Source organism: Burkholderia sp. IO2 (genome assembly GCF_029522185.1).
Lineage (GTDB): Bacteria > Pseudomonadota > Gammaproteobacteria > Burkholderiales > Burkholderiaceae > Burkholderia > Burkholderia cenocepacia.
This window is the reverse complement of record NZ_JAKWFH010000002.1, coordinates 110329-222971: the sequence shown is the minus strand read 5'-3', so window position 1 is coordinate 222971 and position 112643 is coordinate 110329. Positions and strand designations below refer to the sequence as shown.

At 69.4% G+C, this 112643-nt stretch carries 102 protein-coding genes and 2 pseudogenes (2 of these 104 only partly in view); 50 read left to right on the top strand and 54 right to left on the bottom strand.

Features of this window, described 5'->3' with window-relative positions:
* From MMB92_RS02275 to MMB92_RS02265, 3 genes are all read left to right on the top strand, one after another.
* Window positions 1–702: the 3' portion of an ABC transporter substrate-binding protein gene (locus MMB92_RS02275; RefSeq protein ID WP_077056710.1), read on the top strand. Its footprint begins 363 nt before the window's first position; only the last 702 of its 1065 coding nucleotides appear in the window; its start codon lies off the left edge, out of view; it ends in the stop codon at window positions 700–702.
* Complete coding sequence (locus MMB92_RS02270; RefSeq protein ID WP_034202781.1) at window positions 699–1916, top strand: MFS transporter; 1218 nt, start codon at window positions 699–701, stop codon at window positions 1914–1916. The genes MMB92_RS02275 and MMB92_RS02270 overlap by 4 nt, the downstream gene beginning before the upstream one ends.
* A 197-nt stretch (window positions 1917–2113) precedes the next feature.
* Complete coding sequence (locus MMB92_RS02265) at window positions 2114–4429, top strand: TonB-dependent receptor (RefSeq protein ID WP_034202780.1); 2316 nt, start codon at window positions 2114–2116, stop codon at window positions 4427–4429.
* A 65-nt stretch (window positions 4430–4494) separates the two neighbouring features.
* On the opposite strand, the gene MMB92_RS02260 is transcribed toward MMB92_RS02265, so the two are convergent.
* Window positions 4495–5514, bottom strand: coding sequence for an NAD(P)-dependent alcohol dehydrogenase (locus tag MMB92_RS02260; protein ID WP_006484330.1), 1020 nt, complete (start codon window positions 5512–5514; stop codon window positions 4495–4497).
* A 136-nt stretch (window positions 5515–5650) separates the two neighbouring features.
* On the opposite strand from MMB92_RS02260, the gene MMB92_RS02255 reads away from it, so the two are divergent.
* The 8 genes from MMB92_RS02255 to MMB92_RS02220 all read left to right on the top strand — a co-directional run bounded on the left by MMB92_RS02255 (window position 5651) and on the right by MMB92_RS02220 (window position 14291).
* Window positions 5651–6580, top strand: coding sequence for a LysR family transcriptional regulator (locus tag MMB92_RS02255; protein WP_006484328.1), 930 nt, complete (start codon window positions 5651–5653; stop codon window positions 6578–6580).
* Between the two features lie 170 nt (window positions 6581–6750).
* A complete protein-coding gene (locus MMB92_RS02250; RefSeq protein WP_062911377.1) occupies window positions 6751–8058 on the top strand; it encodes an MFS transporter in 1308 nt (435 codons plus the stop codon).
* Window positions 8059–8219: 161 nt separating this feature from the next.
* Window positions 8220–8939, top strand: a complete 720-nt coding sequence (locus MMB92_RS02245; protein WP_006484321.1) for an SDR family oxidoreductase — start codon at window positions 8220–8222, stop codon at window positions 8937–8939.
* A 136-nt stretch (window positions 8940–9075) separates the two neighbouring features.
* Complete coding sequence (locus MMB92_RS02240) at window positions 9076–11046, top strand: arylsulfatase (RefSeq protein WP_006484325.1); 1971 nt, start codon at window positions 9076–9078, stop codon at window positions 11044–11046.
* A 16-nt stretch (window positions 11047–11062) separates the two neighbouring features.
* Window positions 11063–12112: a formylglycine-generating enzyme family protein gene (locus MMB92_RS02235; RefSeq protein WP_006495704.1), complete on the top strand. Its 1050-nt coding sequence runs from the start codon at window positions 11063–11065 to the stop codon at window positions 12110–12112.
* Window positions 12109–12921, top strand: a complete 813-nt coding sequence (locus MMB92_RS02230) for a MetQ/NlpA family lipoprotein (protein WP_277562489.1) — start codon at window positions 12109–12111, stop codon at window positions 12919–12921. Before MMB92_RS02235 ends, MMB92_RS02230 begins: the two co-directional genes overlap by 4 nt.
* Window positions 12915–13901, top strand: a complete 987-nt coding sequence (locus MMB92_RS02225) for a YkgJ family cysteine cluster protein (protein ID WP_277562488.1) — start codon at window positions 12915–12917, stop codon at window positions 13899–13901. Before MMB92_RS02230 ends, MMB92_RS02225 begins: the two co-directional genes overlap by 7 nt.
* Window positions 13902–13964: 63 nt before the next feature.
* Window positions 13965–14291, top strand: a complete 327-nt coding sequence (locus MMB92_RS02220) for an antibiotic biosynthesis monooxygenase (RefSeq protein ID WP_006484329.1) — start codon at window positions 13965–13967, stop codon at window positions 14289–14291.
* A gap of 10 nt (window positions 14292–14301) precedes the next feature.
* Here MMB92_RS02220 and MMB92_RS02215 read toward each other — a convergent pair whose 3' ends face one another.
* Together MMB92_RS02215 and MMB92_RS02210 are read right to left on the bottom strand one after the other, a co-directional pair.
* Window positions 14302–15192 (bottom strand): hypothetical protein, encoded by an 891-nt coding sequence (locus MMB92_RS02215; RefSeq protein ID WP_062910060.1) that lies wholly within the window; start codon window positions 15190–15192, stop codon window positions 14302–14304.
* A 154-nt stretch (window positions 15193–15346) separates the two neighbouring features.
* Window positions 15347–16279: a LysR family transcriptional regulator gene (locus tag MMB92_RS02210; protein WP_006484336.1), complete on the bottom strand. Its 933-nt coding sequence runs from the start codon at window positions 16277–16279 to the stop codon at window positions 15347–15349.
* Window positions 16280–16485: 206 nt separating this feature from the next.
* Here MMB92_RS02210 and MMB92_RS02205 point away from each other — a divergent pair, with 206 nt between their 5' ends.
* The 4 genes from MMB92_RS02205 (at window position 16486) to pdeR (ending at window position 24980) form a co-directional block, all read left to right on the top strand.
* A complete protein-coding gene (locus MMB92_RS02205; RefSeq protein WP_006484320.1) occupies window positions 16486–17259 on the top strand; it encodes a putative hydro-lyase in 774 nt (257 codons plus the stop codon).
* 83 nt (window positions 17260–17342) lie between these two features.
* Window positions 17343–18641 carry an MFS transporter gene (locus tag MMB92_RS02200; RefSeq protein WP_006484334.1) on the top strand — a complete coding sequence of 433 codons (1299 nt, stop codon included), beginning with the start codon at window positions 17343–17345 and terminating at the stop codon, window positions 18639–18641.
* A gap of 128 nt (window positions 18642–18769) precedes the next feature.
* Window positions 18770–22408, top strand: a complete 3639-nt coding sequence (locus MMB92_RS02195) for a hydantoinase B/oxoprolinase family protein (RefSeq protein ID WP_277562487.1) — start codon at window positions 18770–18772, stop codon at window positions 22406–22408.
* Window positions 22409–22976: 568 nt separating this feature from the next.
* A complete protein-coding gene (gene pdeR / locus MMB92_RS02190) occupies window positions 22977–24980 on the top strand; it encodes a cyclic di-GMP phosphodiesterase (protein WP_006495698.1) in 2004 nt (667 codons plus the stop codon).
* Between the two features lie 48 nt (window positions 24981–25028).
* Here the strand turns inward: pdeR and MMB92_RS02185 are convergent, their stop codons facing one another.
* Both MMB92_RS02185 and MMB92_RS02180 read right to left on the bottom strand, forming a co-directional pair.
* Window positions 25029–25892, bottom strand: coding sequence for a crotonase/enoyl-CoA hydratase family protein (locus MMB92_RS02185; RefSeq protein WP_006488766.1), 864 nt, complete (start codon window positions 25890–25892; stop codon window positions 25029–25031).
* Window positions 25893–26248: 356 nt separating this feature from the next.
* Window positions 26249–26419 carry a hypothetical protein gene (locus MMB92_RS02180; RefSeq protein WP_164530823.1) on the bottom strand — a complete coding sequence of 57 codons (171 nt, stop codon included), beginning with the start codon at window positions 26417–26419 and terminating at the stop codon, window positions 26249–26251.
* Between the two features lie 180 nt (window positions 26420–26599).
* On the opposite strand from MMB92_RS02180, the gene MMB92_RS02175 reads away from it, so the two are divergent.
* Both MMB92_RS02175 and MMB92_RS02170 read left to right on the top strand, forming a co-directional pair.
* A complete protein-coding gene (locus MMB92_RS02175) occupies window positions 26600–28516 on the top strand; it encodes a DUF3857 and transglutaminase domain-containing protein (protein WP_277562486.1) in 1917 nt (638 codons plus the stop codon).
* 69 nt (window positions 28517–28585) lie between these two features.
* Window positions 28586–28750, top strand: coding sequence for a hypothetical protein (locus tag MMB92_RS02170; protein ID WP_164530824.1), 165 nt, complete (start codon window positions 28586–28588; stop codon window positions 28748–28750).
* A 43-nt stretch (window positions 28751–28793) separates the two neighbouring features.
* Here the strand turns inward: MMB92_RS02170 and MMB92_RS02165 are convergent, their stop codons facing one another.
* Entirely contained in the window at window positions 28794–29843 is a 1050-nt protein-coding gene (locus tag MMB92_RS02165) for an AraC family transcriptional regulator (protein ID WP_196433511.1), read from the bottom strand.
* 70 nt (window positions 29844–29913) lie between these two features.
* Between MMB92_RS02165 and MMB92_RS02160 the strand changes: the two genes are divergently transcribed.
* Window positions 29914–31116 (top strand): MFS transporter, encoded by a 1203-nt coding sequence (locus MMB92_RS02160; RefSeq protein WP_196433512.1) that lies wholly within the window; start codon window positions 29914–29916, stop codon window positions 31114–31116.
* A 56-nt stretch (window positions 31117–31172) separates the two neighbouring features.
* Here the strand turns inward: MMB92_RS02160 and MMB92_RS02155 are convergent, their stop codons facing one another.
* Window positions 31173–32051 carry an aldo/keto reductase family oxidoreductase gene (locus MMB92_RS02155; protein ID WP_058902731.1) on the bottom strand — a complete coding sequence of 293 codons (879 nt, stop codon included), beginning with the start codon at window positions 32049–32051 and terminating at the stop codon, window positions 31173–31175.
* Window positions 32052–32152: 101 nt separating this feature from the next.
* Between MMB92_RS02155 and MMB92_RS02150 the strand changes: the two genes are divergently transcribed.
* The gene (locus MMB92_RS02150) at window positions 32153–33052 is read left to right on the top strand and encodes a LysR family transcriptional regulator (protein ID WP_277562485.1); all 900 of its coding nucleotides are present in this window, start codon (window positions 32153–32155) and stop codon (window positions 33050–33052) included.
* 7 nt (window positions 33053–33059) lie between these two features.
* On the opposite strand, the pseudogene MMB92_RS02145 reads toward MMB92_RS02150, so the two are convergent.
* The 3 genes and pseudogenes from MMB92_RS02145 to MMB92_RS02135 all read right to left on the bottom strand — a co-directional run.
* Window positions 33060–33248, bottom strand: a pseudogene (locus MMB92_RS02145) (transcriptional regulator); the annotation flags it as partial.
* Window positions 33249–33285: 37 nt separating this feature from the next.
* On the bottom strand, window positions 33286–34047 hold the full coding sequence (locus MMB92_RS02140; protein ID WP_058902733.1) for an isocitrate lyase/phosphoenolpyruvate mutase family protein: 762 nt from the start codon (window positions 34045–34047) through the stop codon (window positions 33286–33288).
* Window positions 34048–34196: 149 nt separating this feature from the next.
* Window positions 34197–34664 carry a MarR family transcriptional regulator gene (locus MMB92_RS02135; protein ID WP_006479731.1) on the bottom strand — a complete coding sequence of 156 codons (468 nt, stop codon included), beginning with the start codon at window positions 34662–34664 and terminating at the stop codon, window positions 34197–34199.
* 81 nt (window positions 34665–34745) lie between these two features.
* Between MMB92_RS02135 and MMB92_RS02130 the strand changes: the two genes are divergently transcribed.
* A complete protein-coding gene (locus MMB92_RS02130; RefSeq protein WP_006495689.1) occupies window positions 34746–35114 on the top strand; it encodes a hypothetical protein in 369 nt (122 codons plus the stop codon).
* A 93-nt stretch (window positions 35115–35207) separates the two neighbouring features.
* Window positions 35208–35825, top strand: a complete 618-nt coding sequence (locus tag MMB92_RS02125) for a glutathione S-transferase family protein (protein ID WP_058902734.1) — start codon at window positions 35208–35210, stop codon at window positions 35823–35825.
* Window positions 35826–35885: 60 nt separating this feature from the next.
* Here the strand turns inward: MMB92_RS02125 and MMB92_RS02120 are convergent, their stop codons facing one another.
* From MMB92_RS02120 to MMB92_RS02105, 4 genes are all read right to left on the bottom strand, one after another.
* On the bottom strand, window positions 35886–36608 hold the full coding sequence (locus MMB92_RS02120) for an HAD-IA family hydrolase (protein WP_058902735.1): 723 nt from the start codon (window positions 36606–36608) through the stop codon (window positions 35886–35888).
* Between the two features lie 24 nt (window positions 36609–36632).
* On the bottom strand, window positions 36633–37604 hold the full coding sequence (locus MMB92_RS02115; protein ID WP_058902736.1) for an ornithine cyclodeaminase family protein: 972 nt from the start codon (window positions 37602–37604) through the stop codon (window positions 36633–36635).
* A 109-nt stretch (window positions 37605–37713) separates the two neighbouring features.
* The gene (locus MMB92_RS02110; RefSeq protein WP_058902737.1) at window positions 37714–38844 is read right to left on the bottom strand and encodes a DSD1 family PLP-dependent enzyme; all 1131 of its coding nucleotides are present in this window, start codon (window positions 38842–38844) and stop codon (window positions 37714–37716) included.
* A 101-nt stretch (window positions 38845–38945) separates the two neighbouring features.
* Window positions 38946–39905: a LysR substrate-binding domain-containing protein gene (locus MMB92_RS02105; protein WP_277562484.1), complete on the bottom strand. Its 960-nt coding sequence runs from the start codon at window positions 39903–39905 to the stop codon at window positions 38946–38948.
* Between the two features lie 155 nt (window positions 39906–40060).
* Here MMB92_RS02105 and MMB92_RS02100 point away from each other — a divergent pair, with 155 nt between their 5' ends.
* The 3 genes from MMB92_RS02100 to MMB92_RS02090 all read left to right on the top strand — a co-directional run bounded on the left by MMB92_RS02100 (window position 40061) and on the right by MMB92_RS02090 (window position 43789).
* Window positions 40061–40936 (top strand): LysR substrate-binding domain-containing protein, encoded by an 876-nt coding sequence (locus tag MMB92_RS02100; RefSeq protein ID WP_006495682.1) that lies wholly within the window; start codon window positions 40061–40063, stop codon window positions 40934–40936.
* Between the two features lie 249 nt (window positions 40937–41185).
* A complete protein-coding gene (gene psrA, locus MMB92_RS02095; RefSeq protein WP_006495681.1) occupies window positions 41186–42328 on the top strand; it encodes an iron-containing alcohol dehydrogenase PsrA in 1143 nt (380 codons plus the stop codon).
* Window positions 42329–42343: 15 nt separating this feature from the next.
* Window positions 42344–43789 carry an MFS transporter gene (locus MMB92_RS02090; RefSeq protein WP_277562483.1) on the top strand — a complete coding sequence of 482 codons (1446 nt, stop codon included), beginning with the start codon at window positions 42344–42346 and terminating at the stop codon, window positions 43787–43789.
* 19 nt (window positions 43790–43808) lie between these two features.
* Here MMB92_RS02090 and MMB92_RS02085 read toward each other — a convergent pair whose 3' ends face one another.
* Window positions 43809–44723 carry an NAD(P)/FAD-dependent oxidoreductase gene (locus tag MMB92_RS02085; protein WP_006495679.1) on the bottom strand — a complete coding sequence of 305 codons (915 nt, stop codon included), beginning with the start codon at window positions 44721–44723 and terminating at the stop codon, window positions 43809–43811.
* Between the two features lie 141 nt (window positions 44724–44864).
* Between MMB92_RS02085 and MMB92_RS02080 the strand changes: the two genes are divergently transcribed.
* The 4 genes from MMB92_RS02080 to MMB92_RS02065 all read left to right on the top strand — a co-directional run bounded on the left by MMB92_RS02080 (window position 44865) and on the right by MMB92_RS02065 (window position 50747).
* On the top strand, window positions 44865–45305 hold the full coding sequence (locus MMB92_RS02080; protein WP_006488781.1) for an Rrf2 family transcriptional regulator: 441 nt from the start codon (window positions 44865–44867) through the stop codon (window positions 45303–45305).
* A gap of 251 nt (window positions 45306–45556) precedes the next feature.
* Entirely contained in the window at window positions 45557–46147 is a 591-nt protein-coding gene (locus MMB92_RS02075; protein ID WP_034202763.1) for a DUF2760 domain-containing protein, read from the top strand.
* On the top strand, window positions 46144–47985 hold the full coding sequence (locus MMB92_RS02070) for an Hsp70 family protein (protein ID WP_069353063.1): 1842 nt from the start codon (window positions 46144–46146) through the stop codon (window positions 47983–47985). Before MMB92_RS02075 ends, MMB92_RS02070 begins: the two co-directional genes overlap by 4 nt.
* 5 nt (window positions 47986–47990) lie before the next feature.
* The gene (locus MMB92_RS02065) at window positions 47991–50747 is read left to right on the top strand and encodes an Hsp70 family protein (protein WP_112750760.1); all 2757 of its coding nucleotides are present in this window, start codon (window positions 47991–47993) and stop codon (window positions 50745–50747) included.
* Window positions 50748–50832: 85 nt separating this feature from the next.
* Here the strand turns inward: MMB92_RS02065 and MMB92_RS02060 are convergent, their stop codons facing one another.
* Both MMB92_RS02060 and MMB92_RS02055 read right to left on the bottom strand, forming a co-directional pair.
* Entirely contained in the window at window positions 50833–51837 is a 1005-nt protein-coding gene (locus MMB92_RS02060) for an arginine deiminase-related protein (RefSeq protein ID WP_080331756.1), read from the bottom strand.
* Window positions 51838–51895: 58 nt separating this feature from the next.
* A complete protein-coding gene (locus MMB92_RS02055) occupies window positions 51896–52975 on the bottom strand; it encodes an ornithine cyclodeaminase (protein WP_006494134.1) in 1080 nt (359 codons plus the stop codon).
* A gap of 294 nt (window positions 52976–53269) precedes the next feature.
* Here MMB92_RS02055 and MMB92_RS02050 point away from each other — a divergent pair, with 294 nt between their 5' ends.
* Window positions 53270–53701, top strand: coding sequence for an Lrp/AsnC family transcriptional regulator (locus MMB92_RS02050; protein WP_006479718.1), 432 nt, complete (start codon window positions 53270–53272; stop codon window positions 53699–53701).
* Window positions 53702–53737: 36 nt separating this feature from the next.
* Here MMB92_RS02050 and MMB92_RS02045 read toward each other — a convergent pair whose 3' ends face one another.
* The 4 genes from MMB92_RS02045 to MMB92_RS02030 are packed head-to-tail and all read right to left on the bottom strand — an operon-like array spanning window position 53738 to window position 57322.
* The gene (locus MMB92_RS02045; protein WP_006491072.1) at window positions 53738–54331 is read right to left on the bottom strand and encodes a peroxidase-related enzyme; all 594 of its coding nucleotides are present in this window, start codon (window positions 54329–54331) and stop codon (window positions 53738–53740) included.
* On the bottom strand, window positions 54328–54855 hold the full coding sequence (locus tag MMB92_RS02040) for a hypothetical protein (RefSeq protein WP_277562482.1): 528 nt from the start codon (window positions 54853–54855) through the stop codon (window positions 54328–54330). Before MMB92_RS02040 ends, MMB92_RS02045 begins: the two co-directional genes overlap by 4 nt.
* Entirely contained in the window at window positions 54852–56312 is a 1461-nt protein-coding gene (locus tag MMB92_RS02035) for an NAD(P)/FAD-dependent oxidoreductase (RefSeq protein ID WP_006491074.1), read from the bottom strand. Before MMB92_RS02035 ends, MMB92_RS02040 begins: the two co-directional genes overlap by 4 nt.
* Window positions 56309–57322 carry a LysR family transcriptional regulator gene (locus tag MMB92_RS02030; protein ID WP_034202756.1) on the bottom strand — a complete coding sequence of 338 codons (1014 nt, stop codon included), beginning with the start codon at window positions 57320–57322 and terminating at the stop codon, window positions 56309–56311. Before MMB92_RS02030 ends, MMB92_RS02035 begins: the two co-directional genes overlap by 4 nt.
* Window positions 57323–57677: 355 nt before the next feature.
* Between MMB92_RS02030 and MMB92_RS02025 the strand changes: the two genes are divergently transcribed.
* The 5 genes from MMB92_RS02025 to MMB92_RS02005 all read left to right on the top strand — a co-directional run bounded on the left by MMB92_RS02025 (window position 57678) and on the right by MMB92_RS02005 (window position 62888).
* Window positions 57678–58871 (top strand): ABC transporter substrate-binding protein, encoded by a 1194-nt coding sequence (locus MMB92_RS02025; protein ID WP_006483404.1) that lies wholly within the window; start codon window positions 57678–57680, stop codon window positions 58869–58871.
* A 39-nt stretch (window positions 58872–58910) separates the two neighbouring features.
* The gene (locus tag MMB92_RS02020; protein WP_058902746.1) at window positions 58911–60722 is read left to right on the top strand and encodes an ABC transporter permease; all 1812 of its coding nucleotides are present in this window, start codon (window positions 58911–58913) and stop codon (window positions 60720–60722) included.
* A gap of 11 nt (window positions 60723–60733) precedes the next feature.
* Complete coding sequence (locus MMB92_RS02015) at window positions 60734–61591, top strand: ABC transporter ATP-binding protein (RefSeq protein ID WP_034202754.1); 858 nt, start codon at window positions 60734–60736, stop codon at window positions 61589–61591.
* The gene (locus MMB92_RS02010) at window positions 61588–62352 is read left to right on the top strand and encodes an ABC transporter ATP-binding protein (RefSeq protein ID WP_048988385.1); all 765 of its coding nucleotides are present in this window, start codon (window positions 61588–61590) and stop codon (window positions 62350–62352) included. Before MMB92_RS02015 ends, MMB92_RS02010 begins: the two co-directional genes overlap by 4 nt.
* A gap of 86 nt (window positions 62353–62438) precedes the next feature.
* Entirely contained in the window at window positions 62439–62888 is a 450-nt protein-coding gene (locus tag MMB92_RS02005; protein ID WP_048988384.1) for a hypothetical protein, read from the top strand.
* A 56-nt stretch (window positions 62889–62944) separates the two neighbouring features.
* Here the strand turns inward: MMB92_RS02005 and MMB92_RS02000 are convergent, their stop codons facing one another.
* Together MMB92_RS02000 and MMB92_RS01995 are read right to left on the bottom strand one after the other, a co-directional pair.
* Window positions 62945–64369 carry a sensor histidine kinase gene (locus tag MMB92_RS02000; protein ID WP_006486115.1) on the bottom strand — a complete coding sequence of 475 codons (1425 nt, stop codon included), beginning with the start codon at window positions 64367–64369 and terminating at the stop codon, window positions 62945–62947.
* Window positions 64356–65021, bottom strand: coding sequence for a response regulator transcription factor (locus tag MMB92_RS01995; RefSeq protein WP_006486117.1), 666 nt, complete (start codon window positions 65019–65021; stop codon window positions 64356–64358). Before MMB92_RS01995 ends, MMB92_RS02000 begins: the two co-directional genes overlap by 14 nt.
* 239 nt (window positions 65022–65260) lie before the next feature.
* Here MMB92_RS01995 and MMB92_RS01990 point away from each other — a divergent pair, with 239 nt between their 5' ends.
* The 4 genes from MMB92_RS01990 to MMB92_RS01975 all read left to right on the top strand — a co-directional run bounded on the left by MMB92_RS01990 (window position 65261) and on the right by MMB92_RS01975 (window position 68405).
* The gene (locus tag MMB92_RS01990; protein ID WP_112750757.1) at window positions 65261–66286 is read left to right on the top strand and encodes an ABC transporter substrate-binding protein; all 1026 of its coding nucleotides are present in this window, start codon (window positions 65261–65263) and stop codon (window positions 66284–66286) included.
* A 129-nt stretch (window positions 66287–66415) separates the two neighbouring features.
* Window positions 66416–67726 (top strand): MFS transporter, encoded by a 1311-nt coding sequence (locus MMB92_RS01985; RefSeq protein ID WP_059722417.1) that lies wholly within the window; start codon window positions 66416–66418, stop codon window positions 67724–67726.
* A 107-nt stretch (window positions 67727–67833) separates the two neighbouring features.
* Entirely contained in the window at window positions 67834–68109 is a 276-nt protein-coding gene (locus MMB92_RS01980) for a YlcI/YnfO family protein (protein WP_006482105.1), read from the top strand.
* The gene (locus tag MMB92_RS01975; RefSeq protein WP_012338669.1) at window positions 68106–68405 is read left to right on the top strand and encodes a type II toxin-antitoxin system RelE/ParE family toxin; all 300 of its coding nucleotides are present in this window, start codon (window positions 68106–68108) and stop codon (window positions 68403–68405) included. The genes MMB92_RS01980 and MMB92_RS01975 overlap by 4 nt, the downstream gene beginning before the upstream one ends.
* A 36-nt stretch (window positions 68406–68441) precedes the next feature.
* On the opposite strand, the gene MMB92_RS01970 is transcribed toward MMB92_RS01975, so the two are convergent.
* Window positions 68442–70247 carry a sensor histidine kinase gene (locus MMB92_RS01970; RefSeq protein ID WP_277562481.1) on the bottom strand — a complete coding sequence of 602 codons (1806 nt, stop codon included), beginning with the start codon at window positions 70245–70247 and terminating at the stop codon, window positions 68442–68444.
* Window positions 70244–70891, bottom strand: coding sequence for a response regulator transcription factor (locus tag MMB92_RS01965; protein WP_006495658.1), 648 nt, complete (start codon window positions 70889–70891; stop codon window positions 70244–70246). Before MMB92_RS01965 ends, MMB92_RS01970 begins: the two co-directional genes overlap by 4 nt.
* A 325-nt stretch (window positions 70892–71216) precedes the next feature.
* Between MMB92_RS01965 and MMB92_RS01960 the strand changes: the two genes are divergently transcribed.
* Window positions 71217–71669, top strand: coding sequence for a hypothetical protein (locus MMB92_RS01960; RefSeq protein ID WP_006482104.1), 453 nt, complete (start codon window positions 71217–71219; stop codon window positions 71667–71669).
* Window positions 71670–71777: 108 nt separating this feature from the next.
* Window positions 71778–73796 (top strand): LssY C-terminal domain-containing protein, encoded by a 2019-nt coding sequence (locus MMB92_RS01955; protein WP_048988373.1) that lies wholly within the window; start codon window positions 71778–71780, stop codon window positions 73794–73796.
* A 24-nt stretch (window positions 73797–73820) separates the two neighbouring features.
* Here the strand turns inward: MMB92_RS01955 and MMB92_RS01950 are convergent, their stop codons facing one another.
* The 5 genes and pseudogenes from MMB92_RS01950 to MMB92_RS01930 all read right to left on the bottom strand — a co-directional run bounded on the left by MMB92_RS01950 (window position 73821) and on the right by MMB92_RS01930 (window position 79659).
* Window positions 73821–74150 (bottom strand): transcriptional regulator, encoded by a 330-nt coding sequence (locus MMB92_RS01950; protein ID WP_006479699.1) that lies wholly within the window; start codon window positions 74148–74150, stop codon window positions 73821–73823.
* Window positions 74147–74478 (bottom strand): annotated as a pseudogene (locus tag MMB92_RS01945) (type II toxin-antitoxin system RelE/ParE family toxin). The gene MMB92_RS01950 and the pseudogene MMB92_RS01945 overlap by 4 nt, the downstream one beginning before the upstream one ends.
* A 287-nt stretch (window positions 74479–74765) precedes the next feature.
* The gene (locus MMB92_RS01940; protein ID WP_006495654.1) at window positions 74766–75320 is read right to left on the bottom strand and encodes a protein-tyrosine-phosphatase; all 555 of its coding nucleotides are present in this window, start codon (window positions 75318–75320) and stop codon (window positions 74766–74768) included.
* A 183-nt stretch (window positions 75321–75503) separates the two neighbouring features.
* Window positions 75504–77954, bottom strand: coding sequence for an alpha/beta hydrolase fold domain-containing protein (locus tag MMB92_RS01935; RefSeq protein ID WP_277562480.1), 2451 nt, complete (start codon window positions 77952–77954; stop codon window positions 75504–75506).
* Window positions 77941–79659, bottom strand: coding sequence for a GMC family oxidoreductase N-terminal domain-containing protein (locus MMB92_RS01930; RefSeq protein ID WP_034202747.1), 1719 nt, complete (start codon window positions 79657–79659; stop codon window positions 77941–77943). The genes MMB92_RS01935 and MMB92_RS01930 overlap by 14 nt, the downstream gene beginning before the upstream one ends.
* Before the next feature lie 263 nt (window positions 79660–79922).
* On the opposite strand from MMB92_RS01930, the gene MMB92_RS01925 reads away from it, so the two are divergent.
* Window positions 79923–80954: an AraC family transcriptional regulator gene (locus MMB92_RS01925; protein WP_006495651.1), complete on the top strand. Its 1032-nt coding sequence runs from the start codon at window positions 79923–79925 to the stop codon at window positions 80952–80954.
* A gap of 64 nt (window positions 80955–81018) precedes the next feature.
* Window positions 81019–81528: an N-acetyltransferase gene (locus MMB92_RS01920; RefSeq protein ID WP_058902752.1), complete on the top strand. Its 510-nt coding sequence runs from the start codon at window positions 81019–81021 to the stop codon at window positions 81526–81528.
* 17 nt (window positions 81529–81545) lie between these two features.
* Here the strand turns inward: MMB92_RS01920 and MMB92_RS01915 are convergent, their stop codons facing one another.
* The 3 genes from MMB92_RS01915 to MMB92_RS01905 form a co-directional block, all read right to left on the bottom strand.
* A complete protein-coding gene (locus tag MMB92_RS01915; protein WP_006490492.1) occupies window positions 81546–82499 on the bottom strand; it encodes a hypothetical protein in 954 nt (317 codons plus the stop codon).
* Window positions 82500–82557: 58 nt separating this feature from the next.
* Complete coding sequence (locus MMB92_RS01910; RefSeq protein WP_006479692.1) at window positions 82558–82680, bottom strand: hypothetical protein; 123 nt, start codon at window positions 82678–82680, stop codon at window positions 82558–82560.
* Window positions 82681–83094: 414 nt separating this feature from the next.
* Window positions 83095–83550: an Lrp/AsnC family transcriptional regulator gene (locus MMB92_RS01905; protein WP_277562479.1), complete on the bottom strand. Its 456-nt coding sequence runs from the start codon at window positions 83548–83550 to the stop codon at window positions 83095–83097.
* 115 nt (window positions 83551–83665) lie between these two features.
* Here MMB92_RS01905 and MMB92_RS01900 point away from each other — a divergent pair, with 115 nt between their 5' ends.
* Both MMB92_RS01900 and MMB92_RS01895 read left to right on the top strand, forming a co-directional pair.
* Window positions 83666–84214, top strand: coding sequence for an alpha/beta hydrolase (locus MMB92_RS01900; protein ID WP_277562478.1), 549 nt, complete (start codon window positions 83666–83668; stop codon window positions 84212–84214).
* A 121-nt stretch (window positions 84215–84335) separates the two neighbouring features.
* Window positions 84336–85589: a YbfB/YjiJ family MFS transporter gene (locus MMB92_RS01895; RefSeq protein WP_048988367.1), complete on the top strand. Its 1254-nt coding sequence runs from the start codon at window positions 84336–84338 to the stop codon at window positions 85587–85589.
* 11 nt (window positions 85590–85600) lie between these two features.
* Here the strand turns inward: MMB92_RS01895 and hpaC are convergent, their stop codons facing one another.
* Entirely contained in the window at window positions 85601–86146 is a 546-nt protein-coding gene (gene hpaC, locus MMB92_RS01890; RefSeq protein ID WP_006490502.1) for a 4-hydroxyphenylacetate 3-monooxygenase, reductase component, read from the bottom strand.
* 354 nt (window positions 86147–86500) lie between these two features.
* Here hpaC and MMB92_RS01885 point away from each other — a divergent pair, with 354 nt between their 5' ends.
* Window positions 86501–87133, top strand: coding sequence for a response regulator (locus tag MMB92_RS01885; protein WP_006479687.1), 633 nt, complete (start codon window positions 86501–86503; stop codon window positions 87131–87133).
* 12 nt (window positions 87134–87145) lie between these two features.
* On the opposite strand, the gene MMB92_RS01880 is transcribed toward MMB92_RS01885, so the two are convergent.
* From MMB92_RS01880 to MMB92_RS01860, 5 genes are all read right to left on the bottom strand, one after another.
* Complete coding sequence (locus MMB92_RS01880; protein ID WP_205670655.1) at window positions 87146–87889, bottom strand: SDR family NAD(P)-dependent oxidoreductase; 744 nt, start codon at window positions 87887–87889, stop codon at window positions 87146–87148.
* A gap of 59 nt (window positions 87890–87948) precedes the next feature.
* Entirely contained in the window at window positions 87949–89073 is a 1125-nt protein-coding gene (locus tag MMB92_RS01875; RefSeq protein ID WP_077191043.1) for an amidase, read from the bottom strand.
* 31 nt (window positions 89074–89104) lie between these two features.
* Window positions 89105–89626: a nuclear transport factor 2 family protein gene (locus tag MMB92_RS01870; protein ID WP_006495644.1), complete on the bottom strand. Its 522-nt coding sequence runs from the start codon at window positions 89624–89626 to the stop codon at window positions 89105–89107.
* A gap of 8 nt (window positions 89627–89634) precedes the next feature.
* Complete coding sequence (locus MMB92_RS01865; RefSeq protein ID WP_006490490.1) at window positions 89635–90012, bottom strand: hypothetical protein; 378 nt, start codon at window positions 90010–90012, stop codon at window positions 89635–89637.
* 102 nt (window positions 90013–90114) lie between these two features.
* Entirely contained in the window at window positions 90115–91308 is a 1194-nt protein-coding gene (locus MMB92_RS01860; RefSeq protein WP_006490498.1) for an acyl-CoA dehydrogenase family protein, read from the bottom strand.
* Between the two features lie 150 nt (window positions 91309–91458).
* On the opposite strand from MMB92_RS01860, the gene MMB92_RS01855 reads away from it, so the two are divergent.
* Entirely contained in the window at window positions 91459–93012 is a 1554-nt protein-coding gene (locus MMB92_RS01855; RefSeq protein ID WP_124633550.1) for a PAS domain-containing sensor histidine kinase, read from the top strand.
* A gap of 44 nt (window positions 93013–93056) precedes the next feature.
* Here the strand turns inward: MMB92_RS01855 and MMB92_RS01850 are convergent, their stop codons facing one another.
* From MMB92_RS01850 to MMB92_RS01840, 3 genes are all read right to left on the bottom strand, one after another.
* Window positions 93057–93443 (bottom strand): 2-hydroxymuconate tautomerase family protein, encoded by a 387-nt coding sequence (locus tag MMB92_RS01850; RefSeq protein WP_059722431.1) that lies wholly within the window; start codon window positions 93441–93443, stop codon window positions 93057–93059.
* 180 nt (window positions 93444–93623) lie between these two features.
* Window positions 93624–94127, bottom strand: a complete 504-nt coding sequence (locus MMB92_RS01845; RefSeq protein WP_006495639.1) for an aromatic-ring-hydroxylating dioxygenase subunit beta — start codon at window positions 94125–94127, stop codon at window positions 93624–93626.
* Window positions 94124–95407, bottom strand: a complete 1284-nt coding sequence (locus tag MMB92_RS01840; protein WP_060212748.1) for an aromatic ring-hydroxylating dioxygenase subunit alpha — start codon at window positions 95405–95407, stop codon at window positions 94124–94126. The genes MMB92_RS01845 and MMB92_RS01840 overlap by 4 nt, the downstream gene beginning before the upstream one ends.
* 140 nt (window positions 95408–95547) lie before the next feature.
* Between MMB92_RS01840 and MMB92_RS01835 the strand changes: the two genes are divergently transcribed.
* A complete protein-coding gene (locus MMB92_RS01835; RefSeq protein WP_034203393.1) occupies window positions 95548–96465 on the top strand; it encodes a LysR family transcriptional regulator in 918 nt (305 codons plus the stop codon).
* Between the two features lie 126 nt (window positions 96466–96591).
* Here MMB92_RS01835 and MMB92_RS01830 read toward each other — a convergent pair whose 3' ends face one another.
* Together MMB92_RS01830 and MMB92_RS01825 are read right to left on the bottom strand one after the other, a co-directional pair.
* A complete protein-coding gene (locus tag MMB92_RS01830; protein ID WP_059722432.1) occupies window positions 96592–97581 on the bottom strand; it encodes a PDR/VanB family oxidoreductase in 990 nt (329 codons plus the stop codon).
* Window positions 97582–97737: 156 nt separating this feature from the next.
* Complete coding sequence (locus tag MMB92_RS01825; RefSeq protein ID WP_034202737.1) at window positions 97738–99135, bottom strand: MFS transporter; 1398 nt, start codon at window positions 99133–99135, stop codon at window positions 97738–97740.
* A gap of 418 nt (window positions 99136–99553) precedes the next feature.
* On the opposite strand from MMB92_RS01825, the gene MMB92_RS01820 reads away from it, so the two are divergent.
* Window positions 99554–100672 carry a porin gene (locus tag MMB92_RS01820; protein ID WP_277562477.1) on the top strand — a complete coding sequence of 373 codons (1119 nt, stop codon included), beginning with the start codon at window positions 99554–99556 and terminating at the stop codon, window positions 100670–100672.
* A 38-nt stretch (window positions 100673–100710) separates the two neighbouring features.
* Here the strand turns inward: MMB92_RS01820 and MMB92_RS01815 are convergent, their stop codons facing one another.
* Together MMB92_RS01815 and MMB92_RS01810 are read right to left on the bottom strand one after the other, a co-directional pair.
* Window positions 100711–101748 carry a LysR family transcriptional regulator gene (locus tag MMB92_RS01815; RefSeq protein WP_059722435.1) on the bottom strand — a complete coding sequence of 346 codons (1038 nt, stop codon included), beginning with the start codon at window positions 101746–101748 and terminating at the stop codon, window positions 100711–100713.
* Window positions 101745–102719 (bottom strand): AraC family transcriptional regulator, encoded by a 975-nt coding sequence (locus MMB92_RS01810; RefSeq protein ID WP_059722437.1) that lies wholly within the window; start codon window positions 102717–102719, stop codon window positions 101745–101747. Before MMB92_RS01810 ends, MMB92_RS01815 begins: the two co-directional genes overlap by 4 nt.
* 149 nt (window positions 102720–102868) lie before the next feature.
* Between MMB92_RS01810 and MMB92_RS01805 the strand changes: the two genes are divergently transcribed.
* Together MMB92_RS01805 and MMB92_RS01800 are read left to right on the top strand one after the other, a co-directional pair.
* Window positions 102869–103975 carry an NAD/NADP-dependent octopine/nopaline dehydrogenase family protein gene (locus tag MMB92_RS01805; protein ID WP_059722439.1) on the top strand — a complete coding sequence of 369 codons (1107 nt, stop codon included), beginning with the start codon at window positions 102869–102871 and terminating at the stop codon, window positions 103973–103975.
* Window positions 103972–104982, top strand: a complete 1011-nt coding sequence (locus MMB92_RS01800) for a 3-hydroxybutyryl-CoA dehydrogenase (protein WP_059722440.1) — start codon at window positions 103972–103974, stop codon at window positions 104980–104982. Before MMB92_RS01805 ends, MMB92_RS01800 begins: the two co-directional genes overlap by 4 nt.
* Window positions 104983–104993: 11 nt before the next feature.
* Here MMB92_RS01800 and MMB92_RS01795 read toward each other — a convergent pair whose 3' ends face one another.
* The 8 genes from MMB92_RS01795 to MMB92_RS01760 all read right to left on the bottom strand — a co-directional run.
* Window positions 104994–106331, bottom strand: coding sequence for an MFS transporter (locus MMB92_RS01795; protein ID WP_059722442.1), 1338 nt, complete (start codon window positions 106329–106331; stop codon window positions 104994–104996).
* Window positions 106332–106508: 177 nt separating this feature from the next.
* Window positions 106509–107555, bottom strand: a complete 1047-nt coding sequence (locus MMB92_RS01790) for an ABC transporter substrate-binding protein (RefSeq protein ID WP_059722443.1) — start codon at window positions 107553–107555, stop codon at window positions 106509–106511.
* Entirely contained in the window at window positions 107552–108703 is a 1152-nt protein-coding gene (locus tag MMB92_RS01785; RefSeq protein WP_277562476.1) for an FAD-binding oxidoreductase, read from the bottom strand. Before MMB92_RS01785 ends, MMB92_RS01790 begins: the two co-directional genes overlap by 4 nt.
* Window positions 108696–110138 (bottom strand): NAD(P)/FAD-dependent oxidoreductase, encoded by a 1443-nt coding sequence (locus tag MMB92_RS01780; RefSeq protein ID WP_034202723.1) that lies wholly within the window; start codon window positions 110136–110138, stop codon window positions 108696–108698. The genes MMB92_RS01785 and MMB92_RS01780 overlap by 8 nt, the downstream gene beginning before the upstream one ends.
* Window positions 110135–110482, bottom strand: a complete 348-nt coding sequence (locus MMB92_RS01775; protein ID WP_012493144.1) for a (2Fe-2S)-binding protein — start codon at window positions 110480–110482, stop codon at window positions 110135–110137. Before MMB92_RS01775 ends, MMB92_RS01780 begins: the two co-directional genes overlap by 4 nt.
* Complete coding sequence (locus tag MMB92_RS01770; protein WP_226245089.1) at window positions 110482–111276, bottom strand: ABC transporter permease; 795 nt, start codon at window positions 111274–111276, stop codon at window positions 110482–110484. The genes MMB92_RS01775 and MMB92_RS01770 overlap by 1 nt, the downstream gene beginning before the upstream one ends.
* Entirely contained in the window at window positions 111273–112265 is a 993-nt protein-coding gene (locus tag MMB92_RS01765; protein ID WP_058902769.1) for an ABC transporter permease, read from the bottom strand. Before MMB92_RS01765 ends, MMB92_RS01770 begins: the two co-directional genes overlap by 4 nt.
* Window positions 112266–112643, bottom strand: the 3' portion of a protein-coding gene (locus MMB92_RS01760) for an ABC transporter ATP-binding protein (protein WP_006485925.1). The gene runs 705 nt beyond the window's last position; the window shows 378 of its 1083 coding nt (coding positions 706–1083); the start codon falls outside the window, past its right edge — the gene reads right to left on this strand; it ends in the stop codon at window positions 112266–112268.

The window sequence follows — 112643 nt, the reverse complement described above, 5'->3', positions numbered from 1 at the left end:
CGCCGCGACGGCGAGCGGATCGACATCTTCCGCGCGGCGGCGCTGCGCGGTTTCGTCAGCGCGTTGTCGCTCGACGGGCTCGGCCCCGGCGACGTCGACTGGGTCGACGTACCGGCCTCGAACCTGCGCGCGCCGGTGTCGACGCCCGCGACCCGCGACGCGGCATTCAGCCACCCCGCGAGCCTGTCGAGCCGGCGGCTCTATGCGGCCGAGGCCGCCGCGCTGGTGCGCGGCGACGTCGATGCGATCTACGTGAAAGGTTCGCTCGGGCTCGAAACCGCGCACCTGATCGGCGCGCAGCCGGTGATCGACATCGGCTTTCATCCCGATCCGCAGATCCGCATCAACAACGGCTCGCCGCGCCCGCTGACCGTCAATGCGTCGACGCTGGAGCGCCACCCCGATATCGTCAGCCGCTTTCTCGCACGCGTGACCGACGTCGAAGGGTGGGCCCGCGAGCACGAGCACGAAGTGCTCGGCTATCTCGGTCGCGAGACGGGCTCGGGCCACGACTGGCTGCGGCTCGCATACGGCGCGGACGTCCACCGGCGGCTGCGCACGGATCTCGACGAAGCGTCGATCGCCGCGCTCGACGATTTCAAGCGCTTCCTGGTCGACTGGCGGTTCCTGCCCGCCGACTTCGACGTGCGCGCATGGATCGACCGGCGCGCGCTCGACGGCATCGCGACGCTGTCGCGGTGAGCACGCCGGCACGCGTCGCCGACGCATGGCGGCGCGAGCGCTTCACCGGCGGCTTCATGCTGCTCGCGCTCGCGAGCGGCACGACGATCAGCATGGCGCAGCTCGCGACGACGCTGTATGCGCTGGCGCTCGGCGTCGACGACGCACGGCTCGGCATCATCGCCGCGATGGAGCCGCTCGGCATCGCGCTGATGACATTGCCGGCCGGGCTGCTGGTCGCGCGCTACGGTGCACGGCGCGTGTACTTCGCCGCGAGCATGGGGCCGATGCTGCTCAATCTCGTCGTGCCGTTCACCGGCGCATGGCCGCTGATCGCACTCACGCAGGGGCTGATCGGGCTGTGCATTCCGTTCCGGATCGTGTCGATCAACGGGGTGTTTCTCGCGCGTCTCGCTCAGATCGGCCTGGCCCGCGCGGGCTGGTATCGCGCGGCGATGTCGGTCGGAACGGGGATGGCGGGGCCGTGGCTGGCGAGCTGGCTGATCGGCACGCACGGTGCGGTCGCGACGTTCTGCGCGGCATCGGCGAGTTTCGCCGGCATGGCGTTGTTCAGCCGCGCGTTGCTCGGCGATGCACCGCCGCCGCCGCGTGGTGATCGAACCGGAACCGGCAGCCTGCGTACGTTGCTCGCGCTCGCTTGGCGCCGCGACATCCGCGAGCAACTCGTCGCGGAAGCGGTGAACAGCGCGACGCGCGCACTCGTCGGCACCTATACGGTCGTGCTCGCGATCCAGTCGCTCGGCCTCGCGCAGACGCATGCCGTCGCGCTGCTGACGTTGCAGGGCGTCGTCGCGGTGCTCGCGCTGTTCGGGCTCGGGCACGTCGCGCAGCGAATGACGGAACGTCGTTGCCATGCACTGAGCGTCGCGGGCGGCGTGGCCGGGCTGCTCGCGCTCGGCCTCGGGCGCGACGCATGGACCGTCGGCGCGGGTCTCGCCGCGCTGTGCGCCGGGTCGTCGCTGCTGCATCTCGTGAACATGCAGCATCTCGGCCGTCATCCGGCCGACAAGAGCCAGGTGTCGAGCCTCTACAACCTCGCGTCGATGACCGGCGCGTTCTGCGGTCCGCTGATCGGCAGCGCGCTCGCGCCACTCGTCGGGCTGCGGGCGGTGTTTCTGTGCTGGCTGCCCGTCGTCGTGCTGGGCGCGCTTGCACTGCGGTTCGCGCATGGACGTCGCGACGCAACGCAGCCGGCGCCTGCGAAGCTGTCCTGACGATTTCGGCGTCGGCCGGTGTTGCGTGACCAGCAGTTTGACGTCGTTCACAGATGCGCATGCAGCAACACCGGCGCGGCATGCCCGCCGCAAGCCCCGTGCGACGGGCACGTCGACGCTGGCATCCGAATTGCATGAGAGAACCCGTGCGTCGCGCACGCACGTGCGTTCAACCGATCAAACAGGATGACTCATCGATGTTCAGGAAAAAACTAATCGTCACCGCGCTGGGGGGACTGTTGACGGGCGGCGCCGTATCGTTGCCCGCGTGGGCAGAGGACGGCGCGGCGACGGCGGGCGCGCCGGACGCGCAGCCGGCGCAACAGGCATCGGACGATGCCGCCGCGGCCGCGCCGAAGGCGGTGCGTGTGAACCGCGGCGCGGCCGCACGCGAAACGAACCTCGGCACGGTGACCGTGACGGCGCGCCGGCGCAAGGAAAGCATCCAGGACGTACCGGTCGCGGTCACCGCACTGAGCGGCGATGCGATCAGGAACAACGAACTGCGCGTGATCAACGACGTGACGAAGTACGTGCCGAACTTCACCGGGCAATCGACCGAAGGCCGTGAGCGGCCGCGCTGGTTCCTGCGCGGCGTGGGCAGCAACGATCCGTCGGACCTGTCGCTGAGCCCGATCGGCGTGTACTTCGACGACGTCTATATCAACAGCGTGTTCGGGCAGGGCTTTCCGCTGTTCGACCTCGACCACATCGAAGTGCTGCGCGGGCCGCAAGGCACGCTGTGGGGCAAGAATACGGTCGGCGGCGCGCTCAGCATCACGTCGCAGAAACCGACGTTCGACGTGAGCGGCTACGGAAAAATCGGGCTCGGCCAGTACAACAGCCGGCTCGCGGAAGCGGCGATCGGCGGGCCGATCGGCAAGAACGACGTGCTGGCCGCTCGCGTGTCGGTGTATCACGAGAATGCCGACAGCTTCTACACGAACACGGTGCAGCAAGGGCGCTTCGGCGGCTTCCACGACAACGCGGTGCGCTTCCAGGTGCTCGCCGTGCCGACGTCGGATACCGATTTCCTGTTCAACATCCACGGCCGCAACTATACGGGCGGCGGCAACGCATGGCACGCGGAAGGCGCGGGACGCGGCGGCACGAACCAGTTCGGCTTCGTCGGGTCGAGCGATCCGTATACGGTGTCGCTCAACGCGCCGTCGAGCGATCACATCTCGACGTGGGGTACGTCGCTGACCGCGCACTGGCGCATCAACCCGGCCGTATCGCTGACGTCGATCACCGCGTTCGAGGGGCTGCACCGCTGGTACCAGGACGACGAGGACTATTCGCCGGTCGATGCGGCGCGCTCGCACGACCGCCTGTCGAGCCGGCAGTTTTCGCAGGAATTCCGGCTCGAATCGCCGCAGAACGACCGGCTGAGCTGGATCGTCGGCACGCACCTGTTCACCGAGCAACTGGCCGAGCAGGGCGCCGGCGGCGGGCTGCCGGGCTCGCCGTCGCCCGCGTACTACCATCTGACCGACCTCACGCAGCACACGCAGAGCGCGGCGATCTTCGGCAGCGTCAAGTACCGGTTCACCGACCGCTTCAACGTGACGGGCGGGCTGCGTTACACGATCGAGCGCAAGACCATCAACCTGACCGGGCTGCAGGATACGGGCAATGTGACGTTCAGCGATCCGAACAGCTGGTGGTCGCCGTCGTCGGTATCGTCGCCGCTCGCGGTCAGCGCGCAACAGCACCAGACCAACACCTGGCGCGCGCCGACCTGGGACCTCACGCCCGAATATGCGCTCAGCAGCAATGTGCGCGCGTATTTCCGCTATGCGCGCGGCTTCCGCTCGGGCGGCTACAACGGCAACGCGTATACGCAGAGCACGGTGTCGACCGTGTCGCCGGAGTACCTGAGCGATTACGAAGTCGGTATCAAGAGCGAATGGTTCGACAAGCGGCTGATCGTCAACGCGAGCGTGTTCCACTACGACTATCGCGACATCCAGGTGTTCGCGCTGGCGCCGAACCCGTTCGGCGGCCCGCCGGTGTCGACGCTGTCGAATGCCGGGCAGGGGCGCGCGGACGGTTTCGAGCTGGAGCTGAAGGCGCAGCCGGTCAACAGCCTGTACCTGTTCGCGAACCTCGGGATGCTGAACACGCGCTACACGGAATTCCGCAACGTGCCGACGGCCGTCGGCAACTCGTTCGCGCGTTCGCCGCATACGACGCTGAACGCGGGCGTCGACTATCGCGTGCCGGTGTCGTTCGGCACGCTGACGGCGGGCGGCGACGTGAACTACCGCAGCCGCGAGTACTTCAGCGCGACGCGGCAGACGATGCCGCAGCTCTGGCAGGGCGGCTATACGGTGCTGAACGCGCATGTGTCGTACACGACGCCGAACCAGAAGTACATCGTGACCGGCTACGTGACGAACCTGACGAACAAGGTCTACAAGAAACTCGAGTTGTTGCCGTCGTATGGCGCGTATCCGGTGCTGTATGGCGATCCGCGCACGGTCGGGATCACGCTGACCGCGAAGATCTGACGGCGATGCCTGCCGCGGCGCCGGCGCGTGGAGCGCCGGCCCGCGGCGGGCGGTCCTTGCGCGCGTCACGAGGCGACGCGAATCACCACCTTGCCGAAGTGCTGCCCCGATTGCAGGTGCGCATACGCCTGCGGCGCTTCGTCGAAGCCGAACACCCGATCGACCACCGGCTTGATCCGTTTCGCGTCGACGAGCCGCACGACGTCGTCGAGCATCGCGCGGCTGCCGACCATGAAACCGTGCAACCGCCGGAAGCCGCCGATCAGCGACAGCAGCCCGAGTTCCGGCCCGCCGAAGCTGCTGAGGCCGCCGATCACCGACACGATGCCGCCGATTTTCGTCGCGGCGACCGAGCGCGGCAGCGTATCGCGGCCGCCGACCTCGACGACCAGATCCGCGCCGGCGCCGTCGGTGAGCCGCAGCACCTCGTGCTGCCATTCCGGCGTCGCGCGATAGTTGATCGTTGCGTCCGCACCGAGTGCACGCGCGCGTTCGAGCTTCGCATCGCTCGACGACGTGACGATCGTGCGCAACCCGGCGGCCTGCGCAAGCTGCAGTGCGACGATCGACACACCGCCGGTGCCGAGCAGCACGACGGTCGCGCCCGGCTCCAGTCCGCCGTCGACGAACAGCGCGTTCCATGCGGTGATGCCCGCGCACGACAGCGTCGCCGCTTCGTCGTAGTCGAGATGCGCGGGAATCGCGACCAGCGCGGTTTCGTCGGACACGAAGCGTTCGGCGAGCACGCCGTCGAATTGCGCGCCGGGCGACCCCGCGACTTTCTGCGGCGTCGGCGGCCCGTCGATCCAGCGCGGGAAGTAGGTGTTGATCACGCGGTCGCCCGGCTTGAAGCGCGTGACGTCGCGGCCGGTCTCGACGACTTCGCCGGCGCCGTCGGCGACGGGGATCAGCGCTTCCTTGCCGATACCCAGATAGTCGCCGCGCGCGAACATCAGGTCGCGGTAGTTCAGCGCGGCCGAGTGGATCTTCACGACGACGTCGGTCGGCCCGACCGGTCGCGCTGCCGCGTCGACGCGCCGGAGCCCGGCCAGGCCGTCGCCCGGTTTGATTTGCCATGCATGCATGTCGACTCCTTTTCGAGATAGTCCGGACTATCATAGTGTCGCGCGGGTGGACGCATTGGCGAGAATTTGGCCAACGATTGTTGCCGTCATGGACACAACCCCGTCATCGCATTTCATTGGAGCGGAGCGGAACGGCATGGACGAACGGCTCAGAGGCGTCGCCGAATTTGTCGACGTGGTGGAATCGGGCAGCTTCGCGGCGGCGGCGCTGCGCCTCGGCATGACGCGCTCGGCCGTCGCGAAGATCGTCGCGCGGCTCGAACTCCGGCTCGGCGCGCGGCTGCTGCAGCGCACGACGCGCCAGCTCGGCCTTACCGACGAAGGGTTCGTCTATTACGAGCAGTGCCGGCGGCTGCTGGCCGAACTGGGCGAGACGGAAGCCGCGCTCGACGCGGGCCGCCGCGAGCCGGCCGGGCGCGTGCGCATCAGCGTGCCCGTGCTGTTCGGGCGGCAGTGCGTGGCGCCCGTCGTGCGGCGGCTCGTCGAGCGCCATCCGCGGCTCGAAATCGACATGTCGTTCAGCGATCGCGTGGCCGACCTCGTCAACGACGGTTTCGACCTGGCCGTGCGCATCGGCGAGCTGGCCGATACGAGCGCGCTGGTCGGCCGCAAGCTGGGCGTGCAACGCATGGGCATCTGCGCATCGCCCGACTATCTCGCGCGTCATGGCCGGCCGTCGGGGCTCGAGGCACTCGCGTCGCACGTCGGCATCGCGTATTCGCGCGGCGGACAGCCGACACCGTGGCGGATCATCGGCGCGGATGGCGCGGTGCACGACCATCGCGCGGCCGGCCGCCTGCGGTTCGACGACCTGCAGGCGATCGCCGACGCGGCCGCCGCCGGCGCGGGCCTCGCGTGGCTGCCGTGCTGGCTGATGGCGCCGTACGTGCGCGACGGCCGCCTCGCGCTCGTGATGGACAGCGACAGCGTGTCGGGCGCCGAAGTGTTCGCGGTGCGGCCGGCGGCGCGCCACGTGCCGTCGAAGGTGCGGGTCGTCGTCGATGCGCTGGTCGACGAGATTCCGCACATGCTGGCGTCCGACGACGCGAGCGGCGAGCGTACGTGACGGCGACGCTGTTCCGACGACGGCGCGACAACCCGGCTGGCTGCGCATCGCGCCCGCTCGCGTCTCACATATCGAGAAGACGTCCCGGTAATTGACGCGAATTTCACGCGGCTCCTAGACTGGCCTGCATGACGCCGCGCCTCACGCGAGACGATCCAGGAGACATGCCGATGACCGCCACCGCCCCGCAGTTGCACGCCGCGACGATGCGGCGCCTGAACCTGCGCCTGATTCCGTTCCTGATGCTGCTGTACCTCGTCGCGTATATCGACCGCTCGAACATCTCGGTCGCGGCGCTGCAGATGAACGCCGACCTCGGCCTCAGCGCCGAAATGTACGGGCTCGGCGCGGGGCTGTTCTACGTGACCTACATCCTGTTCGAGGTGCCGAGCAACCTGTTCCTCGCGCGGGTCGGCGCGCGTCGCTGGATCGCGCGGATCATGATCACGTGGGGTATCGTCGCGGCCGCGATGAGCGCGGTGCAGACGCCGGGGCAGCTCTATGCGATGCGGCTGCTGCTCGGCGCGGCCGAAGCCGGCTTCACGCCGGGCATCATCTACTACCTGTCCGCGTGGTATCCGCAGAGCGACCGGGCGCGGGCGATGTCGTTCTTCTATATCGGCGCGACGCTCGCGTCGGTGATCGGGCTGCCGCTGTCCGGCGCGCTGCTGAACCTGAACGGCGTGCTCGGCGTCGAAGGCTGGCGCTGGCTGTTCCTGCTCGAAGGCGTGCCCGCGTTGCTGCTCGGGTTCGTCGTGCTGCGCCGCCTGCCGGACACGCCCGCGCACGCGCGCTGGCTCCCGGCCGACGAACGCGCGTGGCTCGAAGCGACGCTGCGCGACGCCGCGCCGCGCGAACATCTGTCGCACGGCGGCGCATTGCGGCGTGCGTTCGGCGACGGCAAGGTGTGGGCGCTCGCCGCGTTCTGGTTGCTGCAGGCGTTCGGCACGATCGGCCTCACGCTGTTTCTGCCGCTGCTCGTGAAGAGTCTGTCGGGACAGTCGAGCTTCGCGGTCGGCAGCCTGTCCGCGCTGCCGTTCCTGTTCGCGTGCGTCGCGATGTACCTGAACGGCCGGCATTCGGATCTCGGCGGCGAACGCGCGCTGCATCTCGGCGTGCCGATGCTGCTGGCCGGTGCGTTGCTGATCGCGGCGATCTATACGCCGGTGCTGCCCGTCGCGTATGCGCTGCTGGTGCTCGCGGTCGGCTTCAACTGGGCCGCGACGCCGGTGTTCTGGGCCGTGACGACCGAGTACGTGTCGGGCCTCACGGCGGCCGCGTCGATCGCGCTGATCAACGCGGTCGCGAACATCGCGGGGCTCGCGCTGCCGCCGGTGATGGGGCGGATCAAGGACGTCACGCATTCGTACGATCTCGCGCTGCTGCTCGTCGCGGCCGCGTTGCTGGCGGGTGGTGTGCTCGCGTTGCGGATCGCGTCGCGGCGCGTAATGCCGGTGGTGGCGGGGCGGGTGGGGTGAGCGACTGGCGAGTGTGAGGGTGACGCATCGAACGCGACGAGAAGGCATCGACCGTACGCGTTTCTCATCGCTGCGGCACAATCGGGCGGAGCACGCGCGCGCCGGGTGACCACAAGGCGCGTTGCGCCATTTCCTCCGGATTCCTTCCCAAGGGCACGCCTATGTCATCCCGCACTTATCTCGTCACCGGCGCATCACGCGGCATCGGCCTCGCGATCAGCACCACGCTCGCCCGACGCGGCCATCGCGTCGTCGGTCTCGCGCGGCACGCGCAGGGCATCGACTTCCCCGGCGAATTGCTCGCGTGCGATCTCGCCGATATCGAACAGACCGCCGCGACGCTCGCGCGGATCGGCGAACGCCACCACGTCGACGGCATCGTCAACAATGCGGGCATCGTGCTGCCGCAACCGCTCGGGAAGATCGATTTCCAGTCGCTGCAGACCGTGTTCGATCTCAACGTGCGGGCCGCGATCCAGGTCACGCAGCATTTTGCCGATGCGATGAAGGCGCGCGGCCACGGGCGCATCGTCAACATCTGCAGCCGCGCGATTTTCGGCAGCCTCGACCGCACCGCGTATTCCGCCGCGAAGAACGCGCTGGTCGGCTGCACGCGCACGTGGGCGCTCGAACTCGCCGAGCACGGCGTGACCGTCAACGCGGTGGCGCCCGGCCCGATCGAGACCGAGCTGTTCCGCCAGACGCGGCCGGTCGGCAGCGAAGCCGAGCGCAAGGTGCTCGCGACGATTCCCGCGCGCCGGCTCGGCACGGCCGACGACGTCGCGGCCGCAACCGCGTTCTTCCTGTCCGACGAAGCCGGTTTCGTCACCGGGCAGGTGCTGGCGGTGGACGGCGGCGGCAGCCTCGGCGGGCGCAGTTGACGCACGGCGGCGCGACGCGTGGCGGACGATACGCGTCGCATATTCCCCCACCCCGTTAGCATGTGACGAATCCGACTTTGGGCGCTGCGCGGGCGACGCTAAGATCGCCGCTCCCGTAGATCGAGCGTCAACAAGAATGAAAAAGTCCGCTTCGCCGTTGCATGCCTTTCGTTTCCGTGTCGTTTGCGCCGCGATTGCCGGCGCGGTGTCGCTCGCATCGTGCGGCGGCGTCGACAGCGATGCGCCGCCGTCGCAGGCCGGCGCCACGCCAGCGCCCACCCCGACCCAGGCCGCGAAGCGCCCGAACATCCTGTACATCATGGCCGACGATCTCGGCTACTCCGACATCCATGCGTTCGGCGGCGAGATCAACACGCCGAACCTCGACGCGCTCGTCGCATCGGGCCGCATCCTGTCGAACCACCACACGGGCACCGTCTGCGCGATCACGCGCGCGATGCTGGTATCGGGCACCGATCACCATCTCGTCGGCGAAGGCACGATGGGCGTGCCGACCGACGAACGGCGCGGGCTGCCCGGCTACGAGGGCTACCTGAACGATCGCGCGCTGTCGTTCGCGCAACTGCTGAAGGACGCCGGCTATCACACGTACATCGCGGGCAAGTGGCACATCGGCTCGGGCATCGTCGGCAGTACGACGGGCAGCGGGCAGACGCCCGACCAGTGGGGCTTCGAGCGCAGCTACGTGCTGCTCGGCGGCGCGGCGACGAACCACTTCGCGCACGAGCCGGCCGGCTCGTCGAACTACACGGAAGACGGCCGCTACGTGCAGCCGGGCCAGCCCGGGCAGCCGGGCGGCGCGGGCGGCAGCCCGGCCGTGTTCTATTCGACCGATTTCTATACGCAGAAGCTGATCTCGTACATCGATGCGAACAAGCAGGACGGCAAGCCGTTCTTCGCGTACGCGGCCTACACGTCGCCGCACTGGCCGCTGCAGGTGCCCGATCCGTGGCTGCACAAATATGCGGGCGTGTACGACGCCGGCTACGATGCGATCCGCAACGCGCGGATCGCGCGGCAGAAGGCGCTCGGCCTGATTCCGGCCGATTTCAAGCCGTTCGACGGGCTGCCCGAGACGACGGTCGCCTCGCCCGCGACCGCGAACAACGGCACGGCCGGCGCGAAGTACATCAACGCGGTGCATTCGGCCGCGGACGGCTACGGCGACTACGGCCCCGGCAAGGTCGACAAGCTGTGGTCGAGCCTGTCGCCGGCCGAGCGCAAGGCGCAGGCGCGCTACATGGAGATCTACGCGGGGATGGTCGAGAACCTCGACTACAACATCGGCCTGCTGATCCAGCACCTGAAGGACATCGGCGAATACGACAACACGTTCATCATGTTCCAGTCGGACAACGGCGCGGAAGGCTGGCCGATCGATTCCGGCGCCGACCCGACCGCGACCGACACCGCGAACGCACAGGAGCCGACCTATTCGGCGCTGGGCACCGACAACGGCAAGCAGAATGCGCAGCGCCTGCAGTACGGGCTGCGCTGGGCGGAAGTGAGCGCGGCGCCGTTCCGGCTCACGAAGGGCTATTCGGGCGAAGGCGGCGTGTCGACGCCGACGATCGTGCACCTGCCGGGCCAGTCGCAGCCGCTGCCGACGCTGCGCGCGTTCACGCACGTGACCGACAACACGGCGACGTTCCTCGCGGTCGCGGGCGTCACGCCGCCGTCGCAGCCGGCGCCGCCGCTCGTCAACACGCTGACGGGCGTCGACCAGAACAAGGGCAAGGTCGTCTACAACAACCGCTACGTGTATCCGGTCACGGGCCAGTCGCTGCTGCCGGTGCTCACCGGTTCGGCGACGGGCGAAGTGCACACGACGCCGTTTGGCGACGAAGCGTACGGCCGCGCGTATCTGCGCAGCGCCGACGGCCGCTGGAAGGCGCTGTGGACCGAGCCGCCGCTCGGCCCGCTCGACGGCCACTGGCAGCTGTACGACCTCGCGTCGGATCGCGGCGAGACGACCGACGTGTCCGCGCAGAATCCGTCGGTGATCGGCACGCTCGTCGACCAGTGGAAGGCCTACATGAGCAACGTCGGCGGCGTCGAGCCGCTGCGTCCGCGCGGCTACTATTGAGCGCGGGAGCGACACGATGCGGTTCCGCTTCTGGACGATCGGCGCGGCGCTGGCCGCCACGCTGTTCGCCGCCGCGTTCGCGGCCGGCTATGCGAACCCGGCGGCGCCGGCAGGCGGCGCGTTCGACGACCTGAATCGCGGCCGCGCGCTTGCGCCGCTCGGTTCGGAGCGCGAGTGCGAACGCTATTCGGGGCTGCCGTCGAAATGGCGCGACGATCCGAAGGCCGGGATGGTGCACCTGCGCGGCGGCGCGTTCGTGTTCGGCAGCACGCGCGGCTATGCGGACGAGCGTCCGGTCGGCGACGGCCGCACGCGCGTCGGCGGCTTCTGGATCGACCAGACCGACGTGACGATCGCGCAGTTCGCCGCGTTCGTGCAGGCCACCGGCTACGTGACCGAGGCCGAGCAGCAGGGCGGCGCGGCGGTGTTTCATGTGCCGACGCGCGACGAGATGAACGCGCGCGACCTCGCATGGTGGTCGTGGGTGAAGGGCGCGTCGTGGCGGCATCCGCGCGGGCCCGGCAGCGACGTGACGGGGCTCGGCAACCTGCCGGTGACGCTCGTCACGCAGCGCGATGCGCTCGCGTATGCGCACTGGCTCGGCCGCGATTTGCCGACCGAGGCCGAATGGGAATACGCGGGCAAGGCCGGCCGCGACGACGCATCGCTCGATGCGGCGCCGCGCGATGCGCAGGGCAAGCCGGCCGCGAACTACTGGCAGGGCGCGTTTCCGGTGCTCGACTCGGCCGAGGATGGCCACGCGGGATTGGCGCCCGTCGGCTGCTATGCGGCGAACGGTTTTCGCCTCTACGACATGATCGGCAATGCGTGGGAATGGACGAAGGACGCGTACACGGGCCCGCATCAATCGCACACGAACGGCGACACGGCGGCCGTCGCACCGCCGACGCGCCGGCACGATACGCCGATGGTGATCAAGGGCGGTTCGTTCCTGTGCTCGCGCGATTACTGCGTGCGCTATCGCGCATCGTCGCGCGAACAGCAGGAAGCCGATCTCGGCGCGTCGCATATCGGGTTTCGCACGATCCTGAGGGACGCGTCATGACGGCGGGCATCGGGCGATTCGTGTCGGCGTGGCTGCTGGCGGCATGCGGCATCGCGCATCATGGTGCGGCGATGGCTGCCGACGCCACTGCACCGGCCGTGCGCGTCGGCGTCACGCGCGGCGTGCATGCGCAGATCCTCGACGAAGTGAAGCGGGTGGCTGCCGCGCGCGGGCTCGGTGTCGACGTCGTCGAATTCGACGATGCGTCGCGCATCGACACGGCGCTGGCCGACGGGCGGATCGACGCGGCCAGTTTCGAGGATGCGCAACAGCTGGCCGCGACTCGCGCACGCCAGCGCGTCGCGCTGACCGAAGTCGCGCCGACCGTCACGCTGCCGATGGCGTTCTATTCGCGCAAGCTGAAGAACCTGAACGAACTGCAACCCGGCGCGACGGTCGCGCTCCCCGCCGATCGGCGCGGGATGGCGCGTGCGCTCGTGCTGCTGCAGAACGACACGCTGGTCACGCTGCGCGAAAAAGCCGGTCTGCATGCGACGCTGCGCGACGTCACCGGCAACCGGCTCGGGCTGAAATTCGTCGCGCTGCGCCGCGACCGGCTTTACGCGGCGCTCGATACGGCCGCGTTCGTCGCGATCGACAGCGACGACGCGGCCCGCTTCGGGCTGCAGCCCGCGCGCGACAGCATCAGCCTGGAGGATGCGCGCTCGCCGTATGCGAACGTGCTGACGGTGCGCGACGCGGATCGCGAGAAGCCGTGGGTCGCACAGCTCGTCGCCGCGTATCACTCGGACGACGTCGCGCGCTTCATCCTCACGCGCTACCAGGATTCGGTGCGGCGGCCGTGGTAGACACCTACCAGCTCGCGTGCAACGCGTGCGGACGCTGCTGCAACAGCGCGCCGACGCTGTCGTTGCGCGAACTGTTCCGGCATCGGCATCGCTTCGTCGGCGCATTGACGCTGCGCCGCGTGCCGAAGCGGCGAACGGGCGAACGCTGGCAGGCAGGCGGGCGCGAGCAGACGCTCGATGCGGACGACGTCGCGGCCGCCGATGCGCTGGCGGACCGGCTGTTCCATCGCGGCGGCGGCATGAACGGCGAATGGCTCGCGCTGACGCTGCAAGGCTACGACTATCCGTCGCTGGGCCGCTGCGCGGCGCTCGCCGACGACGGCCGCTGCGGCGTGCACGCGAACAAGCCGTCGATCTGCCGCGCGGTGCCGCTCGATCCGGCGCTGCCCGACCGGTTGCAGGCCCGCGTGCTCGCGGCGCGGCGCGACGATGCGGCGTGGCTGGGCGCGAACTGCATCGTCGAAGCGGGGCGCGTGCGGTCTGCCGATGAATCGGTGTTCTCGATTCCGCTGGTGACGGCCGGACAGGTCGCGGACCGTGCGGCGCTCGACGCGCATCGCGCTGCGCTCGTGTTCGAGCGCGCGGTGTGGCGCGACGCCGTGTTCGCGTCGTTGACCGATGGCGGGCAGGACGTGCGTCATGCGCTGTCGCGGCTTGCGCCGGGCGGCTACCTGACCGTGTCGATCGTGCCGGTCCTGCTGGCCGTCGCGCCGGTTTCCGCGCATTGCCGCGCGCTGTGCATCGACTTCATCGACGCCCAGCTCGCGTTGATCGGCGCGAACATCGAAGCGGCGCTCGTGCGCCGGCAGGCGGCCGACCGGCCCGCGACGCACGAATTGCGCGGCTTCGCGCAGGCGCTGGATCGGGCGCGACGGGCGCTCGCGGCCATGCCCGCATCCGCGGTTGGCACGCGTGACGATGCGCCACGCATCGACGCATGGCTCGACGATCGCGTCGACGCCGATCCGCTCGCCGCGTGACGATCGCGGCACGCCGCGCGTGCCTTACACTTGGCGCTCTTTCACTCGTTCGGATGGAGCGGCATGTACGCGTCGACCTTCATTTTTCGTGCCGGGCAGTACGACGACGAATTCCACCGGCTCGACCGGCAGATCGCCGACATGGCGCGTGCGACGCCGGGCTATCTCGGCGAGGAAACGTGGGAGAACGCGGAAGCGGGCCTGATTCAGAACGTCTACTACTGGGAATCCGAGGCGGCGCTGCGGCAGTTGATCCAGCATCCCGCGCATCTCGAAGCCAAGGCGAAGCAGGCGCGCTGGCTGGACGGGTATCGCGTCGTGATTTCGCAGGTGCTTCGCGAGTACGGCGACGGCAAGCTGACGCCGCCGCATGCAGGGGCGTCAGCGTAAGCGTTGCCGGTCAGGCCGCTGCGCCGGCTTCTCCCGGCGCGGCCGGCTCGTTCGCCCTGCGCTCCCAGATCGGGAATGTCGCGTTCTGGATCGACGTCTGCGCGTCGATGACCTTGCGGTGATCGATGCCGGGCAGGTCGAGCAGCCGGTCGATCGCCGCCTTCGCGCCTTCTGCATCCTGCGGGAAGGCGCAGGCGAATTGCTTGTTCGTCTCGAACAGAATCCACCAGACATCCGACGCGAACGGCCCCTGGTCGTTGGTCTCGATCACGATCGCGCCGAGGTCGGACAGCGCGATGCCGCGCATCGCCCCGGTGCCGTCGGTCGCTTCGATGCGCGTGTCGGTTGCCGTTACGGTCCAGCCGTTTTGTCGGGTCGACGATCGCGCGGCATTCGATCGGGCCGTGCTGCCGGCGACTGCGCCAGTGCCAGTGCCAGTGCCGGTCGGCGCGGCCCCACCCGCGGCACCGGCCGCAACGCTCGGCGCCACGCCATCCTGCCGTTCGCGTCCGCCGATCCACGGCAGCGCGGCGGCGCCCACCATCGCCGCGATCCATAAGTAGTACCCGGCCCCGAACGTGCGGATCGTTTCGTAGTTCGCATCGGTCGGGATCGTATGCCACCCGAGCGCAAAGACCACGACCCCGGCCAGCAGTGCGGACACGGTACGGCTCGGCCTGAGCAGCGCGACGACGAGCAACGGGTTGCCGAGCCACGCGAATTGCAGGTCGAGGATCGCGAGCCCGCCGAGCGCGAGCACCGTGTAGCCGTGCCACCAGCTCACCGCGCCGGCCGCATTCGGCGGTTCGGCCGCGACGGGCAGCAGCAGCGACGCGATGTACGACGCGACGATCACGACACGCGCGAGGTTCAGGCGGGGCGAAGCGGAGCGAATCTGCATGTTGCCTTCTCGTTGTGCACGATCATGCGAAGCGACGAATGGCGGATGGCCGGGCCGTCATTCACGATGCGCGGGCCGACGTGGCGACGCGCCGAACGCGATTGTGGGCGATTCGCGCGGCGATGTCGAACGTGCGTCGTCCACCGCTGCGCCGTCACAGCGCTTCGACCAGCAACCGCGTGCTCTTCTCGCAATACTCGTGACATGCCGCGCGCGCGGCGATCGACGCACCGTGCACGAACCTGGGCGCGTCGGCCCGCCGCGACATCGACACGACGATCGACGGCGGCGACGGCTGCAGCGGCAACTCGACGACTTCGCCGCGCTCGATCAGCGCATCGACGAACAGCACCGGAATCGCGGCGACGCCGAAACCGTCGCGCACCAGCTGCACGATCACCGAGATCGACGGCGATCCGGTGATGCGCGTCTCCGACAGCGGCACGCCATGCGCGTGCGCGAGCGTGCGGACGATGTCTTCCAGTGCGCGATGGGGCGCGGTGCCGCGCCCGTAGGTGAGGATCGGCTGGCGCAGCACCTGCCGCGCGAGGCCGGTGCGCGTGTTCGGCAGCAGCCCGGCGCGGGCGATCCAGCGTACCGGGTAGTTCGCGAGCGCGTCGCACACGACCGACGCTTCGTCGCTGCCTTCCACGCGGATGATCAGGTCGAGTTCTCCCGCCATCAGCCGGCGCTGCAGCACGACGCTGACGTCGACGGTCAGATCGATCTCGAGCTGCGGATAGTCGGCCGCGAGCCGCCGCATGTAGTGCGGCAGCCAGCTGTGCACGACCGTCTCGATCACGCCGAGCCGCAGCTTGCCGCGCAGCGCGCTTTCGCCGGACGCGGCGGCCTGCAGTTCCTGCGTCGCCTCGACCACGGCTTTCGCATAACCGAGCAGGTATTCGCCGTTCGGCGTGAGCCGGAACGCGCGGCTGTCGCGATCGACGAGTACCGTCTGCAGTTCGTCCTCGAGCGCCTTCAGGCGCTGCGAGATCGCGGCCGGCGTCGCATGCAGCGCCGCCGCGGTCGTGCGGAAGTTGCGCAGCTTCGCGAGCGTGACGAAGGTTTCGAGAAAACGTGTGTTCATGGCGGTCGGGCGAGGCAGTGGATGCGCAGCTTGCCGGCGACGAAAAGTGAACGGGACCGGGGAAAACCCGCAGATCCGTTAAGAAATTCTATACAACGGGCACAAAAAAACTCGTTGGCGACAAAATTTTTTCCTTTCTATTCTTCGCCATATCCGATGACACACCACCGTCATCCCCACGCCATCCCGATCTGCGACCGACCATCATGACGCCTTCCGAATTCCGCCAGTCCGTGCGCCGCGGCGCGTTCCGCGGCCCGACCGCCGGCCATTGCGGCCCGTTTGCCCAGGCGAACCTGGCGATCCTGCCCGACGCGTACGCGCACGATTTCCTGCGCTTCTGCCAGGCGAACCCGAAGGCCTGCCCGCTGCTGGGCGTCGGCGAACCGGGCGCGTTCCGGATCGCCGCGCTCGGCGAGGATCTCGACATTCGCACCGACGTGCCGAGCTACAACGTATACAGGGACGGCCGGCTGACCGAGCGCGTCGAGTCGCTCGAAGCGCTGTGGCAAGACGATTTCGTCGTATTTGCGATCGGCTGCTCGTTCTCGTTCGAGGACATGCTGGCCCGCGAAGGGATCGGGCTGCGCCACGTCGAGGAGGGGCGCAACGTGCCGATGTACCGCACGTCGATCGCGAACCGCCGCGCGGGGATCTTCGGCGGCCAGCTGGTCGTGTCGATGCGGCCGCTGCGCGGCGCCGACGCGATCCGCGCGGTGCAGATCACGAGCCGGTTCCCGGGCGTGCACGGCGCGCCGATCCATATCGGCCACCCGCGGGAACTGGGCATCGACGACTTGAACGCGCCCGAATTCGGCGACGCGGTGACGATCCGCGACGGCGAGCTGCCGGTGTTCTGGGCGTGCGGCGTGACGCCGCAAACCGCGCTGATGGACGCGAAGCTGCCGATCGCGATCGCGCATACGCCCGGCCACATGCTGATGACCGACATCACGAACGCATCGCTGGCCGTGTTCTGACCGGCCGGCCACCCCGTACGCGACATACCGCGACATACCGCACCACAAGCCATTTGACGGCGCATCACGACAGGAGCACCACCATGGAAAGCAAGACCCTCGCGGCGCCCGCCGCCGAGCCCGCGAGCCGCGAGCGCAGCGGCCTGTTCTCGTGGTACGCGGATGCGCAGCCGCGCGAGCGCCGCGCATTCTGGAGCTGCAAGGTTGGCTACATGCTCGACGGGATGGACACGCAGATGCTGTCGTTCGTGATCCCGACGCTCGTCGCGACCTGGGGCATCTCGCTCGCCGACGCGGGCTTCATCGGCACGATCACGCTGCTCGCGTCGGCGCTCGGCGGCTGGATCGCCGGCATCCTGTCCGACCGGATCGGCCGCGTGCGCACGCTGCAGCTGACGGTGCTGTGGTTCGCGGTGTTCACCGCGCTGTGCGGGCTCGCGCAGAACTACCACCAGCTGGTCGCGGCGCGCGCGCTGATGGGCTTCGGCTTCGGCGGCGAATGGACGGCCGGCGCGGTGCTGATCGGCGAAGTGATCCGCGCGCGCGACCGCGGCAGGGCGGTCGGCCTCGTGCAGTCGGGCTGGGCGATCGGCTGGGGGCTGTGCGCGCTGCTGTATGCGCTGCTGTTCTCGGTGCTGCCGGCCGAGCAGGCGTGGCGCGCGCTGTTCCTGGTCGGGCTCGCGCCCGCGCTGCTGGTCGTCGCGATCCGCCGCTACGTGAAGGAGCCGGACGTCTACGAGAAGGAGAAGGCCGCGCAGGCGAAGGTGGCCGACGCGCCGCGCCTCACCGAGATCTTCGCGCCGAAGCTGATCACGACGACGCTGCGCGCGGCATTGCTGACGACCGGCGCGCAGGGCGGCTACTACGCGATCACGACGTGGCTGCCGACGTTCCTGAAGACCGAACGGCACCTCACGGTGATGGGTACCGGCGGCTATCTCGCGATGATCATCTTCGGCTCGTGGGTCGGCTACCTGACGAGCGCGTACCTGACCGACCGCCTCGGCCGCAAGCCGAACTTCATCCTGTTCGCGGTCGGCTCGATGGTGATCGCGTTCGCGTACACGTCGCTGAATCTGACCAACGCGTCGATGCTGTGGCTCGGCTTTCCGCTCGGCTTCTTCGCATCGGGCATCTTCTCGGGGATGGGCGCGTTCCTCACCGAGCTGTTCCCGACCCGCGTGCGCGGCTCCGGCCAGGGCTTCTGCTACAACGTGGGCCGCGCGATCGGTGCGCTGTTCCCGTTCCTGATCGGCGCGCTGTCCAAGCAATACGGGCTCGGCATGAGCATCGGCATCTTCGCGGTCGCCGCCTACGGCGTGGTGATCGTCGCCGCGCTGACGCTGCCCGAGACCCGCGGCCGCGAACTCGACGCCGCCTGACCGACGGCAGCGGCGGGGCGGCCCGCCCCGCGTGTTTCTTCCCTCTTCATCGACCCCGTGACACGGCGCGCGACGCGCGCCGTGCGGCGGCGTTCGTCCCTCGATTCAACGACGCATCGACCGACACCATGACTGACCGACACCTTTCCTCCGTTCCCTCCGACGCCGCGCGCTGGCAATTCTGGATCGACCGCGGCGGCACGTTCACCGACATCGTCGCGCGGCGGCCCGACGGCACGCTCGTCACGCACAAGCTGCTGTCGGAAAACCCCGAGCAGTACCGCGACGCGGCCGTGGCCGGCATCCGCCACCTGCTCGGCCTCGCGGCCGGCGAGCCGATCACGCCCGCGCAGGTCGACATGGTGAAGATGGGCACGACGGTCGCGACCAACGCGCTGCTCGAACGCAAGGGCGAGCGCACCGCGCTGGCCACGACGCGCGGCTTTCGCGACGTGCTGCGCATCGCGTACCAGAACCGGCCGCGCCTGTTCGATCTCGACATCGTGCTGCCCGACGCGCTGTATGAGACGGTCGTCGAGATCGACGAGCGCGTCGGCGCGCATGGCGACGTGGTCGTGCCGCTCGATGTTCAGGGCGCCGAAGCGTCGTTGCGCCGCGTGTTCGACAGCGGCGTGCGTGCGCTCGCGATCGTGCTGATCCACGGCTACCGCCACACCGCGCACGAACGGATGCTGGCCGAGCTCGCGCGCCGCATCGGCTTCACGCAGGTATCGGTGTCGCACGAGGTGTCGCCGCTGATGAAGATGGTGTCGCGCGGCGATACGACCGTGGTCGACGCGTACCTGTCGCCGATCCTGCGCCGCTACGTCGAGCAGGTCGCGCACGAGATGCCGGGCGTGAACCTGCAGTTCATGCAGAGCAGCGGCGGCCTCACGCGCGCCGATGCGTTCCAGGGCAAGGACGCGATCCTGTCGGGCCCGGCCGGCGGCATCGTCGGGATGGTGCGCGCGGCGCGCGCGGCCGGCTTCGAGCAGGTGATCGGTTTCGACATGGGCGGCACGTCGACCGACGTGTCCCACTACAACGGCGAATTCGAGCGCGAGTTCGAGACGCAGGTGGCCGGCGTGCGGATGCGCGCGCCGATGATGAGCATCCACACGATCGCGGCCGGCGGCGGCTCGGTGCTCGGCTTCGACGGCGCGCGGCTGCGCGTCGGCCCCGAATCGGCCGGCGCGAACCCGGGGCCGGCCGCGTACCGGCGCGGCGGCCCGCTGACGGTGACCGACTGCAACGTGATGCTCGGCAAGATCCAGCCCGATCATTTCCCGCGCGTGTTCGGCCCGCATGCGGACCAGCCGCTCGACCGCGACGGCGTGGTCGCGAAGTTCGCGGCGCTCGCCGATGAAATCCACGCGGCGACCGGCCGGCGCGAGACGCCCGAGGCGCTCGCCGAAGGCTTCCTGGAAATCGCGATCGGCAGCATGGCGAACGCGATCAAGAAGATTTCCGTGCAGCGCGGCCACGACGTGTCGCGCTACGTGCTGACGACGTTCGGCGGCGCGGGCGGCCAGCACGCGTGCGGCGTGGCCGATGCGCTCGGGATGACGCAGGTGTTCGCGCATCCGCTCGCGGGCGTGCTGTCCGCATACGGGATGGGGCTGGCCGACCAGACCGCGATGCGCGAGCGCGCGGTGGAAGCCGTGTTGTCCGACGCATCGCTGCCGGCGCTGAACGCGGCGCTCGACCGGCTCGCCGACGAGGCCATCGGCGCACTGCTCGAACAGGGCGTGGCGCCGGAGCGGATCGCGACCGAGCGGCGCGTGCACCTGCGCTACCAGGGCACCGATTCGGCGCTCGACGTGCCGGCCGGCAGCGTCGCCGCGATGCAGCAGGCGTTCGAGGCCGCGTACCGGCAGCGCTACGCATTCCTGATGCCCGGCACGCCGCTGGTGGCCGAACTGGCGTCGGTCGAGGCGATCGGCCGCTCGGACGCGCCGGTCGACATCGCGCCGCTCGCGCCGCGCGAGGCTGGCGCGGCGCCGCAAGCGCACGCGGCCGCGCGCTTTTATTCCGGCGGCCGGTGGCACGACGCGGCGCTGGTCGTGCGCGACACGCTGCGCGCCGGCGACGCGATCGACGGCCCGGCGATCGTCGCGGAGCAGAACGGCACGACCGTCGTCGAGCCCGGCTGGCGCGCCGCGATGACCGCGCAGGGCAACCTCGTGCTGACGCGCACGACGCCGCTGCCGACGCGCCGCTCGCTCGGCACCGACGCCGACCCGGTGCGGCTCGAGATCTTCAACAACCTGTTCATGTCGATCGCCGAGCAGATGGGGCTGCGGCTGCAGAACACCGCGTACTCGGTGAACATCAAGGAGCGGCTCGACTTCTCGTGCGCGATCTTCGACGGCGACGGCAACCTGATCGCGAACGCGCCGCACATGCCCGTGCACCTCGGCTCGATGGGCGAAAGCATCCGCACGGTGATCGAGCGCAACCGCGGCCGCATGCGCGACGGCGACGTGTTCATGCTGAACGACCCGTATCACGGCGGCACGCACCTGCCGGACGTGACGGTCATCACGCCGGTGTTCGCGGACGGCTCGGACGCGCCGCTGTTCTACGTCGGCTCGCGCGGCCACCACGCGGACATCGGCGGCACGACGCCGGGCTCGATGCCGCCCGATTCGACCCATATCGACGAGGAAGGCGTGCTGATCGACAACTGGCAGCTCGTGTCGGCCGGCGTGCTGCGCGACGCCGAGACGCGCGCGCTGCTGGCATCCGGCCGCTACCCGGCGCGCAACGTCGAGCAGAACATGGCCGACCTGCGCGCGCAGGTCGCCGCGAACCAGAAGGGCGTCGACGAGCTGCGCCGGATGGTCGCGCAGTTCGGCCGCGACGTCGTGCTCGCGTTCATGGGGCACGTGCAGGACAACGCGGAAGAAGCGGTGCGGCGCGTGATCGGCGCGCTGCAGGACGGCGCGTACCGCTATCCGCTCGACAACGGCGCGGAGATTCGCGTCGCGATCCGCGTCGATCGCGCGGCGCGGCGTGCGGAGATCGATTTCACCGGCACGTCCGCGCAGCTCGGCAACAATTTCAACGCGCCGAAGGCCGTCTGCATGGCCGCGGTGCTGTACGTGTTCCGCACGCTGGTCGGCGACGACATTCCGCTGAACGCCGGCTGCCTGAAGCCGCTGACCGTGATCGTGCCGGCCCGCTCGATGCTCAATCCCGAGTATCCGGCGGCCGTCGTCTCGGGCAACGTCGAGACGTCGTCGGCGATCACCAACGCGCTGTACGGCGCGCTCGGCTGCGTCGCGTCGAGCCAGGGAACGATGAACAACTTCACATTCGGTAACCATCAGTACCAGTACTACGAGACGATCGCCGGCGGTAGCGGCGCGGGCAACGGCTTCGCGGGCGTCGGCGCGGTGCAGACGCACATGACGAACTCGCGGCTCACTGATCCGGAGGTGCTCGAATGGCGCTACCCGGTGCGGCTCGATTCGCACCGGATCCGCGCCGGCTCGGGCGGTGGCGGGCGCTGGCGCGGCGGCGACGGCGCGGTGCGACGGATCCGCTTCCTGGAGCCGATGACCGCGTCGATCCTGTCGAACAACCGGATCCACGCGCCGTTCGGCGCGGCGGGCGGCGAAGCCGGCGCGCTCGGCCGCAACACGATCGAGCGGGCGGACGGCACGGTCGAGGTGCTCGATCACATCGGTCGCGCGCAGATGGCGCCGGGCGACGTGTTCGTCGTCGAAACGCCGGGCGGCGGCGGTTACGGCGCGGCCGGCTGAGCCGCGTACCCGGCGCCCGGCGCGGACGTCCCGCGCCGGGCGCGGGGAGACTATTTCAACGAACTGTGGAATAAAGCCGCGCATTCACGCGCGAACGGAATCAAAAATGGCGGAAAACCGGATTGCGGCATGTGATTCGACCCTGCCGCGACGGCCGCCCCGAAGATCCGTCCCCTTATCCATGAATCGGCCGCAAATGCCCGCCAGACGGGGCTTCCGGGCCGTCGCGCCGGCCCCGATTCGCCGCGCGTCATCCGCTCCGTCGCATGCTGCCAATCATGAAAAATCCGGCTTGCCAATCGAGTCCCGATTCCTTGACACTCTGCTCTAAATGTGAGTGCCAATCCTCATCGTCATTTGATAAGATGGCTCTCATCATTCGTAAGGCAGAACCTGCGCGTCACGCGCGAACGCCGGTCGCATTAGCTGGAAACAAGGACGGGACGAGGCCCGCTGTCACGGCAATCACGGCTGCCCTGCCGGGCACGCGCATGGCGCGGCCCGGGAAGGCGGTCGGCCCACTCGCCTCCGACTACACTGTGCGTTTTTTCTGGATCGGGGCGTGTCCATGGATGACGAAAACGATAGCGCGGTGCTCGAGGCGCACGTCGGTACGCGCAGCCCCTGCTGGCGTCTCGGCAGCGACAGCAACGCGCTCGAACTGGCCGCGGTCCGCGGCCTGACCAACGTCGCGATCGCGCTGACGGTCGAGCAGGCCGCGCGCATCCGCGCGCTGACCGGCGTCACGTCGCACCTCGTGCTCGACATCGTGCTGTTCGGCAACCCGGTCAGCCTCCATCTCGTCGGCAGGAAGGTCAATACGGTCGACTGGGCCGGCACGGCGTCCGCCTATTCCGATACCGAATCCGTCGCCGGCGACCTGTCGCACGGGCTCGCGTTCGCCGAGCAGGTCGTGTCCGAAGTGAATTCGCTCGTCGTGATCCTCGACCGCAACGGGATGGTGCAGCGCTTCAACCGCCTGTGCGAGGAAGTGACGGGCAAGCGCGAGGTCGACGTGATCGGCCGCAGCGCGTTCGAGCTGTTCATGAGCCCCGAGCAGGGCGCGCAGTCGCGCAGCAACATCACGGGCTTCTTCGCGAGCAACCAGTCGTTCGCGGTCGAGCGCTACATCAACACGGTCAACGGGCCGCGCCTGTTCCAGTTCCGCAACAAGTTCGTGCAGAGCGGCAGCGGCGTCGACGAGCAGTACCTGATCTGCTCGGGCATCGACATCACCGAGGAGCGCAACGCGCAGCAGCGGCTCACCGAGCTCGCGAACACCGACGTGCTCACCGGGCTGCCGAACCGTCATGCGATCAGCGAGCGCATCCACGCGGCGATCGCCGCGGAGAGCGAGCAGACGCGCGGGCAGGTCGGCATCCTGTTCCTCGATCTCGACAACTTCAAGCGCGTCAACGATCACTACGGGCACATCACCGGCGACCGCCTGCTGCAGGACGTGTCGGCGATCATCAGCGGCTGCCTGCCGTCCGGCGCGACGCTCGCGCGGCTCGGCGGCGACGAATTCCTCGTGCTGTTCGAACAGGGCACGCGCCCGCTGCTCGAAGCGACCGCGCAGATCATCCTCGAGCGGCTGCGCACGCCGATCCATCTCGGGCTGATGGAGGTCTACACGAGCTGCTCGATCGGCATCGCGATGCATCCGCAGCACGGCGATTCGCTCGAGACGCTGATCCGCAGCGCCGATACCGCGATGTACGTCGCGAAGGAAGAGGGCAAGCATACGTATCGCGTGTTCTCGCTGGAGATGAACCAGAAGGTCGCGAAGTACATGTGGCTCGACACGAACCTGCGCAAGGCGCTCGAGGAAGAGCAGTTCGTGCTGCATTACCAGCCGGTCGTCGATATCGCGACGGGCGACGTGCACGGCGTCGAGGCGCTGATCCGCTGGCAGTCGCCCGATCGCGGGCTCGTCGCGCCGGTCGAGTTCATCCGTTTCGCGGAAGAGTCGGGGCTGATCGCGCCGCTCGGACGCTGGGTGATGCGCACGGCAGCCGCGCAGGCTGCCGCGTGGAAGGCGAAGGGGCTCGGCATCCGGATCGCGGTGAACGTGTCCGCGCGGCAGTTGCAGGACATGAACATCGTGCATCAGTTCGCGTCGATTCTCGACGGCGCGGGGCTCAAGCCCGGCCTGCTCGACATCGAGCTGACCGAGAGCTGCTTCATCGAGGACGAGGACGCGGCCATCGGGCTGATGCGGCAGTTCCGCCAGCTCGGCGCGGAGATCCATCTCGACGATTTCGGCACCGGCTATTCGTCGCTGTCGCAGTTGTCGCGGCTGCCGCTCGACGCGATCAAGCTCGACCGCACCTTCATCACGGCGATCGACCGCAATCCGCGCTCGCAGGCGCTGGTGCGCTCGGTCGTGTCGCTCGCGAAGGCGCTGAATTTCGCGGTGGTCGCCGAAGGCGTCGAAACGCATGCGGAAGCCGAATTCCTCAAGCAGCTCGACGTCGATCACGCGCAGGGCTACTACTACGCGCGGCCGATGCCGGCGCAGGCGTTCGAGGCGTGGCTCGCGGAGACGAGAAAGCTCAGGCTGATCGCCTGAGCGTCGTTCCGGACAAGGCGCCGCCGGCCGTCGGCGGCGCCCGTCGCATTACACCGTGCGCAGCTTCGACACGCGCCGGTTCTGCAGCATCACCAGGCGTTCCATGTACGCGAGGTCCTTCGGCTCGATCGTGAACGCCGCATGGACCCACGCTTCCGTGATGTCCATCAGCTCCGAGCGCGACAGCTGGAACACGCGTTCGCGGGCGCGCAGCATCGCACGGATGCCGTTCAGCTTGGGCTTCGTCACGTCGATGAAGGTGCGCGTCGCGAGATACGCGTCACCGGCGTCGAACGTCTCGTCGATCAGCCCGCAGTCTTCGTACCACTCTGCCGCATGCGCTTCGCCGGTTGCGATCAGCGATTCCGCGAGGCCGCGGTTCGCCTTGCGCGCGACCAGCGAATAGCCGCCCATGCCCGGGAACAGGTTGAACGCGATCTCGGGGAACCCGAGTTTCACGCCCTTCTGCGCGAGCACGTAGTGATGCGCGAGCGCGGCCTCGAAGCCGCCGCCGAGCGCGCTGCCCTCGACCATCGCGATCGAGATCGCGCCGGTGCCGAAGCCCGTGTAGATCTCGTACACGCCGTCGATGCACGAGCGCGCATAGGCCATCAGCTGGTCGCGCCGGCCGCTGCGGATCGCGTCGACGAAGAAACTCAGGTCGCCGCCGACGTTGAACAGCTCGGGGACGAGCGAGCCCGTCACCCAGAAGTCGAACGTGAGGCCCGAGTCGCGTGCGACGCGCGCGAGATGGATGATGTCGGTGACGAGTTGCTGGTTGAAACACGGCCGCGGCTCCGATCGCAGCATCATCCACATGACGTTACGGCCTTCTTCGTAGAAGGCCGTCAGTTGCGAGAGTTCGCCGGCTTCGTAAAACGGCCGGCACGCCGGATGGGATTGGAGTTGCATGGTATGTCCTCGTGAGATGTGGTTTTAAAGACCGTCGCGCCATGCGCCATGCGGGTATCGGGTTGCCCGCCGGGGCGCCTGGCGCGAGGCATCGCCATTGTTGCGCGCGCACAAAAGTCGAATTGCGGGGAACAACGCACGACCGGGACACCGGTGCGGCTTGCGTTCGGGCGAAAGGACGGGTGACGACGGACGGAGAGACGAGGGGCTGAGGTCGGTGGGTGGGGGGACTCGAGTGGAGCGGGCGCACCGGCGGTGAGGCAGCCGGCGTTGCCGCCGCTTACGCGCTGAAAGCGACGCCAGGACGTCGATCCGCTGTTGCGGGTCGGGCCGGCGTGCGGGCGGTTCGCCTCACCTCACAGTGAGCGAGAGGGAATGCGCGGCGCGCATGGCCGCTCGGCGTCGATCGGTTTCGGATGCCGCCGTTCGAGATGCAGCACCGTCGGCAGCGTGCCTGACAGGATCACGCGCAGCCACGCGAACGCCATTACGCGGTCACCGGTTTCGAAAGCGTCGCCGATCGACATGAGGTGTCCTTCCCGCTGGCCGCGGCTTGACGCTCGCCAGCCCGTCGCCCACACTGGGCCGCACGACGGCCACGCGTGCGGGTGCGCGCGAGCGGCCTGTCATGCGCGCGTCATGCGGTACGGCTCCCGCTCCGGCGCGCGGCGCTGACGTCCTGCAACGAACGCGCGGAGAGCTTCGACGTGGTGCGTTTTCCTTTCCGATGGACCGGCTGCCTGTTCGCGTGCGCCGTTGCGCTCGGCGCGGGTACGGCCGTGGCCGATACGCGCGACTCACACGACACGCGGGACGCCCGCGACGCGGCCGATATGGCGCCCGTCACGCTCGTCAGCGACGTCCACGAATTCGTGATGCAGCACGACGGCTCGCTCGACGAGCACGACGATTCGACGCTGCGCGCGAACGACGCGAACGGCATCGATGCCGTTGCGCAGCGCTACGTGTGGTACGACAAGAATCTCGAGAAGGTCGAGCTGCTCGCGGCCGAGACGATCGACCGCGACGGCGTCGCGCATCCGGTCGGCGCGGACGGCATCCGCGACGTGCAGGAGCCGCGCTCGGCCGGCGCACCGACGTTCCAGGACGGGCTGCTGCGCACCGTCGTGTTCCCCGGCGTCGAAGCCGGGTCGAGCACCCGCGTCGCGTTCCGCAAGACCCGCACGAAGCCGGTCAATCGCGGCTACTTCGGCTACACCGTCGAGCCGTCGCGCGAGCCGGTCGACAGTCAGCGGCTGATCTTCGACGTGCCGGCCGACATGCCGCTGTATGCGGATGCACGCGGCTACGTCGCGCTGCCGCCCGTCACGGCGAACGGCCGCACGCGCTACGAATTCGACTACCGGCACGGCGCGTACGATCGCATCGAGAGCGGCTCGGTCGGCTATCCGACCTACGGCGACCGGCTCGTCGTGTCGACGCTGCCCGACTACGCGGCGTTCGCCGCGCGCTACCGCAACGCGGCCGTCGACCCGAGCGCGAACGATGCGGCCGTCGTGCAGCTGGCGCGTGCGCTCACGGCGAATGCCGCCGATCCGCGCGACAAGGCGCGCATCCTGTACGACTGGGTGCAGGCGAACGTGCGCTACGTCGGGTTGTTTCTCGGCGAGACGGCCGCCGCGCCGCATCGCGTGACCGACATCCTGCGCAACCGCTACGGCGACTGCAAGGATCATGTCGCGCTGTTCGGCGCGTTGCTCGCGGCGGTCGGCATTCGCAGCGAACCGGTGCTGATCAATCTCGGCGCCGTGTACACGCTGCCGTCGGTGCCCGGCTACGGCGCCGGCGCGATCAATCACGCGATCACGTGGCTGCCCGATCTCGCGCTCTACGCGGATACGACGACGGCCGGCATCGCGTTCGGCTACCTGCCGCCGATCGTGATGGATCGCCCGGCGCTGCTGGTCGATACGGGCGTGCTGTCGCGCACGCCGGCCACGCAGCCGCGCGCCCGCACCGCGCGGATCTCGATCGATGCCGCGCAGCAGGGCGCCGCACGTGTTCAGGCCTATGTCGAGGACGACGGCTGGACCGCCGAACTCGAACGCAACCTGTTTCGCCGCGCGTCGCGCGAGCGCATCGCGCAGCTCGCGACCGAGCGCCTGCGGCAAAGCGGCCTGCGCGGCCGCGCGCAACTGTCGACCAGCGACCGGCGCGTGACGGACGGGCCGTTCGACGTGACCGTCATCGGCACGCTCGATCATTTCGTCTGGCCGGACGGCACGACCGCGTTGCCCGCGCTGTCGAGCGTCACGGGCGGTATCGCGACCCAGGTCGAGACCTGGCTGGCCGAGCCGGTGCGCACGCAGCCGTGGGGCTGCATCGGCGGCGCGTTCGACGAGACCGGCCAGATCGCGTTGCCGGCGGGCGTGGTCGTGACCGACCTGCCGGCCGATACGGCCGTGCACGACCGCTTCGTCGATTTCACGTCGCATTACGTGTTCGATGCGGCCGCGCGCGTCGTGCAGGTCACGCGGCGGATGAACGCGGATTTCGGGCGGCAGGTCTGCACGCCGGACGAATTCGCGGCGCTGCGCGCGTCGCTCGAGCGCATCGAGCGCGACACGCAGACGCAGATCGTCGTGCGGGCGAAGCAGCGTTGAGCGGCGCGGGCACGGCATTCGCTCCGGACGGGCGAATCACCGGAATCGCCGACGCGCAGGAGGGACATCATGACGGAACGGGATCACGAGATCGCCGAACTCTCGAAGGAATTGCTGGGCCGGATCGTGCAGGGTACGGTCGCGGCCGGCGCGCCCGTCGACGTGGAGCAGTGCGCGGCGCTCGCCGTGCAGTGCGCGACGGCGCTGGTCGACCGGCTCGACGCGTTGAAGTGACGGCCTGCGGGCCGGCACCGCCGCCGGCCCCGCGCGCCGCGCGTTACGCTTCGGCGGGTACGTCGCCGTCCGCGCGCACGGCGCCCGGCGGCTTGCCGACCACGCGCTTGAACGCACGGCTGAACGCCGCGAGCGAACCGTAGCCGAGCCGGTACGCGACCGCTTCGATCGTCTCGCGGTCGCGGGCGATCCATTGCGCGGCGAGCCGCATCCGCAGCTCGGTGAGGTAGCGCACGGGCGTCATCCCGGTGGCCGCGAGGAAGCGCTCGGCGAACACCGAGCGCGACACGCCTGCCTCGGTCGCGAGCTCCGCGACGCTCCAGTTGCGGCCCGGGTCGCGATGCAGCGCGACGATCGCGCGGCCGAGCTTCGGCTCGCGCAGCGCCTGCACCCAGCCGGTCGCATCGCCGCATCCGCATTCGACCCAGCCGCGCACGATGAACGCCGCGACCACGTCCGCGAGCCGCGCGAGGATGCCCGCGAAGCCCGCGCGCGCCGTGCACGCCTCGCGTTCCATCGCATCGAGCATCGGGCGGATTTCCGGGTAGCGCGCGAGCAGCGTGCCCACGTGCATGAACGCGGGCATCGTGCCGACCAGCGGCTGCATGCCGCCGAGGTCGAGTTCCATGCAGGCGCTGAAGATCAGCGCATCGCCGGCGCCGGGTTCCTTCGTCGCGCAGCTCGTGGGCGACACGCCGGCCGACGCCACCGACGCGACCGTATCGCAGATCTTCGCGACCTCGAAGCCGTCGATCTCGCGGCACGGCACATCCGGATCGGACACCAGTGCGTGCATGCCGCCGTGCGGCAACAGGATCGCGTCGCCGGCCTCGAGCCGCATCGTCTCGCCCGTCGCGTCGCGCAGCAGCACGGGCCCGCGCACGATGAAATGGAACTGCGCGCGGCCCGTCCCGTGGCCGAAACTCAGTCCGAACGGCCGCGCGACCTGGATGCGGCGGTACTGGACGCCGCTCAGGCGCATCCCCAGCAGCAGCTCGCTGACGAGGTCGTGCGTGTCGGGAATCGGGGGCAGAAGGGGCTCGGACATATCGAGATACGGACGTTCGATCAACAAGAACGGATTGTATGTCATAGACCGTCCTGCCGCCGTTCCTTACGATACGCCCTCATCAGTACTTTCCCTAACCGACACGGAACCTCGCATGAATCCCGGAATCTCCTCGGCCGCCTCGACGGCGGCCCCCCACGAACCGGCCTGGGGCGCGGTATTCGCGATGGCGCTCGGCGTGTTCGGGCTCGTCACGGCCGAATTCCTGCCGGCGAGCCTGCTCACGCCGATGGCCGAGAGCCTCGGCGTGACCGAAGGCGTGGCCGGACAGGCCGTCACGGCCACCGCCACGGTCGCGCTCGTCACGAGCCTGCTGATCTCGGCGCTCACGCGCACGATCGACCGGCGGCGCGTGCTGCTGGTGTTCTCGGTGCTGCTCGTCGCATCGAATCTCGCCGTCGCGTTCGCGCCGAATCTGGCGATGCTGCTGATCGGCCGCGTCGTGCTCGGCATCGCGCTCGGCGGCTTCTGGACGATGGCGACCGCCACCGCGATGCGGCTCGTGCCGACGGCGATGGTGCCGCGCGCGCTGTCGATCATCTTCAGCGGCGTGGCGGTCGCGACCATCGCGTCCGCGCCGATGGGCAGCTACTTCGGTCACCTGATCGGCTGGCGCAACGTGTTCCTGATCGCGGCCGTGCTCGGCGGCCTCGCGTTCGTGTCGCAGCTTGTCACGCTGCCGTCGATGCCGCCGAGCGGCACGACGCGGCTGCGCACGCTGATCGACGTGCTGCGCCGGCCGACCGTCGGCCTCGGGATGTTCGCGACGATCCTCGTGTTCACCGGCCATTTCGCGTTCTTCACGTATCTGCGGCCGTTCCTCGAACAGGTCGCGGGCGTCGGCGTGAACGGGCTGTCGGCGATCCTGCTCGGCTACGGCATCGCGAACTTCGTCGGCACGTCGCTCGCGGGCCGCGTGCTCGAACACCGGCTGCGGCCGATGCTGATCGGCATGCCGGCGCTGATGGTCGTGCTCGGCATCGCGCTCGTCGTGCTCGGCCGCGCGCCGATGATCGACGCGGTGCTGGTCGCGTTGTGGGGGATGGCGTTCGGCGGCGTGCCGGTCGCGTGGTCGACGTGGGTCACGCGCACCGTGCCCGACGAGGCCGAGAGCGCGGGCGGGCTGATCGTCGCGGCGATCCAGCTCGCGATCGCGACGGGCGCGGCCGCCGGCGGCGTCGTGTTCGACGCGAACGGCGCGGCAGGCGTGTTCGTCGGCGCGGCGATCGTGCTGGCGGTGGCGGTCGCGACGATCGTGACCGGCGTGCCGAAGCGGGTCGGCGTGGTCGCGTCCTGACCGGCCCGGCGGCCCGCAGCCCGCGTGGTACGGGCCGCCAGGCGATCGTCCGCGCGTCAGGCGGCGCCGGCGCCCGCGATGCGGTCGAGTGCCGCGAGCGCGTCGGCCGGCAGATCGAGGTCGGCGGCCGCGAGATTCTCGCGCAGATGCGCGACCGACGACGTGCCGGGAATCAGCAGGAGATTCGGCGCGCGGCGCAGCAGCCACGCCAGCGCGACCTGCATCGGCGTCGCGCCGAGGCGACCCGCGACGCCGGACAGCGTCGACGACTGCAGCGGCGAGAAGCCGCCGAGCGGAAAGTACGGCACGTACGCGATGCCGTCACGGGCCAGCGTGTCGATCAGCGCATCGTCGCCGCGATGCGCGATGTTGTAGTGGTTCTGCACGCAGACGATGTCGCAGATCCGCCGGCCTTGCGCGACCTGCGCGGGCGTGACGTTGCTCAGGCCGATGTGCCGCACGAGCCCGCGCCGCTGCAGCTCCGCGAGCGTGGCCAGGGGTGCCTCGATCGATCCTTCGGCCGGCCCGTGCGTATCGAACATGATGCGCAGGTTGACGACGTCGAGCACGTCGAGCCCCAGGTTGCGCAGGTTGTCGTGCACGGCCCGCTCGAGCTCGTCGGGCGTGAACGCGGGCAGCCATGATGCGTCGTCGCCGCGTCGCGCGCCGATCTTGGTGACGATCACGAGATCGTCGCGATACGGATGCAACGCGTCGCGAATCAACTGGTTCGTCACGTGCGGGCCGTAGAAGTCGCTGGTGTCGAGATGGTCGACGCCGGATTCGACGGCTTCGCGCAACACGTTCAATGCGGCTTCGCGATCTTTCGGCGGGCCGAATACACCGGGGCCCGCGAGCTGCATCGCGCCGTAGCCGATCCGTCTGACGTGGCGATCGCCGAGCCTGAAGGTGGCGGTGTGGCGAATATCGGGCATGACCTTGCTCCTGTCGAAGAGATGAATGCGTTCAGCATAAGGACGAGTCGCCTGCGCGATAAGCCGGCATAATTCGCACGGGTTGTACGAAAAGGCGAACAATGCAAACCGATCTGGGCGATCTGAACGCGTTCATGGCCGTGGCACGCGCCAGGGGATTCCGCGATGCCGCACGCGTGACGGGCCTCAGCGCGTCGGGGCTGAGCGAGGCCGTGCGCCGGCTGGAAGCGCGGCTCGGCGTGCGGCTGCTGCACCGCACGACGCGTAGCGTCGTGCCCACCGAAGCCGGCGAGCGCCTGCTCGCGCGTCTCGCGCCCGCGCTGACCGAAGTGGCGGCGGCGCTCGATGGGATCGACGAATTCAGGGGCCGACCGGCCGGCACGCTGAAGCTCAACGTGCCGGTCAGCGCATCGCGGCTCGTGTTGCCGGCGATCGTGCCGCGCTTTCTCGAGGCGTATCCGGACATCCGGCTGGAAGTGACCGCCGACGAAAATTTCGTCGACGTGCTGGCGGCCGGCTGCGACGCGGGCATCCGCTACGACGAACGGCTCGAACAGGACATGATCGCGGTGCCGATCGGCCCGCGCATCCAGCGGTTCGCGACCGCGGCGGCGCCCGGCTATCTCGACCGGCACGGCCGGCCGCGGCATCCGCGCGACCTGCTTGGCCATCGGTGCCTGCGCGGACGCTTCGCCAGCGGCGCGATGCCGCCGTGGGAGTACGAGCGCGACGGCGAGGTCGTGCGGGTCGAGCCGGCCGCCGGGCCGCTGCTGGTCCAGATCGGCGGGGCGACGGAGCTGATGGTCGACGCGGCGATCGCCGAGACGGGGATCCTGTATCTGTTCGAAGACTGGGTGCGCCCGCATTTCGAAAGCGGTGCGCTCGAACCGGTGCTCGAACCGTGGTGGCGGCCGTTCTCGGGGCCCTTTCTGTATTACCCGGGGCGGCGTCTCGTGCCGCCGGCGTTGCGCGCGTTCATCGATTTCGTCAAGGCATCCTGAACGTCGGTCAGCGCACCGGCGCGTGCGCGTCGAGCAATTGCCGGTGGCGCGCGTCGGTCGCGTCGTCGGCCGGAAACATGCACTCCATGCGCAGCTCCTGCGCGGCCGCGCTTTGCGGCTTACCGATCGTCGTGATCGGCGAGAAGTAGCGCAGCACGACGCCTGCGTGAACAAAGCCGATCGGGGTGACCGGCAGCGGCGGCGCGGCGGCCGCCCGCCGCCCCGCGAATCGGTCAGCCGCCTTGCCTGACCAGCGCCGCCAGCGTCTTCATTGCCTGCAGATACGGATACGGCCCGTGGCTGATGCGCGCCACGCCGTACTCCGCGAGTTCCGCGAGCGTCGGCGTTTCCGCGACGCGCATCACGTTCACCGGCAGCGGCGACGCGGCCGTCAGCGCGCGAATGAGCGCCGGCGAGCGCAGGCCGGGCACGAACAGGCCGTCGGCGCCGGCCGCCGCGTACGCGCGGGCGCGCGCCAGCGTCGCGTCGAGCAATCGTTCGTCGTGCGTCTCGGTTGCCGCCTTGAAGAACACGTCGGTGCGCGCGTTGATGAAATAGTCGACGCCCGCGCGATCGGCCGCCTGCCGGGCCGCCGCGATACGGGCCGCCGCTTCGTCGACGTCGCGCAGTTCGCCCGTCGACGGAAAACTGTCTTCGAGATTGCAGCCGATCGCGCCGGCCCGGATGCTCATCGCGATCGTCTCGGCGACATCCTCCGGCCGCTCGCCGTAGCCGCTTTCGAGGTCGACGGTGACGGGCAGGTCCGTCGCGCGCACGATCCGCTCCAGCACTTCCATCATCAGCGCGCGCGGCATCTGCTCGCCGTCGACGAAACCGTTGGCTGCCGCGACCGACCAGCTTCCGGTGGCCAGCGCGACGGCGCCGGCGTCGGCCACCGCGCGCGCACTGCCGGCGTCCCACACGTTGAACAGCGCCAGCGGCTGGCCCGCGCGGTGAAGCGACCGGAAAATCGCGCCCTTCTCGTTGTTGCCCATGCTCGTCTCCTTATGGATACCGGATCGGTTGTCGTGTCGAGCGATATTGCCATCGAATCGGGCGGTGCGACGGACGCCGGCAATGTCTGCTGACAGCGCGTGACAGGAAGTGCGCATGATCGCCACCGCTGGGCGATCCGCGCGCCGCCTCAGTCGCGCGAACCCGGATCGATCGACAGCGTGCGCAACTGGCCGCGCAACTGGTCGACTTCGCCCGGCGCGAACGGCCGCTCGATCTCGGCATGCGTCTGCTGCCACAGCGGGAACGCTTCGGCCAGCAGCTCGTGCCCGGCCGGTGTCAGTTCCAGCAGGCGGCTGCGCCGGTCGTCCGGGTCCTGCGTAATCGTGACGAGGCCGCGCCGCTCGAGCGGCTTGAGCGCCGCGGTGAGCGTGGTTCGGTCCATCGCGAGCAGCGACGCAACCGATTTCATCGGGGCCGGTTGCGGCCGGTTCAACGACATCAACAGCGAAAACTGGCCGTTGGTGAGGTCGAGCGGGCGCAGCACATCGTCGAAGATGCGCGCCAGATTGCGCGCCGCGCGCTGCATGTGCAGGCACAGGCAGCAATCGCGCACCATCAGCGTCGTTTCGAAGGGAAGCTTTTCTTTTCGTGCCATGTTGCAATTGTGTTGATATCAACCTATCTTGTCAAGGTCGAGGCGCGGCAACCCGCCGTGCCCGTCATCGGAGGAGAAGGCATGAGTGCGCAACAACAGTTGTATCTCGCCGTATTTCTCGGAACCCAGGATAGCCCGGCGATGAAGGCATGGATGGCGCTGCCGGAGGACGAGCGGCGCACGCGCGAGCGCGACGGCATCGCCGCGTGGCATGCGTGGGTCGAGCGGCATCGCGACGCGATCGTCGAGCTGGGCGGCCCGCTCGGCAAGACCAAGACCATCGACGCCGGCGGCATCCGCGACACGTCCAATGCGCTGAGCGGCTTCAGCGTCGTGCGGGCGGCATCGCACGAGGCGGCCGCCGCGCTGTTCGAAGGTCATCCGCATTTCACGCTGTTCCCGGGCGTGTCGGTCGACGTGATGCCGGTGCTGGCGATTCCGGGCGCATGAGCGACGCGTGAGGCCGGACACGACGTGTCGCCCGATGCGATGCGCGTGGTCCGGATGCAGACATTTTCCCGACATTCTGGATGGAGATGGGCGATGAAGCTTTACGGATTTGCCGGCACCCGCTCGCAGCGGGCGCTGTGGGGTCTGAAGGAACTGGATGCGGATTTCGAATTCGTGTCGGTCAACCTGCTCGAGGGCGAGCACAAGCGGCCCGAATTCCTGCGCCTGAATCCGGCCGGCAAGGTGCCGGTGCTGGTGGACGGCGACCTCGTGATTCCCGAATCGGCCGCGATCGTGCTGTATCTCGCGGACAAGTACCCGGAGAAGGCGCTGCTGCCGGTCGAGCCGGCGCTGCGGGCGGAGGCCTATCGATGGGTCATGTTCGCGGTGACGGAGCTCGAGCAGCCGCTGTGGCGGATCACGCGGCATACGTTCATCTATCCGCCGGAGAAACGCTCGCCGGCCGATATCGAACTGGCGCGCGAGGATTTCACGACGATGGCCGCGATTCTCGACACGCATCTCGAAGGGCGCGAATTCATCGTCGGCGATTCGCTGACGGTGGCCGATTGCGTGACGGCTTACCTGATCGACTGGGCGAGCGAATGCCACCTGATCGAACCGTTCCCGCAACTGCGCGCGTATCTGGAGCGGTTGTATGCGCGGCCGAAGGCGCCGCAGCGGATCGCGGAGGCGCGCAAGGCGGCGTGACAGTGAAACGGGTGCCGGGTCATGCGCCGCATCGGCACGACCCGCCGCGTCCGCGTGCGATCACGACACCGTATCGGGTCCGCCGAGCGCACGACACAGCATCGCCAGATCGCGCAACGTGAGATGCGGTGTCGCCGCCTGCGGCGGAGCCGGTTCCCCGTCCGCCCGAGGCTCGCGCACGACCCACGCGGCCTGAAGCCCCGCATTCAGCGCGCCGACGATGTCGAGGTGGAAGTCGTCGCCCACATGCAGCAATTCGGCCGGCCGCACGCCGAGTGTGTCCGCCGCCGCATGGAAGATTTCGGGTTCCGGCTTGGCGAAGCCGAATGCACGTGCGCTGAGCGTCGTGCGGAAGAATTCGTCGCCGCCGGTCAGCCGGAGGTCGGCATTGCCGTTGGTGACCGCGATCAGCGGAAAGCGGGCGCTCAACCACGCCAGCGCCGGCAGCGCGTCTTCGTAGAATTCGACACGATTGCGCGCCGCGTAGAAGACGTCGTAGGCACGATCGGTCAGCGAGGCATCTTCGTTCGCGCGTTCCAGCGCAAGCCGGATCGAGCCGATTCGCATCGCGCGATAGTCGCTGGCGAGATCCGGGCGCAACTGTTCGTATTCCTCACGGAGCGCGCTGAGTGCCTGTTGCGTCGGCAACACGCTCGCGGTATTGGGCGCGTGCTCGATCAGCCATGTGCGCAGCGTCGCCTCGGCCCGGACGACGGACGGCCCGAACGGCCACAGGGTGTCGTCGAGGTCGAACGAGAGGGCGGAAACTTTGGCGAGACGCATGGCGGTTGAAAGCGGGAAGTCGTTTTACCAGGGCCACGGAACGGAGGTTCCGCTGCCGTTGTCGAGCGCGTGTCGATACAGGAAGCGCGCGACGGTCAGATCCTGCAGCGCGAGCCCCGTCATGTCGAAGACGGTGATCTCGTGCGCGGAACGCTCGACCGATGCCGCACCCGCGAGGATGTCACCGATTTCCGTGCGCGGCAAATCCGGCGCCCACTGGCACTCGCCGATGCCGCGCGCCTGATCGTGATCGTCCACGACGATGCGCGCGCGTTCCAGCACGCCAGGCGGTAGTTCGCGCTTGCCCGCGGTATCGGCGCCCACGCAGGTCAGGTGGGTGCCCGGCCGAACCGCATCCGCGTCGAACAACGGCCCGCCGCCGGGCGTGGCCGTGATCACCACGTCGCTGTGGGCGACCGCATCGTTCCGGTCGCGCGCCACGCCGATCGTGCATCGTTCGACGAAGTGCGATTCGAACGCCGGGTCCGGCTCGCCGCCGACGTTCACGTATTGCACCGTGCACCGCTGCGGCAGCAGCCGGAGCGCGTAGTCGAGCTGCACGCGCGCCTGCACGCCCGTGCCGAACACGCAGATCCGCGTGCTGTCGCGGCGTGCGAGCTGTTGCAGCCCGAGGCCGCCCGCGGCGCCGGTCCGCGCGGTGGTGATCGCGTTGCCGTCCATGATGCACAGCGGGCGGCCCGTCGCCGGATCGAACAACGCGACGGTCGCCTGATGCGGCTCGCCGCCGCGTGTACGGTTGCCGGGCCAGAACCCGGCCGCCTTGAAACCGAGCAGATCCTGGCCGGCGACGTCGCCCGACTTGATGCCGAACACGCCGCCGGTATGCAGCTTCTCGCGCACCACCGGGAATACGCGTCCGGCCCTTTGACTGTGCAGCACGAAGGCTTCGCGCACGGCCGCCATCACTTGCCCGGCTTGCAGGGCGGGCTCGACGGCATCGCGGTCGAGGAGAAGGAGGCGGGCGTCGGTCGGCATGGTCGGGGGTGCCTGTCCGGCACGAGACGAATCGAGGGTGTTTAAAGTTTGTCCAGAACTGGATAAATAGTCAATGCGCGGATGGCGCGGCATGGGCGCCGGACTTCGCTCACCACCCGTAGAAGCGTGGCCACGTCTGCGCGGCGTCGTCGTCGCCGATCGCGTGGTAGTCGGGATGTTGCGCGCCGGTCGCGCACGCGTGATTCGGCAGGATGCGCAGGCGCGTGCCGATCGGAAACCGCCGCGCGATGTCCGTATCCGGCGTGCCCGCGCGCGACACGATCCCGTGTTCCTGGTTGGCGGCGCTCATCAGGTAGTCGTCGAGCACTTCGCCGGCTTCGGTGCAGATTTGCCCGTAGCCGAAGTCGCGTGCCTGGCGCTGCGTGCCGCGGTCGCGGCTCATCGCCATCCAGCCCGCGTCGACGATCGCCCAGCCTTTCTTTTCCTGATGACCGATGACCGTGGTCAGCACCGACAGCGCGATGTCGGACTGTTCGCACACGCCGATGTTGTGCATCACGAGGTCGAACATCACGTACACGCCGGCGCGCACTTCGGTCACGCCGTCGAGCCGCTCCGCCGCCAGCGCGGTGGGCGTCGAGCCGATGCTCACGACCGGGCACGGCAACCCGGCGGCCCGCAGGCGCTCCGCGGCCCGCACGGTGCGGCTGCGCTCCTGTTCGGCAATCGCGGCCAGCGCGTCGGGCGTGTCGTATTCATAGCTGGAGCCCGCATGAGCGAGCACGCCGCCGAGCAGCATGCCGCCGCCGGTCAGCGCGCGGCCGACGTCGATCAGCAGGTCGGCTTCGGGCGGGATGCCCGAGCGGTGGCCGTCGACGTCGACTTCGATCCATACGTCGAACCGTTCGCCGTGCTCGCGCCCGAAGGCGGCGATCGCCTGCGCGGCCGGCAGGCTGTCGGCGACGATCTTCAGGTCGCAGCCCTGCCGGCGCAGCGCGAGCGCCTGCGCGAGTTTGGCGGGCACCATGCCGACCGCATAGACGATGTCGCGGATGCCGTGCGCGAAGAACTGCTCGGCTTCCCTGAGCGTCGACACCGTGATGCCTTGCGCGCCCGCCGCGATCTGCGCGTCGACGACGTGCCGGCATTTGGTGGTCTTGACGTGCGGCCGGAACCGGACGCCGAGTGCGTCCAGATGCGTTTGCATGCGCGCGATGTTGCGCTGCATGCGGCCGACGTCGATCAGGGCGGCCGGGGTATTGAGCGTATGAAGGTTCACGAGGTGTCCGATGGCGTGGTTGCCGATGCGGACACTGTAGGGCGGTTGGGCCGCCTCGTGTTTAATGCGCGGCTAATCTTCCATTAAGCCGCATTTAACACTCATGCCTTGCCGCGCCACGGCGGCGGATCGAGAAACCGCCGCGCGGCGTCGAGAAACACCCGCTGCCGCGCGGAGCGGCCGGTACGCGACGGCAACAGCGCCGTCACCGGCGCGGCCGGCAGGTTCCAGCCGGGCAGCAGCCGCACGAGCTTGCCGTTCGCCAGCAGCGGCGCGACGTCCCACTCGGAGCGCTCGACGATCCCGAGCCCGGCGAGCGCCCATTCGGTGATGACGGTGCCGTCGTTGGACGACAGCGCGCCGCTGACGCGGATGACGGTAGCCCGCCGCGATTCGCCGTCGACGCCGCTGCCGGGCGAGAAGCGCCAGCGCGGGATGTCTTCGTCGTTCTCGCGCAGGCACAGGCAGTCGTAGCGCGTCAGCTCGGACGGATGCTTCAGATCCTTGAGGCGGCGCGCGTACGCGGGGCTCGCGCACAGGAAGCGCTCGTTGGGGGCGAGCGGATAGCCGATCCACGACGACGACTTGAGGCTGCCGACATGGACGACCACGTCGGCCCCCGCCGCGCTCGTCAACGGGCTTTCCGACAGATGGAGCGAGATGTCGAGTTTCGGATGCGCGCGCTGCAGGTCGCGCACGATCCGTGCGACGTATTTGCGGCCGAAGCCGAGCGGGGCGACGACGCGCAGCGTGCCCTGCACGTCGCCGTGGTCGCCCGCGAGGCTGCCCGGCAGCGCTTCCACGCGCTCGAGAATGCCGACGGCTTCCTGGTACAGCCGCTGCCCTTCGTCGGTCAGCGCGATCCCTTTCGGCTGCCGCACGGCGAGCCTTGCGTTCAGCCGTGCCTCCATCCGCTGCAGGCGAATCGTGACCGCGGGCGGCGTGAGGTCGAGCAGCCGGGCGGCAGCGGCCAGGGAGCGCGACGTGCCGATCGCGCGGACGAGTCGAAGGTCGTCGAGGTCGAGCATTTCATGGTTCTTAATGCCGGTGATGTCGAGCATTAAACCGCACATCGTGCGGCGAAGCCATCGACGCGGCGTCGAGGGGCGGCGACAAGCTCGACCGGAACGCGCCTGTCACATTCGCCCGATACATTGAATTTTTCGATGCCATCCGGCATTCGGCACGTATTTCCCGATCGATTCGACCGCCCGTCATGACACTGACCCAGCTTCGCAGCTTCATTGCCGTCGTCCAGCACGGCGGTTTCACCGCGGCCGCCCGCGCGCTGTCCACCAGCCAGACGACGATCACGTCGCAGATCCAGACCCTCGAACACGAACACGGCGTCGAGCTGTTCCACCGCCGCGGCCGGCGCGTCGAGCTGTCGGCGGTCGGGCTCGAATTCCTGCCGATCGCGCGCCGCATCTGCAGCGACGAGAGCGATGCCGCCGCGCTGCTGCGCGACAGCGGCGCATTGCAGCGCGGCTCGCTGAAGATCGGCGCGGTCGGCCCGTTTCACGTCACCGAGATGATCGACGCGTATCACAAGCTGCATCCGCACATGCACCTGTCGGTCGCGCTCGGCAATTCGGAAACCGTCTTGCGCGATCTCGACGAGTACGTGTGCGACGTCGGCGTGGTGGCCCGCGCGTTCGAGGACGCGCGCTACTTCACGCAGCGCTATGCGAGCTTTCCGGTGATCGCGTTCGTGCGCTCGACGCACCGCTTCGCGACGCGCGACGCGATCACGCTGCACGAACTGGCCGGCGAGCCGCTGCTGATGCGCGAACCGGGCTCGACGACGCGCCGCGCGCTCGAAGACGCGATGGCGGCGGCCGGCCTGACGCCGCGCATCGCGATGGACATCGGCAGCCGCGAGGCGTTGCGCGAGGCCGTCACGCGCGGGCTCGGCGTCGGCACGGTATCGAAGGCCGAATACGTGCCCGACGAGCGGCTGCGGCCGCTGCGCATCGACGGCGACCCGGTCGAAACCCATATCCACGTGTGTTGCCTGAGCGAACGGCGCGGCAGCCGGCTGGTCGCGTCGTTTTTCGATGCGGTCGCGCGGTGCCGGCCGCTCGACGCGTGACCGCGGGCAACGACGCACCGGCATGCGGCGGCGATCGATCGAAAAATTCGGTCGATCCATAGCCGATGACCGGGATTTTCGATCATGAACGCGTCATCGCGGATGTCTAACCTGATGCTCGTCCCCATTCCATTCAGGTGCGAGCATGTATTGCGCGGAAGATCGGTTTTTCGTATTGGTTCGTCATGCAGAATATCGGGTCGTGAACGGACAAGTGTGCGATACGCGGCGTCGCGCGGGAGCGGCGGCATGAGCGACTGGCACTTCCACAATCCCGTGCGGATCCGCTTCGGCGTCGACGCGCTCACGGATTTGAGCGATGCGCTCGGCGGACGCAGCTATGCGATCGTCACGTATCCCGATGCCGTGTTCGCGCGGCTGGCCGACCGTGTCGAAGCGCAGCTCGGGCCGGCGCTCGCGCGGATCGACTGCGTCGAGGCGAACCCGTCGGTGCCGATGCTGCGACGCGCGTGCGAGCGGCTCGCCGCGCTGTCCGCCAAACCGGACGTGCTGATCGCGCTCGGCGGCGGCTCGGTGATCGATTCGGCGAAAGTGCTCGCCGCCGAACACGGCGATTTCGATCGCGTGCTGCGCATCCTGTCCGGCGCCGCGGGCACGACGGGCGACGCACCGGTGCGGCCTGCGCTGCCGATCGTCGCGATCCCGACCACGGCCGGCACCGGCAGCGAAGTGACGCGGTGGGCGACCGTCTGGGATCCGCACAACGCGCGCAAGCTGTCGCTGTCGCGGCCCGATCTCTTTCCGGAAACGGTGATCGTCGATCCGCGCCTGATGGTCGGCCTGCCGATGCAGCCGACGCTCGCCAGCGGTCTCGACGCGTTGTCGCACGCGCTCGAAAGCATCTGGAACGTCCATGCGAACCCCGTCACGCGCGGCCTTGCCGTGCAGGCGGCACGCGAACTGATGCACGGCCTCGGGCGCGTGAATGCGCACCCCGACGATCTCGACGCGCGCAGCGACATGGCGCTCGGCGCGCTGCGCGCGGGGCTCGCGTTCTCGAATACGCACACCGCGCTCGCGCACAGCATTTCCTATGCGATCACGCTGACGCGCGGCGTCGCGCACGGCATCGCGTGCTCGTTCTGCCTGCCGGCCGTGATGCAGGCGGCGCTCGGCGTCGACGCCGCGTGCGACGCCGCGCTGCGCGAGATCTTCGGCGATACGGCGTCCGCCCCCGCGCAGCTCGTCGCATTGCTCGACGCGCTCGGCGTCGCGAGCCACCCGGCCGCGTACGGGATCGACGCGCCCGAATGGGCGCGCATCGTGGATCACGCATTCGACGGCGCACGTGGGCGCAACTTCATCGGCACCCGCGCGCGCTTCCCGCATTTCGACTTCAGCCCGGAGCAGCCCGAGCGGGCGCTTCACTGACGAGGAGCCCTCATCATGCAACCGTCTCATCCGATCGAAACGGACGCGCTCACGCGTCTCGACAACCTGCCGTGGACCCGCTTCCACACGCTGATGCTGGTCGCGCTCGGCGTCGGCTGGGCGCTCGATTCGTTCGAAACCAACATCATCGGCAGCGTGTTCGGCGTGCTGAAGTCGCACTGGCACCTGAGCGCCGCGCAGGGCTCGCTCGCGGTCAGCATCTGGGTGTTCGGGATGCTGGTGGGCGCGATCGCGTTCGGCTATCTCGCCGACCGCTATGGCCGCAAGCGCCTGTTCCTCGCGACGCTGCTCTGGTACGCGTGCTTCAGCGTCGCGACCGTGCTGTCGTGGAACTACGAATCGTTCCTGTTCTTCCGCGCGATGACGGCGCTGGCCGTCGGCGGCGAATATTCGGCGGTGACCGCGACGATGGGCGAATTCATTCCGACGCGCCATCGCGGCCGGACCGACGCGCTGATCCTGTCGGGTTTTCCGGTCGGCGCGCTGCTGTCGGCGGCCGTGTCGTATCTGGTGCTGAACCAGTTGCCGCCCGAGTGGGCATGGCGCGTGGGCTTCGGCCTCGGCACGACGATGGCGCTGGTGTTCTTCTGGATCCGCCGCGTGATTCCGGAATCGCCGCGCTGGCTGATCCAGCAGGGGCGCGTGGCGGAAGCCGAAGCGATCGTCGAGCAGATCGTCGCGAGCGTGGCGCGCGCGCCGCGCGCGCAGGCCGACCGCGCGCAATTGACGAAGCGCTACACGCCGACCCGCTTCGCGCACCAGGCGCCCGCGTTCTGGCGCAACGTCGGCGAACTGTTCGGCGCGTATCGCGCGCGCTGCGCGCTGGCCGGCGCGCTGAACTTCTCGCAGGCGGCCGTCGTGTACGGCGTGCTGTCGCTGATGGCGCTCGTGCTGCTGCCGTACCTGAAGGTGGCGTCGACGGACATGCCGATCTACTACATGATCGGCAACGCCGCGGCGCTAGCGGGCGGCATCGTCGCGGCGTTCCTGGTCGAGGCCTGGGGGCGGCGCGCGTCGTTGTTCGCAAGCTATACGTTCACCGTCGCGGCGATCGTCTTCATCTATGCGATGCATGCATTGCCCGGCATGGTGTTCGGCTACTGCCTGATCCAGTTCGGCGTCACGTGGGCGTACATCTCGGGCTATGTGGTGTCGTCCGAAATCCTGCCGACGCGGATTCGCGCGACGGGGCTCGGCGTGTCGGTCGCGATCGGCCGGCTCGGCGCGGTGATCGCGCCGCTGATGCTGACGAATGTTTACGCAATGTCGGGCTCGCCGTCGGCCGCGCTGGTCGTGCTGCTGGTGCTTGCGCTGCCGGGGCCGCTCGCGGCCGGCCTGTGGTGGCTCAACGGGCGCGAGACGCGGCGGATTTCGCTGGAAGCGTGCAGCGCCGAGGGGGACGCGCAGCCGGCGGTGGACGCCGCGCCGCGCGCGGCGTGACGCCCGGCTGCCCATCCACCTACGCGTCCAGCCCGAAAACCAGCGACCGGTGCGCGCCCACGCCGGCCGCCACACCCGATGCCGACGCGAACGTCGCGTTGGTCATCAGGCTCGACGCGTCGCCGGCCGCATATACGCCGGCGACGCTCGTCCGCTTCCACGTGTCGACGCGAATCGCGGTGCCGAGCGGCCCGTCGTCGAACGCGCAGCCGAGCTGCTGCGCAAGGTCGCTCGCCATGTCGGTGCGCGCGCCGATGAACAGTGCGTCGATCGACACGAGCTGACCGTCGGCGAGCCGCAGCGCGTCGATACGCGGCGCATCGCCGAGGATCTCGACGACCGGCGAGCGCTCGATGCGCACGCCGCGCGCGGCGAGCAACGCGGCTTCTTCGTCGTTCGGTTCGACCACGCCCTGCGTGAACCACGTCGTCGGGCCCCAGTCCGGAATCAGGATCGCCTGATGGACCGACAGCGGATGCGTGGCGAGCACGCCGAGCCGCTGGCCGCTGACCTCGTACCCGTGGCAGTACGGGCAATGCAGCACGCTGATGCCCCAGCGTTCGGCCAGCCCCGGCAGCGCGGGCAACGCGTCGCGGATGCCGGTCGCGAGAATCAGCCGGTCGGCGCTCGCGCGGCTGCCGTCGGCCAGCGTCACGTGAAAGCGCCCGTCCGCGTCGCGCTCGGCGGTGCGTGCCTCGCCGTCGATGCGCTGCACGGTCGGATACGCGGCGAGCTGCGCACGCGCTTCGGCGACGATCTGCGCGGGCGGCTTGCCGTCCTGGCCGAAGAAGCCGTGCGCGTGTTCGGCAAAGCGGTTGCGCGGCCGACCGGCGTCGATCACGAGCACGCGGCGGCGTGCCCGCGCCAGTTGCATCGCGGCCGACAGCCCGGCGAAGCTGCCGCCGATCACGATCACTTCATGATGGGAATGCATGCATCAACTCCTTTCTGGACCTGCGTGAATGATCCACGTGCTCCGCTGGCGGCCAACTCATGAAACACGAGAAGTTGCATGATAGGGCGATGGTATCATTCATGCAACTTCAAAAGTTTCGAGAGAAGGGGAGCCTCGCCCGTGAGAACCGACAGCCGTTTGTCGCGCATGCTGCATGCGCTGATCCACATGGACCAGGCCGACGGCCCGCTGACGTCGGAGACGATCGCGACGATGCTGTGCACGAACCCGGTCGTCGTGCGGCGCCTGCTCGGCGGGTTGCGCGACTGCGGCTACGTGCAGTCGGAGAAGGGGCACGGCGGCGGCTGGGCGCTGAGCGTCGCGCTCGACGACATCACGCTGCTCGACGTCTATCGCGCGGTGGGCGAGCCGCCGCTGTTTTCCGACCTGGTGCCCGAGGATGCACTCGAATGCCTGGTCGAACAGGCCGTCAACGCGCACCTGTCGGCGACGCTGAAGGAAGCCGAAGCGTCGCTGCTCGCGCGCTTCGGCGAAGTCACGCTCGGCATGCTGTCGCGCGATTTCGAAGCGAAGGCGGCGCGGCTGAGCAAGTCGCGCTGACGCGTCGCAGCATCGCGCTCGATCGCATCTGACGCGCGATCCGGCGCGGCGGAAACCGCCGCGCCGCCATGTTCTGTCCCCCGACTTCTGCCCGGTTCGTCCGCCACAGGGCAAAATACGGGTTTTCCGCACCCGCGAGGGTGCGTTCGAATCACGCGCCGGGCGGCGCCGGTGCGCATGCCGCACGCCGCCGCCGGGCGCCCAGGCAAGAAACGCTCGCCGTGCTGCGAGCCCACAGGAGTCCAGACCCCATGCCCGAATCCAACCTGTCCTTCTTCGGCCGGCTGTCGCTGGCCGTCGGCACGTTCTTCTCCGTGCTCGGCAATCGCGAGTTCGCGGCCGAAGTGCTGCGCGTGCGCGATGGCGCGCCGGCCCCGGTCGCGCCGGCCCCGACCCCCGCGCCGGCTGCCGCGCCGGTCGCCCCCGCGCCGGTGAAGGCGCCGGCGCCCGAGCTGCGCGAAGCGAGCCCGCAGGCCGCCCTGCAACTGCTCGGCCTGCTGCAACGCGATGCGCGCTTCATCGATTTCGTCGAGGAAGACATCGCCGGCTATGCGGACGCCGACATCGGCGCCGCCGCGCGCCTCGTGCACGACGGCTGCCGCGCCGCGCTGCGCGAACACTTCACGATCGTGCCGGTGCGCGACGAAGCCGAAGGCAGCCGCGTGACGCTGCCGGCCGGCTTCGACGCGACCGCCGTGCGCGTGACGGGCAACGTGGTCGGCTCCGCGCCGTTTACCGGCACCGTCAGCCATCGCGGCTGGCGCGTGTCCGACGTGCGCCTGCCGAAGCTGACGGGCAGCCACGACGCATCGGTGATCGCACCGGCGGAGGTGGAACTGTGAGCGATCCGCGCTATTCGATCGGTATCGACCTCGGGACGACCCATTGCGCGCTGTCGTACGTCGACAGCAGCACGAGCGATGGCGAAAAGATCGTGCAGCAGGTGCTGCCGATCGCGCAGCTCACCGCGCCCGGCGCGCTGGAATCGCGCGACCTGCTGCCGTCGTTCCTCTACCTGCCGCATGAAAGCGAGCTGACCCAGGGCGACCTGACGCTGCCGTGGACCGATTCGCGCGGCTTCGCGGTCGGCGAGATGGCGCGCACGCGCGGCGCCGGCACGCCGATCCGCCTCGTGTCGAGCGCGAAGAGCTGGCTGTGCCATCCGGGCGTCGACCGCCGCGCGGCGATCCTGCCGAGCGATGCACCGCCGGAAGTGGCCCGTGTGTCGCCGCTGGAAAGCTCGATCCGCTACCTGACGCACCTGCGCGAAGCGTGGGACCACGCGCATCCCGACGCGCCGTTCGCCGACCAGGACGTGACGGTCACGATCCCCGCGTCGTTCGATCCGGCCGCGCGCGAACTGACGGCGGAAGCCGCGCGTGCCGCCGGTTATTCGCGGATGACGCTGCTGGAAGAGCCGCAAGCGGCGCTGTACAGCTGGATCCAGAAGAGCGAGGGCGGCTGGCGCAAGCAGGTGCAGGTCGGCGACCTGATCCTGTGCGTCGACGTCGGCGGCGGCACGACCGACCTGTCGCTGATCGCGGTGGTCGAGCGCGACGGCAATCTCGAACTGCATCGCGTGGCCGTCGGCGAGCACATCCTGCTCGGCGGCGACAACATGGACCTCGCCCTCGCGCACGTGGTCGCACGCAAGCTCGCGCAGCAGGGCACGCAGGCCGATCCGTGGCAACTGCGCGCGCTGACCTACGCGTGCCGCTCGGCCAAGGAAACGCTGCTGTCCGACCCGACCACCGATGCGGTGCCGCTCGTCGTGCCGAGCCGCGGCTCGAAGCTGATCGGCGGCTCGATCCGCACGGAACTGACGCGCGCGGAACTCACGCAGACGATCCTCGAAGGCTTCTTCCCGCAAGTCGATGCCGCCGCGCGGCCGGTGAGCCGCGCGCGTGTCGGCCTGACGCAGCTCGGCCTGCCGTATGCGCAGGACGCCGGCATCACGCGCCATCTCGCGGCGTTCCTCGGCCGCCAGGTCGCGGCGCTCGACACGCTCGAAGGCGTGCAGCGCACGCTGCCGCAGGGCGCGACGTTTCTGCATCCGACCGCCGTGCTGTTCAACGGCGGCGTGTTCAAGTCGACGCTGCTCACGCAGCGCGTGCTCGACACGCTCAACGGCTGGCTGGCCGCCGAAGGCGCGCCGCCCGCGCGCCTGCTCGAAGGCGCCGATCTCGATCTCGCGGTCGCGCGCGGCGCGGCGTACTACGGCTACGTGAAGCGCGGCCGTGGCGTGCGCATTCGCGGCGGCACGGCGCGTGCGTACTACGTCGCGATCGAATCGGCGATGCCCGCGGTGCCGGGGCTCGAGCCGCCGGTGCAGGCGCTGTGCGTCGCGCCGTTCGGGATGGAGGAAGGCTCGGACGCGGCGCTGCCGCCGCAGGAGTTCGGCCTCGTCGTCGGCGAACCGGTGCAGTTCCGCTTCTTCGGCTCGTCGGTGCGCCGCCAGGATCAGGTCGGCACGCTGCTCGACTACTGGTCGCCGGAAGAGCTGCAGGAGCTGGAGGAAATCCAGGCGACGCTGCCCGCCGAAGGGCGCACCGTCGGCGAAGTCGTGCCGGTGAAGCTGCACGCGCGCGTGACCGAAGCCGGCACGCTCGAACTCGAGGCGATCCCGAGCGGCACGAACGAGCGCTGGAAGGTCGAGTTCGACGTGCGCGGCGCCGCCTGAGCGCGATGAAGCGTTATACGGTCGGCATCGACCTCGGCACGAGCAATACGGTCGTCGCGTACGTCGAGGCCGGTTCCGACGCGATCCGCGTGTTCGACGTCGAGCAACTCGTCGGGCCCGGCGCGGTGGCCGCGCAGCCGCTGCTGCCGTCGGTGCGTTATCACCCGGCGGCGGGCGAGCTGCCGCCGGACGCGCTGCGGCTGCCGTGGGCGGCCGAGCCGAAGGCCGACACGAAGGCGGGCGCGGTCGGCGCGCCGCCGGCCGTGATCGGCCGCTACGCGCGCACGCTGGGCGCGCAGGTGCCGGGCCGGCTCGTGTCGAGCGCGAAGAGCTGGCTGTCGCACGCGTCGGTCGATCGGCTCGCGGCGATCCTGCCGTGGGGCGCGGCCGACGGCGTCGACAAGGTGTCGCCGGTCGAGGCGAGCGCGAGCTATCTCGCGCATGTGCGCGACGCGTGGGACGCGCATTTTCCCGACGCGCCGCTCGCGCGGCAGGACGTGATCCTGACGGTGCCCGCGTCGTTCGACGACGGCGCGCGCGCGTTGACCGTCGAGGCCGCACGGCGCGCGAAGCTGCCGGCGCTGCGGTTGCTGGAAGAGCCGCAAGCCGCGTTCTACGACTGGCTGTACGGCCAGCGCGACACGTTGCGCGAGACGTTCGCCGCGGCGCGGCGCGTGCTGATCTGCGACGTCGGCGGCGGCACGACCGACCTCACGCTCGTCGACGTCGCGCCGGGCGACGATGGCGAGCCGACCTTCACGCGCGTCGGCGTCGGCAACCACCTGATGCTCGGCGGCGACAACATGGACCTCGCGCTCGCGCGCCTGGTCGAGTCACGGCTGACCGAGCCCGGTACGCGGCTGTCGGCCGCGAGCCTGTCGCAGCTCGTCGAGCGCTGCCGCGCGGCGAAGGAGCGGCTGCTCGGCGACGACGCGCCGGCGTCCGCCACCGTCACGCTGCTCGGCGCGGGCAGCAAGCTCGTCGGCGGCGCGCGCTCGGCCGAGCTGACGCGGCAGGAAGTCGAGCAGATCGTCGTCGACGGGTTCTTTCCGCAGGTCGAGGCCGGCGAACTGCCGCGCCGGGCGCGCGCGGCGATCGTCGAATTCGGCTTGCCGTATGCGAGCGACGCGGCCGTCACGCGCCACGTCGCCGCGTTCCTGAATCGTCATGCGGAAGGCCCGCTGCCGGACACGCTATTGCTCAACGGCGGCGTGTTCCGCGCGGGCGCGCTCGCCGGCCGGCTTGCGCAGACGCTCGGTGCGTGGCGCGGCGCGCCGCTCGACGTGCTGCACAACGCGCATCCCGACGTGGCCGTCGCGCGTGGCGCGGTGGCCTACGGGCTCGCGCGTGCCGGCCATGCGCCGCGCATCGGCGGCGGCTCCGCGCGCAGCTATTTCCTCGTGCTCGACGACGGTGCGGACGATTCCGTCGCACGCGGCGTCTGCCTGCTGCCGCGCGGCGCGGAAGAGGGACGCGAGATCCGGCTCGACGATCGCACGTTCGCGCTGCAGCTCGGGCAGCCGGTGCGGTTCCACCTCGTATCGACGGTGGCCGACACGAAGTACCGGCCCGGCGATCTCGTCGATCTCGACGGCGGCGATTTCGTGCGGCTGCCGCCGATCGCGACGGTCGTCGACGCGAAGGCGGGTGGCGACGCGCGCGAAACGCCGGTGAAGCTCACCGCGTCGCTGACCGAGGTCGGCACGCTCGAAATGCATTGCATCGCGACCGACGACGCGGCGCGCCGCTGGCGGCTCGAATTCCAGTTGCGCGGCGATGCGCCGGGGCACGGCGACGATGCGGCGTCCGCGCGGCATCCGCGGCTCGACCAGGCGATCGAGCTGATCGAGCGCTCGTTCGGCAGCAAGGCCGCGGGCGTGACGCCGAAGGACACGCGCCGGTTGCGCGCGCAACTCGAGCAGGTGCTCGGCGCCCGCGAAGACTGGGACGTCGCGCTCGCGCGCGAACTGTTCGACGCATTGCTCGCACGGGCGCGGCGGCGCCGTCGCTCGGCCGATCACGAGCGCGCGTGGCTGAATCTCGCCGGCTATTGCCTGCGTCCGGGATTCGGTCATCCGCTCGACGCGTGGCGCATCGAGCAACTGTGGCCGCTGTTCGACGACGGCATTCAATACGTGACCGATGCGCAGGTGTGGTCCGAGTGGTGGACGCTGTGGCGGCGCGTGGCCGGCGGCCTCGACGACGATGCGCAGACGCAGGTGCGCGACGCGATCGCGTTCCTCGAACCGTCCGACGACAAGCGGCGCAAGCTGCCGTTCGATCCGGCCAAGGTCGGGCCGGCCGACATGACGCGGTTGTCCGCGTCGCTCGAACGGTTGCCCGTCGAGCGCAAGGTCGAGCTCGCCGAGCGCCTGATCGTGCAGCTGCAGAAGCCGGCCGAACGCGCGTTGTGTGCATGGGCGCTCGGGCGGATCGGTGCGCGGCGGCCGTTCTATGGCAGCGCGCACAGTGTCGTGCCGGCGGAAATCGTTGGCGGCTGGCTCGATGCGCTGTTCGCGCTCGACTGGAAGCAGGTCGAGCCGGCCGCGTTCGCGGCCGCGCAGATCGCGCGGATGACGGGCGACCGCTCGCGCGATTTGCCGGACGACACGCGCGAGGCCGTCATCAAGCGCCTGTCGGCCGCGAATGCATCGGCGGCGTGGATCGACATGGTCCGTGAAGCGATCGCGTTCGACGAAGCCGATACGGCGCGCGTATTCGGCGAAACGCTGCCGGCGGGGCTGAAGTTGCTGGCCGATTGAAAGTACGACCGGATGCTTCGATCTCGTTCGCAGATCGAAGCATCCGGTCGCGTCAACGGTAGCGCGACGTCAGAACCCGCTACAGTCAGGCGTGCGACACCGCTTCGCGCTCCCGTCCCATCGATTCGATTGCCGCGCCGTCGCGTGCCGCCATCGAGCGCCGCGCGAGATGTATCCCCGCGAGCATGCAGCGCACCGACCCGCCGGCCAGCTCGATCGTCGGCACGTCGAGCGGCAGCAACCGCGCGGAGCGTTCGATCACCGCGCGCTGGTCGTGCGTGAGACAGTCGAACGCACGCCGCGACAGCGCGAGCACGCGCCCATCCTTTCCCGACAATTCCAGCGTATTGCCCGCGAAATTCGCGATCTGCGCGTGGTCGAGCGCGATCACAGCACGCCCCGTTTCGGTCAGGCGTTGCGCGATCTCGCCACGGCGGCGGCTGTCGGCGATCAGGTCGAGGCCGACCATCGCGAACTCGGTCGCGACGCTCATCATCACGTTCGTGTGATAGATCGGCTTGCCGTTCGCGTCGGCCGTGTCGAAGCAGATCGGCTCGAAGTTGAAGTGCGTGCAGAAGCGTTCGAGCGCGACCGGATCGGCACGGCGCGAGCGCGCGGTGTACGCGATCCGCGCGACGTGGTCGAGCACCATCGCACCGGTGCCTTCGAGGAACACGTCGTCGTATTCGAGGCCCGAGTAGTCGATCACGTCCTGCACGCGGTACTCGGCCTTCAGCATCTCGATCACGTCCGCCCGCCGCTCGCGGCGACGGTTCGGGCTGTGCATCGGATACAGCGCGACATGGCCGCCCGGATGCGTCGAGAACCAGTTGTTCGGGAACACGGAGTCGGGTGTGTCGCGCTCGCCGTGGTCGTCGAACACGTGCACGCGCACGCCCGCATCGGCGAGCGTGCGCGCGGCGGCCGTGACTTCGTCGCGCGCGGCGGCCGATATCGACGAGGTGTCGCACGCACCGCCTGCGGCCGTGCACTGGAACGCGTTGTCGGCCGCGGTCTGCGGGTTCGGCAGGAAGCGGTGCGGCCGGATCATCACGACGGCGGATGGCGCCTGGATCGATACGAGATTCATGAAGGGCGGGAGCGGAGGGAGGAAAACGGGCGGCGCAGGGGCCGCCCCCAGCTGACGGTCAGCGCGCGAACGCGGCGACGGCTTCGGTCACGAACGCCGCGTGGCCGTGCGCGATCGCGGCCGGGTCGTCGATCAGCGCGAACAGGTTCTTCGGATCGACGGCCGGCGGAATCAGCGCGATCTCGACGCCCGCGTTGTGCTGCTGCGCGAGCGCGTACAGGTAGCGCAGCGCCGAGTAATCCTCGAGCGCGAAGCCGACCGAGTCGAACACCGTGACTTCGTCCGCGCGCTCGCGGCCAGCCGTTTCGCGCTGCAGCACGCGCCACAGCTCGGTCACGGGGAAGTCGGCCGGCATCTGCTGGATCTCGCCCTCGATGCGCGACTGCGGCTCGAATTCGACGAACACGCGGCCCGCGTGCAGCACGCCCGCCTCGAGTTCGGTCTTGCCCGGGCAATCGCCGCCGACGGCGTTCAGATGCATGCCGGGCTCGATCATGTCGGCCGTGACGATCGTCGCGTATGCCTTGTCGGCGGTGACGGTCGTCACGATGTCGGCGCCGCGCACGGCGTCGGCGGTCGAGGCCGCGCGCACGACCCGCAATTTCGGGTACGCGGCGAGATTTCGCACGAGCTTGTCGGTTGCGCGCGGATCGACGTCGAACACGCGGATTTCGTCGATGCCGAGCAGCGTGTGGAACGCGATCGCCTGGAATTCGCTTTGCGCGCCGTTGCCGATCAGCGCCATCGTGCGCGAATCGGGCCGGGCGAGCGCCTGCGCGGCGAGGACCGACGTCGCGGCCGTGCGCAGCGCGGTGGTGAGCGTGAGTTCGGCGAGCAGCAGCGGGTAGCCGGTATCGACTTCGGCGAGCGCGCCGAACGCCATCACCGTGTGCATCCCGCGCGCCGCATTGACGGGATGGCCGTTCACATACTTGAACGCGAACAGCGACGCGTTCGCGACGGGCATCAGCTCGATCACGCCGTCGCGCGAGTGGCACGCGACGCGCGGCGACTTGTCGAAATCGGCCCAGTGCAGGTAGTCGGCGCGCAGCGTGTCGACGAGTTCGCGCAGGAACGTCGTGACGCCGGTCCTGGCGATCAGGCGGGCGGTGGCGGGAACGTCGAGGAAGCGAGTCATCGGTCTGTCTCCATATTCGGTGCCGGTACGGGTGTCCGGGCGTTCTGGTCGACCGGGCGGGGTGTCGGCGCGAATCCGGGCTTGCTGAAAAAGCAGCGGCGCGGCGGGTCGGCCGGTCGATGGAGTCATTATTTCCGTGAGTCGAGCCAACAAAAAGACGGCAAAAGTGGCAGATTTCTCGATAGACTTGGCAAATTGCCAGCCATTTCCGGCACTTTGAACAGTTCACGCTGGCCGGAACGGGCGGCCTCCGGCACGCTGGCGGCCGGTTCACGCTCAACAGGAAAGCCGTTCATGATCACGCTCGACGACGTCGACCGTCAGCTCATCGCGCTGCTGCGCGACAACGCGCGACTGCCCGTCGTCGCGTTGGCGAAAGAATTGCGCGTGGCGCGCGCGACCGTGCAGAACCGCCTCACGCGGCTCGAGAAAAACGGCGTGATCGTCGGCTATACGGTACGGCTCAAGCCGGCCGCCGAACGGCACCGGATTCGCGCGCTGATGTCGATCGCGGTGCAGGGCAATCGCGGCGCGGAGGTGGTGAAGGTGCTGCGCGGGCATCCGAACGTCGCGTCGATCCACAGCACGAACGGGCGCTGGGATCTCGTCGCCGAGCTGCACGCCGATTCGCTCGAACACTTCGATCGCGTGCTCGGCGCGATCCGGCTGATCGACGGAATCGCCAATACCGAGACGAGCATCTTGTTGTCGACGCACAAGGCGTGACGCGGGCGGGGGCCCGCGCCACCTCTTTCGCTGCGGTCAGGCCGTGGCCGCCGGTGCCGGGAACACCGGCTCGCCGAGCGTCAGCATCAACCGGTTCGCCCACGCGAAGATCGCGATGGCGTGCGACAGGTCGAGAATCTCCTCGTGCGTCAACCCTTCGACTTCGAGCGCCGCAATGTCATCTTCGCCGATCGCGTCGGGCCGTTCGGTCAACGCGATCGCATAGCGGACGATCGCGCGTTCGCGCGCCGTCGTGCCGGCCGTCGCCGGATCCTCGAACACCTGTTCGATCGCATCGGTGCGTTTCGCGAGCTGCGCGAAGCGCTGCGCATGCACCGACGCGCAGTACACGCAGCCGTTCACGCGCGATACGGCCGTGCTCGCCAGTTCGCGCTCCGCGCGCGACAGCCCGCCGGGACCGTACATGATCGCGTTGAATACGCCCGAGCGTTGCCGCAGGATGTCGGGAAGGTGGACGAGCAGCAGGTAATAGTCGGACGTCTTCGCTTGCGGGTGGCTCGCTTCCAGCACCGCGAGCTGATCGGGTGTCGCCGTGTCGAGCGATACCGTGTCGAGCCACGCACGCCAGCCGAGCGTGTCGGACGTGAAGCCGTGGGCTGCCGTCGTCATGCGGCCTCCGCGGCACGTGCCTGAAGCGCCCGCGTGGCCGCGGCGACGCGCAACTGATACGCGACGAACGCGACGAGCTGCGACAGCGCGACGATCGCGGATGTCGTGAGCCCGGCCGATTTCAGCGCGTCGAGATCGGATGCGCGCGCGTCGACCGGGGCGTGCGTCAGGCGCTTCGCGTGCAACAGGATCGCGCCGAGGCGGCGCGGCAGTGCGTCGAGCGCGTCGGCATCCGCCCGTTCGATGTCGTCGAGCGTGCCGCCCGCGTCGAGCAGCCGGGCCCGATAGATGTCGGCCAGCGCGTGTGCATTCGACTGCCGCGCGACATACCGTGCCGTGTGCAGCCGCTCGATCAGCGAAAGATCGGGTAACGCGGGATCGAACAGCGCGGCTTCGCTCAGTTGTGTCGGCAGCAGCACCTTGTCGCGGGCGCGGCGCAGCGCGGCGACGGCGTCGCCTTCCCGCAGGCCGGCTGCCGCGTCGATCGTATCCGGCCCGACGGCCGGCGTGATGGAGTCAGTCATCGTTTCGGTGTTCCTTCGTCGTCAAAGTGATCGAGGGCGTCGGCGTCGCGCCATTCGTCGCCCTGCAACTCCGCATTCGCGTAGGCGACGAGCGCGTCGTAGTGGCGGTCGCGATCGGCATCGAACAACCGGCTCGCAATACCGCGTGCCAGCCGCTCCGCGCCCGCGCTGATGGCCGGGATGTCGCCGGACAGCTTGCCGTGGCTCAGGCTCGCCGCATGGTTGAAGCAATGGATGCGCGTGACGGCCGGGCAGGCGCCGCGCTCGCGCTCCTGGAACGCGAACGCGGGGCCGAGATCGGGCGACTCGGCGAGCTCGTCGAGCCGCAGCGCCGGGTCCGGCTGGTAGCGATCCTTCCAGCGCCGCACGTGCGCGCCGAACGACGCGAATTCGTCGCGCGTCGTCCAGTCCGAATGAAAACCCGTCGCGAAGATCAGGAAATCGACCGTGTAGCGGCCGCGCGGCGTCGTTACTTCCAGCCCGTCCGCATGGTCGGCGAGCGTCTCGATCGGGCTGCCCGCATGAAAGTGCGCATGGTCGTGGCGCGAGACGCGCAGCACGCTGTCGCGCGGCGGCGGCGTTTGCGACGTCAGCGCGTAGTGCATGAAGCGCCACTTCGTTGCGTCGTCGAGATCGGCGTAGCCGTGCACGAGGCCCGGGCTGCCGATGCCGGTCAGCTTGTTGATGCGCGGAATGTCCGCGCGACGGAAGAACAGGTCGACGCGCGCGGCGCCCGCTTCCAGCGCGGTGCCCGCGTTGTCGAACGCGGACGCGCCCGCGCCGACCACGCCGACGCGCTTGCCCGCGAGCGCGGCGAAGTCGATCGGCTCGGACGAATGGGCCCAGCGCGTGCGCGGCGCACGTTGCGCGACGGGCGGCACATACGGGCCGCCGAGCCCGTCGCGGCCGGTCGCGAGCACGACGTGCCGCGCGAGCAGCGTCTGTGCTTCGCCGTTGCCGCGCACGTCGAGCGCGAGCAGCCCGTCGTCGCGCGGGCGCAGCGCGACGAGCGTCGTGTCGTTGCGTACCTGCAGGTCGAGCACGCGCCGATACCAGCGCAGATAGTCCATCCATTGCGGGCGCGGGATCTTGTAGAGCGCGTCCCACGCGTCGCGGCCGTATTGCGCTTCGAACCAGGCGCGGAACGTCAGCGCGGGCAGGCCGAGCGCGGGGCCCGCGAGCTGCTTGGGCGAACGCAGCGTCTCCATCCGCGCGAACGTGACCCACGGGCCTTCGTAGCCGGCCGGCGCGCGGTCGATCACGCACTGGTTGTCGATGCCGAGCAGTCGCAGCTCGGCGGAAGCCGCGAGCCCGGCCATTCCGCCGCCGACGATCGCGACGTCGAGCACGCGCACGCCGTCCGCTTCGCGCGACGGCACCCACGACGGCGCGGGCAGGTCGAGCCAGCGCAGGTCCTGCGCGAGCCGCGCTTCGAGTGCGTCGAGCTGGCTCGTCATGCGGCCTCCGGGCGCGCGCGGCGCGCACGTGTCGTTCGAACGGGGCGCGACCCCCGCTCGGTGCGCAACCGGTCGCCGCGCAGCAGCGCATCGTGCGCGGCGGCGTCGTGAAAGATCACGTCGTCGAGCAGCGCGCGCGTCGTGCGATGCAGCGCGTCGAGCAGCGCCTCGACGGCCGCCGTGCGCGTCTTGCCGGCCGGCGTCGCGACGCCGAACGCGAACGGGATGTCGACGTCGAGCGGGCGTGCGACGACGCCGTCCACCGGCAGCGCGACGCCCGTGGCCGGATCGACGATGCCGATCCCGATGCCCGCGCGCGCGGCCATCACCGCATTCAGCGACGCATTGGTTTCGATGAACACGCGCGCATCGACGCGCGCGGCCGCGAATGCCGCGTCGATCCGCTGACGCAGCCGATGCCGGTTCGCGACCGTCACGATACGGCGCCGCGCGAGGTCGCGCAGTGCGATGCGCGGTTTCGCCGCGAGCGGATCGTCGGCCGGCAGCACGGCGACGCACGGCGTTTGCGCGATCCAGTGCACGTCGAGCCCGGCATGCGCCATCGGCAGCGTGACGACGCCGACATCGGCCGTGCCGGCCAGCACCTCGTGCACGACGTGCTCGGCCGATTCGCTGCGCAACTGATAGTGCGGCGCATGCGCGTCGTCGGGCAGCGCGGCGAGCGCGGCCGGCACGAGCGTGGCCGCGAGCGACGGCGTGGCCGCGATGCGCACGGGTTCGGCGGTTTCGTCGCCGAGCGCGCGCGCCCGCGCCTCGATCGCACGCAGGCCGACCAGCGAGCGTTCGACTTCCTCGTACAGCAGGAACGCGCGGCGCGTCGGCGTGACGCGCGGACCATGCCGGTCGAACAGCGCGTAGCCGAGATCGGCCTCGAGTTCCTGGATCTGCCGCGTGACGGCCGGCTGCGAGCGGCCGAGCAGTTCGCCCGCGCCGGTCACGCTGCCGGCCGACATGACCGCGGAAAAAGCTTCGAGTTGATGCAGCTCCATGACGCGTTCCGATGATGCAATTTGCGCATTGTAGGAGCGCGAGCATGCGTGATTCATATAATGATTTTTGCTATCGACAGCGGGAAAACTGCGAAGGGCGCGATCGTCGCGGCGGCCGGTGGTGCGCGTATGCGCGCCGGTTGCGCGAGGTCGCGAGAACGAAACGCCAATCGAATCAATGCGATGCGATGCAGGCCCGTACTTCGCCTGATGCGCGACGGACAGCCGACCGTTCGCGAGCGTCGCTTGCTTCGCGCCGCATGCGATATCGATATGCGCAAAACTTCGTTGGATCGTCCTGAACCGGATGGTTACATGCCCTCACTCTTTTCGACTGACTGAAGCTGGGGGACGCATGAACGTTTCGGGGAACGACGCGCGCGGCGCATGGCGACGCGTGCTGGGCACGGTGGCGGCGCTCGCTGCCGCATGGGGGCTGTCGACGGGCGGCGCGCTCGCGGCCGGCGTGTCGGGCGAGCCGGTGGTGATCGGCGTGAGCGGCCCGCTCACGGGCCAGGACGCGCAATACGGCGAGCAGTGGAAGCGCGGTTTCGATCTCGCGCTCGACGAGATCAACGGCAGCGGCGGCATTCATGGCCGCCCGCTCGCGATCGACTTCCAGGACAGCCGCAGCGACCCGCGCCAGGCGGTGGCGATCGCGCAGAAGTTCGTCGCCGATCCGCGCATCGCGATCGAGCTCGGCGATTTCTCGAGCGCGACGTCGATGGCCGCGTCGCCGATCTACCAGCGTGGGCAATTGATCCAGTTCGGCTTCACGAATTCGCATCCGGATTTCACGAAGGGCGGCGATTATCTGTGGAGCACCGCGCTGAGCCAGGCCGAGGAGCAGCCGCTGCTCGCGCGCTATGCGGTGAAGGAACTCGGCTTCAAGCGGATCGCGGTGCTGTACCTGAACACCGACTGGGGCCGCACCAGCAAGGACATCTTCGCGAAGGCGGTGGCGGGGCTCGGCGCGCAGGTCGTCGCGGCCGAAGGCTACCAGCCGGCGGAGAAGGATTTCCGCTCGACGCTCGTGCGGATCGGCGCGTCGAAGCCCGATTCGATCGTGCTGATCTCGTACTACGCGGACGGCGCGCAGATCGTGCGCCAGGCGCGCACGTCGGGCGTCGCGCTGCCGATCGCGGCGGTGGGCTCCGTGTACTCGCCGAAGTTCCTCGAACTGGGCGGCACGGCCGTCGAAGGCGTCTACACCGAATCGAACTTCTTCCCGGCCGAACCGCGCCCCGAGGTGCAGGCGTTCGTGCAGCGCTATCGCGCGAAATTCCACGCGGATCCCGATTCGTTCGTGGCGCGCGCGTACGACGCGCTGATCCTGTCGGCGGAAGTGCTGCGCCGCTACGGCACGACGCGCCAGGCCGCGCACGACGGCTTCGCGAAGATCAGCGACGTGCCGAGCGTGATCTTCGGCAAGGTGCGCTTCGATCCGCAGACGCGCCGCGTGGCGGGCGCGCGCACCGTGTATCTGGTGGTGAAGCAGGGGCAGTGGGCGCTGTGGGACGGCGCGAAGCCGCAGCTCGCGGCGCGCTGAACCCGACCTGAACCGCCTGCACCTGACGGACGCATCGTAATGGCTTCCTGGCTCGACTACACGCTCAACGGCCTCATCGTCGGCAACATCTACGCGCTGCTCGCGGTCGGGCTCGCGCTGATCTTCGGCGTGTCGCACCTGATCAACTTCGCGCACGGCTCGGTGTACATGGTCGGCGCATTCATCGGCTGGCTGTGCCTGACGCGCTTCGGGCTGCCGCTACCCGTCGCGCTCGCGGCGGTCGTGGTCGGCTGCGGCGCGCTCGGCATCGCGATCGAACGGATCGGGCTGCGGCCGCTGCGCCATGCCGCGCGCATCGCGCCGCTGCTCGCGACGATCGGCATCAGCTTCATCCTCGACCAGCTCGCGCAACTCGCGTTCGGCGCGGACCCGCGCGCGGTGCCGACGCCGCTGCCCGACTGGCACGTGCGGATCGCCGGCGCGACGCTCGGCTCGCTCGACCTGCTGATCGCGGGTATCGGCATCGCGGCGGCCGCGCTGCTGTACGGTTTCCTGCGCTTCACGCGGCTCGGCTGGGCCGTGCGCGCGACCGCGCAGGATCGCGACGCGGCGCTGCAGATGGGCGTCGACGTCGATCGCGTGAACCAGACCGTGTTCGCGATCGCGTGCGCGCTCGGCGGCGTGAGCGGGTTGCTGGTCGGCATGTACTACAACAGCATCGATCCGGCGATGGGTTTCCAGGCGACGCTGAAAGGCGTCGTCGCGCTGCTGATCGGCGGGCTCGGCAACGTGCCGGGCGCGATCGCCGGCAGCCTGCTGCTCGGTCTCGTCGAAAGCTACGGCGTCGCGCTGTTCGGCACCAGCTATCGCGACCTGTTCGCATTCGGGCTGCTGATCGTGTTCCTCGTGTGGCGGCCGAACGGCTTGTTCAGCGCGAATCGCGCGCTGCCGCCCGAGCCGATGACGGGCACCTTCCTCGCCGCCGCGAAAGCCGTGCGCGTGCCGCGCCCGGTGCTCGTCGTGCTGATCGCGGCGGCGGCCGTGCTGCCGTGGCTCGGCGCATCGCCGTACGTGTTGCAGACGCTGACCAACGCGTGGCTGTACGGGCTGCTCGCGCTGAGCCTCACGCTCGTCGCGGGCACGGTCGGGCAGATCTCGCTCGGCCACGCCGCGCTGCTCGTGATCGGCGCGTATGCGTCGGCGCTGCTGTCGTCGGATCTCGGCTGGTCGCCGGCCGTGACGATTCCGTGCGCGGGCGTGATCACCGCCGTGCTCGGCACGCTGCTCGTCTATCCGGCGTTCCGGCTGCGCGGGCACTACGTGTCGATCGCGACGCTCGGCATCGGCGAAGTGGTGAGCCTCGTGATCCTGAACTGGGACGGCCTGACGCGCGGCCCGCTCGGCATCACCGGCATCGCGCCGCTGCCGTGGGCGACCACCGCGCGCGCCGCGTACTGGTTCACGTTCGCGGTGCTCGTCGTGTTCGCGCTCGTGCAGGTGCGGCTGCTGCGTTCGCATCTCGGCCGCACGCTGCGCGCGGTGCGCGAGGACGATGTGGCTGCGCGTGCGCACGGCATCGCGCCGAACCGCTACAAGGCGATCGCGTTCGCGGTCGGCGGCGTCGCGGCGGGCGTGAGCGGCGGCATTGCCGCGCATCTGTACAGCTACATCAATCACCAGACCTTCGATTCGCAGGTGTCGATCCTCGCGCTGACGATGGTGATCCTCGGCGGGCTCGGCAACGTGCTCGGCGGCATCGTCGGCGCGATCGCGCTGATCGGGCTGCCCGAGCTGTTCCGCTGGGCGGCCGACTACCGGATGCTGATCTACGGCCTCGTGCTGCTGCTGCTCGTCCGGTTCCGGCCGCAGGGCCTGCTCGGCACGGTGTGAGGAGGAATGCGATGATCACCACTCGACCCCTGCTCGACGTGCAGGGCCTGACGCGCCGCTTCGACGGCGTGACCGCGCTCGACGGCGCGAGCCTGACGCTGGCCGACGGCGAACTGCTGAGCGTGATCGGCCCGAACGGCGCGGGCAAGTCGACGCTGTTCAACCTGATCGCGGGCGCCGACCGGCCCGACGCCGGCCGCGTGACGTTCGACGGACGCGACATCACCGGCACCGCACCGGAACGGCTCGCGGCGCTCGGCATCGCGCGCACGTTCCAGCACGGTCGCGTGTTCGGCAACCTGAGCGTGCTCGACAACGTGCTGATCGGCGCGCATGCGCGGCTGCGCGCGGCACGGCCGGGCTGGCCGGCGCTCGGCGCGGCCGCCGAAGTGCTGCGCGCGCTCGTGCGGCCCGCGTCGGTGCGGCGCGAGGAAGCCGAACTGCGCGAAGAAGCGCGCGCGATCGTCGCCGGCTTCGGCGAACGGCTCACGCCGCGCATCGATCATCCGGCGCACAGCCTGTCGTATGCGAACCGGCGGCGCGTGGAGATCGGCCGCGCGCTCGCGCTGCATCCGCGCCTGCTGCTGCTCGACGAGCCGACGGCCGGGATGAACGAGACGGAGACGGCCGAGATGCTGCAACTGATCCAGTCGCTGAAGGCGCGCGGCCTGACGATCCTGCTGATCGAGCACAAGCTCGAACTCGTGATGCGCGTGTCCGACCGCGTGATGGTGCTCGACAACGGCGTGAAGATCGCCGAGGGCGCGCCGCGCGACGTGCGGCACGATCCGCGCGTGATCGAGGCCTATCTCGGCCGCCGTCATGCGGGCGGCACGTCGGCCGATCGGACCGTGCAGGCGGCCGCATGAGCGTACTTTCCCCGGAACCCCATACGACCATGACCGATGCGCTGCTGAAACTCGAACATCTCGACACGTTCTACGGACCGGTGCAGGTGCACTTCGACGTGAACTTCGAGGTCGGCCGCGGGCAGATCGTCAGCCTGCTCGGCGGCAACGCGAGCGGCAAGTCGACGACGATGAAGCTGATTCTCGGGCTGATGCGGCCGAAGCGCGGCGTCGTGCGTTTCGACGGCGACGACGTGACGGCGCTCGCGACGCCGCAGCGCGTGCGGCGCGGGATCGCGGCCGTGCCGGAGGCGCGGCGGCTGTTCGCCGACATGAGCGTGCGCGAGAACCTGCTGATGGGTGCATACACGCGCGGCGATCGCGCGGCGGTGGCCGACGACTACGAGCGTGTGCTCGACCTGTTTCCGCGGGTGCGCGAACGGCTTGCGCAGCGCGCGGGCACGCTGTCGGGCGGCGAGCAGCAGATGCTCGCGATGGCGCGCGCACTGATGGCGCGGCCGAAGCTGATCTGCATGGACGAGCCGACGATGGGACTGTCGCCGCTCTACGTCGACAAGGTGCTGGAGCTGATCGACGCGATCAACCAGCAGGGCGTGACGGTGTTCATGGTCGAGCAGAACGCGAGCCTCGCGCTGGAGATCGCGCACTACGGGTACGTGCTGCAGACGGGGCGCGTCGTGCTGGAAGGGCCCGCGAAAACGCTGCTCGACGACGAGCGCGTGCGCGATGCGTATCTCGGTGGGGAGGCGGTGGCGGTGTAGGTGGACGAGCAGGTGCTGCCAAGCGTCGTCAAATGTGGGGTAGATTGGCGTTCTGTCGCGATCGACACCACGGAGAGCACCGCGCCATGTTGACCTGTTCCATCCAGAAAGTCGGCTACGATTTCAATCAGCTCGATCAGCAGGGCGCGACCGACTACGCGTCGTTCGTTCACGCATTCGATGCGTTCCCTTGGGCGGCCCAGCACGTCGAATGGAACGAGACGCAGGACGGCCCGCTGCCGGCGCTCGTGCTGCAGCAGGCCGACGATCAGCGCGAGCTGTGGGTGACTGCGTTGACGGATGCGCATTCGGACGGCTTCCAGCTGAATGTGGTGTCCATGCGGATGAAGAAGGGGCTCTTCGGGATCGGCAAGGGAAAGCTGGAGCAGCACGTCGAGACGATCGACGTGAGAAGGCGCGTCGACGTCGATGCGTTGTGCCGGTTGTTCTGCGACCGTCAGTACGACGCGCTGGATCAACGGGTTGCGCGACACGCGCAGCGCAACACCGACGACGATCGGGACAGCGACGACTGAACGCGTGTCGCCCGGCGGCGTTCGATCGAGCGTACCTGCGCCGGATCCGCGGTTGTCTAAGCGTCGCGTGCGGCGTGCGTCGTCGTCGCCCGCGGAAACGTCAGCACCACCGCGAACCCGCCCGCATCGGGAAACGCGAACCCGACGCGCCCGCCGTGCGCCTTCATCACTTCCTGCACGATCGCGAGCCCGAGCCCGGACCCCGTGCGCCGCTCGCTGCCGTCCGGCGCGATCCGCACGAACGGCTGCAATGCCGCGTCCCAGTGCTCGCGCGGTATCCCGCGCCCGTTGTCGGTGACGGTCAGCGTCACGGCTTGATCCGCGTTGCCCTGGGTCGCGACCGACACGACGATGTCGTCCGCATGGCCATGCAGCAGCGCGTTGTGCAGCACGTTCGACAATGCTTCCTGCAGGCTGATCGCATCGCCGTCGATCCACGCATGCGGCGCGTCGCTCGCGAACGCGACGGCCACGTCGCGCTCGCCGGCGAGCGGAATCGTGCGGCCCAGCACCTCCTTCGCGAGCGCGACGAGGTCGACCGGTTGCAGCGGCACGGCCTCGGTGCGATGAATCACCATCGCGTGATTGAGCAACTGCCCGGTGAGCCGGCCGACGTCCGACGAGGTCGCGCGCAGCGCATCGAGCCGCGCCGCGTGACGCGCGGGGTCGGATTCGCCGTCGAGCAGCTCGATCTGCGCGTCGAGCCGCGCGAGCGGCGTGCGCATCTGGTGCGCGGCGTCGGCGATGAAGCGCTGCATCGCGTTGATCCGCTCGGCGAGGCGGTGCATCAGGCCATTGATCGACCCGATGATCGCGTCGATTTCGCTCGGCGTATCGACGGCCACGGGCCGCAGGTCGGCCGGGTCGCGCGCGGCGATGATCGCGCCGATCTGCGCGAGCGGGCGCAGGCCGCGCCGGATCGCGAGGCCGCTCGCACCGACCGCGAGCACGCTCATCAGCAGGATCAGCGTCCACACCTTGAGGCTCATGTCGTTCGTCAGCTGCTGGCGCGCGTTGGTTGTCTGCGCAACCGTCACGAGCGCCCAGCCGGGCGTGCTTTCCTCGGGCATGTAGCGTGCGGTCGTCGCGGTGCGGATCCGGTGCCCCTGGTAGACGGCGTTCGCGAACGCGGGGCCCTGCTTCGCGGCGGCGAGCGTCGCGGGGCTCGCGAGGTCGTTGTAGCCGGCCACGACGACGCCGCGCGAATCGACCACCTTGTAATAGACGAGGTCGTAGCGCGACAGTGTCGACAGCGCGGCCACCGGCGGATTCAGCGCGAGCACGCCGCCTTGCACGTACAGGTTTTCCGCGACCTGGATCGACGCGCCCGCCAGCAACTGGTCGTACGCGCGTTCGGCCGCGACGCCCGCGTAGTAGCGCGCGATCGCCGCGAGCGCGAGCGCGCCGGTCGCGACGACGAGCGCGATGAACAGCAGCGTGCGTCCGAACAGCGTCTTCGGAAACCAGTCAATGCGCGGCAATCTGATACCCCATCCCGCGGGCGGTGCGGATCTCGACCGAGCTGCCCTGCAGCTTCCTGCGCACGCGCGTCACGTATTGCTCGACCGCGTTCGCGGTCGGCTCGTTGCCGAAGCTGAACAACTGGTTCAGCAGTTCTTCCTTCGAGAAGATGCGCTGCGGGCGGCTCGCGAGGATTTCGAGCAGCGCGAATTCCTGGCGCGACAGCGACAGCGGCTGGCCGTCGAGTTCCGCGAGGCGGCTGCTGCGGTCGATCACGAGGCCGCCGAGCGTCAGCACGTCGTTCGCGTGGCCGCTGTTGCGACGCAGGAGCGCCTGCACGCGTGCGTCGAGCTCGCGGTAGTCGAACGGCTTCACGAGGTAGTCGTCGGCGCCGAGGCCCAGGCCGCTCACACGGTCGTCGATCGCCGAGCGCGCGGTGACGAGCAGCACGGGCGTCGTGCTGCCCGACGCGCGCAGGTTGCGCAGGACCGTGAAGCCGTCCATGCCGGGCAGATTCGCATCGAGCACGACGAGATCGAAACGCTCGACGCGCAGCAGCCCGTTCGCGGTCGCGCCGTCGGTTTCGAGATCGACGGCGTGGCCGAGCCGGGCCAGGCGGCCGCGGATCGCCGCGCCGATTTCGGCATCGTCCTCCACGACGAGAATACGCATGGTGCCGTTTGCAGGTAGAGGGGTTAGGGGTTTTCCCGAGGCCGGGATGTCAGCATTTTCTCAGACTCGGTCGATAACCTGTGTCGAGCCGGAAGCGGATGCAAGGACGGCATTAATACCAGAAATATTCAAGGAGACGGCAAGATGCAGCATGTCACGGGCACGACGAACGCGCGCCGCGGCGCCACGCCGGCCCGCGCGTGGCGGCTGGCCGTTCGCCGCACGTCGACGGTGCGTGCATGACGACGTCGCCGCGCCGCCGCGCATTGATCGCCGCCGGGCTCGGCGTGCTGGGCGTGCTCGGGGCGCCGGCGCTGGTGCGCGCGAAGCCGCGCACGGTGCGGATCTCGAAAGGCTATGGCGTGCTGTACCTGCCGCTGCTCGTGATGGAGAAGCAGCGGCTGTTCGAGCGGCATGCGGCGCGCCACGGCGTGCGCGACGTCGCGGTCGAATGGGTGCTGCTCGACGGCGGCAATTCCGTCAACGACGCGATGATGGCCGGCACGCTCGATTTCGCGGGCGCCGGCGCGCCGGGTTTCATCGAGCTATGGGCGCGGGCGCGCGGCATTCCGAACGTCGAGGTGATCGGCATCAGCGGGCTGTCGACCACGTCGCTGTCGCTGAACGCGAACCGGCCGGGCCTCGTGTCGCTGCGCGACTTCGCGCCGTCCGACCGGATCGCGGTGCCGGGCATCCGCACGTCGCTGTCGGCGGTCGTGCTGCAGATGGTCGCGAGCCGGCAGCTCGGCCCCAGGCATTTCGCGCAGCTCGATTCGATCACCGTGAACCTGCCGCATCCGCAGGCGATGCAGGCGCTGATCCGCCGCGAGAACGGCGTGACCGCGCACTTCACGTCGCCGCCGTTCTCGACGCTCGAATTGCGGCAGCCGGGCATCCATCGCGTGGTGAGCTCGGTCGACGTGCTCGGCCCGATGACGCTCGACGTCGTGTTCGCGCCGAAGCGGCTCGTCGATGCGGAGCCGGCGCTCGCCGTCGCGTTTCTCGGCGCGCTCGACGAAGCGAATCGCCTGATCGCGCAGGACCCGCGTGCGGCGGCGGCGCTGTATGCGGCGTCGTCGGGCGTCGGCGTGTCGCACGACGACGTGATGCGGATGCTCGCCGCGCCCGACACGCGCTTCTCGGTGCTGCCGAACCAGCTGATGGACTACGTCGAATTCCTGTACCTGGCCGGCACGATCAAGGCGAAGCCGCGCGCGTGGCACGAGATGTTCGCGCCGATGCTCGACGACTACCGGTCGGGTTGAGCCACGCCTGCGGCCAACCGAATCCATTCATCGAACCCTGTGACGCCGGCGCATTCGTCACGCGCGGCGCCGATTCAACCGATTCACCGATTCAACCGATATGCAACCGATTCACGCAAGGAGCCTGAAGTGAACGCTACCGACACCCTGGACCCCGCGTCCGCCGAAGAGCAGCGCATCATGTCGAAGATGGCGCGGCGCCTGCTGCCCATCCTCGTCGTGATGTTCCTGATCGCGTTCATCGACCGGCAGAACGTCGGTTTCGCGAAACTGCAGATGGTGCACAGCCTCGGGATGACGGAAGCCGCGTTCGGGCTCGCGTCGTCGCTGTTCTTCATCGGCTACCTGCTGTTCGAGGTGCCGAGCACGCTCGCATTGCATCGTTACGGCGCACGCGTGTGGCTCGCGCGGATCATGCTGACGTGGGGGCTCATCACGGTGCTGATGGGCTTCACGACGTCGATGCCGGCGTTCTGCTCGCTGCGCTTCGTGCTCGGCATCGCCGAGGCCGGTTTCTATCCGGGCGTGATCTATTACCTGACGCTGTGGTTCCCGCAGAGCTACCGCGCGAAGGTGCTCGGCATCTTCACGCTCGGCAGCGCGCTCGCGAACATGCTCGGCTCGCTCGTTGGCGGCCTGCTGCTGAGCCTGAACGGCGTGTGGGGGCTGGCGGGCTGGCAGTGGGTGTTCGTCGCGACGGGCATTCCGGCCGTGGTCGTCGCGATCGTCGTGTTCCGCGTGCTGCCCGCATCGTTTCGCGAAGCGCGGTTCCTCGACGAGCGCGAGAAGCAGATCGTCGCGGCCGCGCTGGAGCGCGAGAAGCCGGCGCAGGCCGAGCACGGCCGGCCGTGGAAGGCGCTGCTCGATCCGCGCGTGATGCTGTTCGCGGCGACCTACATGCTGATGTCGACGTCGCTGTACGGCGTCACGTACTGGCTGCCGACGATCGTGAAATCGTTCGGCGTGTCGAGCACGACGAACGGGTTCCTGAGCATGCTGCCGTGGGCGCTCGCGGTGGTGCTGCTGGTGTGGCTGCCGTCGAAGCTGCGCCGTGCGAAGAGCATCCTGCGCACGATCGCGATCGTCGCGGCGCTCGGTGCGCTCGGTTTTCTGCTGAGCCTCGTGCTGCCGTCGACGCCGCTGCGCTTCATCGCGCTCGTGCTCGGCGGCGCGTGCATCCCGCTGCTGTATCCGTGCTTCTGGTCGATGCCGCCGCGTTACTTCACCGGCGCGCGGGCGGCCGCGAGCGTCGCGGCGATCAACTCGATCGGCAACCTCGGCGGCTTCTTCAGCCAGAACCTGATGCCGTTCGCGGGCAAGGTGACGGGCACCGCGTTCGGGCCGATGATCGTGCCGATCGTGTGCCTCGCGCTGCTCGGCGTCGGCGCGCTGGTCGCGTGGACGCGCTCGGAGCGGGGGATGGTGGCGGCGCGGGCGTGATGGGGCGCGGCTTGGCCCGGGATACGTGGGTTAGGCCGAATGGCTGACTGCACGCGAAAAAGTGAGTGTGCTACCATGCATTACATATGTAATGCATGGAGTGTGCGATGAAAACCGCGACCATGCCGGCGCTGCGTGTCGATCCGCAATTGCGGGAGGAGGCAGAGTCGGTCCTTGAGGAAAACGAGACGTTGTCTGCGTTCATGGAGTCGGCGCTGCGCGACGGGATCGCGCGTCGCCGTCTGCAACGCGAGTTTGTAACCCGTGGCCTCGCATCGCGCGACGAGGCGCGTCGTACCGGTGAATACGTCGATGCCGCCGACGTGCAGGCCGAACTCGAGGGTATGCTGAAGGCTGCGCGTGCAGCGAAGGCGGCTGATTGATCTATCGGGTCCGATATACACGTGCGGCCCGTGAGGATCTGGTACGGATGTATCGATACTTGCTCGAACGTGATGTGGATGCGGCGGCGCGGGCTGTGGACGCGATCGAACAAGGTGTCGCCATGCTCCGCATGTTTCCGTTCACATGCCGCAAGGTCGATCACGGAAATCCATTTTTGCGCGAGCTGATCGTGTCCTTCGGCACGTCGGGCTATGTCCTGCTGTTCGAGATTGAAGCAGCCGAGCAAGTTACGATTTTAGCCGTACGACACCAACGGGAAGATGATTACCACTGATATGTGACGATGCGGTGGTTGTCGTTGCCGCGTTGGTCAGCGATTGATTCGCGAATCCCCGTCCCCGCCATGCGCGACCGCCACAGGCGCTGGCACCCGCGGAATCTCGACCTCCACTGTCGTGCCTTCGCCGAGCGTCGTCGCGATCCGCAGCGTGCCGCCGACCAGATACGCACGCTCGCGCAACCCCACCAGCCCGAATGAACTCGACTTGCGCGGCACCGCGGGATCGAAGCCCGCGCCGTCGTCGCGTATCGTCAGCGCGATCGCTTCGCCGCCGCACACGAGTTCGACGTTCGCATGCGACGCGGCCGCGTGCCGGGCGACATTCGCGAGCGCTTCCTGCGCGATGCGGAACACGGCCGTCGCATACGGCTCGTCGAGCTGCAATTCGGGCGGCTCGACGTGCAGCGCACACGCGATCCCGTGACGGTGCCGGAAATCCTCCACGAGCCATTGCATCGCCGCCGCGAAGCCCAGATCGTCGAGCATCAGCGGGCGCAGGTCCGACGCGATGCGGCGGGTCGCGGCCACCGCGCCGCGCGCGAGCGCATGCATCGCCGCGATCTTGCGCGCGAGCGACGCGTCGTCCTGCGGCACGCGGTCGATCAGCCATTCGAGATCGTTCTTCAGCGTCGCGAGCGTCTGCGCCAGTTCGTCGTGCAGTTCGCGCGCGATGCGGCGCTGCTCGGCTTCGCGCGCGCTGGCGCTGATCGCGGCGATCTCGCGCAACTCCTCGCGCGACGCCTGCAGCGCCCGCTCCGCGCGCACGCGTTCCTCGACTTCGCGTCGCAAGTCGCGGTTCGACGCGCTCAGTTGCGCGGTGCGCGCGGCGACGCGCTGTTCGAGCCGTTCGTTCGCCTCGTTCAACTGCGCGCTTTTCTGCGCGACGAGCAGATGCTGGTAGCGCGCGCCGGCCAGCGCGCGCACCGTCTGCGCATGCAGCCGGCCGTTCTCGAACAGCATCGCGAACAGCACGACGCCCGACGCGACGAGACCGTACGCACGCCCCGCATAGAAGCCGAGGTCGAAGCGGCCGTGATTCAGCATCGACGACAGCGCGATGTCGAACAGCCACGCGACGAGCACCGTCATCACCCACAGATCGAGCACCGAATGGCGGCGCCGCTGCCGCCACATCAGCATCAGCGCGACGAGGTTCAGCCCCCAGACGACCGTGATCGCGTTCATCATCGTCGCGGTCATCCTGTTGCCGCTCATGATGCGCGGCAACAGGTCGTGGCCGGCGGTCGCGAGCAGCGCGAGCGCGACCGTCGCGCCGATCGCGGCCGCGATGCAGAGAACGACCGGAATCGCCGCGCGGCGCTGCGGGGCCGGAGCCACGCGCCCGCGCGACGCTGCGCGCAGCAGCGCGTACGCGGCGACCGACAGCGGAAAGCCGCCGTGCCAGAACAGGTACAGCCACGCGGTGGTCTGTTCGCCGGCGCCGAGCAGGCCGCGCGGCGCGAACAGGCCGGGGAAGGTCAGCATGTGCGTGCCGGCCATGAACGCCGTGAACAGGTAGCCGCCCGCCAGCACGAGCAGCGGCTTCTCGCGCAGGATCGCGTACTGGCCGAGCAGCAGGCCGGCCGTCACCATGTCGTTGACGACGATCGCCGACTGGTACACGGGAATGAACGCCCAGCCCGGCGCGAGCGGCAGGGGGGCGAACGGTGCGAGCGCGGCGAAGATCACGGCCGAGACGAGCACCGTCGCGAGCGCGAGCCGCCGCTCGCGCCGGCCCGGCGGCAGCGACGACATGAACAGGCGCGACGTATCCGGATCGTCGTCGTTCGGCGGCGGCGGCAGCGGTGCGGAGGGGAAGCGGAAGGCGGCCATCATGCGTCGTCGGCGCCGAGGTCGAGATCGTGGCGCACCGCGTAGCGGATCAGGGCGGCTTCGTGCGGCAGCGCCATCTTGTCGAGGATGCGCGTCTTGTACGTGCTGACCGTCTTCGCGCTCAGCGCGAGTTCAAACGCGATCTGCGTGACCGTCTGGCCGGCGACGATGCGGCGCATCACGTCGAGTTCGCGCGCGGACAGTCGCTCGTGCGGCAATACCTGAGCCGGCGCGCGCAGCGTGCGAGCGAGGCTTTCGGCCGCGGACGGGCTCACGTAGATGCCGCCCGCGGCCACCTTGCCGACGGCTTCGACGAGCTCGGCGGTCGCACTGTCCTTCGTCAGGTAGCCGGTGGCGCCAGCCTTGAATGCGCGCGCCGCATACTGCGTTTCCGCGTGCATCGTCAGCACGAGCGTGCGCAGCGACGGCGCCTGGCGCTTGACCAGCCGGATCAGCTCGATGCCGGTCGGCGCGGGCATCGACAGGTCGAGCAGCAGCACGTCGGCGACGGTGCGCTCGGCCAGCGCGAGCGTGCCCGAGCCGTCGCTCGCCTCGCCGACGATCTCGAAACCGCCGGCCATCTCCAGGATGTGACGCAGTCCGTCCCGCATGACTGCGTGATCGTCAGCCAGAATTACCCTGATCATCTTCCAGCGATCCTCTTCGGGATGACGCCGCGTGTTGCCGTCCGGTTGTCGCCGCGGCCGTTCTTCTGACCAATATATGCCCCCGGACCCGAAAACGGTACTCGTTCGAGAAATTTTCGGGAGGGTTGAACGCGGAATGTGCACTGAAACGAAATAATTCACGGGAAAGGGTACGGCGCGACGCGCATCCGGATCCGGGTATTCCCGGGTGATCGTGGCACCCGCGCGGGGCCGGCGCGGCATCACGGCAACCGGTCCGCGAACCGGTCCGATTCGGGACTAAACTGGTGCCCGATGCCACTCGCGTCAACCAAGGAGTCCTGCGATGATCGACCTTGCCGATATCCTGCCGTCCGCATTGCCCGCCGCTGTCGCGTGGGCCGAAGCGGAGGCGGCGCGCGGGCTCGCGCGGGGCACGCCGCTGACGCCGGCACAAGCCGACGACGCGCGCACGGTGGGCGTCGCGCAACCGGAGCGGATCCGCGTGACGGCCGTCGATCGCATGCCGTTTCCCGACACGCCGACGCTTGCCGCGCTCGCCCGCGACACCGGGCTGCTCGCGCCCGGGACGATCGGCCTCACGCTCGGCCATGCGGTGTACGTGCTGCGCGGGCAGGACACGCGCCGCCTGCTGACTCACGAATTCCGGCATGTGCATCAATACGAGGCCGCCGGCTCGATCGGCGCGTTTCTTGCGCGCTATCTGCACGAGGTCGCGACGGTCGGCTACCACGATGCGCCGCTCGAGGCCGACGCGCGACAACACGAATTCGATTGACCCCTGACCCCGACACCGGCGCGAGCGTGCGCATGTCGCGATGAACGTATCCAATGCCCCTGCCGGCCCGCCGTTCGCGCGCCGGGCCGCACCGTTCGGGAGCGTGTGATGAGCGACACGATCCATGCGTGGATCGGTGCGATCGGCGCGCATCCGCTGCTCGTGCTGGCGATCGTGTTCGTGGCCGCCTGCGCGGAGGCGATCGCGTTGATCGGCACGATCGTGCCGGCCGGCGCCGTGATGTTCGCGGCCGGCGCGCTGATCGGCGCGGGCGCGCTCGACGCGTGGGCGACGATCGGCGTCGCGGCCGTCGGCGCGGTGATCGGCGACGGGATCAGTTACGAACTCGGGCGGCATTACCGCGGGATGATCCGCAACGCATGGGCGCGCTTCGGCTATGCGAACGCCTACGCGCGCGGCGAGGAATTCGTGCTGCGTCACGGCATGAAGAGCATCGTGCTCGCGCGTTTTCTCGCGCCGGTGCGTGCGGTGGTGCCGGTCGTCGTCGGCTGCGCGACGCTGCCGCGCCGGTCGTTCTATCCGGTCAACGTGATCTCGGCGCTCGTGTGGGCGCCTGTCCACGTCGCGCCCGGCATCCTGTTCGGCGCGTCGGCCGCGCTGGCCGCGGCGATCAGCGTGCGGGTCGCCGCGATCCTGCTGGTCGTCGCCGCGCTGGTCGCGCTCGTGTGGATCGGCGTGCGCATCGCGCTGCGGCGCGGCTGGCCGCTGCTGTGCCGTGCGCTCGCCGAAGCCCTGCATGCCTGCGCGCGCCGCTGGCCGCGGTTCGGCGCGCGGCTGCACGACGGGATCGCGTACCTGCGCGGGTTGCCGGGCGCGGTGCCCGTGCTCGCGCTGCTGTTCATCGGCTGTGTGTGGCTGTTCGCGGGCATCGTGCAGGACGTCGTCGCGAACGATCCGCTGATGCACGCGGACATCGCGCTGTACGCGTTCCTGCAGAACCTGCGCACGCCGCCCGTCGACGCCGCGATGAGCGCGCTCGCCGTGCTGCATGGGCACGACACGGGGCTGATCGTCGCGGCCGCGTTTCTCGTCTGGCTGATGATTCATCGCTGCTGGCTGTCGGCTGCGTGGTGGCTCGCGACGGTCGGCGTCGCCGTCGTGCTCGTGCCGGTGTTCGGCGGAGGCGTGCCGGGCGCGACACCCGCGAGCCTGCCGCCCGGCGCGCCGCACGTGGCGCTGCCCGACGCCGACGCCGCGTTCGCGATCCTCGCGAGCAGCGGCCTCGGCTGGGTGCTCACGCGCGACCGGCCCGCGTTGTGGCGCATTCCGGTCGTGACCGCGGTCGTGCTGTGGATCGTGCTCGGCGGTTTCGCGCGGCTGTACGTCGGCGATACGTGGTTGTCGGGCCTGCTGGGCGGATGGAGCCTCGGGCTCGCGTGGTTCGCGTTGCTCGCCGGCGCCTATGCGTACTGGCGCGTGCGCGAGCATGTGCAGCCGAGAGGCGCGCTCGTCGCGGTCGTCGTCGTGCTCGCGACGGCCGGCGTATGGACGGTGCCCGCGCAATGGCAGCTCGATCGCGCGGCGCGTCCGCATGTCGGCGACGTGGTCGCGATGACCGTCGATCAGTGGCTGCGCGGCGGCTGGCAGCGCGTGCCGACGCGGCGTACCGAGATCGGCGGCGACCGCGAGGAATATCTGCCGCTGCAATGGAGCGCGACATCGGACACGCTCGACCGGCATCTCGCGCAGGCCGGCTGGCAGCGTGCGACGCCGTGGTCGCCGGCCACCGCGCTGCGCTGGCTGTTGCCGCAGGCGCCGGCGGATACGCTGCCCGTGCTGCCGCGCTATACGCATGGCGAAAGCACGCGGCGCGTGTTCGTCCATATCGACCCGGCCCACCCGGAAAGCCGTTTCGTGCTGCGGCTGTGGCGTTATCCGTACGTGCTGCAGGATGCGCTCGGCATGCGGCCGCTGTGGTACGGCGCGCTGTATCGCGAGACGCTGCGCCGGCCGGCGCGGCTGATGACGATCGTGCGCACGACGACGATCGACGATGCGGCGGCGATCGCGCAGGCGCTGGCGGTCGAGCCGACGATCGCGCATCGGCCGGCGGGAGTGACGGTCGCGCCGGACGAGATGCTGCTGGTGTGGATGGTGAGGCCGTGAGGGGCCGCGCGTGCCGTGCGCCCCTTACGCGTGCGACGGCTGCGCGGGAACGACGGACAGGCGCAGGCCGACGGTCTTGAGCACCGCGAGCAGGGTCTTCAGCGTCGGGTTGCCGTTCGGGGACAGCGTGCGATACAGCGATTCGCGGCTGATGCCGGCTTCGGCCGCGACCGCGCCGAGCCCTCCATACGCTTCCGCGACCGTGCGCAGCGCGAGCAGGCCGGCCGCGCGGTTGTCCGGGTCGTCGAGCGACTCCATCGCGACGCGCAGATAGGCGACCGCGAGCTCGCGGTCGGCGCCGAGTTCGGCGACCTCTGCGTCGTGGTGCGATACCGCGCCTTTGAGCTTGTTCACATTTGCCTCCGTTTCCAGTTCGACCAGTGTTCCTTTGCGCGCCGGATGTCGTCGGATTGACTCGCCTTGTCGCCGCCTGACAACAGCAGCACCAGGGCGCTGTCGTGCCGGCCGAAGTACACGCGATAGCGGCGCCGACATGGACGCGCAGTTCGGCCACGCCTTCGCCGACCGGCTCGCAGTCGCCGAAATTGCCGGTCTGCACGCGGCGCAGGCGCTCGCGGATGCGTGCCTGCGCGAGCTTGTCACGCACGGCGTTCAGCCATTCGGTGAAAGGCTCGCGACCGTCGTCGCGCTGATAGCGAAGCAGTTCGAACTTGGAGAGCATTGTAACTTGTAAGCTACAAAAAATCAATGGAACGAATCGGGTCGCATGCAATGGCTTCACAGCCGACGCGCATGCAGCGTCTTCATGGTTCGGCTGTCAGGGCATGGAGCGGACCTCCCGGACGACGATCATTGTTTCATCCGGTCGGGCGCGCGACGATTCGGCCAAATGGCCGGTATCGATGGCGTGATGAGGGGGGATGCGCTCGGAGACGGAGAGCGAGAGGAACGACTGGGTGGAGGGTTTGCCGGCTCGCGATGTGTACCGCGAGCCGGCAGATTCCCGCGCTACTGCTTCGCCGGCACGGCGGTCGCGACCTTGTCGAGCGCCGCCGGAATGTACGTATCGAGTTGCGCGGTCACCGATTCGTAGAAGTCGATCGGCTTGCCCCATGCGTCGGGCACGTCGACGTGTTTCCCGCTCGCGTACTCGGCCAGCGTGAACACCTTGCCGGCCGCCGACGGATAGAGCGCGAGCACCTTTTCCTTGTGCTTGTCGGTCATCGTCAGGATGACGTCCGAATGCTTGACGTCGTTCGCGTTCAACTGCGCCGCGCGATGCGCGGACGTGTCGATCCCGCGGCGCTTCATCAGGATCACGCCGTTCTCCTCCGGCTTTTCGTCGTACGGATCCTCGTCGACCGCGCGCGAAATCACCGCGACATGCGCGTGGCGCTGCGCGATCAACTGGCCGGCAATCGCTTCCGCCATCACGCTGCGCCCGGTGTTGCCCGTGTCGACGAACGCGACCTTCTTCGGTTCGTCGGCCCATGCCGACGTCGCGCACTGGATGCCGACGCCGCAGAGCAGCGCAAGCGTGCCGAGGGTGTGCCTTCTTTTCATGATGTCTCCGCCAGGGTGGGGTGGTTGCTCGCCCCGGTGACGCACCGGGGTTTGCGGGAAATCATGACGGCCGCATGCGGCGGAAAAAAATAAACGGCCGGTTTTCGCAAGTCGGTGTCGCTTCGTTGCAAGCGGGTGCGACGCTCGGGCCGGCGCCGAGCGTCGTACGTCGCCGCTTCATCGTCATGCCGGCGAGGCGACACGTTTCGCTGCAAACCCCGCCAACGTACGCAACGCGTCCCGCGCCGAGCGCAGATAAAACGCCTGCAGATGAAACACGTGCCAGCGCGCCGCATGAATCTCCAGCCGGCACGGCACGCCGCACGCATGCGCATGCTCCGCGAGCCGCTGCGCATCGGACAGCAGCACTTCCTGGTCGCCGGCCTGGATCAGCATCGGCGGCAAGCCGCGCAGGTCGGTGTCGAGCGGGCCGCGCGCCGCGGCGGACCCCGTGCCGTGATACCAGCGCAGGCCCTGTTCGAGCCAGCCGCGCCGGATCATCGGATCGTCGTGGCGGCGCGAGGCCAGCGTCGCGCCGCCGAGCGCCGGGTCGGTCACGGGCGAGATCAGTAGCAGCGCGGCGGCAGCCGGCTCGCCGCGCTCGCGCAGCGCGATGGCGAGCGCCAGCGCCAGCGCGCCGCCGGCGGAGTCGCCGGCGATCACGATCCGGTGCGGCGCATAGCCCTGCGTGCGCATCGCATCGTAGGCGGCCAGTGCATCGTCGAGCGCGGCCGGGCTCGGATGCTCGGGCGCGAGCCGGTAATCGGGCACCCACACCGGCAGGCCCGCGTCGTTCGCGAGGCGCGTCGTCACGCCGCGATGCGTATGCGGCCCGCCGAGACAAAACGCGCCGCCGTGCAGATAGAGGATCGCGCCACCCGTATCGCCACGCTTCGGCGCGACGACTTCGACGGGCACGCGTTGCGCCGACGTGCGGTAGCGCAGCGTGCCGCCCGCGCCGGGCATCAGCGGCGACAGCAGCGTGACGACGCGGCGCTGCATGCGCGCGCCGAACGGCGGCCCGATCAGCGGCCGGAACGCGACGCGCAGGAATCCGCGCAACGAAGCGGCCGTGAAGGCTTCGAGTCTGCCGGCGGGCGGCGCGACCATCGTGCCGTGCAGCGGCGCGGCCGCCGCGGGCAGCGGTTGCGACAAGCGGTACGCGGACATGCCGGTGAAGCGCGTGATCCACCGGTAGGTCAGCGTGAAGCCCGGCCAGTTCGTGCTGTTGTGTCCCGACGCATCGACGTACCAGCTCTTGCAATTGCTCCATACCGACCCTGCGAGCCGCTGCTGCACGTGCACGTTGAAACGCCGGTAGCGGCGCGCGTCGACGTCGATCTCGCGCGCGCCGTCGCGACGCATCGCATGCACGCAGCGCATCACGTGCGCGATCTGGCTTTCGAGCATGTAGACGATCGAGTTGTGACCGAGGTTGGTGTTCGGGCCGTACAGCATGAAGAAGTTCGGAAAGCCGGGCACGGTGAGCCCGAGATACGCCTGCGCGCCGCGTCGCCACGCATCGTTCAGTTCGAGGCCGCCGCGGCCCGTGATGCGCATCGGCGACAGGAACTCGGTCGCCGCGAACCCGGTGCCGTAGACGATCGCGTCGACGGGATGATGCACGCCGTCGGCGGTTTCGATCCCGTCCTCGGTCACGCGCCGGATCGGCTGCGTGACGAGCTCGACATGGTCGCGGCTCATCGCGGCGAGATAGTCGCTCGACAACAGGATGCGCTTGCAGCCGACCGGATAGTCGGGCGTGAGCCGTGCGCGCAGCGCGGGGTCCGGCACGTCGCGCGCGAGCAGCTTGCGAAACGGCCGGCCGACCGCGACCTTCATCAACCCGTGCAGGCGCGTGAACGCGATCGCACGCGCTTCGTAGTGCAGGTAGATCGATGCGCGATGCAGTTTCATCGCCGCCGGCAGCCGGCGAAACAGCGCCTTTTCCCACGGGCGATACGCGCGGTCGGGGCGCGGCATCACATAGGCCGGCGAGCGCTGGAACACGGTCAGGCGCCGCACGTCGCCGGCGATCGCCGGAACGAACTGGATCGCCGATGCGCCGGTGCCGACCACGGCGACACGTTTGCCGGCGAGTGCGTAATCGTGATCCCAGTGTGCGGAGTGAAACGCACGGCCGCGAAACGTGTCGATGCCGGGCAGGTCCGGCATGGCGGGGCGGCTCAGCTGGCCGGTGCCGCTGACGAGCAGCGCGGCGCTCAGCGTCGTGCCGTCGCGCAGCGTGACGTGCCACAGCGCGCCGGCTTCGTCGTAGCGTGCGTGTTCGACTTCGGCGCCGAAGCGCAGATATCGCGCGAGGCCGTACTTGCGCGCGCAGTGTTGCAGGTACGCATGAATTTCAGGCTGCGGCGCGAACACGCGCGACCACGCCGGATTGGGCTCGAACGAGAACGAGTACAAGTGCGAAGGCACGTCGCACGCGGCGCCCGGATAGCGGTTGTCGCGCCACACGCCGCCGACGTCGTGCGAGCGTTCGACGATCACGAAATCGTGAATGCCGGCGCGTTGCAGCGCGACCGCCATGCCGACGCCGGCAAAGCCGGCGCCGATGATGATCGCGGCAAGCGGCGTGGCGGCGCGGGCGGAACGGGAAGGATCAGGCGACGGCATGGCGGGTTTCCTCGGGCTGGGCGGTATCGTGCGCGGCGTGGGGTGCAAGGGTAGCGTCGAAATCCGTCGCTGTCCTGACGATTGCTTCGGCATGCGGCTCTACCGCTACGCGGCATACGCCGCGCATCAGGTCGACGGCCTTCTCGGCGATCATGATCGTCGGCGCATTGGTGTTGCCGCCGATGAGCGTCGGCATCACCGATGCATCGACGATGCGCAGCCCTTGCACGCCATGCACGCGCAGTTGCGGATCGACGACGGCGAGCGCGTCGCGTCCCATCCGGCAGGTGCCAACCGGGTGATAGACGGTGTCGGTGCGCCGCCGCAGCACGTCGCGAATCTCGTCGTCGGTCGTCACGTTCGCGGTGAACAGGTCGCGCGTGGTCCAGCTGGCGAGTGCCGGTGCGTCCATCAGGCGACGCGTGAGGCGGAAGCCCGCGACCATGTCGTCGAGATCGCGCGGATCGTCGAAGAATGCGGGATCGATGCGCGGCGCCGCGAGCGGATCGGTGCCGTTCAGCGTGACCGAGCCGCGGCTGCGCGGCCGCAGCAGGCAGACGTGGCACGACAGCCCGTGACCGGCATGCGGCTTGCGCGCATGGTCGTCGACGAGCGCGACGACGAAATGCAGCTGGATGTCCGGTGCGGCGAGATCGGCACGCGTTTTCAGGAAGCCGCCGCCTTCCGCGAAGTTCGACGTCAGCATCCCGCGCCGTTCGCGGCGAAAGCGCGCGAATTCGCGCAGCATGCGCAGCCCGCCGCGGACGGATACGCCCATCGTGTCGACGCTGCGCGTGCGGTAGCCGAAGATGAAATCCGGATGATCCTGCAGGTTGCGGCCGACGCCCGGCAGGTCCGCCCGTACCGCGATGCCGCGCTGCTGGAGTGCACTGCCCGGGCCGACGCCCGACAGCATCAGCAATTGCGGTGTCTGCAGCGCGCCGGCCGCGAGCACGACTTCGCGCCGCGCGCGCAGCGTGCGGATTTCGCCGTGCTGCCGCACTTCGACGCCGGTTGCGCGCGTGCCGTCGAACAGGATGCGCAGCACCTGCGCATGCGTCTCGACCGTCAGGTTGTCGCGTCGCCCGACGTGCGGCAGCAGGTACGCGCGTGCCGCGCTCCATCGTTCGCCGTGCTTTTGCGTGACCTGGTAGATCCCGATGCCTTCCTGCTGCGCGCCGTTGAAATCGTCGGTGAGCGGCAAGCCGGCCTGTCGCGCGGCTTCCAGATAGCGCGCGTGAAACGGGTTGCCGGTGCGCAGGTCGCTGACCCACAGCGGGCCGTCGCGGCCGTGCCACGCATCGTCGAAGCGCTCGTTGTGTTCGCTCAGGCGAAAGTACGGCAGCACGTCGTCGTATGCCCAGCCTTCGTTGCCGAGCGCGGCCCAGCCGTCGTAATCGACGCGATGGCCGCGGATATAGACCATCGCGTTGATCGCCGACGAACCGCCGAGCGTCCTGCCGCGCGGCTGATAGCCGATGCGCCCGCCGAGCCCCGGCTGCGGCACCGTGTCGAAGGCCCAGTTGTTCAGGCGGGTGGGCATCATCGCGACCGCGCCGGTCGGCACGTTGACGACCGCGCCGTCGCCCCGGCCGCCGGCTTCGAGCACGCAGACGGTCACGGCCGGGTCCTCGGTCAGCCGCCCCGCGACGACGCAGCCGCCCGACCCGCCGCCAACCACGATGTAGTCGAAAGTCCTGCTCATGGAATCGTCTCCTTTCCTCGGTAATCGGTGGGTCACGCGATGCACGTCGGCATGCGGGGACGGGCGGCGCGCCGGTGGGCGAAGCGGGCGGCGGGATCGATCGGGCGACTCGGTCGCATGGTGTCTCCTCCTGGGGCGATGGCGTCGTTCGGGCGACGACCGGATGACGCCGATGGTGCGGGCCGCGTGGGAAAACACCAATGCTGCTTGGGGACAATTGTTTTAGTATTTGGGCCAAATCGGCGCTTCGAGGGTTTCTCCGCATGAGCTTCTGGGATTTCACCCGGAGTCCGGCCAGCGCCCGGCTGCTGGCCGATTTCGGCGACGAACGCGGCGTGCCGCCTGCCACGTTGCTGGCCGGCACCGGCCTCGCGAGCGCGCAGCTCGATGACCCGAAAGTCGAGGTGACGGCCGCGCAGGAACTGCGGCTGACCGGCAATCTGCTGCGCGCGCTCGGCCGGGCGCAGGGCCTCGGGTTCGAGGTCGGGCTGCGTTATCACTTCTCCGCGTACGGCGTGTGGGGCTACGGGCTGATCGCGAGCGCGACCGGGAGCGATGCGCTCGCGCTGGCGATGCGCTTTTTGCCGCTCACGTATGCGTACACCGTCATCACGTACCGCGAGGCCGCTGACACCGGCGTGCTCAACTTCGGCGCGCCGGAACTCGACGCCGACCTGAGCCGGTTCCTCGTCGAGCGCGACATGACGGCCGCGGCCGTGCTGCTGCAGGAAATCGCCAGCGGCGATTTCGCGTTGTCGCGCTTCACGCTGCAGGCCGCGCGTTCGCCGGCGCTTGTCGCGCCGCGCATCGCGGGTATCGAGCCGACGTTCGCGGCGCGTGCGAACAGCCTCGAGTTCGATCGCGCGTTTCTCGACCGGCCGCTGCCGCATGCGAATCCGCTGACGGTGTCGATGTGCGAGCAGATGTGCGGCCAACTCGTCGAAGCGCGGCGTGCACGCGTGGGCACGTCGGAGATGGTGCGCCAGTACCTGAACGCGACGCCGGGCAGCGCGCCGTTCTCGCTCGAGGACATGGCGCGGCTGATGAACACGAGCCCGCGCACGCTCAAGCGCCGGCTTCAGGACGAAGGCACGACGTTTCGCGCGCTGCTCGCGCAGGCGCGCGGCGCGATGGCCGAGACGCTGCTCGCCGATGCGCGGCTGTCGCTCGCGGAGGTGGCCGAGCGGCTCGGTTTCAGCGATCTGTCCAGTTTCTCGCAGGCATTCAAGCGCTGGTACGGCGTACCGCCGGGCGCGTATCGCAGCGCGGCGCGGCGAACGGGCGACCCGCGATGAATCGCGGTACGATCGCTCGTTCGCCTGCCTTGCCTGCTGACATCACCCTCACGAGACCCCCCGCATGATCACGATCCGCCCGATGACCGACGACGATTTCGCACGTTTCTGGCCGACCTACCGCGCCATCGTCGCTGCTCAGGAAACCTACGCATTCGATCCCGAGTCGACGCCCGAAGCGGCACGCGCACTGTGGCTCGACGCGCCGCTCTGTACGTGGATCGCCGAGGAGGACGGCGTGGTGCTCGGCTCGTATTACCTGAAGGCGAATGCGGCCGGGCCGGCCAAGCACGTGAGCAACTGCGGCTACATGGTGAACGAGGCCGCGCGCGGCCGCGGCGTCGCGCGCCTGATGTGCGAGCACTCGCAGCAGGTCGCGCGCGAGCACGGTTTTCTCGCGATGCAGTTCAATTCGGTGGTCGCGACCAACGAGGTCGCGGTCGCGCTGTGGCAGAAGCTGGGATTCGAGATCGTCGGCCGGCTGCCGCGCGCATACCGTCACGCGCGGCTCGGCTTCGTCGACTGCCTCGTGATGTTCAAGTGGCTCGGCGACGCGGCCGCCGCCGAAGCCTGAGTCACCTGCGCGCCGCGTCAGACGGCGAACGCGCCGTCGAACACGATCCGCTCGTCGAGCGCGAGCGTGCCGCGCGCGAAGATCAGGTCCAGATGGTGGCTGCCGTTTTCGCCGCCGCCGAGGCCGAGATGCAGGCCCGGATGGCGTTCCTCGAATCCCGCGTTGCGGCCGTACAGGCCGCGGATGCCGAGGTTCGTGCCGATGCCGAATTCCTCGATCCGCCGGTGATTCGCGTGCCGGTCCAGATAGGTCGAGAAGTCGCGCCGGAAGCCCGCATCGTCGGTGTCGAAATCGACGATCGTGCTGTGTTCGACATGCAGCGTCGCGAGCCGCTCGGCCACCTTGTACTTGATCGCGAACGGCACGGTGCCGAGAAACGTGCCGCTGAACACGACGGTGCCGTTCAGGTCCGTCACGTGCGTCGCGATCTCGCCGGGCACGACGTCGAGGTTGCCCATGCCGTCCACGCTCGTCCATTTCTGGTCCGGCGCGAGCGCGCCCGTCAGCGCGTTGCCGGCTTCGTCGATGAAGCGGATCTGCGACGCGCGCGAGGCCGCCTCGATCAGCCGGCCGTTGCGGGCGGCGATGTCGTCGAGCGATTCGGCGAACGCCTCGTCGAGGTGCGGGCCGTAATCCTTGAATAAAACCGATTTACTCCAGTGTTCGACGATCGCGGGGCGGATCGCGGCGAGGAACGGCGGCCCGCTCGGCGACGGCGTCGGCAGGCACGACGAGTCGTACAGCAGCACGAACAGGTCGGCGTTGTCGAGCGCGACGGCGATGTCGGCGGGCGCGGTGCTTTCGAGGCAGAGGGTGGTCGCGTCGAGCGAATCGGGCAGGGCGGAAAAGGCGCGCAACGCGATGTCGCGGTTGCGGGTGTCATAGCCGACCAGCAGTTTTCCCGATTCGCCGCGGGCCAGCTTGGCGCGCAGCGCCGGGTGAAAACCGAGCGCGCGGTGCAGGTTCAGCATGCGTATCTCCGGAAGCGGCGGAAGGGCCGAGGCCCTTCCGCGAGAACGGGTGGCCCGCTCAGACCGGCCAGAGCGCGGTGCCGAACGGCACCACGGCGTCCTCGACCATCATGTCGACGGCCTCGGGGTGCGTGTCTTCCTGCATCCAGTCAAGCAATTCGATTTGCTGGGTTTCCTGCATGTCAATTCTCCTGTGGTGAACATGAGTGATTCAACATGAAAGCGCGACAAAAAAATTGCCGCTCCTCGTTCGGCATTTTGTGAATCCCGGACAAGTGGCGTCGATATTAGTCTGACGAATTTTCGAATGCAATGCGTTGCCATGTTTTTAGCCGACACGTGCTAAACACGCAGCGTTTGCGCTTCACATACTGGAAAAACCGGATAAAACGGGCGACAGATCACGCATCATTTTTTTAGAGGACGGAATCCGGATCGACGAAATGAATTCGGCTATTTTTAATTCGAATTCAATTGTCCGGATTGCTGCGTTTTATGTCATTGACGAAAGCCGCATACGCATTCGCGTGGCGTTCGAATCCGCGATCGAACCGGTCCGCGATGTCACGCACCGCGCGCGGTTCGCACGCGAGCGTCATCCGAGCAACGCCTTGCCGATCGCCTTGGTCGGTTCGGAGCGCAGCACCAGCGAAGTCGTGACCGCGCCGAAGCGCGCAATCGCGTCGATGAGCGTTTCGAGCTGGCCCGGTGTCGGCACCAGCACCTTCAGCAGAAAGCAATCGTCGCCGGTCATGCGATGGACTTCGATGACATGCGGCATGTCGGCAAACGTGCGCAGCGCCGGTTTGATGTGCTCGTGAGTCGTCTTCAGCCGGATGATGGCCATCATGCCCAGCCCGAGCGCCGCCGGATCGATCCGTGCGCCGTAGCCCGCGATGATGCCGCGTTCTTCGAGCCGCTTGACGCGCTCCGACGTCGCGGGCTGCGACAGCCCGATGCGCCGGCCCACTTCCGACAGCGGCGTTCGCGCGTTGTCCTGCAGGGTCTCGAGGATCGCAAGATCCAGGCGATCCAGTGCTTCGTCCGGCATGACGGTCCTCCGGTACCGTTGATTCATCGGCATTTTGTCTCAATAACCGATGACTTGCCATTCCATGCCGACCGGCGCCCCGTCACACTGCCGGCTTTCGTTGATGGAGGGCGTGATGGAGCAAGCGATCGTGATCGTGCCGGGTATCGGCAATTCGGGACCGGATCATTGGCAGAGTCATTGGGAGACCGCGTTTCCCCGCGCCGCGCGCATCGCGCCTGAGTCGTGGGATGCGCCCGACCTGGCCGACTGGACGGCGGCGCTGGACGAGGCCGTGGCGAACGCCGGCGCGCCTCCGTTCGTGATTGGTCATTCGCTGGGCTGTCTGTTGTTCGCGCATTGGCATGCCGCGTCGGCGCGCGCGGTGCGCGGCGCGTTTCTCGTCGCCGTGCCGGACCCGGCAGGGCCGCGTTTTCCGGTGGCCGCCGCCGCGTTCGCGAAGCTGCCGCGCGGCCGGTTCGGGCGCGTGCCGGTGCTGGCGATCGCGAGCGCGGACGATCCGTACGATCCGTCCGGGCGAGCGCTCGAATGGGTCACGCAACAGGGCGCGACGCCGCTGCAGCTCGGCGCGCGCGGCCATCTGAACGCGGCTTCCGGGTTGGGGGAATGGCAAGAAGGACGCGCGCTGCTGACGGCGTTTGCAGCCGGGCTCGGGCGAGCGTGATCGTGCGTGCCTGCGCCGGCCGTCGGGTTTTTGTCGCCACCGCACCGGTTCACGGCGGCTCAAGTATGATCGACCGACGGTGGCGCAAGCCCCGCAATCGAACAACGATGGAGACACCCCGATGCGCGCAGTGCCGCAACCGGAGCGTGCCGGCCGCTCGCGGCCGGACGCCGGCGCAACCGATCCCGGCCGCATGGCCGCGTGGCGACTCGCGATCTGCCTGTCGCTCGGCAGCGCGATCGCGCTCGGCCTCGCACGCTTTTCATATGCGCTGCTGCTGCCGCCGATGAAAGCCGATCTCGGCTGGACCTTCGCGCAGGCCGGCGCGCTGAACACGGCGAACGCGGCCGGCTACCTGATCGGCGCGCTGGCATTCCCGCTGTTGTCGCGGCGCTGGCGCGCGGGCACGCTGCTCGCGGCCGGCTGCGCACTGACCGCCGTGCTGATGGCCGCGGGCGGGCTCACGTCGGACATGCACGCGCTACTGGCGCAGCGGCTGGCCACAGGTATCGGCAGTGCGTTGATCTTCATCAGCGGCGGTGTGCTGGCCGCGCGGCTCGCGTCCGCGTCGCCGCGCGACGCAGGGCTGCTGCTCGGCCTCTATTACGGCGGCACCGGATGGGGCATCGTCGCGTCGTCGCTGCTCGTGCCGGCCACGCTCGTGCATCGCGTGCACGGCTGGCAGCCCGCGTGGTTCGCACTCGCGACGGCGTGCGTGCTGTTCTCGGCGGTGGCCGTGTCGGCTGCGCGCCGCATCGAGCATGCGCATGCGGCGCCGGTCAGACAGACCGACGGCGCGAAACCGGCGGCGAGCGCGAGCCCGGCCCGCTTCGCGCTCGCGCTGGCCGGCTACGGGCTGTTCGGCGTCGGCTACATCGGCTACATGACGTTCATCGTCGCACTGCTGCGCGGCGCGGGGATGAGCGGCACGGTGGTCGCCGCGTTCTACGTGATGCTCGGGATCGCGACCATCGTGTCGGCGCGGCTGTGGTCGGGGCTGCTCGACCGGATGCGCGGCGGCCAGGCGCTCGCCGTGCTCAACGCGCTGCTCGGCGTCGCGACGCTGATGCCCGCGCTATTCGTGCACCCGGCCGCCGCGTTCGCGTCGGGCCTGCTGTTCGGCGCGACGTTCCTGTCGGCGGTCGCGTCGACGACGGCCTTCGTGCGGCACAACCTGCCGCCCGACGGCTGGGCGAAGGGGATCAGCGCATTCACGACGGTCTTCGCATTCGGGCAGATCGCGGGGCCGGTCGCGATCGGCTGGGTGTCGGACAGCGCGGGGCTCGCGCGCGGGCTCGTGTATTCCGCGCTGACGCTGTTCGCGGGTGCCGCGTTCGCGGCCGGGCAGCGCGCGCTGCGCAGCACGTCCGCGTAGTCAGGCGCCCGTCACCGCACGCAGGCGGTACGCGACACGCGATGAAACGCACGGCTGAAGTAGATGAGGCTGTCGCCGTCGTCGCGCACGCGAATCGACGTCGCCTCGATGAACATCACCGAATGCGAGCCGACTTCCTTCATTTCGGCGATCGTGCCCTGCAGGCTCGCGAGCGCGTCGCGCAGCACCGGCACGTCCTGTTCGCCGCGATCCCACACGGGCAACTGGAAACGCTGTTCCATCGGCAGGTCGGTGAGCCCCGCGAAGTGTCGCGCGAGCAGTTCGTGCTCGGCCGGCAGCACGTTGATGCACACCTGACGGTTGCGCTCGAAGGTCGCGTGCATCGCGCTCGACCGGTTCAGGCACACGAGCAGCGTCGGCGGCGCGTCGGTGACGGAGCATACGGCGCTCGCGGTGATCCCGCAGCGGCCGTGCGGCCCGGCGGTGGTGATCACGTTGACGGCCGCGCCGAGGTGAGCCATCGCCTGGCGGAAGGCCTTCTGCGCGTCGGTCGGTTCGACGCGCGCCGGTCGCTGGATATCGGTCGTGGAAGACATGGGCGCTCCTGGTTGGACGAAAGCGGCGAACGATGCAGCGCGGCGAGCGCGGCGCCGGATCGCCGACGATGACCCAAGCGTACGTCGCGAAAATGCGGCCGACCATTCGCACGATTGGCGATCGGGATGGCGTTGCCGCCAACGCGTCTAAAGGTTCTACCTAGATGCGTGCCGCCGCGTGTGAAAAAAACCGCGATTGCGCGTTCGTGCGGCACGTGCAGGGGTTTGCAGCGGGTTTTCGGCTCGTTATGATGTGCCGCACACCCCCAGCGAACGACGCTCGCGACATGCCGGCCACCGGTTTGCCGCGCGGCGCGTGCGATACCGATACCGATATTCAGCGAGACACCCGCGATGACGTCACCCGCACCGATCGTATACATCGTCGACGACGACAGCGGCATGCGGACGTCGCTCGCGTGGCTGCTCGAATCGGTCGGCATCGCATCCGAAGGATTCGCGAACGCCGCCGACTTTCTCGCGCGCTTCGACGTGAACTTGCCCGCCTGCCTCGTGCTCGACGTGCGGATGCCGGAGAAAAGCGGCTTCGACGTGCAGGCCGAACTGAATGCACGCGGCGCGACGCTGCCGGTGATCTTCGTCAGCGGGCATGGCGACATTCCGATGTCGGTGCGTGCGTTGCAGAACGGCGCGATCGATTTCGTCGAGAAGCCGTACAACTCGCAGCAGATGCTCGAGCGCGTGCAGCGTGCGCTGCGGCTCGCGCAGCAGCGGCACGCGGTGAGCCAGCGCCACCGCGAGCTGCGCCAGCGGCTCGATGCGCTGACCGCGCGCGAGAAGGAAGTGCTGCGCGGCGTCGTGGACGGCAAGGGCAGCAAGCAGATCGCGTCGGATCTGTCGATCAGCGTGAAGACGGTCGACGTGCATCGCGCGAGCATCAAGGAGAAGCTCGGCGCGACGTCGATCGCCGCGCTGGTGCGCGATGTGATGGTCGTATGGGGCGACGACGGCGAATCGTCGCGATGAGGCCCGGCGCGTTCAGCGCATGTACAGCCCGCCGTTGATGTCCCAGCATGCGCCGTTCGCGAAATGCGCGTCGCCCGACGCGAGCAGCACGGCGGCATCCGCGACGAACCCGGCCGACCCGAGCTTGCCGCCCGGCAGGCTCGCGAGCACCTGACGCAGTTTTTCAGGCGCGACGCTTTCGTACACGATCGGCAGATCGAGCGGCCCCGGCGAGATCGCGTTGACGGTTACGCCGTGCGCGGCGAGATCGCGTGCGAACACCTTCGTCAGCGTCAGCGTGCCGCCTTTCGCGGCCGCATAGTGCGCGCCCGTCGCCGAGCCGCCGTTCTGCCCGGCGAGCGATGCGATGTTGACGATGCGGCCCGCGCCGCGCTGCGCGAAGTACTGGCCGAACACCTGGCAGCCGAACAGCACGCTGCGCAGGTTCACGTCGATCACCTGGTCGAACTGCTCGGCGGTGATCTCCATCGCCGGTACGACCTTCGACGCGCCTGCGTTGTTGACGAGCACGTCGACCGTGCCCCAGCGCGCGACGAGCGCATCGCGCGCCGCTTCGAAATCGCGTTTGGACGTGACGTCGAGCGGCAGCGCGATCGCGCGTGCGCCGCCCGGGTCGAGTTCGCGTGCATGCGCGTGAACGGCGTCGGCGGCGATGTCGGCCAGCGCGACGCGATAGCCGGCCGCATGGAAGCGTTCGGCGATGACGGCGCCGAGCCCGCGCGCGGCGCCGGTGACGAGAACGACTCGATCTGACATGGTGTGGAATTCCGTGGTTCGCGGGCGCACGCCGATGGAAGCGGCGCCCGCATCGTGGTTCATGCGGCGAGCGCCGCTTCGAAGTGGGCCGCGATCGCGCAGACCCGCTCGTCCGCGCCTTTGCGACCGACGATCTGCAAGCCGGCCTTCAGCGGTGAACCGGCGAGCGGTAGCGGCAGGCTCAACGCTGGATGGCCGCTCAGGTTGAACGGCCGGATCAGCGACGACATCGCGATCACCGATACGCCGTCGCGGGCCTGCTGCAGCGTGATCGGCAGCGCGGGCAGCGTCGGCAGCACCAGCACGTCCGCGTGTTCGAGCGCGGCGTCGACCTGCGCGGTGAAGCGTGCGCGCACGGCTTCGGCTTCCGCGAGCGCGGCCGGTGTCGTCGTCGCGGCCATGCGCAGTCGTGCATCGAGATCGGCGCCGAGCCGCCCCGTTTCGACCAGATGGCCGAACGCGCGCGACGTTTCCGCATTGATCACGGTCAGCCCGGCCGCGAACGAGGCCGGCATTTCGTCGAGCACGACCGTGTGCGCGCGCAGGCCCGATGCGCGAACGGCCGCATCGAGCGCGGCGGCGATCGCCGGGTCGGCGTCGACGACGAGTTGCGCGACCGTGCAGCCTGCCGCGGCAGCCGTCGCCTGCGCACGATCGAAGCCCGGCGCGATCGCGGCCATCACCGCGACGAGCGTGCGCATCTCGCGTGCGAACGGCCCGACGCAATCGAGCGTCGTGTCGGCGGGCGCGACGCCGCGCCGCGACACGCGGCCGAACGTCGGTTTCAGCCCGGCCACGCCGCAGCACGCGGCCGGCCCGCGAATCGAGCCGCCGGTATCGGTGCCGAGCGCCGCATCGACGGCGCCGAGCCCGACGAGCGACGCGGAGCCGCTCGACGAGCCGCCGGGAATGCGCGTGGCATCCTGCGGATTGACGGGCGTGCCCGTGTAGTCGTTGATGCCGGTCATGCCGAACGCGAGTTCGTGCATGTTCGCCTTGCCGGCGATCTGCCAGCCGGCGTCGAGCAGCAGGCGGACCACGTCCGCGTGCTGCGCGGCGGGCGGCGCATCGGCGAGCGCGCGGCTCGCCGCGCGGGTCGGGTGGCCTGCGATGTCGATCGTGTCCTTGATCGCGATCGTCGGGCCGGGGCCGCCGAGCGTGAAGGTGTCGATGAAGCCTGTCATGGTCGGTATCGTGCGAAAGCAGCGGGAAACATCAGGACCGTGGCGCGGCGGCGAGCGGCCACGGGCCGTCGAGCACGCGTTCGGTGCGGAAATGGCGGATCAGCCAGGTGGCGCCGTCGGCTGCCGGCGCGAAATCGACGGTCAGCCGCGCGGCGATCAGTTCGGCCGAGCCGTCGGCGTAGCGCGACGCCTGCAGCATGATCCAGCGGCCGCGCGCGCTGGCGCGATCGGCGCCGATCTCGATCGACTCCGACGTCAGGAAGTGCAGGTTCGCCGCGAAATGCGGATCGGGCGGCAGGTAGCGGCCGAGCATCGCGACGATCGCCGCGGGGCCTTCGAGGCGGCCGAACTTCCGCGCGTATTGCAGGCCGATGCCTTCCCACACGGCGTCGGCCGTGAACAGGTCGGCGAGCGACGGGCCGGCGCCGGCGTCTGCGGGGACGTCGCACAGCGCCATGTAGCGCGTGAGCGTCGCACGCACCGCGCGCTCGGCATCGAGCGCCGCGACGCGCTGCACGAGCGTGTCGATCGCGGCAGGGGACAGGTCGGTCATCGCGCGCCTCACGCCGCGGGCTTCGCGGCCGGCGGCACGGTCAGCGCGCGGCCCACGCGCGCCTCGATCTTGCCGTAGCGCCACAGGTTGTATTCGCCGACGGGCGTCGTGCGGTACAGGTTGCACACGGCGACCGTCGTGTCGAAATCGGCGACGTCGGCCATGATGTAGAAGGTCCACGGCGCGCCGTCGGCCTGGCCGACCACGAGGCGGTCGTCGTCCATCACGCCGAGCACGCGCACGCCGGGCATCGCTTCGACGGCCGCGAGCATCGCGCCGTACGCCTGCCACACTTCGCCGATCTGCTCGCGCGGCAGGTCGAAGAAATTCTGCGACACGCCGCAGCAGAACAGGACGCGCAGCGGCAGCGGATTCGAATCGGACATATCGGGTTCTCCAGAGAAATCAGGCGGGCGCATGAGCCGGCCGGCGACGGCGCGACCGGTTCGGCTTCATGCGCGTTCGTCAAAAGCGTCGGTCGATGCAGGTTACAGATAACCGGGAAACGGTGCGACGCCGGTGAATACCGCGCCCGCGCCGTCAAAATTGCCTTCGGCGAGGAACGCGTGCTGCGTGACGACCATCGCATCGCGCAGCAGCCGCTGCAGCGGATGCGACCGGTAGATCGCCGCCGTGCCGCCGAGGCGGTACGCGCGTTCGACGACGCTCGCGCCTTCGCGGGCGATCTGCGTGGCCGCGAGCCGCAGCAGGCTGACCTGGTCGGGCGTTACCGGGTTGCCCGCGAGGATCGATTGCCACACCGAGTCGGTCGCATCGTAGAAGAACGCGCGCGCCGAGCGCAGTTGCGCCTCGGCCTTCGCGAGCTCGATGCGGAAATACGCGCGATCGGCCAGACGCGGCGCGCCGGTCGTCGTCTGGCGGCCGCCGGACATGCGATTCACGACGTCGAGCGCCGCACGCGCGAGGCCGAGGTTGACGACGGCCAGCACCTGCGCCGCATACGCGACGGTCGGATAGCGGTACAGCGGTTCGTCGACGGTCGGTTCGCCGCCGCGTACGAAGGTCCACGCCTCGGGCACGAAGCGGTCGTTCACGCGCAGGTCGTGGCTGCCGGTGCCCTGCATGCCGACCACGCTCCAGTTCTCGACGATCTCGACCTCGGCGGCGCGGAACACGGCCGTGCGCGGCTTGTTCGGTGCGGCGTCCTGCACACCCGGCACGGCGATGCCGACGCCGAGCCAGTCGGCGCCCTTGCAGCCGCTCGCGAATTTCCACGTGCCGTTCACGCGCCAGCCGCCCGGCGCGTCCTGCGCGGGCTGCACCGGGAACAGGCCGCCCGCGAACACCTGGTCGGGGCCGCCCGCGTACAGCTCGGCCTGGGTCTCGAGCGGCAGCGCGGCGAGGTAGACGTTCGCGGAGCCGAAGCTCGCGACCCACGCGGCCGAACCGTCGGCGGTCGCGATCCGTTCGATCATGTCGAGGAACGCGGTCGGCGCGAGCGCATCGCCGCCGAAGCGGCGCGGCGTGCCCGCGCGATAGATGCCGGCCTGCTTGAACAGCGCGATCACGTCGCGCGGCACGTGCGACAGCCGGTCGAATTCCTCGCGGCGCGCGGCGACCGTTTCGAGCACCGCGTCGAGCGCCGACAACTGCCCGGCCGCGGGAGAGGCCGCGGGCGGCGAGGTCGGCGCGGATTCGATGGCGAGGGCGGCTTGCGGCATGGTTGTCTCCTGGGGATGGGGGGCGATTTCTGTGTCGGTTGCGGGGAGCCAGACGATGCAACCAGTCTAGAAACGCCGAAAACACGCAGCAATTGGTGCGTTGGGCCGCGCGACTGGTGACGCTCCGTGCCGGCCTAAAGAAATCTTCAGATGCGATCGGCGCGCGCCGGTGCTATGTTGGGTTTCCGGCCGCGCGACGCCGCGCGCCTTCTTCCGAATCCGATCATGAGTTTTCCCGACGAAGACGATTTCCACCGGCTGCTCGACGCGCTGACGACCTGCGTGCTGCTGCACGACGCGCACACCAGGGCAATCGTGTGGGCGAATCGCGCCGCGTGCATCGCGCTCGGCTTTTCGGTCGAGGAACTGCTGCCGCTGAAGGCGCCGGACATGACGCGTCCCGAGCCGAAGTACCGCCGCGAGATCGCGGTGAGCGCATGGGATCGCGCGCTCGTCGACGGGCCGCAGGTGTACGAGTGGTGCTATCGCTCGCGTACCGGCGTCGACATGCTGTCCGAGGCCACCGCGACCTACGTGCCGCTGCGCGGGCGCGACGTCGTGATGGTGCAGTTCCGCGACATCAGCGCGGAGGAGGCGGTCCGCCAGCAGTTGCGCCGCTACGAGGCGCGGCTGCGCGAGTTCATGCAGGATCTCGACGAAGGCATCGCGGTCGTGACGCCGCACGGCGGCGTGCAGTTCATCAGCGAGTCGGGCCGCCGCGTGCTCGGGCTCGCACCCGACGAGCCGCTCGGCGCGGTGCTCGACTACTGCTCCTCGACCGATCGCGACCGGCTCGTCGCGCAGTTGCGCGACGCACCGTCGGCGCACCCGTCCGCACCGCAACGCTACCGGATCGTGCGGCGCGACGGCTCGGCATGCTGGCTGCGCATCCTGTGCCGGCAGGTCGAGATCGAGGACGATCTCGACGGGCTGCTCGTGCAGTTCCGCGACGTGAGCGACGAAGTCGCGATCGAGGACGCGCGGCGCGCCGAAGCGCGCATGCTCGAATACGCGGGCCGTTACAACGCGATGGGCGAGATGGCGACCGTGATCGCGCACGAGTTGAGCCAGCCGCTCGCGGCCGTGCGCAATTTCATCGAAGGCGCGGTGCGGCGGCTGAACGGCGACGGCGCCGTCGACGACGCGATCTGGGGGCTGCGCAGCGCGGACCGGCAGGCCGAGCATGCGGCGCTGATCATCAAGAGCGTGCGCGAATTCATCGTGAAGCGCGAGCCGGTCGTCGCGCGGGCCGACCTGCGCGACATCCTCGCGGACGTCGCGTACTTCATCGAGCTGCGCGCGAAGGAGGCTGGCGTGACGGTCGCGATCGTGCAGGCCGACGCACCGCTGCCGATCCGCTGCGAACGCGTGCTGATCGGGCAGGTGATCCTGAATCTCGCGTTCAATGCGATCGAGGCATTCGCCAGTTGCGAGCGGCTGCCGCGCACGCTGACGCTCGGCACCGCGAACGTGGCCGGCCACGCGGAGTTGCGTGCGATCGACAATGGCCCGGGCATCGAGGCCGGCGCGCACGACCGGCTGTTCGACGGCTTCTCGTCGTCGAAGGCCGGCGGCAACGGGATCGGCTTGTCGCTGTGCAAGAGCATCGTCACGCGCCACGGCGGGCAGATCGCCGCGAGTCCGGCCGCAGGCGGCGGGCTCGACTGCCGCGTGACGCTGCCGCTCGCCGACGCGTCCGCCTAGCGGCTGCGCGGCGTCACGACGGGGCAGCGGCGCGCGGCGCATGGTCAGCGCCCCAGCGCCCGCGCGGTCTGGCCGCCGATGCCGAAGTCCGTGTTCGGAATGTCCTTGATGATCACGCGCGTCGCCTGCAGCGGCGCGTCGAGCACGTTCGCGCCCGCGTCGGACAGCGCGGCGATCAGCGCGCGCTTCTGTTCGTCGGTGCGGCCGGCGATCAGGATCGCGACGATCACCGGCAGCGACGGCGGCGCGCCGTCCGCGGCGCTGCGGCCGCCGAGGCCGATATGCGTCGCCGGCAGTTCGGTGAGCAACACGCGCACCGATTCGATCGGTGCGCCGATCGCGTCGACGGTCGCACCGGTCAGCCTGGCGATCAGTTCGGCCTTGCGCGCGGCATCGTGGCCGGCCGGCAGGAAAACTTCGAGTGTGGGCATGGTCGTCCGGAAAGGTGAAGGTGACCGGCTCACCGTTGCGCAGGCGATGGCGAACCGGTGGGCCGCGCAAAGGTGAAGGTGACCGGCTCACCTTTGCGTTGGCGGCGGCGAACCGGCAGCCGCTCACAGGTGAAGGTGCCCGGTTCACCATTGCGTTGGCGACGTTGAACCGGTCAGGGCTTACAGCAGGAAGCCGATGGCGCTCAGCGCTTCGGTCGAGTCGATCAAGCGCACGACTTTCTCCGCGATCCGCATCTCGCCGTCGGCATCGACGTGCAGCTTGTGCGTGACGTCGGCCGCGAACAGCGTCGCGACGCCGCGCTTGTACGCGACGACGACCTGCGCCGATTTCAGCTCGACGGTATCGGCGCTGCCGCTCTCCAGCGTGAAGCGCGACACGGTGCGCACCGTGCGCGCCGCGTCGGTCGCCGACGCCGAATAGCCGGACACCATCCGCTGCACGCGCTTCTCGCGCATGTCCTGGTCGTCGAACACGTAGTTCAGCGTCGCCGCGAAATCGGTCGTGTCGGGATCGATCGGCACCACGTAGTGCCCGGACCGGTCCCACAGGTCGAGCCACGCGCGGTAGTCGCGGCGGTCGAGCATCTCGGCTTCGCGCCACACGAATTCGACCGCGCGGGCGAAGGTCTGCTCGGAAAAGAGGGCGTTGCGGTCGTCCATCATTGTTGCTCCATCATCTTGCGCCATTGCTGGTAGGCCTCGCGCATGCCGGTTTCGTCGGTCGCATGCGCGGTCTTTTCGCCGTTCGCGGCGGTCGTCTCCCGGTTCAGCCCGCGATTCACGAGGATCGGTACGTCGGGGCCCGCGTGCGCGCCGCGCTGCACGCGCTCCCAGGCTTCCGCGTCGTCGGGGCTGCCGAAGCCGAACGGGCCCTGGAAGTGCTCGTGGATGCGCAGCCGCTCGCGGTTCGCTTCGTCGGGGCCGCCGTCCATCGCGAGCGCGACGTGGCGGATCTCCGTTTCGTTCGCGGAGATCGGCCGCAGCACGCGGAAGAACGCCATCGACAGCGCCAGGTTCGGGAACAGGTTCAGGTTGAAGCCGACGCCCATCAGCGAGCGCACGATGCGGCGCACTTCGTCCGGCGCATGGCGCTCGGCGAGCTTCGCGGCGAGCGGCGCGAAACGCTCGGGCAGCGGCGCGCCGTCGTCCTCGTCGAGATCGATCAACTCCGGCATCAGCACCGCGAGGCTGTGGCCGTTGCCGAGCCCGCGGCAGAACGCGTGCTCGCTCGTCATGAAGCTCGTGATCGCGGCGGCCGTCTCGTCGTCGATCGACTTCATCCACGACTTGTGCACGACCGGGAAGTGATAGAGGTCGGTGGTGTTCTCGAGCTGGATCTTCCAGTTGCCCTTGAACTTGAACTTGTGTTCGCCGTTCGCCTTGATCGGGTAGCCGGCGCCCTGTTTCATGAACAGGTCGATCCACGGCTTCGCGCCGCCGAGGAAATCCTCGAGCGGTTCGATCGCATCGTTGAAGCTCGCGAAGATCAGCCCCTGGTACACGCCGACGCGCAGCTTCACGAGCGGCAGGTCGCCTTTGTCGCACACGCCTTCGTAGCCGTCGCCGTACGGCAGCGCGCGCAGCGTGCCGTCGAGCGCGTACGACCAGCTGTGATACGGGCACGTGAAGCCCTTCGCGTTGCCCTTGTGCGATTCGCACACGGTCGCGCCGCGATGGCGGCAGCGGTTCTGCAGCACGTTGATCTCGCCGGTCTTGTCGCGCACGACGATCACCGGCTGGCGGCCGATCGTCGTCGTGATGAAGTCGCCCGGGTTCGGCAGTTCGCTGGCGTGCGCGACCCAGATCCAGGTGCGGTAGAAGATGCGGTCGAGTTCGGCTTCGAACAGCGCGGGATCGTGATACATCGCGGGCGCGATGCGGTCGGGCTGCGCGAGACCATGCAACGCGCGGGTGTCGATCGTCTGGTAGGCAATGTCGCTCATCGTCGTCGTGGGGAAAGAGTCGCGAAAATCGGGCCGCGCCGTGCGCAGCGTCCAGGGACCAGTCTCGTCTTCTGCTACATATCGGTCAAATTGATCTAAAATCGATGATCAAATAAATACGGCAAATGATGGAGGTCACGATGACGTCGGTCGATCATCTCGATCTGAACCTGTTGCGCGTTTTCCAGGCGATCGTCGAGGAACGCAGCCTGACGAAGGCCGGCGAGCGGCTCGCGCTGTCGCAGCCGGCCGTCAGCTATTCGCTCGGCCGGCTGCGCACGCTGTTCGACGATCCGCTGTTCGTGCGGACGCGTTTGGGCATGCAGCCGACGCCGGTCGCGCTGGAACTCGCCGGCATCGTCGGCAAGGCGCTCGACATGGTCCGCGTCGCGCTGCGCTATGCGGAGCGCTTCGATCCGGCCGCCAGCACGCGCACGTTCCGGCTGTCGCTGTCGGATGCGGGCGAGATGGCGTACCTGCCGGCGATCTGCCAGGCGCTGCGCGAGCGCGCGCCGCGCGTGACGCTCAGCGTGCAGCCGCTGCCGGTGGAGGAGATCGAGGAGGCGCTGCGCGCGAGCCGGCTCGATTTCGCGATCGGCAACCTGCCGGAGCTGATGCCGCGCACGCGCCACCAGTTGCTGTTCGAGGAAACCTACGTGTGCATGACGGGGCGCCGGCGCGGGCTGCCGGCGGCTGCCGCGCTGAGCCTCGACCAGTTCGTGCGCGCCGCGCACGTCAACGTGAAATCGGTCGAGCACAGCCACCACGCGCTCGACGACGCGTTGCGCGCGCAGGGCGTGGGCCGCAACATCGCGCTCGAGGTGCCGCACTTCGTCGCGCTGCCGAGCGTGCTGTCGGTCACCGATCTGTATGCGACGCTGCCGAAGCGGCTCGCGCAGATCCTGAACCGCGACAACGCATTTCGTCTGTATGAGCTGCCGGTCACGTTGCCGCCCGCGCCGGTGACGATGCACTGGCACGAGCATTTCCACGAGGACGAAGGCAACGCGTGGATGCGTGCGCTGCTCGCCGAGATCGTCGAGCGCTTCGACGAGTGACGCTCGGGTGGTGCGCGATGAGCGGCCGATGGGGCGCGCCGGCGTCGGCCTGCATCGGCTTCCAGCGCACCGGTGCATCGGCCCGTCGCTGGATCGGCGCCGCGGCATGTCGGCGCGCCCGACGTGTCAGAGATCGAGCACCAGCACGGCGGAACGTGCGCGCGACACGCAGCAGCAGATCACCGTATTGCTCACGCGCTCGGCCTTGCTCAGGCAGTGGTCGCGATGATCGGGCTCGCCGTCGATGACGGGCACCATGCAGGTGCCGCACACGCCTTCGCCGCATGACGTGTCGACCTCGATGCCGATCGTCGCGAGTGCGTCGACGATCGACGTATCGGGGGCGACGCGCACCGACTGGCCGCTGCGGTGCAGGCGCACTTCGAAGCCGTCGGCCAGGCTCGAACCGGCTTCGGCATTGCCCGCATCCGCGGCGACGGGTTCCGCCGCGAAGCGTTCGAGATGAATCGCGTCTTCCGGGATTCGCGTGGCCGCGGCCGCGACGACGGCATCCATGAACGGCCCGGGGCCGCACGTATAGACGTGCGCCGTAGGGTCGATCGATTCCATGCAACGGCCGAGTTCGGCCGCGAGCGCATCGGGCTCGACGCCGTAATGGAATGTCACGTGCGCCGCGAACGGCCCGGCCGACAGTTCGTCGACGAAGGCGGCATGGTCGCGGCTGCGCGCGAAATAGTGCAGTCGATAACGCGCGCCGCGCTTGTGCAGCGCATACGCCATCGACAGCAGCGGCGTGATGCCGATGCCGGCCGCGACGAGCACGTGCTCGCTCGCGTCATCGGTCAGACGAAACAGGTTGCGCGGCGTGCCGATCGACAACTCGGCGCCGACGCTCACGTCGTCGTGCAGCGAACGCGAGCCGCCGCGCGACCGCGCTTCCTTCTTCACCGCGAACAGGTAGCTGCCGCGCTCGTCGGGGTTGCCGCACAGCGAGTATTGCCGCGTGATGCCGGACGGCGCGGTGACGTCGATATGGGCGCCCGGTTCGTACGCGTCGAACGGCTGGCCGTCGACGCGCGAGACCCGGAAACAGCGGATGTCCTGCGCCGCGTCGATCAGCGCGTCGATCCGGACCTGGTGACGGTTCGCTTGCATGGGAAATTCCGTGGGATAGAGGAAAGCGGCGCGGCAGAGCCCGCGCCTTCATGCGATCGAGAATAGGGACGGGCATCGCATAAATCAAATCGATTAAAAAACGATGCCTGAATCAGCCGGATGGATAATACTCGGGCGCGCGGTCGTGCCCGGCGTTCAGCGCGCGGCAATCGCGTCGCCAGCGCCGGCGGCCTGCGGCGTCGCGGCCGACGTGTGACCGCGTTCACGGTCGAGGCTGCGGCGATAGTGCCGGCAGCCGACCGCGAGCAGCAGCGCGGCCAGGGTGGCCGCCGCGACGTTGACGATCGACATCGAATGGCCGACCGCGGCCGGTGCGCCGAACACGCGATCGGTGAACAGCGCGACGACGGTCGTGCCGATGCCGAGCGCGATCAGGTTCGACACGAGCAGGAACAACGCGGAGATCTGCGCGCGCATCTGGTTCGGTGCGAGCGTCTGCATCGCGGCGGTCGAGGTCGGCATCGGGAACGACGCGAAGAACATCGCGACGACCAGCATCGCGAGCGATGCGGGCAGGCTGTCGAGCTGCGTGAATAGCGTCGCGGGGATCGCCATGCACGCGGCGCCGATCGCGCCGGCGCGCATCGGCGCATCGCCGCGACCGCGCCGCAGCAGCCAGTCGTTGAGCCAGCCGCCGCAGAACACGCCGGCGGTGTTGGCGACCAGCAGCACGATGCCGAGCGTATAGCCAGCTTCGACGGCCGTCATCCCGAAGCGGCGGATATAGAACGCGGGCGTCCAGCTCAGCAGGCAGTACAGCGCCATCGCGTAGAACGAGAAGCCGAGGTAGTGGCACGCGAAGGTCGCGCGGTGCGTGCCGACGAAGCGCAGCGAATCGCGCATCGACACGCGCCGCACGGCGCCCGAGCGATCCTGCGCGAGCCCCTTGCGCTGCGGGTCGCGCACGGTCGCGGCGAACAGCAGCGCGACGAGGATGCCCGGCAGCCCGACGATCAGGAACGTGACCTGCCACGCATGCACCTGTCCGACGACCGGCAGCGTGAATGCGCTCGCATGCTTGAGCAGCGCGATCACGTAGCCGCCGATCAGGAACGCGATGCCGCCGCCGATGAACGAGCCGAGCGAATACACGGCGACCGCGCGCCCGAGCTTCTCCTTCGGGAAGTAGTCCGCGAGCATCGAATACGCGCCGGGCGACAGCGCGGCCTCGCCGACGCCCACACCCATCCGCGCGACGAACATCTGCACGAAATGCTGGCTGAGCCCGCACGCGGCGGTCGCGACGCTCCACAGCGCGATGCCGAGCGAGATGATGCGCGGGCGCGCATAGCGGTCGGCGAGATACGCGACGGGCAAGCCCATCACCGCATAGAACAGCGAAAACGCGAAGCCGTTGAGCAGGCTGAACTGCGTATCGGACAGGTGCAGGTCGCGCTTGATCGGTTCGATCATCAGCACGAGGACTTGCCGGTCGACGAACGAAAAGATGTACGCGAGCATGCAGATGACGACGACATACCATTCGTACGTATAGCGCTTGCCGTCGGCAGCGCGGGCCGTGGATGCGGACATGCGGGTTCTCCAGGAGCGGGCGGTGGGAAAGCGCGGCATCGGCCTGGCGGGCCGGGCGCGGTCGCGGCGCGAAAGCGTGCGGGTGACACGATCGACACGATCGGAGAGCAGCGTAGTCGGCCAAATTCGGCCGCCATAGCCGGAGTGACAGCCGCGCCACACGGACATTTACCGACCCGGATAAAGAAAACACCGAGACCGTGCGCACGGGCCGCCGTGCAGCGCGCGTGCGGCGGGGCCCGCGCGCGTCATGCGGCGCATCTATAAGCGTTATAGAGCGCATTGCGTCGACGTCCGAAATTGTCGTTCCTAGACTCGGCCCGGTTTTTATCGGCAGCGTTCGCATCTGAAAGCGAACGCGCTTCACATCAAGCGGCGCGATGCCGACAGGCGCCGCAACTTCTACGGGACGACGCAGATGAACCATCCGAACGGGCGGGCCGACCGGCTTGCCGTACCGCTTGCCGCGCTGCTCGCATGCATCGCGCTGCCGGCCGTCGCGCAATCGAGCGTGACGCTCTACGGCCGCATCGACACCGCGATCGAATACGCGAACGCCGGGCCGAACCACGTGACGCGCATGGGCAGCGGCAACCTGTGGGCGTCGCAGTGGGGGCTGAAGGGCGTCGAGGATCTCGGCGGCGGCTACGCGACGATCTTCAAGCTGGAGGACGGTTTCAACGCGGCGAGCGGCGCGTTGTCGAACAGCAGCGCGCTGTTCGGCCGCGAAGCGTGGGTCGGCATCACCGGGCCGTTCGGCGGCGTGCAGTTCGGCGAGCTCTACACGATCCTGCATACGACGCTCGTCACGTACAGCCTGCCGGGGCTCGGCGCGGGGCTCGCCTGGGGCAACGCGACCAACAATTTCGTCGGGCCCGCGTTCCTGCGCGTACGCAACTCGATGCGCTACACGTCGCCGCGCTACGCGGGCTTCCTGTTGCGCGCGATGGCCGCGCGCGGCGCCAACGGCGCGGCCGGGCAGCCGGCGACGCTCGGCGATACCTACGGCGCCGGCCTCAACTACGTGCGCGGCGGGCTGTCGGTCGACGTCGACTACATGCAGCAGAAGTTCAGCCCGGTGGCCGCATCGACGCTCGGCGCCACGAGCACGGCCGCGAACGGCAACTACACGCTCGGTGCGATTTCGTACGACTTCAACGTCGTGAAGGTGGCCGCGCTGTACCTGCGCCATCGCGGCGGCCCCGATGTCGCGACCGCGATCGACAGTCAGAGCGCCTATCCGCACAGCGACATCATGGAGCTCAGCGCGACGGTGCCGATCGGGCGTGCGTTGCTGCTGCTGAGCGTCGGCCATTACCGGAAGGTGGCCGACAGCGACGGCAATGCCGATTCGTACGGCATTCGTTTCGACTATCCGCTGTCGAAGCGCACGGTGCTGTACACGGGCGCCGCGATGGTACGCAACGGCGCGCATGCCCGCTTCGTCGTCAACGGCGCGGCCGGCGGCGGCGTCGCGGTGGCCAAGCCGGGCGCGACCGCGAGTTCGCTCGTCGCCGGCATCCTCACGTCGTTCTGAGCGTCTCGGCGAGCCCGCGCCCGTGTCCGCTCGCGCCGCTACGCGCAGGCGGGCGGCTGCGGCGCGAGCCATGCGTCGAACGGCGCCTGCTCGCCGATATTGAACAGCTCGAGCAGCAGCGCGCGCAGCCAGCGATGGCCGGGGTCCGCGTCGAAGCGGCGGTGCCAGTACGCGTTGACGCCCCATTCGCCGGCGCCGGCGATCTCGTACAGCACGCACGGCTGGCGTGCCGCGAACGTGATCGCGATCGTCTCCGGCAGGATCAGCGCGTAGTCGCCGTCCTGCAACAGCGCCGGCACCACCAGAAAATCGGGCAGCGCCGCGCGCACCCGCGGCATCAGTGCGTGCCGTTCGAGCAGTTGCATCGACTGCGGATGCGACGTGACGGCGACGAAGCGCAGCGCGTCGGGCGCCGCGCCGTCGAGCACGAAATCGTCGGGCAGCCCGACGCGCTGCGCGGTGCGGCGCGGCATCAGCAGCACACAGCGCTCGTGCAGCAGCGCGGTGCGCTGGAAGTGGCTCGACGCATCGGCGAAATGCCCGAGCGCGAAGTCGATGCGCCCCGATTCGAGCGCGACGTTCAGCTGGCATTCGTCGACGTGCAGCGTCTCGATCACGGCGCCCGGCGCGCGCCGGGCGAACGCGGCGAGCAGCGTCGGCAGGAACGCGCTCGCCGCGAAATCGCTCATGTGCAGGCGGAACACGCGCTGCGTGCTGTCGGGCGTGAAGCGTGAGCCTTCGTCGAGCACGTCCTGCAGGATCGCGAGCGCCTTGTCGACCGAGATCGCGAGCCGCTGCGCGCGCGGCGTCGGCTCGACGCCGGTGCCGGTGCGCACGAACAGCGCGTCTCGGAACATCAGCCGCAGCCGGCCGAGCGCGTAGCTGACGGACGGCTGCGTGACGCCGAGCCGCAGCGCCGCGCGGCCGACGTGCCGCGCTTCATACACCGCGCGAAACGTCTTCAACAGGTTGAGATCGAGATCCTGCACGCGCAGGCCGTCGGACGCGTCGCCGTCGTGCGGCGCGGGGTCGGGGCGGGCCGGGGCCGCGGGGCGGCCGGGAGCGGAAAGCGTCATCGTGTCTGCCTCGCGGTGACGGAAGGCGCGTGGCCGTAACGCCGTGCATACGCCTTCGCGAAATGGCCGAAGCCATGGATGCCGTGCGCGATCAATACGTCGGTCACGCTGCGCGCGTCGCCGCGCTGTAGCGCCGCGTGTACGGCGGCGAGCCGGCGCTCGCGCACGTACGCGGCCGGCGACGTGTGCAGGAACGCGCGAAACGCATGTTGCAGCGTGCGCGGCGCGACCCCGGCGACGGCCGCCAGCGCGGCGAGCGCGAGCGGTTCGCCGAGGTGCGCATCGACGTGAGCGCACGCACGGCGCACGTGCGCGGGCAGCGGCGGCGTGCCGCGTCGCAGCGCGTCGCTGTACGAATGCGGCAGGTGCGTGAGCAGCAGCGACATCAGCCACGCGGTGAGGTCGGCGCCGAACACCGGCGACGCCGCGCCGATGCCCGGCTGCGCGCCGAGCCGGCACAGGTATTCGAAGGTCGGCCGTACGAGCGCGGTGCCCGCGCCGGCACCGCCGGCCGCGAGATCGAATTGCAGCGGCCGCGTGAGCGTCGCCTGCAGCATGTCCTGCAACTTGCGCTCGAGCGCGCCGCGCTCGAGCCGCAGCACGAGGTTGCGGCAATCGGGGCTCGTGCGCAGACGGCTCGGAAGCGCGGGCGACGATACGGTCAGCGCGCCGGGGCCGGCGCGCGCGACGACGTTGCCGGCCTGCAGTTCGCACGCACCGGCGAGCGTCAGCCGGAACAGGAAGTGATCGGCATCGTCGCCGAACTCGATGCGCGTTGCGCGGCCGTAGCAGAGTTCGAGCAGCGCGCCGTGATGCAGCGGCACCTCGTACAGCTCCGCGTGAAACGGATCGCGGCCGGCCGCGGCCATCCGGTGCGGCCCGAGCCGGTGCGCGACCGCGCGTTCGACTTCGTCGGGCGCCTGCAGCGTGCCGAGCCGGTTCGGCGCATGGCGGGAAAGGGCGATGTCCATTCGTAGACCTCGTGGCGGATGCAGGGGCGCGGCAGCATCTGCCGCACCGCGATTGCGTTGCGCGAACGGGCGTGTCGTTGCGCGTTTTGAAGCGACGCGGTGCAAGTGCCCGCGTAGTCTCGGACATACTCGATCACCGGGAGAAAACGATGAAGGTATGTGTTCTGGGCGGCGGCCACGGCTGCCATGCGGCGGCCATCGACCTGCTCGAAAAAGGCCACGACGTGACGTGGTGGCGGCGCGATCGCGAGCCGCATGCGCGGCTGCGCGAGCTTGGCGTGCTGAACGTCACCGACTATCGCGGCAAGCGGGCGGTGCCGCTCGGCGATGCGCCGGGCGCGATCCGCCTGACCGACGATCTCGCCGCCGCGCTGCGCGGCGCGCGGCTCGTCGTGGTGCCGCTGCCGGCTACGTCGCACGACGCGCTCGCCGCGCAGGTCGGGCCGCTGCTGGAGGATGGCCAGGTCGTGTTCCTGCCGCCCGGCACGTTCGGCAGCGTCGTGTTCGCCCGCTCGGCCGCCGACGCCGGCAACCGTGCGCGCGTCGCGTTCGCCGAAACCGGCACGCTGCCGTATCTGGTGCGCAAGCATGGCGACAACGACGTCGTGATCAGCGCGTACGCGACGCGCCTGCCGACCGGCGTGTGGCCGGCGAACGCGGCCGGCTGGGCGTTCGACGTGCTGCGCGCCGGCTATCCGTCGGTCGAGCCGGTCGAGGATGCGTTGTCCGGCGCGCTGATGAACGCGGGCCCCGTGATCCATCCGCCGCTGATCCTGATGAACGCCGGGCCGCTCGAACACTTCGACGCGTGGGACATCCACAACGAAGGCACGCAGCCGTCGATCCGCCGCGTGACGAACGCGCTCGACGCCGAACGCATCGCGGTGCGCGAAGCGCTCGGCTACCGCGCGCCGCATTTCCCGCTCGCCGATCACTACGCGACCGACGGCGACGAGTGGATGTACGGGCGCGGCGCGCACGGCAAGCTGACCGATAGCGGCGACTGGCGCGAGAAGATCGATCTGCGCACGCATCGCTACATGCTCGAGGACACCCGGCTCGGGCTGTCGTTCATCGTGTCGTGCGGGCGCTGGGCCGGCGTGCCGACGCCCGTCGCGCAGGGGCTGCTGAGTATCGCGAGCGCGGTCGCGGTGCGCGACCTGTATGCGGAAGGGCGCACGCTGGAGCGGCTCGGGCTCGCGGCGCTGTCGAAGGATGCGCTGCGCGCGCTGCTCGACGCGGGGTACGCGAAATGAAGGCGGCTGCCGATGTGACGCGCGTCCACGTGCTCGGCGCGGGACGCATGGGGCAGGGCATCGCGCTCGTGTTCGCGTTCGCGGGCCTCGACGTGACGCTGATCGACTTCAAGCCGCGCGACGCGGCCGGCCGGCGCGCGTTCGACGTGCGCACACGCGACGAGATCATCCGGCCGCTGCATGCGCAGGTTGCGCTGGGCCGCATCGACACCGCGCAGGCGGATGCCGTCGTCGCGCGCATCGCGCTCGTGGCGCGGAACGGCGCGGCCGACGCGGTACGCGATGCCGACATCGTGTTCGAGGCGCTGCCCGAAGTGCTCGAAGCAAAGGCCGACGCGCTGCGCTGGCTCGGTGAACACGTCGATGCGCACGCAACGATCGCGTCGACCACGTCGACGTTCGTCGTCACCGAATTGCAGCGCCACGTCGCGCACCCCGCGCGGATGCTGAACGCGCACTGGCTGAACCCCGCGCTGCTGATGCCGCTCGTCGAGGTGAGCCGCAGCGACGCAACGGATCAAACCGTCGTCGACGCGCTCGCGGCGCTGCTCGAACGCGTGGGCAAGAAGCCGGTGATCTGCGGGCCGGCGCCCGGCTATATCGTGCCGCGCATCCAGGCGCTCGCGATGAACGAGGCCGCGCGGATGGTCGAGGAAGGCGTGGCCAGCGCCGAGGACATCGACACGGCGATCCGCACCGGCTTCGGCCCGCGCTTCGCGGTGCTCGGGCTGCTCGAATTCATCGACTGGGGCGGTTGCGACATCCTCTACTACGCGTCGCGGTACCTGGCCGGCGAGATCGGCCCGCGCTTCGCGCCGGCCGCGAGCGTCGTGCGCAACATGGAAGCCGGGCGCGACGGCGTGCGTACGGGCGCCGGCTTCCACGACTATGCGGCGGTCGACGTGCCCGCGTACATGCGGCAGCGGCTCGGCGAATTCGCGCGGCTGCTCGACCATCTCGGGCTGGCACCGGCGTTCGACAGCGCGCGGCGCGACACCGGGCGCTGAGCGGCGCGCGCTCATGCCGGGTCGCCGCGCGAACCGTCGGCGGGCGTGGTGCGCGTCTCGCGCATCACGCACAGCGTCGCGACCGTGACGAGGCCGAGCGCGATGAGGAACAGCGACACCGGCCACGACGCGTGATAGCGCGCGAGCAATGCGGTCGCGATCAGCGGCGACATCCCGCCCGCGAAGATCGACGCGACTTCGTGGCCGAGCGCGACGCCCGAATAGCGCACTTCGGTGCTGAACAGCTCGCCGACGAGCGCGGGCAGCGTGCCGATCATCGCGCCGTGGCTCACCGCCGTGCCGACCGTCAGCGCGAGCCACACGAGCGGCGTCACGCGCGTATCGAGCAGCCAGAAGAACGGAAACGCGCACGCAACGAGGCTCAGCGCGCCGATCAGGTACACGGGCTTGCGGCCGATCCGGTCGGACAGCCGGCCCCACGCGAGCATCGCGCCCATCTCGACGATCATCGCGATCATCACGCCGGTCAGCATCGTGCCGTTCGGAATCCCCAGGTATTTGCCATAGACGAGCGAGAACGCGAGGAAGATGTACGCACCGCCGTTCTCGGCCACGCGCAGCCCCATCGCGAGCAGGATTTCCTTCGGGTGGCGGCGGATGCACTCGACGATCGGCAAATGCGTGTGCGCACCGCGCTTGCCGGCTTGTTCGAAGTCGCGGCTTTCCGGCAGATGGCGGCGGATATAGATGCCGATCGCGAAGATCGCGACGCTCGCGAGGAACGGCAGCCGCCAGCCCCACGTGCGGAACGCGTCGTCCGGCAGCGCCTGCGCGGCGAGAAACGCGGCCGACGACAGCACGAAGCCGCCGCCTACGCCGAGCTGGCTCCACGCCGCGTAATAGCCGCGTTGCTCGGGTGGCGCGTTTTCGCTGATCATCAGCACGCCGCCGCCCCATTCGCCGCCGGACGCGATGCCCTGCAGCAGGCGCAGCACGACGAGCGCGGCCGGCGCCCACAGGCCGACCTGCGCATAGGTCGGCAGCAGGCCGATCGCGAAGGTCGACGCGCCCATGATCAGCAGCGTCCAGACGAGCGATGCCTTGCGCCCGTAGCGATCGCCGATGTGGCCGAACACGATCCCGCCGAGCGGCCGCGCGACGAAGCCGAGCGCGAACGCCGCGAATGCGGCGAGGCTGCCGGCGAGCGGCGATGCGCCGGGCGGGAAGAACACGTGGCCGAACACCAGCGCCGCGGCCGTGCCGTACACGAAGAAGTCGTACCACTCCATCGCGTTGCCGGCGACGGAGGCGATGACGATCCGGCGCAGTTGCCGGTCGGCGAGCGGCCGGACGGCGCTCGGGGATTGCACGGTGTCGGTCGGGTACATGGCGGAACTCTGAAGGGGGAGGCGGGCGCGTGCCGTCTTCGCGATGCATGCGGCACTGCGGGCTAGTGTTGTCGGCCCCGCCGGCCCCGGTCAAATCCGCAGAAAAAGGGGAGTGTCATCACTCCCGCAAATGATGGTCGGGGCGCGCGTGGCCGTGCCAGCGCGCGCCGGGGCCCGTCAGCGCTCGATCTGCCGGTTCCACCGCGTATCCCACTGCGCGCGGCGCGCATTGATCGCGGTCCAGTCGACCACCGTCACCTTGCGCACCAGGTCGTCGACGTTGCCGAGGCTCTGTTGCATCGGAGCCGGCATCTTCGCGAGGCGGTTGGTCGGAATCTGCTTGCCGGCCTCGGCCGCCTTCGTCTGCGCGGGCGCGGACAGCAGGAACTGCGCGAGCTTCTGCGCGAGTTGCGGATCGGGATTGTTCGCGACCACGCACAGGTCGACGAGCAGCAGCACCGGGCCTTCCTTCGGGTTCGCATACGCGACGGGGATGCCCTTGTCCTGAAGGTCGCCGACGCCGGTCGGCGTGAGCGGGAACAGGCCGGCCTCGCCGGTCTGCACCATCTCGGAGATCTTCGCCGAGTTCGGGATGTACTCGACGACGTTCGGCCCGACCGTGCTCGCCCACTTGCCGAAGCCGGGCTCGACGTTCTGCTCGTTGCCGCCGAGCAGCCGGTTGATCGCGAGGAAGCCGTGCAGCCCGAACGTGCTGCTCGACGCCGACTGGAACACGACCTTGCCCTTGTATTTCGGATCGGCGAAATCCATCCACGAGGTCGGCGGCGCCCAGCCTTTCTCGGCGAACAGCTTCTTGTTGTACGCGATGCCGGTCATCCCGAGCTGCACGCCCGCGCCGACGTCGTCCTTCATCCGCGCGAACGGGTACAGCTCCTTGAGCACCGGCGAATCGTCGAGTTTCTGGCACACGCCGAGGCTTACCGCGCGCGCCATCACGCCGTCGTCGAGGAACGCGACGTGGATCTGCGGCTTGTTGCGGTTCGCGAGCAGCTTCGCGAGCACGTCCGACGACGTGCCGGGCACGATCACCACCTTGACGTTGTTGGCCTTCTCGAAGTCGGGCAGCACCTGGCTCGTATAGGCCTTCTCCATCGGCCCGCCGTTCATGCCGACGTAGATGGTCTTCGTTTGCGCGAACGCGGGCGTGCCGGCGCCTGCGATGCAGAGGGCGGCGGCCGCCGCGATCGTTCCGAGCAGTTTCATCTTTGGGTTTCCTCTTGACGGAAAGGGGCGGTCGGCACGGCTTGCGGGAAGAAGCGGCCGATCGAGAATGCATCGAGTGGCGTCGCGGTTTCGCCGGTGGTGATGAGATCGGCGAGCACGTCGCCGACGCCCGGCGCGAGCAGGAAGCCGCCGCCGGAAAAGCCGAACGCATGCAGCAGATTCGGCGTGGTGCGGCTCGCGCCGATGATCGGGTTGTGGTCGGGTGTGCAGCCCTCGACGCCGCTCCACGTGCGGATCAGCAGTGCGTCGCGCAGCGCGGGCAACAGCGCGCACGCATCGCGCATCACCGCGCGCGTCGTATCGACCGACGGCTGGCCGAACTCGCCGTCGCCGCGGCCCCGGCCGCCGCCGATCACGCAGTTGCCGCGCGCGACCTGCCGCGCGTACACGCCGCCGCCATACACGCCGAGGTTGTGCGCGATGAACGGCGGCAGCGGCTCGGTCACCCACATGTTCGGGTAGATCGGCTCCATCGGTACGGCCTCGCCGAAGCGTTCGGCGATCGTGTTCGCCCATGCGCCCGCCGAATTGATCAGCCACGTCGCGGTGTGCGCGCGGCCGCCCGCCTGCAAGTGAAAACGCGTGCCGTCGTGATGAACCTCATCGACGGCGGTGTGCTCGAACACGTCCGCGCCCGCCGCGCGGGCCGCGCGCGCGAACGCGGGCGACACGAGGCGCGGGTTCGCATGGCCGTCGGTCTCGCACAGCGAGCCGCCGAGCGCCGCGCGGCCGAGCCACGGGTAGCGGCGGCGGAACGCGTCGCCGCGCATCACCTGCAGCGGCAAGCCGTGTTCGCCGGCGAGCACGGCGTACGCGTCGAGCGCATCGAGATCGGCGTCGCTGCGTGCGAGTCGCAAGTGGCCGGACACGACGAATTCGCCATCGATGCGGATCAGCTCGGGCAGGCGATCCCAGATGCGCCGCGCCCGCAGTGCGAGCGGCAATTGCTCGACCGGCCGGCCCTGACAGCGCACGCCGCCGTAGTTCACGCCGCTCGCCTGCGCGCCGCAGTCGCGCCGTTCGAACAGCCCGACGCGCAGCCCGCGGCGCGTCAGCGCGAGCGCGGCCGACGTGCCGACGAGGCCGCCGCCGACGATCGCGACGTCGTAATGCCGGATCTCACTCATCGCGTGCCTCGTCGGGAATCGCCGCGACCTCGTCGCCCGCGAGCGCGGCCGAGATCGGGAACGGTTTCACCGGCGGTTGCGCACGCAACCGTCCGACGTCGGCGAGCGGGCGGCCGGTTTCGGCGGCGAGCACGAGCGCGGCCGCATCGCCGCACATGCGGCCCTGGCAGCGGCCCATGCCGACGCGTGTCAGCGCCTTCAGCCGGTTCAATTCGGTCGCCGCGCCGTCGCGCACGCAGCGGCGCAGCGTGCCCGCGTCGATCTCCTCGCAGCGGCACACGATCGTGTCGTCGGCGCAATGGGCAGCCTGTTCGGCCGGCGGCGCGAACGCCGTTTCGAGGCCGGCGCGGAATGCGCCGATGCGGGCGAGCGTGCGTTCGAGCGCGGCCGCGCCGGGTTTGGCGGACGGCGAGCGCGACGCGATGCCGGCGTCGTCGAGCAACGCGAGCGCCGCGCGCCGGCCCGATGCCTCGGCCGCGTCGGCGCCCGCGATGCCCGCGCCGTCGCCCGCCACGTAGAGGCCGCGCACCGACGTGCGTCCGGCCGCGTCGCGCTCGGGCAGCCAGGCGCGATTGAGCGGGTCGAATTCGAAGCGGCAGCCGGCGAGATCGGCGAGCTGCGTCTCGGAACGCAGGCCGAAACCGAGGCCGAGCGCGTCGCAATCGAGTACGCGTGGCGACGCGGTTTGCCCATCGTCGCCGGCGGCGCGCCATGCGAGCCCCGTCACATGCCGGTCGCCGAGCACGCGCTCGAGCGTGACGCCCGTTTCGATCGCGACGCCATGCGCGCGCAGCCAGCCGATGATGTAGAGCCCCTTCGCGAAGATCGACGGCATGCGCAGCAACGCGGGCGCGGCAGCGGCCTGGCGGCGCAGTGGGCTCGTGTCGAGCACGGCCGCGACGTTCGCGCCGGCCTTCGCATACTGGTAGGCGACGAGGTAAAGCAGCGGCCCCGTGCCCGCGAGCACGATGCGCCGGCCGATCGCGCAGCCCTGCGCCTTCAGCGCGACCTGGGCGCCGCCGAGCGTATAGACGCCCGCGAGCGTCCAGCCCGGCACGGGCAGCATGCGGTCGGTCGCGCCGCTCGCGACGATCAGGTGCGAGTACGGCACCGTCACTTCGCGGCCGTCCTGCAGCGTGTCGACGCGGCCCGCGCCGCATGACCACGCGAGCGTGTTCGGCCGGTAGTCGACCTGCGGCAGCAGCGCGGCCATCGTCTGGTGCACGGCGTCGGCCTTCGCAGCCTCGAAACCGTACAGCGTGCGCTTGCCGCGCACGAATGCGGCGTCGGCCGGCGGTTGGCGGTAGATCTGCCCGCCCCAGCGCGCGTTCTCGTCGATCACGACCGGGTGCAGCCCCGCGTCGACCAGCGCCTCGGCCGCGCGCACGCCGGCCGGCCCCGCGCCGACGATCACCGGTTGCAGTACGGCGCTCACGATGCGTCTCCGGTCGCGGCCGGCCGGGCGGCCGTAAGAATCCGCATGCCGTCGGCGATCGGCGTCGAGCATGCGCGCACGCGTGCGCCGGCTTCGGTGCGCACCCAGCAGTCCTGGCAGGCGCCGATCAGGCAGAAACCCGCGCGCGGCTGGCCGCTGAATTCGCTGACGCGCACGCGACGCTGCGCGACCAGGATCGCGGTGAGCACGGTGTCGCCGGCTAGCGCCTGCGCGGGCCGGCCGTCGAGCACGAACGCGACGGGGGCGCGTTCGCGTTCGGCGACGCGCACGAACTGCGCGCCGTCGTCCGCGACGTGAGTGGAACGGGAAACGGGAGTCGTCATCAATGTTGGCCGATCAGGATGCGGTTCAGGCCGTACACGCGATCGAGCAGCAGCATCGCGCCGGCGGTGATGAAGATGACGAGCGCCGACACCGACGCCATCATCGGGTCGATCGATTCGGTCGCGTACATGTACATGCGCACGGGCAGCGTGACCGTCTGCGGCGACGTGATGAAGATCGACATCGTCAGCTCGTCGAAGCTGTTGATGAACGCGAGCAGCCAGCCGCCCGTGATGCCGGGCACGATCATCGGCAGCGTGATGCGGCGGAAGATCGTCCACGGGTCCGCGCCGAGCGAGCACGCGGCCTGCTCGATGCTGCGGTCGAGGCCGGCGACCGACGCGAGCACGAGGCGCATCACGAACGGCGTGATGACGATCATGTGCGCGAGCACGAGCCACGCGAACGAGCCGGTCGCGCCGATCAGCGCGAAGAAGCGCAGCAGCGCGATGCCGAGCACGAGGCCGGGAATCACGAGCGGCGACAGCAGCAGCCCGTTCAGGAACGCGCGGCCCGGAAACGTCGCGCGGCCGATCGCGAGGCCGGCCGGCAGCCCGATCGCGAGCGACAGCGTGGCCGACGCGAACGCGAGCTTCACGCTGTTGAAGAACGCGGTCACGAAGTCCGGATAGTCGAGGATCGCGCGGAACCAGCGCAGCGACACGCCGCGGGTCGGCAGTGTCAGCGTTTCGTCGGGCGTGAACGCGACGAGCACGACGATCACGAGCGGCGCGAGCACGAACAGGATCACGAGCGTGTGGAAGGCGAGGGCGAAGGGACCGTTCTTTCTCATCGCGATGCGCCTCCGAGGCTGCGCGCGTAGCGGCGTTCGAGCACGCGGTAGTAAGTGAGCATCACGACGAGGTTCGCGGCGAGCAGCAGCACCGCGATCGTCGCGCCGAGCGGCCAGTTCAGCGAGCCGAGGAACTCGTCGTAGACGGCCGTGGCCGCGACCTTCAGCCGTCGTCCGCCGAGCAGGCCCGGAATCGCGAACGCGCTCGCCGACAGCCCGAACACCATCAGGCTGCCCGACAGCACGCCCGGCATCAGTTGCGGCACGACGATGCGGCGCAGCGTCGTGAACGGCGACGCGCCGAGCGACAGCGCCGCGTGTTCGGTCTGCGGATCGAGCCGCTGCAGCGCGGTCCACACGGGAATCACCATGAACGGCAGCATCACGTGCACCAGTGCGATCACGATCGCGAAGGTCGTGTATTCGAGCTTGTACGGCCCGAGACCCACGAGCCCGAGCGCCTGGTTCACGAGCCCGCCGGTGTTCAGCAGCATGCTCCAGCCGAACGCGCGCACGACCACCGACACCAGCAGCGGCGCGAGGATCGCGAGCAGGAACAGCGAGCGCCACGGGTCGCGCATTTTCGACAGCACGTACGCTTCCGGCGTGCCGATCGCGACGCAGATCGCGGTGGTCAGCGCGGCGATCCCGAACGTGCGCGCGAAGATCGTGTGGAAATACGACGAGCCGAGCACTTCCGCGTAGTTGCCGAACTGGAACGCGGCGATCGGGCCGGTGGCCGGGTCGAAGCGGTAGAACGTCAACACGAAGGTCATCGCGAGCGGCACGAGCACGAGCGCGGCGAAGAGTGCGAATGCGGGCGCGCACATCAGCCACAGCGGCGCATGGGCGCGCCAGCTCGCGCGTGTCGTGCGGGCCGGCTGCGTCGCGTGCGCGGCGGTGCGTGTCGGCACCGCGTCATGCGCACCCGATCGCGCGAGCCCGGCCGGTGCGACGTCGGTCGAGAGCGGGCGGGAAGGCGGTCGCATTCAGGCCTCCCGGCGCATCACGCGCACCGCGTCGCTGTGCCAGTCGATGCCGACCGGCGCGCCTTCCGCGAGCGGTTCCGCGCCTTCGTTCTGGCAGCACACGAGCACTTCGCCGAGCGCGCTGTCGACGCGGTACAGCCACTGGCTGCCGAGGAAGAACCGGCTCGTGACGGTCGCGGCGAAGCGGCCGGCGTCGGGCGCGCACAGCCGCAGCTTCTCCGGACGGATGCAGACCGACACCGCGTCGCCGACGCGCATGTCGCGCTCGCGCGGCGGCAGGTGCGCGGTGCGGCCCGTCTCGGCGAGATCGTGCCCGAGGTCGATGCGGATCGCGTCGCCGTCGTGCGCGACGATCGTGCCGGGCAACAGGTTCGCCTT

Excerpts from the sequence above, each read along its gene's own strand:
- MMB92_RS02265 (WP_034202780.1), top strand. The coding sequence starts at position 2,114 with ATGTTCAGGAAAAAACTAATCGTCACCGCGCTGGGGGGACTGTTGACG.
- MMB92_RS02260 (WP_006484330.1), bottom strand. The coding sequence starts at position 5,514 with ATGCATGCATGGCAAATCAAACCGGGCGACGGCCTGGCCGGGCTCCGG.
- MMB92_RS02255 (WP_006484328.1), top strand. The coding sequence starts at position 5,651 with ATGGACGAACGGCTCAGAGGCGTCGCCGAATTTGTCGACGTGGTGGAA.
- MMB92_RS02250 (WP_062911377.1), top strand. The coding sequence starts at position 6,751 with ATGACCGCCACCGCCCCGCAGTTGCACGCCGCGACGATGCGGCGCCTG.
- MMB92_RS02245 (WP_006484321.1), top strand. The coding sequence starts at position 8,220 with ATGTCATCCCGCACTTATCTCGTCACCGGCGCATCACGCGGCATCGGC.
- MMB92_RS02240 (WP_006484325.1), top strand. The coding sequence starts at position 9,076 with ATGAAAAAGTCCGCTTCGCCGTTGCATGCCTTTCGTTTCCGTGTCGTT.
- MMB92_RS02235 (WP_006495704.1), top strand. The coding sequence starts at position 11,063 with ATGCGGTTCCGCTTCTGGACGATCGGCGCGGCGCTGGCCGCCACGCTG.
- MMB92_RS02230 (WP_277562489.1), top strand. The coding sequence starts at position 12,109 with ATGACGGCGGGCATCGGGCGATTCGTGTCGGCGTGGCTGCTGGCGGCA.
- MMB92_RS02220 (WP_006484329.1), top strand. The coding sequence starts at position 13,965 with ATGTACGCGTCGACCTTCATTTTTCGTGCCGGGCAGTACGACGACGAA.
- MMB92_RS02215 (WP_062910060.1), bottom strand. The coding sequence starts at position 15,192 with ATGCAGATTCGCTCCGCTTCGCCCCGCCTGAACCTCGCGCGTGTCGTG.
- MMB92_RS02210 (WP_006484336.1), bottom strand. The coding sequence starts at position 16,279 with ATGAACACACGTTTTCTCGAAACCTTCGTCACGCTCGCGAAGCTGCGC.
- MMB92_RS02205 (WP_006484320.1), top strand. The coding sequence starts at position 16,486 with ATGACGCCTTCCGAATTCCGCCAGTCCGTGCGCCGCGGCGCGTTCCGC.
- MMB92_RS02200 (WP_006484334.1), top strand. The coding sequence starts at position 17,343 with ATGGAAAGCAAGACCCTCGCGGCGCCCGCCGCCGAGCCCGCGAGCCGC.
- MMB92_RS02195 (WP_277562487.1), top strand. The coding sequence starts at position 18,770 with ATGACTGACCGACACCTTTCCTCCGTTCCCTCCGACGCCGCGCGCTGG.
- pdeR (WP_006495698.1), top strand. The coding sequence starts at position 22,977 with ATGGATGACGAAAACGATAGCGCGGTGCTCGAGGCGCACGTCGGTACG.
- MMB92_RS02185 (WP_006488766.1), bottom strand. The coding sequence starts at position 25,892 with ATGCAACTCCAATCCCATCCGGCGTGCCGGCCGTTTTACGAAGCCGGC.
- MMB92_RS02180 (WP_164530823.1), bottom strand. The coding sequence starts at position 26,419 with ATGTCGATCGGCGACGCTTTCGAAACCGGTGACCGCGTAATGGCGTTC.
- MMB92_RS02170 (WP_164530824.1), top strand. The coding sequence starts at position 28,586 with ATGACGGAACGGGATCACGAGATCGCCGAACTCTCGAAGGAATTGCTG.
- MMB92_RS02165 (WP_196433511.1), bottom strand. The coding sequence starts at position 29,843 with ATGACATACAATCCGTTCTTGTTGATCGAACGTCCGTATCTCGATATG.
- MMB92_RS02160 (WP_196433512.1), top strand. The coding sequence starts at position 29,914 with ATGAATCCCGGAATCTCCTCGGCCGCCTCGACGGCGGCCCCCCACGAA.
- MMB92_RS02155 (WP_058902731.1), bottom strand. The coding sequence starts at position 32,051 with ATGCCCGATATTCGCCACACCGCCACCTTCAGGCTCGGCGATCGCCAC.
- MMB92_RS02150 (WP_277562485.1), top strand. The coding sequence starts at position 32,153 with ATGCAAACCGATCTGGGCGATCTGAACGCGTTCATGGCCGTGGCACGC.
- MMB92_RS02140 (WP_058902733.1), bottom strand. The coding sequence starts at position 34,047 with ATGGGCAACAACGAGAAGGGCGCGATTTTCCGGTCGCTTCACCGCGCG.
- MMB92_RS02135 (WP_006479731.1), bottom strand. The coding sequence starts at position 34,664 with ATGGCACGAAAAGAAAAGCTTCCCTTCGAAACGACGCTGATGGTGCGC.
- MMB92_RS02130 (WP_006495689.1), top strand. The coding sequence starts at position 34,746 with ATGAGTGCGCAACAACAGTTGTATCTCGCCGTATTTCTCGGAACCCAG.
- MMB92_RS02125 (WP_058902734.1), top strand. The coding sequence starts at position 35,208 with ATGAAGCTTTACGGATTTGCCGGCACCCGCTCGCAGCGGGCGCTGTGG.
- MMB92_RS02120 (WP_058902735.1), bottom strand. The coding sequence starts at position 36,608 with ATGCGTCTCGCCAAAGTTTCCGCCCTCTCGTTCGACCTCGACGACACC.
- MMB92_RS02115 (WP_058902736.1), bottom strand. The coding sequence starts at position 37,604 with ATGCCGACCGACGCCCGCCTCCTTCTCCTCGACCGCGATGCCGTCGAG.
- MMB92_RS02105 (WP_277562484.1), bottom strand. The coding sequence starts at position 39,905 with ATGCTCGACATCACCGGCATTAAGAACCATGAAATGCTCGACCTCGAC.
- MMB92_RS02100 (WP_006495682.1), top strand. The coding sequence starts at position 40,061 with ATGACACTGACCCAGCTTCGCAGCTTCATTGCCGTCGTCCAGCACGGC.
- psrA (WP_006495681.1), top strand. The coding sequence starts at position 41,186 with ATGAGCGACTGGCACTTCCACAATCCCGTGCGGATCCGCTTCGGCGTC.
- MMB92_RS02090 (WP_277562483.1), top strand. The coding sequence starts at position 42,344 with ATGCAACCGTCTCATCCGATCGAAACGGACGCGCTCACGCGTCTCGAC.
- MMB92_RS02085 (WP_006495679.1), bottom strand. The coding sequence starts at position 44,723 with ATGCATTCCCATCATGAAGTGATCGTGATCGGCGGCAGCTTCGCCGGG.
- MMB92_RS02075 (WP_034202763.1), top strand. The coding sequence starts at position 45,557 with ATGCCCGAATCCAACCTGTCCTTCTTCGGCCGGCTGTCGCTGGCCGTC.
- MMB92_RS02065 (WP_112750760.1), top strand. The coding sequence starts at position 47,991 with ATGAAGCGTTATACGGTCGGCATCGACCTCGGCACGAGCAATACGGTC.
- MMB92_RS02060 (WP_080331756.1), bottom strand. The coding sequence starts at position 51,837 with ATGAATCTCGTATCGATCCAGGCGCCATCCGCCGTCGTGATGATCCGG.
- MMB92_RS02055 (WP_006494134.1), bottom strand. The coding sequence starts at position 52,975 with ATGACTCGCTTCCTCGACGTTCCCGCCACCGCCCGCCTGATCGCCAGG.
- MMB92_RS02050 (WP_006479718.1), top strand. The coding sequence starts at position 53,270 with ATGATCACGCTCGACGACGTCGACCGTCAGCTCATCGCGCTGCTGCGC.
- MMB92_RS02045 (WP_006491072.1), bottom strand. The coding sequence starts at position 54,331 with ATGACGACGGCAGCCCACGGCTTCACGTCCGACACGCTCGGCTGGCGT.
- MMB92_RS02040 (WP_277562482.1), bottom strand. The coding sequence starts at position 54,855 with ATGACTGACTCCATCACGCCGGCCGTCGGGCCGGATACGATCGACGCG.
- MMB92_RS02035 (WP_006491074.1), bottom strand. The coding sequence starts at position 56,312 with ATGACGAGCCAGCTCGACGCACTCGAAGCGCGGCTCGCGCAGGACCTG.
- MMB92_RS02030 (WP_034202756.1), bottom strand. The coding sequence starts at position 57,322 with ATGGAGCTGCATCAACTCGAAGCTTTTTCCGCGGTCATGTCGGCCGGC.
- MMB92_RS02025 (WP_006483404.1), top strand. The coding sequence starts at position 57,678 with ATGAACGTTTCGGGGAACGACGCGCGCGGCGCATGGCGACGCGTGCTG.
- MMB92_RS02020 (WP_058902746.1), top strand. The coding sequence starts at position 58,911 with ATGGCTTCCTGGCTCGACTACACGCTCAACGGCCTCATCGTCGGCAAC.
- MMB92_RS02015 (WP_034202754.1), top strand. The coding sequence starts at position 60,734 with ATGATCACCACTCGACCCCTGCTCGACGTGCAGGGCCTGACGCGCCGC.
- MMB92_RS02010 (WP_048988385.1), top strand. The coding sequence starts at position 61,588 with ATGAGCGTACTTTCCCCGGAACCCCATACGACCATGACCGATGCGCTG.
- MMB92_RS02005 (WP_048988384.1), top strand. The coding sequence starts at position 62,439 with ATGTTGACCTGTTCCATCCAGAAAGTCGGCTACGATTTCAATCAGCTC.
- MMB92_RS01995 (WP_006486117.1), bottom strand. The coding sequence starts at position 65,021 with ATGCGTATTCTCGTCGTGGAGGACGATGCCGAAATCGGCGCGGCGATC.
- MMB92_RS01990 (WP_112750757.1), top strand. The coding sequence starts at position 65,261 with ATGACGACGTCGCCGCGCCGCCGCGCATTGATCGCCGCCGGGCTCGGC.
- MMB92_RS01980 (WP_006482105.1), top strand. The coding sequence starts at position 67,834 with ATGAAAACCGCGACCATGCCGGCGCTGCGTGTCGATCCGCAATTGCGG.
- MMB92_RS01970 (WP_277562481.1), bottom strand. The coding sequence starts at position 70,247 with ATGATGGCCGCCTTCCGCTTCCCCTCCGCACCGCTGCCGCCGCCGCCG.
- MMB92_RS01965 (WP_006495658.1), bottom strand. The coding sequence starts at position 70,891 with ATGATCAGGGTAATTCTGGCTGACGATCACGCAGTCATGCGGGACGGA.
- MMB92_RS01960 (WP_006482104.1), top strand. The coding sequence starts at position 71,217 with ATGATCGACCTTGCCGATATCCTGCCGTCCGCATTGCCCGCCGCTGTC.
- MMB92_RS01955 (WP_048988373.1), top strand. The coding sequence starts at position 71,778 with ATGAGCGACACGATCCATGCGTGGATCGGTGCGATCGGCGCGCATCCG.
- MMB92_RS01940 (WP_006495654.1), bottom strand. The coding sequence starts at position 75,320 with ATGAAAAGAAGGCACACCCTCGGCACGCTTGCGCTGCTCTGCGGCGTC.
- MMB92_RS01935 (WP_277562480.1), bottom strand. The coding sequence starts at position 77,954 with ATGCCGTCGCCTGATCCTTCCCGTTCCGCCCGCGCCGCCACGCCGCTT.
- MMB92_RS01930 (WP_034202747.1), bottom strand. The coding sequence starts at position 79,659 with ATGAGCAGGACTTTCGACTACATCGTGGTTGGCGGCGGGTCGGGCGGC.
- MMB92_RS01925 (WP_006495651.1), top strand. The coding sequence starts at position 79,923 with ATGAGCTTCTGGGATTTCACCCGGAGTCCGGCCAGCGCCCGGCTGCTG.
- MMB92_RS01920 (WP_058902752.1), top strand. The coding sequence starts at position 81,019 with ATGATCACGATCCGCCCGATGACCGACGACGATTTCGCACGTTTCTGG.
- MMB92_RS01915 (WP_006490492.1), bottom strand. The coding sequence starts at position 82,499 with ATGCTGAACCTGCACCGCGCGCTCGGTTTTCACCCGGCGCTGCGCGCC.
- MMB92_RS01910 (WP_006479692.1), bottom strand. The coding sequence starts at position 82,680 with ATGCAGGAAACCCAGCAAATCGAATTGCTTGACTGGATGCAGGAAGAC.
- MMB92_RS01905 (WP_277562479.1), bottom strand. The coding sequence starts at position 83,550 with ATGCCGGACGAAGCACTGGATCGCCTGGATCTTGCGATCCTCGAGACC.
- MMB92_RS01900 (WP_277562478.1), top strand. The coding sequence starts at position 83,666 with ATGGAGCAAGCGATCGTGATCGTGCCGGGTATCGGCAATTCGGGACCG.
- MMB92_RS01895 (WP_048988367.1), top strand. The coding sequence starts at position 84,336 with ATGCGCGCAGTGCCGCAACCGGAGCGTGCCGGCCGCTCGCGGCCGGAC.
- hpaC (WP_006490502.1), bottom strand. The coding sequence starts at position 86,146 with ATGTCTTCCACGACCGATATCCAGCGACCGGCGCGCGTCGAACCGACC.
- MMB92_RS01885 (WP_006479687.1), top strand. The coding sequence starts at position 86,501 with ATGACGTCACCCGCACCGATCGTATACATCGTCGACGACGACAGCGGC.
- MMB92_RS01880 (WP_205670655.1), bottom strand. The coding sequence starts at position 87,889 with ATGTCAGATCGAGTCGTTCTCGTCACCGGCGCCGCGCGCGGGCTCGGC.
- MMB92_RS01875 (WP_077191043.1), bottom strand. The coding sequence starts at position 89,073 with ATGACAGGCTTCATCGACACCTTCACGCTCGGCGGCCCCGGCCCGACG.
- MMB92_RS01870 (WP_006495644.1), bottom strand. The coding sequence starts at position 89,626 with ATGACCGACCTGTCCCCTGCCGCGATCGACACGCTCGTGCAGCGCGTC.
- MMB92_RS01865 (WP_006490490.1), bottom strand. The coding sequence starts at position 90,012 with ATGTCCGATTCGAATCCGCTGCCGCTGCGCGTCCTGTTCTGCTGCGGC.
- MMB92_RS01860 (WP_006490498.1), bottom strand. The coding sequence starts at position 91,308 with ATGCCGCAAGCCGCCCTCGCCATCGAATCCGCGCCGACCTCGCCGCCC.
- MMB92_RS01855 (WP_124633550.1), top strand. The coding sequence starts at position 91,459 with ATGCGATCGGCGCGCGCCGGTGCTATGTTGGGTTTCCGGCCGCGCGAC.
- MMB92_RS01850 (WP_059722431.1), bottom strand. The coding sequence starts at position 93,443 with ATGCCCACACTCGAAGTTTTCCTGCCGGCCGGCCACGATGCCGCGCGC.
- MMB92_RS01845 (WP_006495639.1), bottom strand. The coding sequence starts at position 94,127 with ATGATGGACGACCGCAACGCCCTCTTTTCCGAGCAGACCTTCGCCCGC.
- MMB92_RS01840 (WP_060212748.1), bottom strand. The coding sequence starts at position 95,407 with ATGAGCGACATTGCCTACCAGACGATCGACACCCGCGCGTTGCATGGT.
- MMB92_RS01835 (WP_034203393.1), top strand. The coding sequence starts at position 95,548 with ATGACGTCGGTCGATCATCTCGATCTGAACCTGTTGCGCGTTTTCCAG.
- MMB92_RS01830 (WP_059722432.1), bottom strand. The coding sequence starts at position 97,581 with ATGCAAGCGAACCGTCACCAGGTCCGGATCGACGCGCTGATCGACGCG.
- MMB92_RS01825 (WP_034202737.1), bottom strand. The coding sequence starts at position 99,135 with ATGTCCGCATCCACGGCCCGCGCTGCCGACGGCAAGCGCTATACGTAC.
- MMB92_RS01820 (WP_277562477.1), top strand. The coding sequence starts at position 99,554 with ATGAACCATCCGAACGGGCGGGCCGACCGGCTTGCCGTACCGCTTGCC.
- MMB92_RS01815 (WP_059722435.1), bottom strand. The coding sequence starts at position 101,748 with ATGACGCTTTCCGCTCCCGGCCGCCCCGCGGCCCCGGCCCGCCCCGAC.
- MMB92_RS01810 (WP_059722437.1), bottom strand. The coding sequence starts at position 102,719 with ATGGACATCGCCCTTTCCCGCCATGCGCCGAACCGGCTCGGCACGCTG.
- MMB92_RS01805 (WP_059722439.1), top strand. The coding sequence starts at position 102,869 with ATGAAGGTATGTGTTCTGGGCGGCGGCCACGGCTGCCATGCGGCGGCC.
- MMB92_RS01800 (WP_059722440.1), top strand. The coding sequence starts at position 103,972 with ATGAAGGCGGCTGCCGATGTGACGCGCGTCCACGTGCTCGGCGCGGGA.
- MMB92_RS01795 (WP_059722442.1), bottom strand. The coding sequence starts at position 106,331 with ATGTACCCGACCGACACCGTGCAATCCCCGAGCGCCGTCCGGCCGCTC.
- MMB92_RS01790 (WP_059722443.1), bottom strand. The coding sequence starts at position 107,555 with ATGAAACTGCTCGGAACGATCGCGGCGGCCGCCGCCCTCTGCATCGCA.
- MMB92_RS01785 (WP_277562476.1), bottom strand. The coding sequence starts at position 108,703 with ATGAGTGAGATCCGGCATTACGACGTCGCGATCGTCGGCGGCGGCCTC.
- MMB92_RS01775 (WP_012493144.1), bottom strand. The coding sequence starts at position 110,482 with ATGACGACTCCCGTTTCCCGTTCCACTCACGTCGCGGACGACGGCGCG.
- MMB92_RS01770 (WP_226245089.1), bottom strand. The coding sequence starts at position 111,276 with ATGAGAAAGAACGGTCCCTTCGCCCTCGCCTTCCACACGCTCGTGATC.
- MMB92_RS01765 (WP_058902769.1), bottom strand. The coding sequence starts at position 112,265 with ATGCGACCGCCTTCCCGCCCGCTCTCGACCGACGTCGCACCGGCCGGG.